Source organism: Acinetobacter sp. LF10 (assembly GCF_048585715.1).
Taxonomy (GTDB): domain Bacteria; phylum Pseudomonadota; class Gammaproteobacteria; order Pseudomonadales; family Moraxellaceae; genus Acinetobacter.
The window spans coordinates 3,054,584-3,169,926 of record NZ_CP184160.1; the positions used below are offsets into that span (position 1 = coordinate 3,054,584).

The 115,343-nt window shown below is 40.1% G+C and carries 103 protein-coding genes, 4 tRNA genes, 3 rRNA genes and 4 pseudogenes (1 of these 114 cut by a window edge); 36 read left to right on the forward strand and 78 right to left on the reverse strand.

Annotation, left to right across the window (positions count from 1 at the left end; translation table 11 throughout):
• Nucleotides 1–204 precede the first annotated feature (204 nt).
• On the forward strand, nt 205–921 hold the full coding sequence (gene creB / locus ACN19N_RS14675; protein ID WP_420002401.1) for a two-component system response regulator CreB: 717 nt from the start codon (nt 205–207) through the stop codon (nt 919–921).
• Here the strand turns inward: creB and ACN19N_RS14680 are convergent, their stop codons facing one another.
• Nucleotides 922–1,719 (reverse strand): hypothetical protein, encoded by a 798-nt coding sequence (locus tag ACN19N_RS14680; RefSeq protein WP_241335759.1) that lies wholly within the window; start codon nt 1,717–1,719, stop codon nt 922–924. It abuts the gene before it with no gap.
• A 180-nt stretch (nt 1,720–1,899) separates the two neighbouring features.
• Between ACN19N_RS14680 and creC the strand changes: the two genes are divergently transcribed.
• From creC to ACN19N_RS14700, 4 genes are all read left to right on the forward strand, one after another.
• Nucleotides 1,900–3,327, forward strand: a complete 1,428-nt coding sequence (gene creC, locus ACN19N_RS14685; protein WP_420002402.1) for a two-component system sensor histidine kinase CreC — start codon at nt 1,900–1,902, stop codon at nt 3,325–3,327.
• Nucleotides 3,328–3,402: 75 nt separating this feature from the next.
• Complete coding sequence (gene creD / locus ACN19N_RS14690) at nt 3,403–4,824, forward strand: cell envelope integrity protein CreD (RefSeq protein WP_420001647.1); 1,422 nt, start codon at nt 3,403–3,405, stop codon at nt 4,822–4,824.
• Between the two features lie 62 nt (nt 4,825–4,886).
• Complete coding sequence (locus ACN19N_RS14695) at nt 4,887–5,084, forward strand: hypothetical protein (protein WP_034600758.1); 198 nt, start codon at nt 4,887–4,889, stop codon at nt 5,082–5,084.
• 81 nt (nt 5,085–5,165) lie between these two features.
• Nucleotides 5,166–5,519: a RidA family protein gene (locus tag ACN19N_RS14700; protein WP_420001648.1), complete on the forward strand. Its 354-nt coding sequence runs from the start codon at nt 5,166–5,168 to the stop codon at nt 5,517–5,519.
• Between the two features lie 4 nt (nt 5,520–5,523).
• On the opposite strand, the gene ACN19N_RS14705 is transcribed toward ACN19N_RS14700, so the two are convergent.
• The 5 genes from ACN19N_RS14705 to ACN19N_RS14725 all read right to left on the reverse strand — a co-directional run bounded on the left by ACN19N_RS14705 (nt 5,524) and on the right by ACN19N_RS14725 (nt 12,058).
• Complete coding sequence (locus ACN19N_RS14705; protein ID WP_005218803.1) at nt 5,524–6,057, reverse strand: DUF2726 domain-containing protein; 534 nt, start codon at nt 6,055–6,057, stop codon at nt 5,524–5,526.
• Between the two features lie 305 nt (nt 6,058–6,362).
• Nucleotides 6,363–8,744, reverse strand: coding sequence for a YgiQ family radical SAM protein (locus ACN19N_RS14710; protein ID WP_420001649.1), 2,382 nt, complete (start codon nt 8,742–8,744; stop codon nt 6,363–6,365).
• A 166-nt stretch (nt 8,745–8,910) separates the two neighbouring features.
• The gene (locus ACN19N_RS14715) at nt 8,911–9,420 is read right to left on the reverse strand and encodes a hypothetical protein (RefSeq protein ID WP_087545085.1); all 510 of its coding nucleotides are present in this window, start codon (nt 9,418–9,420) and stop codon (nt 8,911–8,913) included.
• A gap of 106 nt (nt 9,421–9,526) precedes the next feature.
• Nucleotides 9,527–10,729, reverse strand: coding sequence for an MFS transporter (locus ACN19N_RS14720; RefSeq protein WP_420001650.1), 1,203 nt, complete (start codon nt 10,727–10,729; stop codon nt 9,527–9,529).
• 78 nt (nt 10,730–10,807) lie between these two features.
• Nucleotides 10,808–12,058: an esterase-like activity of phytase family protein gene (locus tag ACN19N_RS14725; protein WP_269229083.1), complete on the reverse strand. Its 1,251-nt coding sequence runs from the start codon at nt 12,056–12,058 to the stop codon at nt 10,808–10,810.
• 559 nt (nt 12,059–12,617) lie between these two features.
• Here ACN19N_RS14725 and ACN19N_RS14730 point away from each other — a divergent pair.
• On the forward strand, nt 12,618–13,097 hold the full coding sequence (locus tag ACN19N_RS14730; RefSeq protein ID WP_269230484.1) for a lytic transglycosylase domain-containing protein: 480 nt from the start codon (nt 12,618–12,620) through the stop codon (nt 13,095–13,097).
• A 61-nt stretch (nt 13,098–13,158) separates the two neighbouring features.
• On the opposite strand, the gene cysK is transcribed toward ACN19N_RS14730, so the two are convergent.
• The 10 genes from cysK to ACN19N_RS14780 all read right to left on the reverse strand — a co-directional run bounded on the left by cysK (nt 13,159) and on the right by ACN19N_RS14780 (nt 24,466).
• Nucleotides 13,159–14,160, reverse strand: a complete 1,002-nt coding sequence (cysK, locus tag ACN19N_RS14735) for a cysteine synthase A (RefSeq protein ID WP_269229084.1) — start codon at nt 14,158–14,160, stop codon at nt 13,159–13,161.
• A gap of 122 nt (nt 14,161–14,282) precedes the next feature.
• A complete protein-coding gene (locus ACN19N_RS14740; RefSeq protein ID WP_420001651.1) occupies nt 14,283–14,867 on the reverse strand; it encodes a hypothetical protein in 585 nt (194 codons plus the stop codon).
• Between the two features lie 94 nt (nt 14,868–14,961).
• Nucleotides 14,962–15,076 (reverse strand): 5S ribosomal RNA (gene rrf, locus ACN19N_RS14745).
• Nucleotides 15,077–15,250: 174 nt separating this feature from the next.
• A 23S ribosomal RNA gene (locus ACN19N_RS14750) occupies nt 15,251–18,141 on the reverse strand.
• 367 nt (nt 18,142–18,508) lie between these two features.
• Nucleotides 18,509–18,584, reverse strand: a tRNA-Ala gene (locus ACN19N_RS14755).
• A 36-nt stretch (nt 18,585–18,620) separates the two neighbouring features.
• A tRNA-Ile gene (locus tag ACN19N_RS14760) sits at nt 18,621–18,697 on the reverse strand.
• A 59-nt stretch (nt 18,698–18,756) separates the two neighbouring features.
• Nucleotides 18,757–20,294: ribosomal RNA gene (locus ACN19N_RS14765) — 16S ribosomal RNA — on the reverse strand.
• The 16S, 23S and 5S rRNA genes sit together here with 2 tRNA genes alongside, the layout of an rRNA operon.
• Nucleotides 20,295–20,998: 704 nt before the next feature.
• Nucleotides 20,999–22,975: a BCCT family transporter gene (locus tag ACN19N_RS14770; RefSeq protein WP_269238889.1), complete on the reverse strand. Its 1,977-nt coding sequence runs from the start codon at nt 22,973–22,975 to the stop codon at nt 20,999–21,001.
• Nucleotides 22,976–23,128: 153 nt separating this feature from the next.
• Nucleotides 23,129–23,824 carry an ion channel gene (locus tag ACN19N_RS14775; protein ID WP_269229087.1) on the reverse strand — a complete coding sequence of 232 codons (696 nt, stop codon included), beginning with the start codon at nt 23,822–23,824 and terminating at the stop codon, nt 23,129–23,131.
• A gap of 45 nt (nt 23,825–23,869) precedes the next feature.
• On the reverse strand, nt 23,870–24,466 hold the full coding sequence (locus tag ACN19N_RS14780; RefSeq protein ID WP_269229088.1) for a TetR/AcrR family transcriptional regulator: 597 nt from the start codon (nt 24,464–24,466) through the stop codon (nt 23,870–23,872).
• An 85-nt stretch (nt 24,467–24,551) separates the two neighbouring features.
• On the opposite strand from ACN19N_RS14780, the gene ACN19N_RS14785 reads away from it, so the two are divergent.
• The gene (locus tag ACN19N_RS14785) at nt 24,552–25,760 is read left to right on the forward strand and encodes an oxygenase MpaB family protein (protein ID WP_269238888.1); all 1,209 of its coding nucleotides are present in this window, start codon (nt 24,552–24,554) and stop codon (nt 25,758–25,760) included.
• A 50-nt stretch (nt 25,761–25,810) separates the two neighbouring features.
• Here ACN19N_RS14785 and ACN19N_RS14790 read toward each other — a convergent pair whose 3' ends face one another.
• Both ACN19N_RS14790 and ACN19N_RS14795 read right to left on the reverse strand, forming a co-directional pair.
• The gene (locus tag ACN19N_RS14790) at nt 25,811–27,526 is read right to left on the reverse strand and encodes a cation acetate symporter (RefSeq protein WP_269229090.1); all 1,716 of its coding nucleotides are present in this window, start codon (nt 27,524–27,526) and stop codon (nt 25,811–25,813) included.
• Between the two features lies 1 nt (nt 27,527).
• Entirely contained in the window at nt 27,528–27,860 is a 333-nt protein-coding gene (locus tag ACN19N_RS14795; protein ID WP_050041932.1) for a DUF485 domain-containing protein, read from the reverse strand.
• Between the two features lie 184 nt (nt 27,861–28,044).
• Here ACN19N_RS14795 and ACN19N_RS14800 point away from each other — a divergent pair, with 184 nt between their 5' ends.
• Entirely contained in the window at nt 28,045–31,539 is a 3,495-nt protein-coding gene (locus ACN19N_RS14800) for a PAS domain-containing hybrid sensor histidine kinase/response regulator (protein WP_269230485.1), read from the forward strand.
• Nucleotides 31,540–31,852: 313 nt separating this feature from the next.
• Nucleotides 31,853–32,614, forward strand: coding sequence for a hypothetical protein (locus ACN19N_RS14805; RefSeq protein WP_087544549.1), 762 nt, complete (start codon nt 31,853–31,855; stop codon nt 32,612–32,614).
• Between the two features lie 46 nt (nt 32,615–32,660).
• On the opposite strand, the gene ACN19N_RS14810 is transcribed toward ACN19N_RS14805, so the two are convergent.
• The 3 genes from ACN19N_RS14810 to def all read right to left on the reverse strand — a co-directional run bounded on the left by ACN19N_RS14810 (nt 32,661) and on the right by def (nt 35,837).
• Nucleotides 32,661–34,772 (reverse strand): TonB-dependent copper receptor, encoded by a 2,112-nt coding sequence (locus ACN19N_RS14810; protein ID WP_420001652.1) that lies wholly within the window; start codon nt 34,770–34,772, stop codon nt 32,661–32,663.
• A 73-nt stretch (nt 34,773–34,845) separates the two neighbouring features.
• Nucleotides 34,846–35,256 carry a DUF2946 family protein gene (locus ACN19N_RS14815; protein WP_293746354.1) on the reverse strand — a complete coding sequence of 137 codons (411 nt, stop codon included), beginning with the start codon at nt 35,254–35,256 and terminating at the stop codon, nt 34,846–34,848.
• A gap of 50 nt (nt 35,257–35,306) precedes the next feature.
• Nucleotides 35,307–35,837, reverse strand: coding sequence for a peptide deformylase (gene def, locus ACN19N_RS14820; RefSeq protein ID WP_269229093.1), 531 nt, complete (start codon nt 35,835–35,837; stop codon nt 35,307–35,309).
• 120 nt (nt 35,838–35,957) lie between these two features.
• On the opposite strand from def, the gene ACN19N_RS14825 reads away from it, so the two are divergent.
• The 3 genes from ACN19N_RS14825 to ACN19N_RS14835 are packed head-to-tail and all read left to right on the forward strand — an operon-like array spanning nt 35,958 to nt 38,855.
• Entirely contained in the window at nt 35,958–37,109 is a 1,152-nt protein-coding gene (locus tag ACN19N_RS14825) for a LysM peptidoglycan-binding domain-containing protein (protein ID WP_293746352.1), read from the forward strand.
• Nucleotides 37,110–37,122: 13 nt separating this feature from the next.
• Nucleotides 37,123–38,253 carry a DNA-processing protein DprA gene (gene dprA / locus ACN19N_RS14830; protein ID WP_420001653.1) on the forward strand — a complete coding sequence of 377 codons (1,131 nt, stop codon included), beginning with the start codon at nt 37,123–37,125 and terminating at the stop codon, nt 38,251–38,253.
• A gap of 32 nt (nt 38,254–38,285) precedes the next feature.
• On the forward strand, nt 38,286–38,855 hold the full coding sequence (locus ACN19N_RS14835) for a Sua5/YciO/YrdC/YwlC family protein (RefSeq protein ID WP_269229096.1): 570 nt from the start codon (nt 38,286–38,288) through the stop codon (nt 38,853–38,855).
• Nucleotides 38,856–39,246: 391 nt separating this feature from the next.
• Here ACN19N_RS14835 and ACN19N_RS14840 read toward each other — a convergent pair whose 3' ends face one another.
• Entirely contained in the window at nt 39,247–40,167 is a 921-nt protein-coding gene (locus ACN19N_RS14840) for a DMT family transporter (RefSeq protein WP_269229097.1), read from the reverse strand.
• Nucleotides 40,168–40,445: 278 nt separating this feature from the next.
• Between ACN19N_RS14840 and ACN19N_RS14845 the strand changes: the two genes are divergently transcribed.
• Nucleotides 40,446–41,219 carry an AraC family transcriptional regulator gene (locus ACN19N_RS14845; protein ID WP_420001654.1) on the forward strand — a complete coding sequence of 258 codons (774 nt, stop codon included), beginning with the start codon at nt 40,446–40,448 and terminating at the stop codon, nt 41,217–41,219.
• Between the two features lie 118 nt (nt 41,220–41,337).
• A complete protein-coding gene (locus ACN19N_RS14850; protein ID WP_420001655.1) occupies nt 41,338–41,883 on the forward strand; it encodes a glutathione peroxidase in 546 nt (181 codons plus the stop codon).
• A gap of 349 nt (nt 41,884–42,232) precedes the next feature.
• On the opposite strand, the gene ACN19N_RS14855 is transcribed toward ACN19N_RS14850, so the two are convergent.
• From ACN19N_RS14855 to ACN19N_RS14910, 12 genes and pseudogenes are all read right to left on the reverse strand, one after another.
• The gene (locus tag ACN19N_RS14855) at nt 42,233–42,334 is read right to left on the reverse strand and encodes a transposase (RefSeq protein ID WP_420002403.1); all 102 of its coding nucleotides are present in this window, start codon (nt 42,332–42,334) and stop codon (nt 42,233–42,235) included.
• A pseudogene (locus tag ACN19N_RS14860) lies at nt 42,326–42,678 on the reverse strand (hypothetical protein); the annotation flags it as partial. The pseudogene ACN19N_RS14860 and the gene ACN19N_RS14855, both read right to left, overlap by 9 nt.
• A 147-nt stretch (nt 42,679–42,825) precedes the next feature.
• Nucleotides 42,826–43,245, reverse strand: coding sequence for a F0F1 ATP synthase subunit epsilon (locus ACN19N_RS14865; RefSeq protein WP_004665198.1), 420 nt, complete (start codon nt 43,243–43,245; stop codon nt 42,826–42,828).
• A 17-nt stretch (nt 43,246–43,262) separates the two neighbouring features.
• Nucleotides 43,263–44,657: a F0F1 ATP synthase subunit beta gene (gene atpD, locus ACN19N_RS14870; protein WP_004665200.1), complete on the reverse strand. Its 1,395-nt coding sequence runs from the start codon at nt 44,655–44,657 to the stop codon at nt 43,263–43,265.
• Nucleotides 44,658–44,687: 30 nt separating this feature from the next.
• A complete protein-coding gene (gene atpG, locus ACN19N_RS14875; RefSeq protein WP_004665202.1) occupies nt 44,688–45,557 on the reverse strand; it encodes a F0F1 ATP synthase subunit gamma in 870 nt (289 codons plus the stop codon).
• A gap of 77 nt (nt 45,558–45,634) precedes the next feature.
• On the reverse strand, nt 45,635–47,179 hold the full coding sequence (gene atpA, locus ACN19N_RS14880; RefSeq protein ID WP_004665204.1) for a F0F1 ATP synthase subunit alpha: 1,545 nt from the start codon (nt 47,177–47,179) through the stop codon (nt 45,635–45,637).
• A 42-nt stretch (nt 47,180–47,221) separates the two neighbouring features.
• A complete protein-coding gene (locus tag ACN19N_RS14885) occupies nt 47,222–47,758 on the reverse strand; it encodes a F0F1 ATP synthase subunit delta (RefSeq protein ID WP_004665206.1) in 537 nt (178 codons plus the stop codon).
• A 12-nt stretch (nt 47,759–47,770) separates the two neighbouring features.
• Nucleotides 47,771–48,241: a F0F1 ATP synthase subunit B gene (locus ACN19N_RS14890; protein WP_018678426.1), complete on the reverse strand. Its 471-nt coding sequence runs from the start codon at nt 48,239–48,241 to the stop codon at nt 47,771–47,773.
• 39 nt (nt 48,242–48,280) lie between these two features.
• Nucleotides 48,281–48,526: a F0F1 ATP synthase subunit C gene (gene atpE, locus ACN19N_RS14895; protein ID WP_000424060.1), complete on the reverse strand. Its 246-nt coding sequence runs from the start codon at nt 48,524–48,526 to the stop codon at nt 48,281–48,283.
• Nucleotides 48,527–48,608: 82 nt separating this feature from the next.
• Nucleotides 48,609–49,484, reverse strand: a complete 876-nt coding sequence (atpB, locus tag ACN19N_RS14900; RefSeq protein ID WP_269229103.1) for a F0F1 ATP synthase subunit A — start codon at nt 49,482–49,484, stop codon at nt 48,609–48,611.
• 99 nt (nt 49,485–49,583) lie between these two features.
• Nucleotides 49,584–49,982: an ATP synthase subunit I gene (locus tag ACN19N_RS14905; protein WP_269229104.1), complete on the reverse strand. Its 399-nt coding sequence runs from the start codon at nt 49,980–49,982 to the stop codon at nt 49,584–49,586.
• A 170-nt stretch (nt 49,983–50,152) separates the two neighbouring features.
• Nucleotides 50,153–50,992 carry a metal ABC transporter substrate-binding protein gene (locus tag ACN19N_RS14910; protein ID WP_269238867.1) on the reverse strand — a complete coding sequence of 280 codons (840 nt, stop codon included), beginning with the start codon at nt 50,990–50,992 and terminating at the stop codon, nt 50,153–50,155.
• Nucleotides 50,993–51,212: 220 nt separating this feature from the next.
• On the opposite strand from ACN19N_RS14910, the gene ACN19N_RS14915 reads away from it, so the two are divergent.
• The 7 genes from ACN19N_RS14915 (at nt 51,213) to ACN19N_RS14945 (ending at nt 59,124) form a co-directional block, all read left to right on the forward strand.
• The gene (locus ACN19N_RS14915) at nt 51,213–51,710 is read left to right on the forward strand and encodes a transcriptional repressor (protein ID WP_241336832.1); all 498 of its coding nucleotides are present in this window, start codon (nt 51,213–51,215) and stop codon (nt 51,708–51,710) included.
• Nucleotides 51,683–52,471: a zinc ABC transporter ATP-binding protein ZnuC gene (gene znuC, locus ACN19N_RS14920; protein WP_241336834.1), complete on the forward strand. Its 789-nt coding sequence runs from the start codon at nt 51,683–51,685 to the stop codon at nt 52,469–52,471. Before ACN19N_RS14915 ends, znuC begins: the two co-directional genes overlap by 28 nt.
• Before the next feature lie 3 nt (nt 52,472–52,474).
• Nucleotides 52,475–53,284 carry a zinc ABC transporter permease subunit ZnuB gene (gene znuB / locus ACN19N_RS14925; protein ID WP_269229106.1) on the forward strand — a complete coding sequence of 270 codons (810 nt, stop codon included), beginning with the start codon at nt 52,475–52,477 and terminating at the stop codon, nt 53,282–53,284.
• Between the two features lie 162 nt (nt 53,285–53,446).
• Nucleotides 53,447–54,367 (forward strand): Dyp-type peroxidase, encoded by a 921-nt coding sequence (locus ACN19N_RS14930; protein ID WP_420001656.1) that lies wholly within the window; start codon nt 53,447–53,449, stop codon nt 54,365–54,367.
• Between the two features lie 129 nt (nt 54,368–54,496).
• Complete coding sequence (locus tag ACN19N_RS14935) at nt 54,497–56,374, forward strand: M48 family metalloprotease (protein ID WP_420001657.1); 1,878 nt, start codon at nt 54,497–54,499, stop codon at nt 56,372–56,374.
• Nucleotides 56,375–56,533: 159 nt separating this feature from the next.
• Nucleotides 56,534–58,324 (forward strand): arginine--tRNA ligase, encoded by a 1,791-nt coding sequence (argS, locus tag ACN19N_RS14940; protein WP_420001658.1) that lies wholly within the window; start codon nt 56,534–56,536, stop codon nt 58,322–58,324.
• A gap of 197 nt (nt 58,325–58,521) precedes the next feature.
• Nucleotides 58,522–59,124, forward strand: coding sequence for an SPOR domain-containing protein (locus tag ACN19N_RS14945; RefSeq protein WP_269229109.1), 603 nt, complete (start codon nt 58,522–58,524; stop codon nt 59,122–59,124).
• A gap of 61 nt (nt 59,125–59,185) precedes the next feature.
• Here the strand turns inward: ACN19N_RS14945 and ACN19N_RS14950 are convergent, their stop codons facing one another.
• From ACN19N_RS14950 to ACN19N_RS14980, 7 genes and pseudogenes are all read right to left on the reverse strand, one after another.
• Nucleotides 59,186–59,839, reverse strand: a complete 654-nt coding sequence (locus ACN19N_RS14950) for a glutathione S-transferase family protein (protein ID WP_269229110.1) — start codon at nt 59,837–59,839, stop codon at nt 59,186–59,188.
• A gap of 97 nt (nt 59,840–59,936) precedes the next feature.
• The gene (locus tag ACN19N_RS14955) at nt 59,937–60,335 is read right to left on the reverse strand and encodes an OsmC family protein (RefSeq protein ID WP_420001659.1); all 399 of its coding nucleotides are present in this window, start codon (nt 60,333–60,335) and stop codon (nt 59,937–59,939) included.
• Nucleotides 60,332–61,279 carry a pirin family protein gene (locus ACN19N_RS14960; RefSeq protein WP_420001660.1) on the reverse strand — a complete coding sequence of 316 codons (948 nt, stop codon included), beginning with the start codon at nt 61,277–61,279 and terminating at the stop codon, nt 60,332–60,334. Before ACN19N_RS14960 ends, ACN19N_RS14955 begins: the two co-directional genes overlap by 4 nt.
• A 153-nt stretch (nt 61,280–61,432) precedes the next feature.
• A complete protein-coding gene (locus ACN19N_RS14965) occupies nt 61,433–61,696 on the reverse strand; it encodes a DUF2798 domain-containing protein (RefSeq protein ID WP_269229113.1) in 264 nt (87 codons plus the stop codon).
• 17 nt (nt 61,697–61,713) lie between these two features.
• Entirely contained in the window at nt 61,714–62,019 is a 306-nt protein-coding gene (locus tag ACN19N_RS14970) for a DUF3861 domain-containing protein (RefSeq protein ID WP_420001661.1), read from the reverse strand.
• Between the two features lie 23 nt (nt 62,020–62,042).
• Nucleotides 62,043–62,433, reverse strand: a pseudogene (locus ACN19N_RS14975) (Fur family transcriptional regulator).
• Between the two features lie 14 nt (nt 62,434–62,447).
• The gene (locus ACN19N_RS14980) at nt 62,448–62,975 is read right to left on the reverse strand and encodes a PadR family transcriptional regulator (RefSeq protein WP_420001662.1); all 528 of its coding nucleotides are present in this window, start codon (nt 62,973–62,975) and stop codon (nt 62,448–62,450) included.
• A 501-nt stretch (nt 62,976–63,476) separates the two neighbouring features.
• Here ACN19N_RS14980 and ACN19N_RS14985 point away from each other — a divergent pair.
• Entirely contained in the window at nt 63,477–64,301 is an 825-nt protein-coding gene (locus ACN19N_RS14985; protein ID WP_420001663.1) for a hypothetical protein, read from the forward strand.
• A gap of 70 nt (nt 64,302–64,371) precedes the next feature.
• A protein-coding gene (locus ACN19N_RS14990) for an IS3 family transposase (protein WP_420001664.1) occupies nt 64,372–65,531 on the forward strand; the annotation gives its coding sequence in 2 pieces (ribosomal slippage) (nt 64,372–64,606 and nt 64,606–65,531; 1,161 coding nt in all).
• A gap of 270 nt (nt 65,532–65,801) precedes the next feature.
• Here ACN19N_RS14990 and guaA read toward each other — a convergent pair.
• Nucleotides 65,802–67,370 carry a glutamine-hydrolyzing GMP synthase gene (gene guaA / locus ACN19N_RS14995; protein ID WP_420001665.1) on the reverse strand — a complete coding sequence of 523 codons (1,569 nt, stop codon included), beginning with the start codon at nt 67,368–67,370 and terminating at the stop codon, nt 65,802–65,804.
• Nucleotides 67,371–67,811: 441 nt separating this feature from the next.
• On the opposite strand from guaA, the gene ACN19N_RS15000 reads away from it, so the two are divergent.
• A complete protein-coding gene (locus ACN19N_RS15000) occupies nt 67,812–69,038 on the forward strand; it encodes a DUF445 family protein (protein ID WP_269230486.1) in 1,227 nt (408 codons plus the stop codon).
• 63 nt (nt 69,039–69,101) lie between these two features.
• On the opposite strand, the gene ACN19N_RS15005 is transcribed toward ACN19N_RS15000, so the two are convergent.
• Entirely contained in the window at nt 69,102–69,446 is a 345-nt protein-coding gene (locus tag ACN19N_RS15005; RefSeq protein WP_420001666.1) for a NirD/YgiW/YdeI family stress tolerance protein, read from the reverse strand.
• Between the two features lie 161 nt (nt 69,447–69,607).
• The gene (locus ACN19N_RS15010) at nt 69,608–70,030 is read right to left on the reverse strand and encodes a DoxX family protein (RefSeq protein ID WP_269229120.1); all 423 of its coding nucleotides are present in this window, start codon (nt 70,028–70,030) and stop codon (nt 69,608–69,610) included.
• 236 nt (nt 70,031–70,266) lie between these two features.
• On the opposite strand from ACN19N_RS15010, the gene ACN19N_RS15015 reads away from it, so the two are divergent.
• Nucleotides 70,267–70,905 carry a DedA family protein gene (locus ACN19N_RS15015; protein WP_004665252.1) on the forward strand — a complete coding sequence of 213 codons (639 nt, stop codon included), beginning with the start codon at nt 70,267–70,269 and terminating at the stop codon, nt 70,903–70,905.
• 1 nt (nt 70,906) lies between these two features.
• On the opposite strand, the gene ACN19N_RS15020 is transcribed toward ACN19N_RS15015, so the two are convergent.
• From ACN19N_RS15020 to ACN19N_RS15040, 5 genes are all read right to left on the reverse strand, one after another.
• Entirely contained in the window at nt 70,907–71,497 is a 591-nt protein-coding gene (locus ACN19N_RS15020) for a threonine transporter RhtB (RefSeq protein WP_420001667.1), read from the reverse strand.
• 208 nt (nt 71,498–71,705) lie between these two features.
• Nucleotides 71,706–72,098, reverse strand: coding sequence for a hypothetical protein (locus ACN19N_RS15025; protein ID WP_420001668.1), 393 nt, complete (start codon nt 72,096–72,098; stop codon nt 71,706–71,708).
• Between the two features lie 9 nt (nt 72,099–72,107).
• Nucleotides 72,108–72,950 carry a ParA family protein gene (locus tag ACN19N_RS15030; protein WP_269229123.1) on the reverse strand — a complete coding sequence of 281 codons (843 nt, stop codon included), beginning with the start codon at nt 72,948–72,950 and terminating at the stop codon, nt 72,108–72,110.
• An 80-nt stretch (nt 72,951–73,030) separates the two neighbouring features.
• Nucleotides 73,031–73,423, reverse strand: a complete 393-nt coding sequence (locus tag ACN19N_RS15035) for a SirB2 family protein (protein WP_269238853.1) — start codon at nt 73,421–73,423, stop codon at nt 73,031–73,033.
• A 9-nt stretch (nt 73,424–73,432) separates the two neighbouring features.
• Entirely contained in the window at nt 73,433–73,741 is a 309-nt protein-coding gene (locus tag ACN19N_RS15040) for a BolA family protein (RefSeq protein ID WP_269238852.1), read from the reverse strand.
• Between the two features lie 191 nt (nt 73,742–73,932).
• Between ACN19N_RS15040 and ACN19N_RS15045 the strand changes: the two genes are divergently transcribed.
• The 5 genes and pseudogenes from ACN19N_RS15045 (at nt 73,933) to ACN19N_RS15065 (ending at nt 75,577) form a co-directional block, all read left to right on the forward strand.
• Nucleotides 73,933–74,005: transfer RNA gene (locus ACN19N_RS15045), tRNA-Gly, on the forward strand.
• Nucleotides 74,006–74,046: 41 nt separating this feature from the next.
• Nucleotides 74,047–74,122: transfer RNA gene (locus ACN19N_RS15050), tRNA-Gly, on the forward strand.
• Nucleotides 74,123–74,314: 192 nt separating this feature from the next.
• Nucleotides 74,315–74,846: pseudogene (locus tag ACN19N_RS15055) on the forward strand (IS5 family transposase); the annotation flags it as partial.
• On the forward strand, nt 74,835–75,197 hold the full coding sequence (locus ACN19N_RS15060; RefSeq protein WP_420002404.1) for a HipA domain-containing protein: 363 nt from the start codon (nt 74,835–74,837) through the stop codon (nt 75,195–75,197). The pseudogene ACN19N_RS15055 and the gene ACN19N_RS15060, both read left to right, overlap by 12 nt.
• A gap of 98 nt (nt 75,198–75,295) precedes the next feature.
• On the forward strand, nt 75,296–75,577 hold the full coding sequence (locus tag ACN19N_RS15065) for a hypothetical protein (RefSeq protein WP_269229125.1): 282 nt from the start codon (nt 75,296–75,298) through the stop codon (nt 75,575–75,577).
• A 17-nt stretch (nt 75,578–75,594) separates the two neighbouring features.
• Here the strand turns inward: ACN19N_RS15065 and ACN19N_RS15070 are convergent, their stop codons facing one another.
• Together ACN19N_RS15070 and ACN19N_RS15075 are read right to left on the reverse strand one after the other, a co-directional pair.
• Entirely contained in the window at nt 75,595–78,942 is a 3,348-nt protein-coding gene (locus ACN19N_RS15070) for an SNF2-related protein (RefSeq protein ID WP_420001669.1), read from the reverse strand.
• A gap of 194 nt (nt 78,943–79,136) precedes the next feature.
• Nucleotides 79,137–79,232 (reverse strand): annotated as a pseudogene (locus tag ACN19N_RS15075) (hypothetical protein); the annotation flags it as partial.
• A gap of 200 nt (nt 79,233–79,432) precedes the next feature.
• On the opposite strand from ACN19N_RS15075, the gene ACN19N_RS15080 reads away from it, so the two are divergent.
• Nucleotides 79,433–79,735, forward strand: a complete 303-nt coding sequence (locus tag ACN19N_RS15080) for a helix-turn-helix transcriptional regulator (protein WP_000364388.1) — start codon at nt 79,433–79,435, stop codon at nt 79,733–79,735.
• A 4-nt stretch (nt 79,736–79,739) separates the two neighbouring features.
• Entirely contained in the window at nt 79,740–80,999 is a 1,260-nt protein-coding gene (locus ACN19N_RS15085) for a type II toxin-antitoxin system HipA family toxin (RefSeq protein WP_420001670.1), read from the forward strand.
• A gap of 422 nt (nt 81,000–81,421) precedes the next feature.
• Here the strand turns inward: ACN19N_RS15085 and ACN19N_RS15090 are convergent, their stop codons facing one another.
• The 4 genes from ACN19N_RS15090 to ACN19N_RS15105 form a co-directional block, all read right to left on the reverse strand.
• Nucleotides 81,422–82,858, reverse strand: a complete 1,437-nt coding sequence (locus ACN19N_RS15090) for an amino acid permease (protein ID WP_269238849.1) — start codon at nt 82,856–82,858, stop codon at nt 81,422–81,424.
• A 191-nt stretch (nt 82,859–83,049) separates the two neighbouring features.
• Nucleotides 83,050–83,409, reverse strand: a complete 360-nt coding sequence (locus tag ACN19N_RS15095; protein ID WP_420001671.1) for a RidA family protein — start codon at nt 83,407–83,409, stop codon at nt 83,050–83,052.
• A 10-nt stretch (nt 83,410–83,419) separates the two neighbouring features.
• On the reverse strand, nt 83,420–84,523 hold the full coding sequence (alr, locus tag ACN19N_RS15100) for an alanine racemase (protein ID WP_420001672.1): 1,104 nt from the start codon (nt 84,521–84,523) through the stop codon (nt 83,420–83,422).
• Between the two features lie 24 nt (nt 84,524–84,547).
• On the reverse strand, nt 84,548–85,804 hold the full coding sequence (locus ACN19N_RS15105) for a D-amino acid dehydrogenase (protein ID WP_420001673.1): 1,257 nt from the start codon (nt 85,802–85,804) through the stop codon (nt 84,548–84,550).
• Nucleotides 85,805–85,940: 136 nt separating this feature from the next.
• Between ACN19N_RS15105 and ACN19N_RS15110 the strand changes: the two genes are divergently transcribed.
• A complete protein-coding gene (locus tag ACN19N_RS15110) occupies nt 85,941–86,408 on the forward strand; it encodes an Lrp/AsnC ligand binding domain-containing protein (protein ID WP_269229132.1) in 468 nt (155 codons plus the stop codon).
• Between the two features lie 45 nt (nt 86,409–86,453).
• Here ACN19N_RS15110 and ACN19N_RS15115 read toward each other — a convergent pair whose 3' ends face one another.
• On the reverse strand, nt 86,454–87,602 hold the full coding sequence (locus ACN19N_RS15115) for a DUF1624 domain-containing protein (RefSeq protein ID WP_420001674.1): 1,149 nt from the start codon (nt 87,600–87,602) through the stop codon (nt 86,454–86,456).
• 75 nt (nt 87,603–87,677) lie between these two features.
• On the opposite strand from ACN19N_RS15115, the gene ACN19N_RS15120 reads away from it, so the two are divergent.
• Nucleotides 87,678–89,768, forward strand: coding sequence for a TonB-dependent receptor (locus ACN19N_RS15120; protein WP_420001675.1), 2,091 nt, complete (start codon nt 87,678–87,680; stop codon nt 89,766–89,768).
• Nucleotides 89,769–89,818: 50 nt separating this feature from the next.
• Here ACN19N_RS15120 and ACN19N_RS15125 read toward each other — a convergent pair whose 3' ends face one another.
• The 13 genes from ACN19N_RS15125 to ACN19N_RS15185 form a co-directional block, all read right to left on the reverse strand.
• A complete protein-coding gene (locus ACN19N_RS15125) occupies nt 89,819–90,187 on the reverse strand; it encodes a ribonuclease E inhibitor RraB (RefSeq protein ID WP_269229135.1) in 369 nt (122 codons plus the stop codon).
• 221 nt (nt 90,188–90,408) lie between these two features.
• The gene (locus tag ACN19N_RS15130) at nt 90,409–91,074 is read right to left on the reverse strand and encodes an RluA family pseudouridine synthase (protein WP_420001676.1); all 666 of its coding nucleotides are present in this window, start codon (nt 91,072–91,074) and stop codon (nt 90,409–90,411) included.
• A gap of 177 nt (nt 91,075–91,251) precedes the next feature.
• Entirely contained in the window at nt 91,252–91,704 is a 453-nt protein-coding gene (locus ACN19N_RS15135) for a hypothetical protein (protein WP_004665277.1), read from the reverse strand.
• 561 nt (nt 91,705–92,265) lie between these two features.
• Entirely contained in the window at nt 92,266–93,153 is an 888-nt protein-coding gene (locus tag ACN19N_RS15140) for a DMT family transporter (protein WP_420001677.1), read from the reverse strand.
• Nucleotides 93,154–93,226: 73 nt separating this feature from the next.
• Nucleotides 93,227–93,928 carry a hypothetical protein gene (locus ACN19N_RS15145; protein WP_420002405.1) on the reverse strand — a complete coding sequence of 234 codons (702 nt, stop codon included), beginning with the start codon at nt 93,926–93,928 and terminating at the stop codon, nt 93,227–93,229.
• Nucleotides 93,929–93,971: 43 nt separating this feature from the next.
• The gene (locus ACN19N_RS15150; protein WP_269238837.1) at nt 93,972–94,547 is read right to left on the reverse strand and encodes a DUF4126 domain-containing protein; all 576 of its coding nucleotides are present in this window, start codon (nt 94,545–94,547) and stop codon (nt 93,972–93,974) included.
• Between the two features lie 125 nt (nt 94,548–94,672).
• The gene (locus ACN19N_RS15155) at nt 94,673–94,816 is read right to left on the reverse strand and encodes a zinc ribbon-containing protein (protein ID WP_004637424.1); all 144 of its coding nucleotides are present in this window, start codon (nt 94,814–94,816) and stop codon (nt 94,673–94,675) included.
• Between the two features lie 344 nt (nt 94,817–95,160).
• Nucleotides 95,161–96,225, reverse strand: coding sequence for a DUF262 domain-containing protein (locus ACN19N_RS15160; RefSeq protein WP_420001678.1), 1,065 nt, complete (start codon nt 96,223–96,225; stop codon nt 95,161–95,163).
• A complete protein-coding gene (locus ACN19N_RS15165) occupies nt 96,222–96,821 on the reverse strand; it encodes a hypothetical protein (protein ID WP_420001679.1) in 600 nt (199 codons plus the stop codon). Before ACN19N_RS15165 ends, ACN19N_RS15160 begins: the two co-directional genes overlap by 4 nt.
• A gap of 168 nt (nt 96,822–96,989) precedes the next feature.
• Nucleotides 96,990–99,611, reverse strand: a complete 2,622-nt coding sequence (gene acnD / locus ACN19N_RS15170; RefSeq protein WP_420001680.1) for a Fe/S-dependent 2-methylisocitrate dehydratase AcnD — start codon at nt 99,609–99,611, stop codon at nt 96,990–96,992.
• 1 nt (nt 99,612) lies between these two features.
• Nucleotides 99,613–100,770 (reverse strand): bifunctional 2-methylcitrate synthase/citrate synthase, encoded by a 1,158-nt coding sequence (gene prpC, locus ACN19N_RS15175; RefSeq protein WP_061517505.1) that lies wholly within the window; start codon nt 100,768–100,770, stop codon nt 99,613–99,615.
• A 155-nt stretch (nt 100,771–100,925) separates the two neighbouring features.
• On the reverse strand, nt 100,926–101,807 hold the full coding sequence (gene prpB / locus ACN19N_RS15180; protein ID WP_004665301.1) for a methylisocitrate lyase: 882 nt from the start codon (nt 101,805–101,807) through the stop codon (nt 100,926–100,928).
• Nucleotides 101,800–102,510, reverse strand: coding sequence for a GntR family transcriptional regulator (locus ACN19N_RS15185; protein WP_018678376.1), 711 nt, complete (start codon nt 102,508–102,510; stop codon nt 101,800–101,802). Before ACN19N_RS15185 ends, prpB begins: the two co-directional genes overlap by 8 nt.
• A gap of 427 nt (nt 102,511–102,937) precedes the next feature.
• Here ACN19N_RS15185 and ACN19N_RS15190 point away from each other — a divergent pair, with 427 nt between their 5' ends.
• Nucleotides 102,938–104,143 (forward strand): aromatic amino acid transaminase, encoded by a 1,206-nt coding sequence (locus ACN19N_RS15190; protein WP_420001681.1) that lies wholly within the window; start codon nt 102,938–102,940, stop codon nt 104,141–104,143.
• Nucleotides 104,144–104,397: 254 nt separating this feature from the next.
• Nucleotides 104,398–105,768 carry a phosphomannomutase CpsG gene (locus ACN19N_RS15195; RefSeq protein WP_420002406.1) on the forward strand — a complete coding sequence of 457 codons (1,371 nt, stop codon included), beginning with the start codon at nt 104,398–104,400 and terminating at the stop codon, nt 105,766–105,768.
• Nucleotides 105,769–105,821: 53 nt separating this feature from the next.
• Here ACN19N_RS15195 and galE read toward each other — a convergent pair whose 3' ends face one another.
• From galE to ACN19N_RS15240, 9 genes are all read right to left on the reverse strand, one after another.
• Nucleotides 105,822–106,838: a UDP-glucose 4-epimerase GalE gene (gene galE / locus ACN19N_RS15200; RefSeq protein WP_420001682.1), complete on the reverse strand. Its 1,017-nt coding sequence runs from the start codon at nt 106,836–106,838 to the stop codon at nt 105,822–105,824.
• Nucleotides 106,831–108,504, reverse strand: a complete 1,674-nt coding sequence (pgi, locus tag ACN19N_RS15205) for a glucose-6-phosphate isomerase (RefSeq protein ID WP_420001683.1) — start codon at nt 108,502–108,504, stop codon at nt 106,831–106,833. Before pgi ends, galE begins: the two co-directional genes overlap by 8 nt.
• Nucleotides 108,505–108,506: 2 nt before the next feature.
• Nucleotides 108,507–109,766 carry a nucleotide sugar dehydrogenase gene (locus ACN19N_RS15210; RefSeq protein ID WP_420001684.1) on the reverse strand — a complete coding sequence of 420 codons (1,260 nt, stop codon included), beginning with the start codon at nt 109,764–109,766 and terminating at the stop codon, nt 108,507–108,509.
• A gap of 17 nt (nt 109,767–109,783) precedes the next feature.
• A complete protein-coding gene (gene galU, locus ACN19N_RS15215) occupies nt 109,784–110,662 on the reverse strand; it encodes a UTP--glucose-1-phosphate uridylyltransferase GalU (RefSeq protein ID WP_420001685.1) in 879 nt (292 codons plus the stop codon).
• An 11-nt stretch (nt 110,663–110,673) separates the two neighbouring features.
• Nucleotides 110,674–112,548, reverse strand: a complete 1,875-nt coding sequence (locus tag ACN19N_RS15220; RefSeq protein WP_420001686.1) for a polysaccharide biosynthesis protein — start codon at nt 112,546–112,548, stop codon at nt 110,674–110,676.
• Between the two features lie 149 nt (nt 112,549–112,697).
• Entirely contained in the window at nt 112,698–113,873 is a 1,176-nt protein-coding gene (locus tag ACN19N_RS15225; RefSeq protein ID WP_420001687.1) for a DegT/DnrJ/EryC1/StrS family aminotransferase, read from the reverse strand.
• A 30-nt stretch (nt 113,874–113,903) separates the two neighbouring features.
• Nucleotides 113,904–114,563 carry a NeuD/PglB/VioB family sugar acetyltransferase gene (locus ACN19N_RS15230; RefSeq protein ID WP_420001688.1) on the reverse strand — a complete coding sequence of 220 codons (660 nt, stop codon included), beginning with the start codon at nt 114,561–114,563 and terminating at the stop codon, nt 113,904–113,906.
• Nucleotides 114,553–115,167, reverse strand: coding sequence for a sugar transferase (locus ACN19N_RS15235; RefSeq protein ID WP_420001689.1), 615 nt, complete (start codon nt 115,165–115,167; stop codon nt 114,553–114,555). Before ACN19N_RS15235 ends, ACN19N_RS15230 begins: the two co-directional genes overlap by 11 nt.
• Nucleotides 115,160–115,343, reverse strand: the end of a protein-coding gene (locus tag ACN19N_RS15240) for a glycosyltransferase family 4 protein (protein ID WP_420001690.1). Its footprint extends 1,034 nt past the window's final position; the window shows 184 of its 1,218 coding nt (coding positions 1,035–1,218); its start codon lies beyond the right edge, outside the window; it ends in the stop codon at nt 115,160–115,162. Before ACN19N_RS15240 ends, ACN19N_RS15235 begins: the two co-directional genes overlap by 8 nt.

Sequence of the window (115,343 nt, forward strand, 5' to 3'; positions counted from 1 at the left end):
TCCTTGTTACTTGCCTTTGCTAAAGAAATCCTCGCTTTTAGCATTTGCTCCTGTGGTTGGCGTGACGATCAAATCCGAATATTACAGGGCACTTCAGGTGTCCTTTTCTTATTTGTCTTTTATAAAAATTCTGAATACGGCTTTCCTCTTTCCTGACTTCAGTTAAACTAACAACATAAAATTAGAAAATATTGATTACTGATCATTATGAATCAAAAACAAATTCTCTGTATTGAAGATGAAGCTGCGATTGTGCTGCCCCTTCGTTATGCGCTTGAACGTGAAGGTTGGAGTGTCAGTTGGGCAAATACAGGAATGCAAGCACTCGAATTACTTGCGCAACAATCCTTTGATTTTATTATTTTAGATGTGGGTTTACCTGATCTCAATGGTTTCGAAGTCTGCAAACAACTGCGTCAAAAATATCAAACACCTTTATTATTTTTAACCGCGCGTGATGATGAAATTGATCGTGTTGTTGGTCTAGAAATCGGGGCTGATGATTATTGCACCAAGCCTTTTAGCGCACGTGAAATTGTGGCACGAATCAAAGCGATATGGCGCAGAATGGAAGTACAAACGCAAAATACGCCATCACAACCACCCATCACGCCAACAGAAATCACCCTGCAATCTGCGACATGGACGTGCAATCCACAATCACTACAGATTCAATATCATGGGCAAATGTTGCAGTTGACGCGTTATGAATATCGTTTGTTGTTTTTACTAATTCAGCATCCAGAACAAGTGTTTAGCCGTCAACAACTCATGGATCACATTTGGGAACATCCTGAACATAGTTTGGAACGGACGGTTGATACTCATATCAAAAGTCTAAGGCAAAAACTCAAACAGATTACCCCTGATGATCCGATTCGAACCCATCGGGGGTTTGGGTATAGTTTAATTCAAAGTTAATTAAATACTACAATCCTGCTTCGTCATTTTAATATCAGTAATAGGAGTATAATCTGAATAATAAACTTTAAAATTAAGTTGTGCGCCCTTATCCAATCGCTCTTTCATAGGTATATCTTTACAGATATTTTGAATAAGTTGTGGGACTCCATTAATTTCCCATTGCTCTTTTGAAAAATCATTTGCTGTAAAATGAATAAATCGAAAAACAAATATCAGCTCTTTATCTTGAGCAGTAATTTTTTCTAAATTCGTTTCTCTATCAACCTGCATTGGAAGATTTTTCTGCATAAAATTTGCATATAAAGATAATTGAAGAGCCAAATCATCTTTGATCCCTTCTTTACATAGGTTTTCTTGTGGTATTGTCAAATATTCTTCTGTGATATAAAGCTTTTTATCTTCCTTTTTAGTTACTACCATATAATAGTCATTATCAGTATAGCATTTTTCATTACCATACCTTGAAGCTTTTATTTTTGTAGAGTTCTGACCTCTAACTACGGTTACATTACTAAATTTTATTTGAGACCCTATTTTTTTAATTATTTCCATATTTTCTAAATAGAATTCTTTTGCTTTCTTACCTGACATACTCATCGAACGTTCTATACCATCAGATGCAATTCCTTTCATCGTAATTTTTGCATCATCAGCATACATATCCATTTCTTTAGCATCATTCAAATTAGAGAGTTCTTCATATTTTTTTAAGAACATCATATATTCTTGATCAGGATTTATTGCAAAGCAGCTTGTAGTACATAACAAACTAAAAATTAAGATTATCTTATTCAAAATTATTTCCTTAAATTTATCATTTTTAAAAAATTATGATGATGAATCTTAATATTTTCTAGCCCATTTTTCAATTTACCCACACTAATTAGTTCGATTAGTATTAAACTCAAACACAACAATTAAAACTCCACTTTTATTATGTCCATCTTTATCCGCATTTGGTTTTTCTTTAGCTTGGTGGTGGTACTGAGTCTCAGCTTTATTGCCTATACCCTGACCCAACAAGTCAAACCCAATGTACGACAAGTGGTTGAAGATACACTGGCTGAAAATGCCAATATTATTGCGCAACTGATTGCCGAAGATGTACATCAACAACAGGTCAATACCCCTGAGTTCGATCAGAAGATTCAAGCTGCTTTATCACGTCAACTTGATGCGACGATTTGGCAACATAAAAAAGATGAAATTAACCAACAACTATATATTACCAATCAACAGGGGATTGTCATCTACGATTCCGAAGGACAAGCCGTTGGGCAAGATTATTCTAAATGGAATGATGTTTACCTAACGCTACGTGGCAAATACGGCGCACGCTCTACTGCAACCAATCCCAATGATCGAAGTAGCAGCGTCATGCACATTGCTGCACCCATTATCTATAAACAACAATTGCTCGGTGTGGTGAGTATCGGGAAACCAAATCAATCCGTACAACCTTATATTGAACGTGCCGAACAACAACTCATTCATCAAGCCTTGTGGATTGTGGCACTTAGTTTATTACTTGCCAGTATGGTGGCTTATTGGCTCAAACATAGTATCGACCGAGTACGACGCTATGCCCAAGCACTCGCTCCTGTCAATCAAGCACCGTTTTTCTATTCAGCCAAAGAGCTGAATCAAGTAACCCAAGCCCTCAGTGACATGCGAGAAAAACTGGAAGATCGTGCCTACGTTGAAAATTATGTCAATACACTCACCCATGAGCTGAAAAGCCCACTAACTGCCATTCAAGCCAGTGCAGAATTATTACAGGATGATCTACCTTTAGAAGATCAACAGCAGTTTGCAACACATATTGTGCAACAAGGTCAGCGTCTACAATCCTTAATCGAACGCATGCTATTACTGACGCGGCTCGAAAAAAATCAGCATGTTTTAGAATTTCAAATGCTCGATATAAGCACGCTGATTCAACAATCTTTTCAGCAACAACAAAGTGCATTACAGCGTAAACAAATACGGATACGGCTTGATCTTCCTGAACATTGCTCAATTTATGCTGACCCATTTTGGTTAAAACAAGCCCTCAATAATCTATTGGATAATGCGAGAGATTTCTGCCCTGAACAAGGCTTAATTGCAGTTCAAGTGAAAGAGCATAGCATTATGAACAGCATTCAAATTTCCTTTTTTAATGAGGCTGAAGCGATTCCTGAATACGCATTGAAGCGTGTTTTTGAGACTTATTTTTCACTACCACGTCCGCACAACCAACAACGAAGTACAGGAATTGGTCTTAGCATCGTGCAGCAAATTATTCAGCAACATAAGGGCAAAATTAGCATTCAAAATATCTCAAAAAATACTCTCGATTTCTTAGGAAATCATAGTTCTGGCGTACTGGTCACACTAACACTTCATACAAACTTCACATAAGCTTCAAGCGGAACTCATCCGAAGCGCATCTCAATTCAGGATACTTGTCATATCACAATGACAATGGATTCCACCATGCGCCGTAATTTTATTAACCTCAAAATAGGAGCAATTCTGTTTCTGATTTTGGTCTTTTATATTGGTCTTTTCTTTATTTCCAACTTGGTGACTGAACGCCAAAGCTATCAACAACAAGTCATCAAAGATATTGCCAATGAACAAATCCGACCACAGCAAGTCATTGCACCTTATTTAAAACTTCCTTATCAAATGCAAACCAAATGTACCAATGAAGAAAAGAAGACTTATGATTGTACTCAAACCGTTTTTGTTACTTTAGGAGCAGAAACAGCAGACTGGACAGCACAATTTGACGTATCAGACAGCACTTACAAGCGTAATATTTATAAAGCCATCAGCTATCAAAATACGATGTCTGGTAAGGGAGTATTTAAAGCGGTCGGCAATGAATCTCAACGTAACTATCTCTGGGATCAGGCTGAAATTATTTTCCCGATTCAGGATGCACGTGGGTTAAATGCCAAACCCATGTTTAATATTGATGGTAAAGCCTATAAATTCGACTTTGCTGAACAAAGCCAAGGTCAACAAGGCTTTGATCTGATGCATATCACCGCAAAACAATATCCTGAGTTAGTCCAAAAATTTCAACAAGGGTTTAAATTCAATCTGCAATTCAAGCTAGAAGGACTGAATAAATTTACATTTCTTCCCACCAGTTATGAAATGACCTATCACGCCACAGGCAATTGGGCTGATATCAAATATGATGGGCAAAGTCTACCGTTTAAGAAGTCCAGCAAAAAACAAGAATTTTCAGCTGATTGGAAAAATATCGCTTTAGGTAAGCGTAATTTAGACAGTGTTTCGAAGTGTGAAAACAGCCAGTGCATTTATGATGTGTTAAATAATTCAGGCGCTGCAATGGCGGCACTCGAAGCAGCACGTGCTGCTGATAGCGTAACATCCTATGCTACAACCACATTATCGAATATCTCAGGGATTTCTACTCAATTTATAGAACCTGTAAATATCTATACCCAAACTGATCGCGCGATTAAATATGGCATCATGATCATTATTATTACCTTTGGGTGCTTCTTCTTATTCGAGGTTTTAAAAAGCCTTAAAATTCACCCTATCCAATATGCGTTAGTCGCTATGGCTCAAGGCGTGTTCTTTGTATTATTACTTTCAATCAGTGAATATTATGCGTTTGCATGGGCTTATCTAGTCGCTGCAATTGCCTGTATCAGTTTAATTACATGGTATTTGTACTTTGTTGTTCAAGGTTATAAAGCAGCATTACTATTTGGTCTTTTGCTGAGTACGCTATACGGCATGATGTATCTACTTCTGCAATCTAGCGGTAAAACCTTTTTATTTGGTTCTATTCTTTCCTTCATTCTTATCGCCTGCGTCATGTTTATTACTCGTCATGTCAATTGGTATCAATCAGAACAACAAACCATATAAATCGAGTTGGGTGAAATTCTCATTTCGCCCAAGCACTAAATCATATTGATAGGAATACAATGATGTACCAAACTACTTATTCAGCATTAAGCCAAATAAAACAACTCTGCCCAATGCACAGTTCTATAGCAACTTGTCTAAATCGGCTACGCCAAGCCAAAATCCAATTTCTTAACCTCGGTAATATGATTATTTGTCCACAACAACATTGTATTTTGTTTTTTCAACAGCGTAATTTAATGGAAATAGAAACTTATTGAGTTTGGTTTAAACAAAATTACACAGCGACAAAATGTCATCAAGTACAATTCTAGTTATCCATTTTAATTAGGTAATTCTTTATGACTGTGCAAAGACTGCATGTCACTTCACGTTATTGCGAAGTCGCAATTTCAGGAAATTTAGTTCATTTGGCAGGTCAACTGGCAGATGATACCAGTGTCGATGTTACTGCACAGACACAACAAACTTTAGATAATATCGATCGTTTACTCGCAGAAGCAGGTACAGACAAAACAAATATTTTATCTGTCCTTATTTTTCTAAAAGACATTGAACACGATTATGCAGCAATGAATGCGGTTTGGGATGCATGGATTGCTGAAGGTCATCCCCCAGCACGTACCTGCGTAGAATCTAAACTGTATGCACCAGATGTTTTAGTCGAAATGACCGTAACAGCAGTACGTCCATAATCAATTAAGATGATTTTGCTGCTAGAACATTATATTTCATAACCCGTTCCGTTTGCGGCATTGTGGTTGCTGTAATTGAAACAGGCATGATCGGTTCAAATAGATCAGGAACTAAGTTCTCACGTAACTCCTGCTCCGTTGGAATACTGCTATAGCGCAATACTCGATAACCCGCTAATTCTAATAAGCTGTCTTGATAATGCTTTTGATGCAGACGATTTACATATGACTCGTCTGCAATCTCAATAATTGCAAGCACTTGGTGTTGCTGATCGAGTACGACAAAATCAGCAACTAAACCTTGATATTTACGGCGCGTATGCGCAAATTTTGTTGTTAATAGCGCATCAAAAGAAACATGCGCCAAAATCGTATGACGAGGTAATACAGCTTGTAAACGCATCAAAGTAATTTGCTCAGAAATATTGAGAATACCACGGCGTTTTAATGGACTATCTTGGCGCCGATTAGGATGTAGGCGTCGAAACACAAGTGCTGTAATCAACAGCAATCCAACTATTGTTATGAAATAATACATTTCTAACGAATCCCTTTAGATTTTTTATAATCATTTTGGCTTTGAGCCATTTTTTTAATCAGTAATAACGATAGTTAAAGTCATTTTAGCAGTGTAACTTAAATTTTTTTAATCGCGTTTCCCTCGTCGACCAAAGTCGTAAAAGCATCCTGCATCTATATTTATAATCATCAGTAGGCAAATATTCAAGCGGATATTGTCAGTATATGTTTCGATAAATTGTACTTTTATAACCAGATTGTGACTCCCCTACCATTTATGTATAAAAAAGAAGGCATCATGATTAATGCCTTCTTTTTATCCATTTAACGCTTTGGTTTCACTTTAGGTTTTGCTTTTCCTGAGAATGGTTTTTTGTCACCTGTTTCACGTGGCGGTAAACCTGTATGTTGCGTTAAGATCTGCCCTTTTTGTGAACGTTTCTGACCTGATTGTGGCTGAGATTGCGCTTGACCACGCTTCGCTGAATCACCTGCAACAGTTGAGTTCTTTTTACGTGCCGATTTATATTCACCTTCAGCCGTACCTTGTGGCTGATAGGTTGGGATCAGATGCTGCTTCGAATTACCAATTAAATCAGAACGCCCCATCTCTTTCAGTGCTTCACGTAACAAAGGCCAGTTATTTGGATCATGGTAACGCAAGAATGCTTTATGCAGACGACGGCGCTTTTCACCTTTCACGATATCAACATTTTCAGTATAACGTGCCACTTTAGACAATGGATTTTTGCCTGTGTAGTACATCGTGGTCGCAGTGGCCATTGGTGATGGGTAGAAGGTTTGTACCTGATCGGCACGGAAACCATTCTTTTTCAACCAAATCGCCAAGTTCATCATGTCATAGTCGGTCGTACCCGGATGCGCTGCAATAAAGTAAGGAATTAAATATTGTTCCTTCCCTGCTTCCTTACTGAAACGCTCAAACATTTGTTTAAAACGATCATACGTACCAATTCCCGGTTTCATCATCTTCGACAATGGACCTTGTTCGGTATGTTCAGGTGCAATTTTTAAATAGCCACCGACATGATGCTGTACCAGCTCTTTCACATATTCAGGGTTCAATACCGCAAGGTCATAACGAAGACCCGAACCAATCAAAATCTTCTTCACACCTTTGATTTCACGCGCTTTACGATAAAGCTGAACAAGAGGCGCATGATCGGTGTGTAGGTTTTGACAAACACCTGGATAGACACAAGATGGCTTACGACAGTTCTTTTCAATCTCAGGATCATTACAGTGCAAACGATACATGTTTGCAGTTGGGCCACCTAAGTCCGAAATAATGCCTGTAAATTGAGGTGCCGTATCACGAATTTTTTCGATTTCACGCAAAATCGAATCTTCAGAACGGTTTTGAATAATACGACCCTCATGTTCAGTAATTGAACAGAAGGTACATCCACCAAAACAACCACGCATGATATTGACCGAGAATTTGATCATATCAAAGGCTGGGAAACGTGCATTTCCATAAGAAGGATGCGGTAAACGTGCATAGGGTAAATCAAATACATAGTCCATTTCCTCAGTGGTCAGAGGAATTGGTGGTGGGTTGATCCAGACGTCCCGCTCACCATGACGCTGAACCAAGGCACGTGCATTGCCTGGATTGGTTTCAAGATGCAAGATACGGTTGGCATGGGCATACAACACATGATCGTCGGCCACTGCTTCAAAAGAAGGTAAACGAATCACAGCCAATTCACGTGGAGGTAATTTATGTTTAATCGCTTTTGATGGTGCAGGCTTTAACTGCACAATCTGTGTATCTGGATCGAGTTGGTCGCCTTCACGCACGATTGGATTGGCAACGATTTCTTTTTGGAAGTTTTGATACTGCGCTAATGAGTTACCTTTTTCTTTTTCAACTTCACAGCCATCAATATCTTCAGTCATAACATAAGGATTAATAATTGGATCAACACGTCCAATGGTATCCACGTCATTACTGGCAATTTCAACGAATTTCTCTTTAGATGCTTTATTATGCTTATTAATAATAAATGCTGTACCACGAACATCAGTAATCTCGTGGATTTTCTCACCTTTGGCTAAACGATGCATCACATCGATAATCGCACGCTCGCCATTACCATACATCAATAGATCAGCTTTTGAGTCCATCAAAATAGAGCGGCGAACTTTGTCAGACCAATAATCATAATGTGCAATACGGCGCAAGCTGCCTTCAATACCACCGAGTAAGACCGGAACGTCAGGAAAAGCTTCACGGCAACGCTGACAGTAAACTGTTGCTGCACGGTCTGGGCGCTTATTTGCTTCATTGTTTGGCGAATAGGCATCATCGGAACGAATTTTTCGATCTGCCGTATAACGGTTGATCATTGAATCCATGTTCCCTGCAGTCACACCCCATGCAATGGTTGGCTTGCCTAGAACACGAAAGCTCTCTGCATTGGTCCAGTCTGGCTGTGCAATGATCCCGACACGGAAACCTTGTGCCTCAAGTACACGCCCAATTACACCCGAAACAAAAGACGGATGGTCAATATAGGCATCACCACAGACCAAAATAAAGTCACACGCATCCCAGCCGAGTTGATCCATCTCTTCTCGTGACATCGGCAAAAATGGTGCGGGTTCAAAACACGACGCCCAATATTTGTCGTAATCAAACAACGCTTTGGGCGCGGTCTGCATGGTATAGGCAGTAGACATGGCTTGCGAATCTCGGCTAGCTGAAATGCTGGGATAGCATCAAAGATGAAAGCCGATCATTTTAACATGAATTCAATTCATTTTTATAGGTTAAAAAACAAACAGAAGCATTTCCCCAAAAGTATTTGTAACTTATGGAGGAAATAGCATCATAAGATGTTGATAATTACTCTTCTTCGTTCAAGAAGCCTTCTTTAATTCCAGAAGGTAAATCTTGATGCCACCATGTATAAATAGAAGCTTTAATTTCTTCATCTTCATCAGGATCATTCAATGGTTCATCATCTTCACGGATAAGCTCATCGCCATCAAATTTGAACCAAAACTCCCATGGATCATCATCACCACAGCCCCAAGCTTGAGCATGAATATCAGGTAATAATCCTTTTAAAAATAATAAAATATTTTCAATGTTTTCATCACCATTTGAGCCATGGGTAAAATCTAGGACAGCAAACCCATCAATATAGTGTAATGTTTCTGGCGCAAGATCATGTTCAATCGAATCAATCAAATCAACTAGCTCTTGAGTAATCTCATCCGCTTGCGGATTAATCAGTAGAGCTGTCTGAATGAACTTTTCTTCATCTCCATGATGTGTCGTAAATAAGACTTCTAATTGCCCCATGATTGTTGAGTCAGGATGTTTATAATAAACTCGACTATGTAATTCCATCTTATCTCCCCCAATTTTAATATTATCTCTACACCCAAATAGGTGCTTATTTAAATTACTAAATTTTCAGGACTTTTATCAAGTTTATGCGACTTTATTTGTCGTTTTAGTTTCGTTTTTTCATTAAGTGTATCGCGAGCGCAAAACCAATCACTAAGACCACTCCGACACTCAAATTAATTCCAATCCATCCAAAATGCTCCCAGACCAAACCACCACTACTCCCAAGCAAACTTGAGCCGATGTAATAGCAAAATAAATACAGCGAAGAAGCAACTGCCCGATATTGCACAGCTTGCACTGAGACCCAACTACTTGCAGTTGAATGTGCCGCAAAAAATGAAAAAGTGAAAATCGTCAATCCCAGTAAAATTGCCCAAAGCGAAGGAATAAGCGTAATGAACAGGCCAACCATCATGCTAAATAATAAAAAAGGCAGCACTTTTGCTCGACCATATTCATACCCCCATTGCGCAGCTTTCGGTGAACTATAAATTCCAGCAAGATAAGCAATCGAAATCAAACCAATCCAAGTTTGTGATAAATGAAATGGCGCTTCTAATAAGTGATAACTAATATAGTTAAAAACTGTGACTAGACAGCCCATTAAAATAAAGCCTTGGGCAAATAAAATTCGTAGTTTCGAGTCTTTTAAATTTTGCTCAAACGCTGCTTTAAAATGGGAAAATCGGAACGGATATGGTTTGAAATGCTCTGATTTGGGCAACAATAAATAAAATAAACAGGCAATAATAAAATTTAGAAAACCAATGATATAGGTTGCAGATTGCCAAGAAATAAAGTCAACCAATACCCCTGCAATTAAACGTCCACCCATGCCGCCAATCGCTGTGCCAGAGATATACAATCCCATCGCAAAACCGATATCTTTCTGCGCAATTTCTTCGCCGATATAAGTCATTGCAACAGCAGCCACACCACTCACGGCTAAACCAATAAAAATACGGGTGCTAAGAAAAATTTCCCAAACTGGAAATGAGGCACTGATTAACAATAAAATCGAAACGAGGAATAAGGCACAAACCATAATTGATTTACGCCCAAAGCGATCAGAAATAAAGCCTGTAAACAGCAGTCCTATCGCCAAAGCAACGGTTGAAAAAGATAATGGAAAACTACTATGCGTCGGCGTGACCTGAAAGAATTTTGCAAAAATTGGCATCATCGGTTGTACACAATACAACGATGAAAAGGATGCAAAACCAGCAAAGAACAAAGACCATAAAATCGCAGTAAACGATTTCGAACCATATTCAATATGGGTTGGGCGTAGCACTGACTCAGACATTCGGACTCCTTATGCCTGATCAGTATACGCTTTCAGCCAAAATGCGGAATGATCATTTCGGCTATTTTTACCGTCAACTTAAAATAACGCTTTCGGCAAACGAATCTGAATGATTTCATTATCATCAGCTTGCTTCGAATTACGTCCTGATGATCCAGGGAAGTTATTGTCATTCAATACAGTCAACGTTGTACCATTTTCAATAATCACATCTTCAATGGTTTCAAATGGGAAAGCAAATACAGAACCTGTACCAATATCTCCTTCTCGTACTGTACCAAAAAGAGCATTAGGATTAGATATTTTGATTAAATCGACGAGATCTTCACGTGCAACCGCTTGTTTCGGTTCGTTAAATTTCACACGAATCAACTTCTTATAACCGCCTAAATTATTTTGACTTGCATCACGTTCAATGATGATGCCTTCTTTGTCATTAAAAAGTTGAAAATCTCCAATATTGGTCGCTTTACTATCAAGCACAAACCAATAGTACAGTCCCGTATAGGCTTTTTTCTGGAGATCGAACTGAGAAATCAACAATTTCCCCGTCGAATCATTCACCAAGGGTTTTTCAAGCAATGGATATAAATATTTACCATCAGGTGAAATCGCCATACCTTCAAAACCACCACTTCGTTGGACTAAAGGTTCAACATAATTGATCTTGGCTTTATTGAACTGGTTTTGTGGTGAACGCAATTCTTGTGTTGAATTCAATGGATTTGGGAGCGGAATAGGTGCATCTAACAATATTCCCTCTGCTGAGAAATGTAACAGATACGGACCAAACTCATCCCCAATCCAATACGTTCCATCTGCCGCGCGTTGCATCGATTCAGGATCAAAATCCGCTCCCGTCAATAAGCGGTCTGCGGTATTTCCATTCACGATCTCAAAAGAAATACGTTTATTAGGATCACGTAACTGAATAAAGCTTTGTACAGTGACCTGTCCTGTACCTTTCGCTTTGGTTTTAAAGTCAGGTTTTAATTTATAAATCCGAAGTAAGAAATCAGCCGAGTTATCTTGTGTACCAAAACCATTATCCGCCATCGCCATATAGCTGCCATCTTCATTTTTTAAAGCAGCAGAGAAACCTTGTACAGGCTGTCCTTTAAACGGTGGATAGATGCCATTCGCACCACTCACGGCTTTACCAGAATCAGGACCTACCGCATAAGTTGCCACAGGAAGTTTGGCAAAAGAAATAAGTGTTGGTTCTGTCACGGTGTCTGTCGATGTAGTTTGCTCTTGATTATCATCATTACAAGCGGTCAGACCCAAAGCGGTACAGCAGAAAAGCATCACTAAAGTTGTCTTGTTCATAATTTTATACGTTTGGTAAAAATTAGAATAAATTTAAACAAGCTTTGATGACGTTTTTACTGCAATAAAATGAAGTCTTTATGGCGAAAAGATGACAACCCAAAACCGTGATATATCACATCACTACAAAGTAGCGAGTAGAAGTCACCTCTCCATGTAATAAAATTTTGTACGCAAAAACGTACACCGCTTGCGGTGATTGACGAATATACAGCAATACATTAAATGTCTAATATATAAATCATAGAGAGACAGGATGTCTCATTCAGAACAACAAGAAACACAGGATGTGGTCGTTGACAGGAGTTAACGGCAAGAAACCAAATATGAGAAAGCCTCGACAGGATGTCGGGGCTTTTTTATTAATCAATTATCATATTCACATATCATAAAATAACTGTTATTGACTCATCTATGTGCTGTTAATACCATCCATTTAACTTAACGCTAACGGTTCATTATTTTGCAACTCATCTCCATTCACACTGATCAACAACGATCTATAAAAAAATTAAAAAGGCTGATTCTTCAAATAAGTTTGATCGTGATTGCAATCAGTATGGCTGCGTGTAGTAGTTTAAGTGGATCATTTGCCAATCGCTCTAATCAATTGTCATCAGGACTACAAAATGCCTATTCTGTTTCTCCAAATACAGCAAATCGTTTATCCCCAATGATCGTGCAAAACGCAGAGCGTTATGACGTATCACCCACTTTACTCGCTGCACTCATTCGCCAAGAATCAAATTATAATAGTTCAGCACGCTCCCCTACAGGTGCGATCGGTTTAACTCAAATAGTTTCGACTCATTGGCGCCAGTCTTGTCCTGGCAATCTTTATGATGAAAATACTAATATTAATTGCGGTGCATATATCCTATCGACCTATTATAAATCAGCTGGCAGTTGGTCAAAAGCCGTGGCGTATTATAATGTTGGGCCATCAGGTTATGAACGGAGTTTTTGGACACGCCATAAAGGTAAAAAGTATGCTCGTTCAGTAAAACGTCATGAAAAAATCTTAAAAAAAGCCCTATAAAATAAAGAGTAAATAAAAAACCATGCTCTTAAGCATGGTTTTTATTGGCTGAATAATGAAATTACGCTTCGTCAAACAAACCTTCAAATAACACCGAAGACAAATAACGTTCACCGCTATCAGGTAAAATTACTACAATCGTTTTGCCTGCATTTTCAGGGCGTTCAGCAATTTGTGCCGCCGCCGCCAATGCTGCACCGCTTGAAATACCCACTAAAATTCCTTCTTGCGTTGCACATTTTCTTGCCCACTCAATCGCATCCGCACTATTCACTGGCAACACTTCATCGACCAAGTCTAGGTCTAGGTTTTTAGGAATAAAATTCGCACCAATCCCCTGAATTTTATGCGGTGCAGGTGTGATGCTTTCACCATTTTTAGTTTGAGTGATAATTGGAGATTCTGCTGGTTCAACCGCAACTGAATAAAGAGGTTTATTCTGGACTTGCTCAAAATAACGTGAAATTCCTGTAATTGTTCCACCAGTACCAACACCCGCCACAAGAATGTCCACTTGACCATTGGTTGCCTGCCAGATTTCAGGACCAGTCGTATCGACATGAATTTGAGGATTGGCTGGATTCTCAAATTGTTGTGGTAGGAAATAAAGCTCTGGATTTTCAGTCGCTAAACGGACAGCCTCATCAACTGCACCTTTCATACCTTTTGCTGGCTCGGTCAGAACAAGATTTGCGCCTAAAGCTTTCAGTACTTTTCTACGCTCTAAGCTCATACTTGCTGGCATAGTTAAAGTAATAGGATAACCTTTTGCTGCTGCAACAAATGCTAAAGCAATCCCTGTATTACCGCTAGTCGGTTCCACAATATGCATACCTGTTTTAAGTACACCACGTTTTTCCGCATCCGCAATCAACGCTGCACCAATACGGCATTTTACTGAAAATGCAGGATTACGGCTTTCCACTTTTGCCAATACTGTAGCATCTGATTTAATCAAACGATTGATACGAACTAAAGGTGTATTGCCTATCGCTTCTGCATTGTTTGCATAAACTGCGATACCAAGGTTGGCAGGCGTTGGAAATTGTTGATCGGTCGACATGTTATTTCCTTATTAGATTTGGAATGCTTCTTAAGCATTATAGGCTTGTCAGCCAAGGAGGAAAGTAGAAAACGTTAAGATTTATGAAAAGTTTTTCCCATATTTATAGTTTTCTTCGCCGATTATGCACCCGTAAACCATGAGAAAAACACATACTCATCGGAAGTTTCATAAAATATCTCTACCTCATTCCAATCTGCTGTTAATCCTAATGCTAATTTTATATCTGAAGAAATAGGTAAAGTAAAACTTTCAACTGGAGTAACCTCCACATCGTTATGATAAATTCCCCAACGATCAGAGTATTTTAGATTTTTCGCATTCTGATTTTTCTTTATTAATTTTTGGATAGAATACACTATCCATTGTGTTTGTTCTTGTACTTCCAGTTCAGTTAGTTTTTTAAAATTAGCTTTCTCTAATATAGGTAATAACCAAATATCAAAAATATTTTTTAAATCTGTTGTAGTTGTTTCAAGAATATCCCATTCTTCATGAAAATGAAGTTCATGAATAACCAGTGTTATAAATGCTTCTAATGGATTTAAACCTTGTGATTTTTTACAAATAAAATAGACAGCATCACACATCCCTTCATCGAAAGTCCTATATTCAACTCGATCAATGTGTATACGGGTAGAATTAGATAGTATATTTTCTACTTGTTTAAAATTTGATTTAATTTTTTCTAATGAGATTCCATCCATAACATCTTCTTAATCAACAACAATCATATAATTAAAATAAATGTAACATAAAAAACACCCCCAACCGTTAGGTTAGGGGTGTTTATTATTTAAAAGCTGGCGATGACTTACTCTCACATAGCAAACGCCACACTACCATCAGCGCTAAGAGGTTTCACTTCTGAGTTCGGGAAGGGATCAGGTGGTTCACTCTTGCTATTGTCGCCAGCAAACTGTTTATGGATACTTGCTTTGGTCTTATCTATGCCAAGGCTTTTTCCAAATGAGTTATTAACGGATTAGATATTGAGTCTAACTTTGTGTTCAGCATTTTAACTAGTTTTCACACTAAATCAAGTTATGTATTGAATTTATCTTGAATACAACAACTGTTTGGGTGTTGTATAGTCAAGCCTCACGAGCAATTAGTATTGGTCAGCTTCACACGTCACCGTGCTTCCACACCCAACCTATCAACGTCCTAGTCTCGAACGGCTCTTTAGAGGAATAAATTCCTAGGGAAATCTTATCTTGAGGTAGGCTTCCCGCTTAGATGCTTTCAGCGGTTATCCCTTCCGAACATAGCTACCCGGCGATGCGACTGGCGTCACAACCGGTACACCAGAGGTTCGTCCACTCTGGTCCTCTCGTACTAGGAGCAGATCCTCTCAAATTTCCAGCGCCCACGGTAGATAGGGACCGAACTGTCTCACGACGTTCTAAACCCAGCTCGCGTACCTCTTTAAATGGCGAACAGCCATACCCTTGGGACCTGCTTCAGCCCCAGGATGAGATGAGCCGACATCGAGGTGCCAAACACCGCCGTCGATATGAACTCTTGGGCGGTATCAGCCTGTTATCCCCAGAGTACCTTTTATCCGTTGAGCGATGGCCCTTCCATACAGAACCACCGGATCACTAAGACCTACTTTCGTACCTGCTCGACTTGTGGGTCTCGCAGTTAAGCGCGCTTTTGCCTTTATACTCTACGCGTGATTTCCGACCACGCTGAGCGCACCTTCGTACTCCTCCGTTACTCTTTAGGAGGAGACCGCCCCAGTCAAACTACCCACCAGACATGGTCCTCGCCCCGGATTACGGGGCAGAGTTAGAACCTCAACATTACCAGGGTGGTATTTCAAGGACGGCTCCATTGGAACTAGCGTTCCAACTTCAAAGCCTCCCACCTATCCTACACAAGTAAGGTCAAAGTTCAATGTCAAGCTGCAGTAAAGGTTCACGGGGTCTTTCCGTCTAGCCGCGGGTACACTGCATCTTCACAGCGATTTCGATTTCACTGAGCCTCTGCTGGAGACAGCGCCGCCATCATTATGCCATTCGTGCAGGTCGGAACTTACCCGACAAGGAATTTCGCTACCTTAGGACCGTTATAGTTACGGCCGCCGTTTACTGGGGCTTCGATCAAGAGCTTCGCTTACGCTAACCCCATCAATTAACCTTCCAGCACCGGGCAGGCATCACACCCTATACGTCCACTTTCGTGTTTGCAGAGTGCTATGTTTTTAATAAACAGTTGCAGCGGCCTGGTTTCTGTGGCTGCCAATAGCTCAGGGAGCAAGTCCCATCACCGTCAGCAGCGTACCTTCTCCCGAAGTTACGGTACCATTTTGCCTAGTTCCTTCAGCAGAGTTCTCTCAAGCGCTTTGGTCTACTCGACCTGACCACCTGTGTCGGTTTCGGGTACGATTCCTGTGTAACTGAAGCTTAGAGACTTTTCCTGGAAGCATGGTATCAGCCACTTCACTGTACAAGTACAGCTTGCTATCAGTTCTCAGCATAGAGTACCCCGGATTTGCCTAAGATACATGCCTACAACCTTCCACCTGGACAACCAACGCCAGGCTGACTTAACCTTCTCCGTCCTCTCATCGCATTACACAGAAGTATTGGAATATTAACCAATTTCCCATCGACTACGCCTCTCGGCCTCGCCTTAGGGGTCGACTCACCCAGCCCCGATTAACGTTGGACTGGAACCCTTGGTCTTTCAGCGAACGGGTTTTTCACCCGTTTTGTCGTTACTCACGTCAGCATTCGCACTTCTGATACCTCCAGCATACTTCTCAATACACCTTCATCGGCTTACAGAACGCTCCCCTACCACTTGACTAATGTCAAATCCGCAGCTTCGGCACATAGTTTTAGCCCCGTTACATCTTCCGCGCAGGCCGACTCGACTAGTGAGCTATTACGCTTTCTTTAAAGGGTGGCTGCTTCTAAGCCAACCTCCTAGCTGTCTATGCCTTCCCACATCGTTTCCCACTTAACTATGATTTTGGGGCCTTAGCTGGCGGTCTGGATTGTTTTCCTCTTGACTACGGACGTTAGCACCCGCAGTCTGTCTCCCGGATAGTACTCATTGGTATTCGGAGTTTGCATCGGTTTGGTAAGTCGGGATGACCCCCTAGCCGAAACAGTGCTCTACCCCCAATGGTATTCGTCCGAGGCGCTACCTAAATAGCTTTCGGGGAGAACCAGCTATCACCAGGCTTGATTAGCCTTTCACCCCTATCCACAAGTCATCCCCTGGCTTTTCAACGACAGTGGGTTCGGTCCTCCAGTTAGTGTTACCCAACCTTCAACCTGCTCATGGATAGATCGCCTGGTTTCGGGTCTATACCCAGCAACTAAACGCCCTATTAAGACTCGATTTCTCTACGGCTCCCCTATTCGGTTAACCTTGCTACTGAATATAAGTCGCTGACCCATTATACAAAAGGTACGCAGTCACCGAACTAGTCGGCTCCCACTGCTTGTATGCATGCGGTTTCAGGATCTATTTCACTCCCCTCACAGGGGTTCTTTTCGCCTTTCCCTCACGGTACTGGTTCACTATCGGTCAGTCAGGAGTATTTAGCCTTGGAGGATGGTCCCCCCATATTCAGACAAGGTTTCACGTGCCTCGCCCTACTCGTCATCATTGTGTGTGCCCTTTCGTGTACGGGAATATCACCCTCTACGTTCGCACTTCCCAGAGCGTTCCACTAAAACACACACAACTTAATGGGCTGCTCCCCGTTCGCTCGCCGCTACTAAGGGAATCTCAATTGATTTCTTTTCCTAAGGGTACTGAGATGTTTCACTTCCCCTCGTTCGCTTCATAAGCCTATGTATTCAGCTTATGATACCCGCCTTATAGCGGGTGGGTTCCCCCATTCAGAAATCTCCGGATCAAAGGATATTTGCCGCCTCCCCGGAGCTTATCGCAGGCTATTACGTCTTTCATCGCCTCTGACTGCCAAGGCATCCACCACATGCACTTAATTACTTGACTATACAACCCCAAACAGTCGTTAACACATACAAGTCAGTGTTAGCGTTGCAAACTTAATTGCTACTATTCGTTGTCTGTGAACTTAATCACCATACAGCTTCAATCTAAATTCATATACCAAAACGCTTGATTCAGTGTTTTTGCTAGTTCTCAGATTAAATATTAATTTAACAATTACTTGTTATCTTCCTATTTAATCGAGTTTGAACAATTTATTTCAGACTCAAATTCTAATCTGTTAATGATTAACTACAGCCTCGTCAGCTTGCAGTAAACTGTGATAAATCACAGAGATTAATAAACCAGTCAAATTAGACTGTATTCACTAAACTCTATAATCTTCTTAGCTTGTACTCTGTAAAGTACATGGTGGAGACTAGGAGAGTCGAACTCCTGACCTCCTGCGTGCAAAGCAGGCGCTCTACCAACTAAGCTAAGTCCCCAGCTTATCACTTAATGAACGATATATCTTTCAGATTTGGTGGGTCTGACAAGACTTGAACTTGTGACCCCACGCTTATCAAGCGTGTGCTCTAACCAACTGAGCTACAGACCCTCAGATACATCTTCGAAGAACAACTTGTTGTGGATTCTTACCGATCGTCAATCTTTCGTTAAGGAGGTGATCCAGCCGCAGGTTCCCCTACGGCTACCTTGTTACGACTTCACCCCAGTCATCGGCCACACCGTGGTAAGCGTCCTCCTTACGGTTAGACTACCTACTTCTGGTGCAACAAACTCCCATGGTGTGACGGGCGGTGTGTACAAGGCCCGGGAACGTATTCACCGCGGCATTCTGATCCGCGATTACTAGCGATTCCGACTTCATGGAGTCGAGTTGCAGACTCCAATCCGGACTACGATCGGCTTTTTGAGATTAGCATCCTATCGCTAGGTAGCAACCCTTTGTACCGACCATTGTAGCACGTGTGTAGCCCTGGCCGTAAGGGCCATGATGACTTGACGTCGTCCCCGCCTTCCTCCAGTTTGTCACTGGCAGTATCCTTAAAGTTCCCGACATTACTCGCTGGCAAATAAGGAAAAGGGTTGCGCTCGTTGCGGGACTTAACCCAACATCTCACGACACGAGCTGACGACAGCCATGCAGCACCTGTATCTAGATTCCCGAAGGCACCAATCCATCTCTGGAAAGTTTCTAGTATGTCAAGGCCAGGTAAGGTTCTTCGCGTTGCATCGAATTAAACCACATGCTCCACCGCTTGTGCGGGCCCCCGTCAATTCATTTGAGTTTTAGTCTTGCGACCGTACTCCCCAGGCGGTCTACTTATCGCGTTAGCTGCGCCACTAAAGCCTCAAAGGCCCCAACGGCTAGTAGACATCGTTTACGGCATGGACTACCAGGGTATCTAATCCTGTTTGCTCCCCATGCTTTCGTACCTCAGCGTCAGTATTAGGCCAGATGGCTGCCTTCGCCATCGGTATTCCTCCAGATCTCTACGCATTTCACCGCTACACCTGGAATTCTACCATCCTCTCCCATACTCTAGCTGACCAGTATCGAATGCAATTCCTAAGTTAAGCTCAGGGATTTCACATCCGACTTAATCAGCCGCCTACGCACGCTTTACGCCCAGTAAATCCGATTAACGCTCGCACCCTCTGTATTACCGCGGCTGCTGGCACAGAGTTAGCCGGTGCTTATTCTGCGAGTAACGTCCACTATCCAGTAGTATTAATACTAGTAGCCTCCTCCTCGCTTAAAGTGCTTTACAACCAAAAGGCCTTCTTCACACACGCGGCATGGCTGGATCAGGCTTCCGCCCATTGTCCAATATTCCCCACTGCTGCCTCCCGTAGGAGTCTGGGCCGTGTCTCAGTCCCAGTGTGGCGGATCATCCTCTCAGACCCGCTACAGATCGTCGCCTTGGTAGGCCTTTACCCCACCAACTAGCTAATCCGACTTAGGCTCATCATTTAGCGCAAGGTCCGAAGATCCCCTGCTTTCTCCCGTAGGACGTATGCGGTATTAGCATTCCTTTCGGAATGTTGTCCCCCACTAAATGGCAGATTCCTAAGCATTACTCACCCGTCCGCCGCTAAGATAAGGTGCAAGCACCTCATCTCCGCTCGACTTGCATGTGTTAAGCCTGCCGCCAGCGTTCAATCTGAGCCATGATCAAACTCTTCAGTTTAAAATCATTAGTAGCTTATGGCTACAAATCTTGGCTCATCAATTTTCTGACTAAAAATTCGCTCAAATAAACTTCGAGAAATTTCTACCATTCAATCAATGAAATATTTTCGATTGATCAACCAGTAAAAATCCACACAAGTTGTTCTTCTATTCTCTTAATGATCTTCTCGATGATTCGTCATCATCAAGCTAGGTCGGCTATGTTACTCTAATTTAAACTAAAGTCAACAGGTAATTTCGATATTTTTTAAACCTACCAATCAATCCAAGAATCTAACCCTTCTAGCCAAATCCTTGTTTCTCAACAAGTTTTTATCTGCATCACCGCCGATGGATGTGCATTCTACAGCATTTCACTACCAACGCAACACCTTTTAAAAATTAAATGAATCGGTTGTTTTTTTTTTAAACTTTAACTTACCTAATTCACTGATTTATATAATTTAAAATTTATTAATTATCTTAAAAGTGAATTTAAATAAACTAACTAACTGAAATTTAAATATTTTATTAAAAATCTGTTTTTATTATCAGCAATAAAGCAGCTTTATTTTTATATTTGGCTTTTATTTTAACCACCTTACTCCATGCAAAAATCTGTCTCTTATTCGATTGATGTTTGAAATTTCACCACCCAGAATAAAAACAACGGCTTTGATCGCTCAAAACCGTTGTTTTCAGTATTGCAATAAGTACTTTCTCTTAAGGAGTACTCCCTCTCACAATATTCAAGAAGTATAGATGACGTTCATATTGATCAATAATGTCTTGGATTAAATCTTCTTGCGTCCAATCCATTACATCATAGTTTTGTCCACCCTCTCTTAAAAAGACTTCTGCTTGGAAGTAATTGGTCTCATCTTCCTCTGCTCGTCCCAACATGAAGCTTGGTGGAACAGTAGAATGTGAGATCACTTTATAAGTGAAGTTAATTTCATGATGATGATCGACATGCAGTTGCAGACCATTTTCGATTTCACGAATCCCCACTTCCAAGTGACGGCGTTTGAATTCACGCTGAATACTTTCAAAAGCCATACGAACTTGTGTGTCGATATAGTGCTGAACTTCAGTTTCAGTATGCGGATAATGCATGATTAAACCTAAACGCTGCTGCCAACTGCGTGGATTATTGATGGCACGTGGCGTAATACGCGCCTCTTGAATGGCCTTCATTTTGGTGACATCCAATTTTAAGGCTTTGAGCAAACCCCAACTCATAAATAACATGACCAATGTAAATGGCAATGCACTCATAATAATAGAGGATTGCAATGCAGACAGACCACCAACCAATAGCAGGATAATGGCCAAGGCTGCCATCAATACGGTCCAAAATAGTCTTTGCCATGTTGGAGAGTTTTCAGTCTTAGCTGTGAGATAATCGGTAACCAAAGCACCCGAATCCGCAGATGTTACGAAAAAGAGCATCACCAATACGGTTGCCAGCAAACTCATCACACCCGAAAATGGCAAATGATTTAAAAACTCAAATAAAGCGACTGATGAATCGTGCTGTACTGCTTGAATTAAGGCAACATTATGCTCTTGCATAATGCTAAACAGTGCTGCATTTCCTAAAAACCCCATCCAGATAATGGTGAAACCTGTTGGAATCAGTAACACACCCACAATAAACTCACGGATGGTTCGACCTCGTGACACGCGCGCAATAAACATACCCACAAACGGCGACCATGAAATCCACCATGCCCAATAAAGAATCGTCCAACCGCCAATCCAGCCATTAGGTTGATAGGCATATAGGTTGAAAGTCATGCTAAATAAATTCGAAATATACGATCCTGTATTTTGAATCGTCGTTTGCAGCAAGTAGATACTTGGGCCCGCAATAAATACAAAGGCGAGCAATACTAAAGCCAAGATTAAATTCAGTTCTGAGAGACGTTTTACACCTTTATCAAGTCCTAAAAAAACAGATAAAGATGCTAAAACACTGACAAAAATAATCAGGATCACCTGAACATTGCTGCTTTGCTCAACCCCAAATAGATAATGCAGACCTGAATTGATTTGCGTCACACCAAAACCTAAAGAGGTCGCAACCCCGAAAACCGTACCAATGGTCGCAAAGGTATCAATCCCATCCCCCCAAGGACCATAAATTTTCTTACCAATAATGGGATATAATGCTGAACGGGTTTTTAACGGTAAATTATGGCGATAAGCAAAATAGGCTAAAGCCAATCCAACCATGGCGTAAATTGCCCATGCATGTAAGCCCCAATGGAAAAAGGTAATCCTTAAGGCTTGTTGCGCAGATGCAATACTTTCAGAATCTCCACTCGGTGGGCTGACATAATGCATCACAGGTTCTGCAACACCGAAGAACATCAAACCGATGCCCATACCTGCGGTAAACAGCATGGCAAACCACGAACCATTGCTATATTCAGGTTGGCTATGATCGGGTCCTAACTTAATTTTCCCACTGGCAGAACAGGCAATATAAATCAGTAGAATCAGAAAAACAGCAACAGATAAAACATAAAACCAACTAAAAGAATCTGTAATCCATTGCTTTAACTGTTGGGTGAGAAGTTCAAATGAACTGGGTGCGATAATGACAATTGCGATAAAAATCGCAATGATAATCACCGTGCTTAAAAACACGTTTGGATTCACATTCGCAAACTGCGAAGATGGCTTGGAAGGCATAATTCCCCCATATTTTTTTAATGATAACGACAGACCCTAAGGGTCAAATAAGACATTCACAATGTGAACAAAAGCGAGTTTAAATTTTGCAAAAACTCGATATAAATTATAAAAAATGTGAAAAATAAAGCAGTTGTAATGCTGTAACTGTATTTATTCTTTATCGCTCGATTGCTTAGGTAAATGGGCAATATATTGCAATGCAATTAATCGAGAAACTACGACAGCGAGATACATCACCCCACCAAACATTTGTAGCATGGTTAATACTCTAGCGGCTGGGCTAATTGGCATCAAATCAGATAAACCCGTTGCTGATTGCAGACTAAAACTCAGAAATAATAAATCGAGCCAAACTTGTAAATCTTGTGGCTGATTTGGGTTTTGAAAACTATTGGGTAAAAGCAACTGGCAAATACTATATAAAAAGGCGAATGCCCAAGCGATGAGAGTAAAAACTGCACCTGCAGCAAATAATTCATCTTTGGTGAGATAACGATCTGCAAACATATAGCGTAATAATCCATAAGCCGCATAAAAATACGCTAATGCTTCAAAACTATAAGCGATAATTTGGATTGTCGAATTGTCATAGCCAATAAAAATTAAAATTGAAAATAGAAAAGCGCCACTGACAAAGATTAAGCCCCAAAATGTAAATACTGGTGTTTGGCGAATGACCTTGGCGATAATTAAGAGAGCTAAAACACCTAGTGACCAAGTTAAAGCACGATATTCACTATCTCCATAAGTCAACATCGCCATAACTAATAATGCCAATTGCACCAACAACAACCACGCAGAAGGTAATAAACGAAAACCACCCCAAAATTGTTTTAAGCTTTGCATGTTGTTTTCCTTGTGATTGTTATGATTTTCATTAAGTTAATGGCATCACACCGTATCTAAAAAGGCAACAATCATTTTAGAGAGTTCTTGTTGCAAACGTTGTTCTTCAATTAAAAAGGTATTTTTACTGGCATAACGCATCATGGTAAATAAAGTACTGTTAATAATCACAAAAGACTTGTGTTTTAAAGTCTCAAAATCCCAATGGGGGTAGTAACGTCCAAATAAGTACATCCCCACTTCCAAGAAATGCTGCTCCAATACTTGTGCCGCTTCTGAATCACTATAGGTATGCCAATTTTTTAAGATTTCGATAAAAAAACCATGATCTGATTTCAATGATTCAAAACCAAAAGTGATACTTAATGTGATGATGTCTTGAATAGCTGTTTGTTGTTGGAGCATCACTAACTGCTTTAGTGCTTGCCCTAAATTTTCGCTTTTACGTAACAATAGTTCAGCAACAATCTGTTCTTTATTTTCAAAGTATTGATAAATTGACCCGACACTTACCCCTGATTTTTCAGAAATTTTAGGTGTAGTTAATTGTAATACACCATATTCAGAAATACATTTTTGCGTTCCCTCCAGAATACTTTCGACGATCATTTTTGCACGTTGCTGCTGGGGTCTTTTTCTCATGTTCAGCCTTTATTAAAACGCGAATTGAATACGAATATTTATTCATATTAAGCTTTGATTAAATAACAATCAAAGGCTTTCTACAATGCAAAGCATCGTTAAACCTAAACGCTTAGCAGCGTTTGAAGACATGATTCAATCGAATATTAAAACCAAAATTCTTGGTTATATGACGCATCAACAAATTCAACCGAATTATCAAGAATATCTCGCCTTGAACACAGCCTTGCAAAGTGGTGATGCACCCATGGATCAACTGCTACTTTGGATACTTCAAAATCCCAAACAGCATCGAAAATATTTTGAAACGGCGCTGTATGAAGGTTTAGATAAGCTGCCGCTTGAAATTCCTGAACTCAACTGCTTCTTTCAATTGGTGGGACAAAAACCTGATTGGTATGAGCAAGCCAAAGTCGATCAAGCACTTAAATTTACCTATCGCCTAGGCATCAATAACGGACTGATCCTACGAGATTTATCTCTAATGACAGGTTATTTGTACCCTGGTTTTAACCAACCCTTGGTCCTGACAGGCGCATTAAAAAAACAGGCAGGTACACGTTTAGCCGAAACAACTAAATGGTGGGTCGATATCACCGAACAAGATGGGTTTGAACGTTTTAGTAAAGGCTTTACCTCCACGATCTTTGTGCGTTTTATTCACTCACTGGTACGCCATCAATTACAAAAATCGGAGAAATGGGATGCCGAGACTTGGGGGCTACCTATTAACCAATATGATCAGGCCATGACCAATATTGCCTTTAGTGGCGTGGTATTGATTGGTATAAGGGCATTGGGAATTTTTCCTAGCGCACAAGAAGTTGATAGTTTTTTACATTTTTGGAAATATGCGGGTTGGTTGATGGGCGTTGAAGAAAAATGGTTAGTGGATAATGAAGCTGATGGATGGAAGCTCATGTACTGGATGCAGTTTTCACATCCTCAATCTGATGAGAGCAGTATTTCTCTTGGCTCTAGTCTTTCCAAAGAACCCTTTGAACGGAAATATCGTTACTTACGCTCTTTTCAGCAAAAACTAGCCTATAAGCAACACCTCGAAATTACCCAGTTCTTTATTGGTCGCAAGAAAATGCAGAAATTGGGTTTAGCACCTCAGTCAGCCTCATGGTTTGCTTATTATTTAATTGGTCGAAATCTAGCACTTTATACAGGTGCGAAACATATTCCAAAATTAAATCAACTGCTTGAAGAAAAAGGGCGGCATTTGCAACGAATCGGTTTGTCACTCTATCATAATCAAGCTCAACAACTGGCCAGTATGCATCAATAATAGAAAAAGCCCTCAAAATTGAGGGCTGTAATTTTTAGGATTCGATCTATTTAGTGATCAGATGCACCAGAGATACCAATACCTGTTTGTGAACGAACAAACTGAGCATCGAACGCTTTACGCTCTTTCTCTGCACGTGCAGTTTTATCAGTTACTGAGAAGAACCAGCAGCAAAGGAAAGATAATGGCATCGCGAAAATTGCAGGGCCATTGAATGGATTCACTGGAGTATCTGAAAGTTTCAAGGTGTCAACCCAAACCGCTTTAGACAGAATGATTAGGGTTACAGCAGTCACTAGACCAACAACACCACCGATCACCGCACCGCGTGTCGTTAAACCTTTCCAGAACATAGACAATACAAGTACTGGGAAGTTTGCACAACATGCAACAGAGAATGCTAAACCAACCATGAACGCAACGTTTTGTTTTTCGAACAAAATCCCTAGAATCATGGCAAAGATTGCTAAACCTAAAGTCGCAATTTTTGACATACGTAATTCAGATTGAGGCGTTGTTTGACCTTTTTTGAATACGTTTGCATATAAGTCATGTGAAATCGCAGATGCGCCTGAAAGTGTTAAGCCTGCAACTACAGCGAGAATCGTTGCGAATGCAACCGCTGAGATGAAGCCCATGAACAAGTCACCACCGACTGCATCACTTAAGTGAACCGCAGCCATGTTGTTACCACCAACCAACTCTAATTTACCTGTTACCGCTGCTTTCGCAACATCAAGGAATTGAGGGTTGTTTGAAACGAATAAGATCGCACCGAAACCAATGATGAAAGTTAATAGATAGAAGTAACCAATAAAGCCTGTTGCAACAACAACTGATTTACGTGCTTCTTTAGCATCTTTAACCGTAAAGAAACGCATTAAGATATGTGGTAAGCCCGCAGTACCAAACATTAATGCAAGACCAAGTGATAAAGCATCAATCGGGTTTGCAGCCAATTTACCAGGCCCCATGATTTTTGCAGCTTCATCCCAGCTAATGCTGTGAGATTGGCTATACACACCAATCGCTTGATTGAACATGTTTGAAAAACTAAAGCCAACAGCTTTCATCACCATGAATGCCATGAATGTTGCACCACTGAGTAACATTACGGCTTTAATGATTTGTACCCAAGTGGTTGCTAACATACCACCAAAAATTACGTATGCCATCATCAACAAACCGACGATTACAACCGCAATATTATAGTTCAAACCAAAAAGTAATTTGATTAACTGACCTGCTCCTACCATTTGAGCAATCAGATAAAATGCAACCACAACTAAAGAACTTAATGCAGCTAAGGTACGAACTGGTTTTTCTTCCAAACGGAAAGAAACTACATCAGAAAGATTATATTTACCTAAGTTACGTAAACGTTCAGCAACAAGGAAAAGTACGATTGGCCAACCGACCATGAAACCAAGTGAATAGAGCAAACCATCAAAGCCTGAACTGAACACAAGTGCTGAAATACCGAGGAACGATGCGGCTGACATATAGTCACCTGCAATCGCTAAACCATTTTGGAAGCCACTAATTCCACCACCTGCGGTATAGAAATCAGCTGTATTCGTGGTTTGTTTTGCTGCCCACTTAGTAATAAACAAAGTGAAACCAACAAAAATGGTGAACATGATGATTGCATGCCAGTTTGTTGCCTGTTGCTCTGCTGCACCTAAATCAGGGCTAGCAAATGCAACGTGAGAACAACATAGGCTTGCAAGCGCGAACAGTTTCGCTTTGAATGACGTCCCTTTCATCTCAGTGCATCCCTTTTTCATGTGTGATTGCCTCAACTTCCTTGAGAGCCTCTTCATTCAACTGATCAAGTGTATTATTGGCGATGTATGAATAGACACCACACAATAAAAATGACAGTACGATAATGCCTAAACCGAGGGGCATGCCCCATGTTGTTACACCACCACTAAAAGAACTTGCTAGGAACTCTTTGTTATAGCCAACTAAAAGCATAAATCCGACATAGATAAACAACATGATTGCTGTTAATGTCCAACTTAATGTACGTTTTTTGCTGACCATTTCTTGAAACTTTGGATTGTGTAGAATGCGTTCTACCTGTGAGTCATCCATCATTAACTCCTTATTTTTGTGTCCAGCCGTGGACCCCTTTTTACTAGGGATTTTTCATTATTTAAATTAACAAGATTATGCTTGACTCGTAACTTAGACTTTGGTCTCTAAATACAAATCTCTGCTCATAACCCTTTTGATGCTTCGGGTATGATAGAAAATGGAGTTTGATCACGTGAGCAATATGAACAATTGGCTTATTATTGGGGTACTTGCCCTATATATCGTGCTGTTATTTGGCTGTGCTTTTTTTGGAGAAAAACATGCCAGTCGCTTAAGCACACGTGGTCGTATGTTGATGTTCAGCTTAACTTTAGGCGTATATTGTTCATCTTGGACATTTTACGGCGCAACAGGTGCAGCAGTCCGTGAAGGTATTATTTTCCTCCCGATCTATCTAGGTCCGTTGCTATTTATTTGGTTTGGTTACGATATTTGGAAACGTTTGGGTCGGATTCGACAGCATCATGCGATTTCGTCAATTGCCGATTTCGTTGCTGCTCGCTATGGCAAAAGTGGCAGCTTAGCGGCACTAGTCACCATTCTTGCAGTGATTGCAATTATCCCTTATCTCGCTTTGCAATTAAGAGCGATTGCATTGAGTGCCTCCGTTGTACTCGAACAGAATGCACATGTTCATACCACCACAAATAGTGTGTTATTACTTACAGCAGTACTTGCGATTTTGGCTATGATTTTTGGCACTCGGCATATTGCACATACCGAACAACACGGCGGCTTAATGCTTGCAGTCGCTTTTGAATCTTTTGTGAAACTGTTTGCGTTACTCAGTGTTGCAGTTTTTTTCTTATTCCAATCCCCCGAAAATATCAAACAAGTCAGCAATGATATCACTCAACATTTTCAAGATTTGCAACAATTAGGGGTTCCTGAAACCTTCTGGGTACAAACCTTACTCGCTGCGCTAGCTATGATCTGTTTACCGCGACAGTTTCATGTTGCCGTAGTCGAATTGCGTGATGAAAAACATATTCGTGGCGCAAGACGTTGGTTTGCAGCGTATTTGATTTTGACCATCATGGCGATTATTCCTATCGCCAGTTGGGCCTTACACTCCCTTCCTGATACATTAGGTACACCTGATATTGCGGTATTGGCCTTACCACTCAGCTATCAACAAGATTGGTTGGCATTACTCGCTTTTTTAGGTGGTTTCTCTGCTTCAACAGGTATGTTACTGGTTGCCTCAGTCGCACTTTCTATCATGCTCAGTAATGATTTAATTATGCCTGCTTTATGGCACTTTAAGATTATCTCTCGACACGACCAACAATTACCCAAAGTACTCAAACTGACTCGAAGAATTAGTATTATCAGTGTGATGTTACTGGGTTTTTTATTCTTCCACTTTTTTAATGACATTAATCAATTATCAGTATTTGGCCTATTGGCTTTTAGCGCAGTTGCGCAATTTTCGCCAGCCCTCATCGGTGGTTTATATTGGCGTGGTGCAAGCCGTCAAGGTGTCTATGTCGGTCTGATCATAGGCTTCATAATGTGGAGCTACACACTATTATTTCCTACTTTGTTGCGTAGCCTCCCAGAACAATATCAAGCGTTCGCACAACATTTATTATTGTTTGGGCCTTTCGATATTAATAGCTTACGTCCAGAAGCTTTACTTGGTTTTGAATCTTTTGCACCATTGACCCATGGTGTCATGTGGTCTTTGGGACTGAATATTATTTGCTATATTTGGGGTTCTCGTTTGTATCGCCCAAGTGTTGCGGAACAGATTCAGGCTGAAAGCTTTTTCTACTATGAAAGCAAACCTTTACCCTCTACCCAGACAAACCTTGATTTAACCGATTTACCGCAAAATGCAGCGCGGCTCAAAGTTGGCGATCTATTGGCTTTGGCTAAACGTATTACAGGTGATCGCCCTACAACACAAGCGTTCCAGCAATTTTGTGAACAAAATCATGTCGTACTCAATGAAAATCATGTTGCAAATGGCATGTGGTGGCGCTTCACTGAACAATACTTGGCAGGCATTATTGGTGCTGCATCAGCACGTACTTTGCTCACCACTGCCATGATCAATAATGGATTAGCACTGGGGCAAGTCGCGAATATTCTCGATCAAGCTTCACAATGGCAACGCTTTAACCAAAACCTTTTGATGACCATGATCGACCACATGACTCAAGGGGTGAGTGTTGTTGATAAAAATATGTGTTTGGTTGCATGGAACAATCAATATCTTACCTTATTTGATTATCCTAAAGACCTTGTTTATGTCGGTTGTCCAATTGCAGATTTAATTCGATATAACGCAGAACGTGGAGAATGTGGACCCGGTTCAGTTGAAGAACATGTCCGTAAACGAATTCACTGGATGAAAGTCGGTAGCGCCCATGAATTTGAACGTATTCGTAAAGATGGCTTGGTCATTCAAATGCGCGGTAATCCTATTGAGGGTGGAGGATTCGTCACAACCTTCGCCGATATTACTGCGTTCCGCGAGAATGAAGCGATTCTTGAAGAAAGAGTGAGTGATCGAACTCAACAGCTTGCAAATGCACTAACTGAACAGCAACTTGCCCGTGAACAAGCCGATAAAGCCAATCAATCTAAAAGTCGATTTTTGGCAGCGGCCAGTCACGATTTACTGCAACCGATGCATGCAGCACGTTTGTTCAGTACAGCATTAGAACAGAGTGTCAGCTCAACTGAAGATCAACAAACCTTACAACAACTTGATCGCGCACTGTATGGTGCTGAAAGCATGCTCTCTGCCCTACTCGATATTGCCCGTTTAGAAGGTGGAACCATCCAACCAAAACGCCAAGCCTATTCATTACATGACCTCTTAAATGATCTTGAATTGCAATTTAAATCAATTGCAGCGCAGCGTAATATTCAACTGTCTGTACACGATACTCAATTCTGGGTTGATACCGATCCACAATGGATGCGACGAATTATTCAGAATTTCGTTAGTAATGCATTGCGTTATACAGCACAAGGTCGTGTCGTTATTGGTGTATTACGTTCTGCACAAAGACCAAACCATATTCGAATCGGTGTTTGGGATACAGGACCTGGCATCAATGAACAACAACGGGTGAAATTATTCCAAGAATTTGAGCGTTGCGGGCATACCTCACCTTGGGGTGAACAAGGACTTGGTCTTGGTCTTGCGATTGTTCAACGTATGACGAGCCTGCTCGATTTTCCAGTGCATGTCTATTCAGAATTAGGCAAAGGTTCTTGCTTTATGATCGAAGTACCGCTAGCCGAAGCACCAAAAATTCAAGTGACTACAGCGCATGTGACCGCACTGCAACATACTGCATATAAAGTGCTTTGTTTAGACAATGATGAAACTATTTTACAAGGTATGCAGACTTTATTAAGCAAATGGGGCTATCAAATTTTTACAGCAACTGAGCCATCGGAAGCACTAAAAATAATTGAACAAGAAGATATTCAAGTGTGGTTAATCGATCAGCATTTAAATCATGATCAACGGGGATTAGATTTTATTGAACAATATCGACCTGCACATATTCCAGTTGCATTAATTACAGCAGATTCTGATCCTGAGTTGCCTCAATATTTGAAACAGCAAAATATTGTTCTATTGAAAAAACCGCTCAAACCAGCGGGATTACGTGCTTGGCTTTCTGGTTTAAAAATTATGCCGATGAGCTAAATGGCAAAATATTTTGAAACATAGGCAAAAACCATCAAAAAAAGAGTGCTGAAATGACAAAAAATTGACCAAAGTGCTCAAAAGCTTATTGGCTATGGCAAAAACGTTCACTTACACTAGTGAACGTTTGTACACTTACTTACAATTAATTAAGATATTGTTTTTATTAATAAATATTACCACAAAAACCACATCTACAACTTTAGTCGTATTCTAGTTGTTTTCTGAATAACGCATAAATTGATCAAAATGATAGGAACCTATGTCTTTGCTGTTTTAGGTTTCTAACACAATCGCCATAAAGGACATGATCATGAATAGCAATCAAGCCACTTCAGAACATAACGAGTTACAGTTTTATCGCCAATACAGTGCAAATGCATTATTACCAGAGCTCAACTGGCAGGATATTTTTGTACAGAGCAACTTAGATGATACTCATCTAAAAGCATTGAATACACTTTATCAAGCAGCCGTCCCCCTTGCCCTCAATGTATTCCATGAGCTGAATTTTGATGTATTTGCACCAGCAGCTTATCAGCCACAAGGTCTAGGACTATTTGAAAAACTAGCGTTGCAAGAACAAAAATTCTTGGATGTATTAGAAACAGAATCCGCTCATTTAGATCATGAAACACGTCATCAAATGTGGAGTATGCTACTTCGTGGTGGTGCCGTGTTAGTCTTTAAAGCATGGTTAGGTCATGTCAAAGATGGCGAAAATCAACTGGATAAAAGTCAGTTCGATGAACTATCAGATTTATTATTTATTAAAACTCGCCCAGAGCAATTAGCACAGCGTTTAAACGTAGATGCCAATGCAGAACTGACACACATTTTTTTGATGCATGAAAACGATGTATTTTTAGATCATTTCAATAGCTTGGAAACAGCGGCTTTATTTGTAGATTTAGGTGTGTATGACGCTGCTTTCTTAAGTTTACGTGATGATCGCGTCGCAGAATATCTCATCGCAAAAAACTATGTAACTCAAGAACAAATTGATGATTTGCAGTGTGCATTAAATCCATTGTATTGCGATAGTTTGATGCCTAAGCAAGACTGTTTGGCTTAACTTAAAAATAAAAACAAGGTGGAAAACCCACCTTGTTTTTTGTTAATTAGAACTTCATGCTCATACGCATCCAGTAATTTCGACCCGTATTATTGAATTGCTCTTCACTGGCAAAACCAAAACCCGAACTACCGGCTTTATTGAGGTGCTCGGTATAGGTCTTATCCAAAACGTTATCTATTCCTACAGAAAGATCGACATTTTTATTAAGACTATAACTACCATTCAATGAAATCGTTGAGAAACCTGCACTTGGTTTCAAGTCATAACCGACGATGTTACCTTGATGCAAACTAATGCGATTTTGCTGATCCACCACGCGCCACAACATACCGAGCGTATATTTATCAGCGACATAACGTAGATTTACACGCCCTTCTAAGGGTGCAATTTGTGGCAACGGAGTATTATCCGTGGTATTTTTCCCCCACGCATACATCGCACTTACATCCGCTTGAATGTGATCAGTAAATTGATAACCAATCCCTACCTCAGCACCCGCAATGGTTGCATCCACATTCTTCGCGCCAGCAGTAATGTCACTGCTACCATGCCCGCCATGTCCACCTGCATGCATATGGCTATGATCGTGATAATTCATCAGAATATAGTCATCAATCAGCCCTGCGTATGCCGACACCCATGAGTTAAATGCCCCCTGCTGCTGAGTGAAACCCAGATCTAACTGCAAGGTTTTCTCTGGGCGTACCCCATTAAAGGTATTGCTTGAACCAGCATTACCATGCTCAGGACTGAATAACTCCCAATAATCTGGCATACGTTCGACATAGCCCAAACCCACATAACTGTTCAAGCCATGCTCGACATTTTGATTTTCCAAACGAACAAAAGCACTTGGTAAAGTTTTTTCAAGCTGGGTATTGAAGCCCTTATTTTTAGAATCAGCACGCTCATCATCAACAGTGACTTGGTCTACGCGAGCACCTGTCACGATCTTATTCTGCGGATTCAATTGATAAGTCAACTCACTAAAAGCACCATAAGACTGGAAGCGCATATCCTGACGGAAGGGTACATTCATCGATGGCATGGTCGGCGAGAACATACTGCCGCCATGTTTATTAAACTGAGAATCGACCCCAGTCATTAAACTCCATTGATTCCATTCAGAAGTCATGGCCAAACGCGAGTTCAAGGTACGGCGTGTCACTTGCATGGCCATCGGGTTTGGCATCAACATGCTGTGTCCACCATGTTGCATTTCAACCAATGGTGGTGTGCGCAAACTATAATTATCCATGATATGGTCGTTATAGCTGTAATTCACCTGAGCTTCAATTTTCTTGATTACATCAGTGACATTCTTCTTTTCAAAACGCAGACCTAAACTTTCACGGGCGAATTGTGCACCATCCATTCCACGCCCAGCATATTCAGCCTCACCATCCGCTTTACCACCTGTCAACTCAAGCCAAGTGTTTTCATCTGGTGTCCAGCCCAATGCAACATCGGCATTCCAGCGTTCCCATGAAGAAGGTATGGTGTTGCCATCCCCATCTCGATAACTATTCGATTCAGAACGGTTGGCATTTAAGCGGATATATTTTTTCTCATCACCAATCGCCGCTTCAACATTCTGATCTAAACGCCCAAATGACCCCCACAATACACTCGCCTGTCCACGATATGGTTTTTCTTGCGTGAGCTTTTCAGATTCACGTTCAAAAATCACTGTTGCTGCTGAACCAGTATTAGCATATTGAACCGTTTGTGGCCCTTTAATCACTGAAATCCGATCATAGCTTTCAGGAGAAATATAAGAGGTCGGTGCATCCATACGTGCAGGACATGCACCAAGATTCTCCGTACCATCGGTTAAAATCTTGATGCGGGAGCCAAACATACCGCGGAAAGTCACATCTCCATTGGTACCACCGCTTTGTATTGAGTTAAACCCCATAATACTTTGTAGATAGTCAGCACCATCTGTCGCAGGGATGGGTTGAATCGGTTTCTTAGGATCGGCTTGCACCACTAAACCATTGCTCTCATTCGGTTGTTGTGCAGTGACCACAATCGGTGCCAGTGTGACATGTGCCTGCTCATGCTGAACAGGTTCTGCCCACGTCATTGCGGTATTTGAAGCAGCAAGAATCGCAAGCACGAGTGGTTGTAATAAAAATTTAGGTTGAGCCATGATTGGTCGCTCTTAAAACATAAGTAAAACTAGGCTAGAGTTTTGAAAACCCTAATGAAATTGACGTTTTAATTTATGCAAAGAGTGGCGGGGCTCGCCCTTGAGGCAATAAAAACAGCCGTTGCAGTGCAAAATAAACATGCTTAAATGCCTGTTGATACGCAACTAAACGGATTTGGATTCGAACTAAAACCTCTTTCACGCCGAATTCAGGCGGTAATACCAAATTGGCATACACCGTACAGTATTGACACTGGTGATTTGGATCGTGATGGTCATGTTTCGACATCAAGCTTTGATGTTGTTCAAGCTGATGTGAATGATGATGCATATTGTGCGATACAGACTGCTGTTCAGATTTTAATTTAGGCAACAATAACGCTTGGGTAATCGTTTCACAGACAGGTGCAATCTGATATTGCTTTGGGAGCAGTGGCTGCAAAAACACCGCAATCTGTAAACAGACTGCGGTGAATGCAAGCATTAAACCACTACGCAACAATAAGGGCACTTTTAATAACCGAAAAACATTTGTTAACGTTTAACCGCAACTTTTTCTTTATCGCGTTGACGCACAACTTTCTCAACTTTCTCACGTGCACGCTGACGTTTTAATGGCGATAAATAGTCTACAAAGAGTTTTCCATTTAAGTGATCCATTTCATGTTGGATACAAACTGCGAGAAGTTCGTCAGCTTCTAATTCAAATGGTTGACCTTCAAGGTTAATTGCCTCGATTTTTACACGTGACGGACGCGCAACTTTATCGTATATTTGAGGCACAGAGAGACAGCCTTCTTCGTACGGCTGCGTCTCTACGGTCAGTGGAGTGACTTTGGGGTTAATGAACACCATCGGTTGGTTTTTCTCTTCAGAGATGTCCATAACAATAAGCTGAATATGATGATCAACCTGAGATGCCGCTAAACCTATACCCGGTGCCTCGTACATGGTTTCAAACATATCTGCTGCAAGCTGACGAATATCATCAGTGACTTCTTCGACTGGCTTAGCAATGGTTCGAAGACGGGGATCAGGAAAACTTAAAATAGGTAATAAGGCCATACCGTTCCTCATTTATGCCATTGATCAGAAAACCAACTGAAGGGAATGCTTGATCAAAAAATTGTGTGTAAGGTCGTTATTATAACGCAACTACACACATAATTTTTAGGAATTATGATAATGAAAAAGGTTTTAAACGGCATACCATCATTTCATGCCTTGGGGTTAAAAAAACAACTGATTGCTGCTGCAATTTGTGCAGGATTAGGCATGAGCATAAACCTTACTCATGCGGCAAGCCCTAATGCAAACCCACCATCCGTAAAAGCGGGTGCACCACATGTCTATGTGGTGAAAAAAGGGGATACGCTTTGGGATATTTCAGGCAAATTTTTAAGCAAGCCTTGGCGCTGGCCTGAAATTTGGGCAAGCAATAAACATGTCAAGAATCCACATTGGATTTATCCTGGTGATCGCTTACTACTTTGTAGTTTGAACGGTAAGCCACTCATTGGTAAAGATGAAGGCGATGGTTGTGATGGTATCATTCGCCGTTACTCTGGCAGTGGATCTACTTTACGTCCAAAAGTTCGTATTGAGGCGCTCAATAATAGTGTTCCTGTAATTCCACTGGCACATATTCAACAATGGTTAGAACGTACCTCTATTCTTCCAGCGAATGCGATTGCAAATACCCCATATGTATTGGGTACAGCAGATAATCGTGTGTTGGCTGGTAAAGGTCAGAACATTTATGTTCGTGGTCAAGGTATCGAAAATGGTCAACGTTATGGCGTATACCGTGAAGGCGAACCGTATATCGTGCTTGATGAAAAAGGGAAGAAACAGAATCTAGGTGTTGAGCTCACGCAAGTCGCTTCTGGTGTTGCGATTACCAATGAAAAAGACATTACTACCTTTGAATTAACTGATAGTTATAATGGTGAAGTACGTCGTGGCGACCGCATCATGCTTGAACAAGATGCGATGTTACCTACTTTATTCTATCCAACTGAACCAAATCAGGTGAAAGATGGTGGTAAAGTCATCCGCGTGATGGGATCTCTGGGTACAGCAGCAAAAAATGGTGTTGTCACCGTTGATCGTGGTACAACGGATGGGATTGAAATCGGACAAGTCTTTAGTGCTTACCAAGATGGCGAAACTGTACGTGATCCAAAAACCAAAGAAAATGTGAAATTACCAGGGCAATATGTTGGTAGCATCATGATCTTCAAGAGTTTTGACCGCATCAGTTACGCTTATGTATTAGAGAGCGAATTACCAATTAAACTTGGTTCAAATATCAAGCCACCTCGTCTTGATAACTAAGCTCTAATTAGAAATGTTGAATCAGCTGTCGCCCCATCATTATCATACTGTGTTGGTGTGGTACTTGGTTCAACACTCCCTTTCTAGTTTTAAAAAAGTTCGAAACTATTTCGGTAGTTGTACGGAAGCAGTCCAAACACATCGCCTTTCTGAATGGCAACAGCTCGGTTTACACAAAAATCATTTAAAACGTCTAGAAGAATTCCAAACCCCACATGGGAAACAGCAATTTGACCACATGGTTCAATTGATTTGTCAGCATACTGATTTTATTTTAACCCCTGAAGATATCGACTACCCTACTCAACTTTTACCTTATTCAGATCATCCTCCAATTTTATTTGGTCAAGGTCAAGCTCAAGCATTATTACAACCCCAAATTTCCATGGTTGGCAGTCGTAAACCGAGTCCTCACGGGAGACAGGTTGCCTATGATTTTGCCTATTATTTAAGTGAAAAAGGATTTTACATCAGCAGTGGTTTAGCGCATGGAATTGATGAAGCAGCCCATCGTGGTGGTTTAGCCCATCATCGAACAATCGCGGTGACAGGAACAGGCTTAGATACTGTTTATCCTTCGCAGAACATCAAACTTGCACAACAAATTACTCAATCAGGTGCGATTGTCACCGAATTTCTCCCGACGACAATGCCTTTGCAACAGCATTTTCCACGTCGTAATCGTATTGTTAGTGGTTTAAGTCTTGGTGTGGTGGTTGTAGAAGCGGCATTAAAGAGTGGCTCACTCATAACTGCAAATGAGGCAGCAAATCAAGGAAAAATGGTATTTGCTATTCCAGGGCACATTTATAGTGAGCATCATCAAGGCTGTCATCAATTAATTCGTGAAGGTGCAACCTTGGTCGATCATCCTGAACAAGTCATTGAAGACTTAGCTTTACCTACACAATGGCAAGTACAACAACAAATTTCCGAAGAACCTGTAACCATCACGCCAAGCTTACCAACACATTTGATTGCTCTTTATCAAAGTCTTGACTGGGTTGGACAAGACTTGGATGAACTTTCTCAACGTCATCCAATTCCGATTGCAGAACTCACAGCCCAATTAATGGAATTAGAATTACTCGGTTTCTGTATACAACAGGGCGGTCGCTATTTACGTTGTCGTGCAATTCATTAAAATAACCTATCTTTGTCGCTAAATATAATCCCATGATTACCTCATCAATTTCGGAAGCAGCACAGCTTTTGAAGCAAGGACAAGTTCTTGCTTATCCAACAGAAGCAGTTTGGGGCTTAGGCTGCGATCCATTCAATCAACAAGCTTTTCAAAACATTCTTGAGCTAAAACATCGCCCAATTGAAAAAGGAGTCATTTTATTAGCAGGTCACTTAGGGCAAGTTGAGCATTTATTACAAAGCTTAGCCCCAAAGATACGTAAGCAAGTGATTGATAGTTGGACGGATCGTGTAGCAACTGAAAGAGCAACTACGTGGTTACTTCCCGCTGATGAGCACATTCCTACTTGGATTAAAGGTCAACATCCATTGGTTGCTGTACGTGTAACCACGCATCCTTTGTGCGTCGAACTCTGTAATGCTTTTGGCGGCTTTATTGTATCGACCAGTGCCAATCCCGCGGGACTAAATCCAGCACAAAATTTAGAACAAGCTCAAGGTTATTTTGGTCCATCCCTGAATTATTTAGAGGGTGATTTAGGACTTAGCCAAGAACCTAGTCGAATTCTCAACGCTTTAACTGGTGAAATCATTCGCGCTTGATTATGTAAATAGCGGACAAAAAAAAGCTCAGTTATATAGGGATAACTGAGCATAAAAAGGATGTGTATAATCACATCCAGAGGGTCTGCAAATTGGTTGAGTATATTCATCATTAAAAATGAATCTAGCTACTCTGAAAGCTATTATGGATCAATCATTTGATTTATACAAATATATTATTTCTCTAACAAAAAATGTGAAAAGCGTACCATTTTTGTCAGTTTTAAAATTTCAATAAAATTATATTTCTATTTTTATTGAAATTTTTTTGATCACAAACTTGATAAATATCTAAAATATATTTGAAAATCATATAGAAAGAATCTTCATTAAATAAAAATTTTGATGTGTTTGTCGCTATTTCAAACAATTTTATACCATCATTTCATATTTAAGTGGAGCTTTCAATCCATTCTACAGGTGCTTTCTCCGTTTTCTTTTGCGCTAAAATGATACCGACCAAAATCGTCACACCGCCTAAGGTATGGTAGATCGTCCAATGCTCAGATAGCCATACACTTGCAATAATTGCAGTAAATACAGGCATCAAATTCATAAAAATACTAGTACGGTTTGGACCAATGGATTGAACAGCAACCATCCATAATAAAGGTGCAATCAGCGATGGAAACACGCCTGCATACAATACACTTGCTGCATTATTTACATTAATTGCATCTAAGCCCAACCAAAGTAGAAATGGAAGATGGTATAGCAATGCAAAGGCGATTTGGGTATAGAGACTGGTCATCAATGGCAATTGTACTTGCCATTTTTTTAGAAAGACGCCATAAAATGCATAAAATCCTACAGCCAAGACCATGACAGCATCTCCCCAATGGCCTCCTTGATCAAATAAGCGAGAGAAATGCCCTTGGCTCATCACATAAAGTAGGCCGAAAAATGATAAGAAACTGCCAAAGATTGCAAATCGATTTGGTTTATCTTTTAAAATAATATAAGAGATAAAAATGGTAAAAACTGGAACAAAGGCATTTACAATACCCATATTTGTTGCAGTGGTATAATGTGCTGCTGTATAAGAAAGCCCTTGATACAACACCATTCCAAAAGCGCTCAGAACTGCTAATTTAGGAATATATGGGCGAATCAAAGCTCGCTGTTTCCATACTTTAGGCAACATAAATGGTGTCAAAATGAGAAAGGCAACAAACCAGCGATAAAAACTAATACTGACGGGTGAAATATAGTCCGCAACATAACGAGTCACTGCAATATTTAACGACCAAATTAAGACTGCTATCAATGGCAGTACAAATGCCCATTTTTGGTATCTACTTAACTGAGTCATCAGCCATCTCACAATATTTCTAGATTAGGAATATTCTGAAAGATGTCTAAAATAATTGAAATATCGTATTTCAGACATTTATACCGCTATGTCGACATCAAATCTAAAAGCAGATCCAAATTTACAACTTGAGACTTATACGCTTGATCATTTCAATAAAAATATCTTAATTTATGCTGTAATCAGCTTTATTACCTTCGTCTGTATCCATCTTTTCACTTTAGTAAAAGGCTTGAATACTCCTCAAATCAGTTTTGAAAACTCAATGAGATCCCTAAATGAAACCTGATGATATTGAGCAATTCCCTCTTTTAAATGGCATAGAAGTACATGAGTTTCTCTACCAAAAAGATGATATTGTCAGCCCTCATTCTTCACTTTGGGGTGATTTTAATTTTAGTTTAAATGGCACTTTAGAATTTGATATTGAAGGAAAATATTATCTATCACCACCCAGTTATGGACTTTGGTTACCTCCACGCACTGAACACCAATCGCTCCCCGTTGCACATGAAATTCATTATATTTGTATTCGCCTACATCCTAGATACGGAGATTTTTTAGGGGATACGTGCCGCTGCTTCAGTATTGAGCCATTTTTTCGTGCTTTGGTCGTTCAAATCTTAGCGCAACAAAAACAGAATGCTTCACCTGAATATCTCGAGCATTTACTGCAAGTTTTATTTGACCAATTGAAGCAAACGCCAGCACATTCTCACTATTTACCTCAAAGCAACCACCCAATCTTAGCACCGATCTTAGAAAAACTTGCGGATCCAGAACAATTCAATATGAGCCTACAACAAGTGTTGTATAATTTTACGGTCAGTGAGCGCCATGTGTTACGGCTGAGCCAACAAGAATTGCAACTCTCTCTGTCAGAATGGCGCAATCGAGCCAAAATTATTTTTGCAATCAATCAAATTCGTCAAGGGATGACCATTAAACAACTGGCATACGTTTTAGGTTATCATCATAGCTCTAGCTTTATTGAATTCTTCAAACGCTATACTGGACAAACCCCAATCCAACTTAAAAATGCCTCAATATAAAGGTCATGCCTACTTTTACGCATAATTTGTATGGATTCATCTCAAGAGCATTGCACTCCACTAAATTAGCAGTTAAAACAAACAAGTATTTTCACAACAACAAATTAGGACGTAACCAATGAGCCAATCGGTTTATCACATTCCAGTGAAAGATATTAAAGGTCAAGAGGTTGATCTTGATCAATACCAAGGTAAGGTTTTACTGATTGTTAACGTTGCATCTAAATGTGGCTTAACGCCACAGTACGAAGGTTTAGAAAAACTTTACCAAGCGAAAAAAGATCAAGGTTTAGAAATTTTAGGCTTCCCTGCGAATAATTTCTTAGAGCAGGAGCCAGGCACAAATGATGAAATCGAACAATTTTGTTCACTCAACTATGATGTACATTTCCCTTTATTTGCAAAAATCTCTGTTGCAGGTGAAGACAAACATCCTTTATATCAAACACTCACACAAGCGATCCCAGAACGTCTTGGTGAAGGGCCTTGGTGGAAAGACCTCGTTGATTATGGCTTAACACCAAACAATCCACCTGAAGTATTATGGAATTTTGAGAAATTCTTAGTCAATAAAAATGGGGAAATTGTGGCACGCTTTGCCCCTGATATCACCGCAGATGATGAGCGTATCGTGACTGCGATTGAAGCTGAACTAGCCAAATAATTTTTATAAGTTTATAGAAAAGAATAGTTTATCTATTCTTTTCTATTTTAAATATTAAATCCACTTTCTATGGATTTCATCTCGCAAAATGTTGGTGAATTGCAACAATCATTTTTTCTTCATTTTTATCATTATAGTGCTCGCTTCTCATAGGCTAGTATCTTTTTGCCATGATGGAAAACTTATCTATCAAAGCCACTCTCTCATCCATAACACTTTTGGCAGCATCGTTTTTATTTACAACTTGCGATCAGACTCCACCAGATAATAGCTATAGTAAAACTGTTTAATTATTCATACATTTGTTGAAAAATAACCGAAATAATTGATCAATTGAATCAACCAACCACTATTTACGCTTGCGTTTAACCCATGCCCACATCTTTTCTATAGGATTTAAATCAGGACTGTATGCAGGAAGCCAAAGTATCTGATGCCCTTGTTGTTCCAATAACGCCTGTGTATCCGCTCTTTTATACGGTTGATTTGCATACTGCAAACGAAATGCTAGGCACTGTTCAAACCATGCAAAACGATGAGCATGTTGCTTATATTTAGGAATAAAAGTACGAATAATTAGCTCGATCAAGCGTAATAAACATACTATCTCATCAGTTGTATGATGCTGAAAATGCCATGTTTTGGGTAAAGTCAGCTGAAGCAGTGGGAATAAAAGCCTGCTGTTAATTCTGGCTGAGCTAATGTAACAAGCTTCAGTTGATTTCTAACTGATAAATGATGCCCTTGTTGCTCAATGCGATCTAAACGCAACTTTAAGACATTACTTGCTAACATACTTTTCCTAATCAAATTTTTATAAGTGCTATTGATTGAATAAAAATTTAGATCAAAGATTTATCTACTGCTCTAAAGCCTCATCTTATTATTTTTTTAGCAAAAAAAAGCCACCTTTCGGCGGCTTTCTCAATCTTAAATCTGCAATTACATTGCACGATTCTTGATTTTACGGATGGTTTCAAGCTGAGCCGCAGTTTCTGCAAGCGCAGCAAGAGCAGCAGCCGAGTCCAAATCACTCTTTTGATTTGCTAACAATTGTTCAGCTTGTTTACGAGCTTCCATAATTGCAGCTTCATCTAAGTTGTCAGCACGGATTGCAGTATCTGCAAGCACCGTAACAACATGAGGTTGAACTTCTAACACACCGCCTGATACATACACGATTTCTTCTGTACCATTTTCCAACTGAACACGGATCGGTCCCGGTTGGAGTAAAGTTACAAGTGGCGCATGCCCTGGTAAAATACCTAGCTCACCACCCGCACCTTTTGCGATTAACATCGTAACTTGTCCAGAGTAAATAGACTCTTTAACACTTACGACATCACATTGCATAGTCGCCATGAGATGATCTCCTTAAATTAGAGTTTCTCAGCTTTAGCAATCACTTCGTCAATACCACCAACCATATAGAACGCTTGTTCTGGGATGTGATCGTATTCACCAGCTAATAGACCTTTAAAGCCACGAATCGTTTCTTTAAGTGGTACTAATTTACCAGGAGCACCAGTAAACACTTCAGCTACGTGGAATGGTTGAGAGAAGAAACGTTGGATTTTACGCGCACGGTAAACAACCAATTTATCTTCTTCTGCTAACTCATCCATACCCAAGATTGCGATGATGTCTTTAAGCTCTTTATAACGCTGCAATACGTTCTGTACAGAACGTGCAATTTCATAATGCTCAGTACCAACAACCAATGGGTCTAACTGACGTGAAGTTGAGTCAAGTGGATCGATCGCTGGGTAAATACCAGAAGATGCGATGTCACGGCTCAATACTACTGTTGCATCTAAGTGAGCAAATGTAGTCGCAGGCGATGGGTCAGTCAAGTCATCCGCAGGTACGTATACAGCTTGGATCGATGTGATCGAACCAGACTTAGTAGACGTAATACGCTCTTGAAGAACACCCATTTCTTCTGCAAGTGTCGGTTGGTAACCTACCGCAGATGGCATACGACCTAACAATGCTGATACTTCAGTACCTGCAAGTGTATAACGGTAGATGTTGTCGACGAATAATAATACGTCACGACCTTTACCATTTTCGTCTTTTTCATCACGGAAGTATTCAGCCATAGTCAAACCAGTTAACGCTACGCGTAAACGGTTACCTGGTGGCTCGTTCATCTGACCGTAGACCATTGCTACTTTGTCAAGAACGTTAGAATCTTTCATTTCGTGATAGAAGTCGTTACCTTCACGAGTACGCTCACCAACACCAGCAAACACAGATAAACCTGAGTGTGCTTTCGCGATGTTGTTGATCAACTCCATCATGTTAACGGTTTTACCAACACCCGCACCACCGAATAAACCAACTTTACCACCTTTTGCAAACGGGCAAAGTAAGTCGATGACTTTAATACCTGTTTCTAAAAGATCAGTAGAAGCTGCTTGTTCAGCATAAGAAGGCGCTTGACGGTGAATTGGCAAACGCGCTTCAGTCGCTACAGGACCTGCTTCATCAATAGGGCGACCTAAAACGTCCATAATACGACCAAGCGTAGCTGGGCCAACTGGAACAGAAATCGGTGCATTTGTACTGGTTACATTAAGACCACGTTTAAGACCTTCTGTAGAACCCATTGCGATGGTACGAACAACACCATCGCCAAGCTGTTGCTGAACTTCTAATGTAGTTTCAGTACCGTCAACTTGGAGAGCGTCATAGATCTTAGGAACGCTATTGCGCTCAAACTCGACGTCGATAACCGCGCCGATGATCTGAATGATACGACCGCTACTCATTGCTGTCTCCTCAATTCAAACTTAATAATGTTAAACGGCAGCGGCACCGCCAACGATCTCGGAAATTTCCTGAGTAATCGCGGCTTGACGCAGCTTGTTGTAAATGAGTTGTAGGTCTTTAATCAATTGTCCTGCGTTGTCCGTCGCTGCTTTCATCGCGACCATACGAGCAGATTGCTCACATGCAACGTTTTCAATCACACCTTGATAAACCATAGACTCGATATAGCGAACCAACAAACCATTTAACAATTCTTCTGCTTCTGGTTCGTAGATATAGTCCCAACCATAAGTACGGTTGAGATCATCGCCTGCTTGCGCTGGTGCTAAAGGAACAAGTTGTTCTACTTTAGGCTGTTGAGTCATTGCATTGACGAAACCATTTGATACGAGATAGATACGATCTAATTCGCCTTTATCAAATGCATCAAGCATTACTTGTACAGAGCCAGTTAACTGTTCCAAACTCGGCGCATCGCCAAGTTGGGTCGTTGCACCAAGCACTTTACCGCCGTAATTCTTAAAAAACGAAACCGCTTTTTGACCAATCAAAGCAAATTCAACTTCAATTGACTGCTGTTGTTGTGCTTTGACATGCTGCACAACTTTCTTGAACAAGTTAATGTTCAAGCCACCCGCCAAGCCACGATCTGAAGACACTACGATATAGCCAACACGCTTAACTGGGCGGTCAACCATATAACGGTGTTTGTATTCAGGGTTTGCTTGAACTAAGTGAGCAATTACACGGCGCATATTATCGGCATACGGACGGCCCTGAGCCATGCGCTCTTGCGCACGACGCATTTTAGAAGCAGCTACCATTTGCATCGCGCGAGTAATCTTTTGCGTGCTCTTGATACTAGCTACTTTGGCGCGAATTTCTTTTAAATTTGCCATACGCTTAACCTAGTATTCGAAAGCCCTTTCGAGCTTTCGAAGGTTGATCCGTGAACCAAACTTAACTAAAGGTAAACTTAGTAAGTTTGAGTCGCTTTGAAGCTCTCAATACCTGATTTGATTGCTGCTTCGATGTCTTTGTTATAATCACCAGTTTCATCGATCTGTTGCATTAACGCAGCATATTCAGAACGGAAGTAAGAAATTAACGCAGTATCAAAGTCTACGATTTTCTTCACTTCTACGTCAGCCATATAGCCTTCGTTAGATGCATAAACAGAAACAGCTTGGTCAGCAATTGAGTAAGGAGCATATTGTTTTTGCTTCATTAACTCAGTTACACGTTGACCATGCTCAAGTTGCTTACGAGTTGCTTCATCAAGATCAGAAGCGAACTGAGCAAACGCAGCCAATTCACGGTATTGTGCTAAAGCAGTACGGATACCACCAGACAATTTTTTGATGATCTTAGTTTGAGCAGAACCACCAACACGCGATACAGAGATACCCGCGTTCACAGCAGGACGAATACCTGCGTTGAATAATGATGTTTCTAAGAAGATCTGACCGTCAGTAATCGAAATTACGTTGGTTGGTACGAATGCAGATACATCACCCGCTTGAGTTTCAATAATCGGTAATGCAGTTAAAGAACCAGTTTGACCAGTTACTGCACCGTTAGTGAATTTCTCAACGTAATCAGCTGAAACGCGCGAAGCACGCTCAAGAAGACGTGAGTGAAGATAGAATACGTCACCTGGATACGCTTCACGACCTGGTGGACGACGTAATAACAATGAAATTTGACGGTAAGCAACAGCTTGCTTAGACAAATCATCATAAATAATTAATGCATCTTCACCACGATCACGGAAGTATTCACCCATTGTACAACCAGAGTACGGAGCTAAATACTGCATTGCTGCAGGATCAGCTGCCGCAGCTGCGACAACAGTTGTATACGCCATAGCGCCAGTTTCTTCTAGCTTACGTACCACGTTTGCAATTGTTGATTGTTTTTGACCAATCGCAACGTATACACATTTAATGCCAGAATTTTTCTGAGCGATGATCGCATCGATCGCCATTGCTGTTTTACCAGTTTGACGGTCACCAATAATCAACTCACGCTGACCACGACCTACAGGGATCATGGTATCAACTGATTTATAACCAGTTTGAACAGGTTCGTCGACTGATTGACGCCAAATTACGCCTGGTGCTACTTTTTCAACAGCATCAGTTAATTTTGCATCAATTGGGCCTTTACCATCAATTGGGTTACCTAAAGCATCTACGACACGGCCTAGAAGTTCTGGACCAACCGGAACTTCTAATACACGACCTGTACAACGAGCTTTTTGACCTTCTTGCAGGCTTAGGTAGTTACCTAAAACAACGGCACCCACTGAATCCTGTTCTAGGTTCAGTGCCATACCAAATAAGCCGCCGTCGAATTCGATCATTTCACCGTACATTGCATCCGCAAGACCGTGAATACGCACGATACCGTCAGATACCATGACGATGGTACCTTCATTCTTCGCGGTCGCGCTGGTGTCCAGATCGCCGATACGCTGTTTAATGAGCGCACTGATCTCGGATGGATTCAGTTGTTGCATTGCGCTATTCCTCAATCTTTTTTAAGTTCAGTCTTTTTGCTATTACGCAAGAAGACGAGTCCGCATTTTTTCAAGCTTGTTAAGCGCAGAGTCATCTATCACTTGGTCGCCTGCATGAATCACAACACCTGCGATTAACGCTGGATTAACGCTAACAGTCACATGAACAGTTCTGTTAAAACGTTTTTCAAGCGCATGAGCTAAAATATGCTCTTGTGTCGCATCTAATGGAAAAGCAGATTCAATCTCTACTTCCAAAGTGTTGTTGTTCTGCGATTTAAGTAATTCGTATTCTGCTGCAATTTCAGGCAATAAAACTAAACGATCATTATCTGCAAGTAATGTCAAAAAGTTCGACACAGCTTGTGATTGATCTTCACCTAAAACTTTCGCAAAAAGACTTACCTGCTCCGCAGGAGTCAACTCAGGGCGATTTAAATAAGCGGAAAATGCTTCATCTTGCACCGCAGCACTGAGCAGTTGTAATGCATTTGACCAAGAGTCAGTTGCATTTTGCTCAGATGCATAAGCAAATGCTGCCTTAGCGTATGGGCGTGCCAACGTCAAGAGTTCAGCCATATTTCGCCTCGCTTAAAGTTTAGCAGCCAGCTGAGTCAGCATGGCATTATGAGCTTCTGCGTCAACTTGTTGGTTCAGAATTTTTTCTGCGCCAGCAACTGCCAAAGCAGCAACTTGTTGACGTAATTCTTCGCGAGCAGCATTGATGTCTTGATCAACAGTTTCTTTCGCCTGTTGACGAATACGCTCACCTTCAGCAGATGCTTGGGTACGCGCTTCTTCTACCAATTGTGCTGCACGACGGTTCGCTTGTTCGATCAATTGAGCCGCTTGTGCTTTTGCTGCGTCTAATTCTGCCTTAACTTGTGCTTGCGCATCAGCAAGGTCAGCTTTTGCTTTTTCAGCAGCATTTAAGCCATCAGCAATTTTACGCTGACGCTCACTAATCGCATTGATTAGTGGTGGCCAAACGAATTTCATACAAAATGCGACAAAAATCGCAAATGATATCGCCTGACCAATCAATGTGAGGTTGATATTCATTTCGCTATTCCTCAATATGTGGATTTAGGAATTAAGCTATTAACCTACAAATGGATTAGCGAAGATGAAGAACAAGCCAATACCAACACCGATCATAGGCACAGCATCAAGAAGACCCGCAATTAAGAACATACGAGTTTGAAGTTGTGGAGCCAATTCTGGTTGACGAGCAACAGCTTCTAAGAAGCGGCCACCTAAAAGACCGAAGCCAATCGCAGTACCTAAAGCACCAAAAGCGATCAAGATAGCAGATGCAATTGCAACTAGACCTAAAGTGAGTTCCATGAAAAATTCCTCAGAGGTTAGGTTATTACCAAATTAAACTAAAATTTAAGCCTAACCATCGATTGATAATTAGGCAATACCATTAATGCTTTTCGCTTGCCATGCTCAAGTAAACGATGGTTAGCATCATAAAGATGAATGCTTGCAACGTGATTACAAGAATGTGGAAAATAGCCCAAGGCACAGATAACGCCCATTGAATCCAGAACGGTAATAACGCGATTAAGATGAAGATTAACTCACCCGCATACATGTTACCGAACAGTCGTAGAGCCAACGAAACTGGTCGAGCAAGAAAAGTTACTAATTCCAAAATCAAGTTCACTGGAATCAATAACGCTTTTGCAACTGGGTTACTTGGGTTAAATGGGTTAAGTGCCAACTCGCCAACGAATCCACCAATACCCTTTTCTCGGATACTGTAGAACAAGATTAAAACAAATACTGACAATGACATACCTAAGGTAATGTTTGGATCAGTAGATGGAACAACCTTGAAATAAACGTGGTGAGGGTCCATACCAAATACGCTTGCGCCGATGTGTTGAGCGATGAAAGGAATCCAGTCAACAGGGATCAAATCCATTGTATTCATGAGGAAAATCCACACGAAAATCGTCAATGAAAGTGGAGCAATTAAGCGTGATTTGCCATGAAAAGTATCACGGACACTTGAGTCCACAAACTCGATAATCATTTCAATTGCAGATTGGAATTTAGTTGGAACGCCAGCATTTGCAGCTTTCGCAACTGTCCAAAATAACAAACAGAAAATAACACCAAGTCCGATAGACCAACCCATTGAATCCAAGTGAATTGCAGTGAACCCCATCGAATGAGCTTCTTCAGCAGTCTCAGCCAACTTCCATGAACCATCTGGCATTTTGCCATAGGTCATATTGGTCAAGTGATGCTTGATATACTCGGTCGAAGTCAGGGCATGTTCTTCAGCAGCCATAAATCACACCTGGTCAATGTCAATCATTAAAAAGAAGCGAAACAAATCATGCGAACTGCAACGATCTCGTTTCCACTTCCAAAAATCTCAAAATGTGTCTTACACTCGTTTCTGTAATCGTGATGCCCAAAAAGGTGCAACCCACGTCATTGCCTGAACAAGTATAAATCCACCAAACAATGCAACCGGTGACAGTGGCTTAACATTGCTTAAAATTAAAATAAAACCCACAATCACAATTGCAAACTTGCCAAGCATTCCTCGATACATATTGAGCATGACTTGTTTTGATGCTCTTGCGCCTGCCGTTCTAAACGACTGCCAAGCAAAATAACAATGTGCTAACCAACAGACCAAAGCCCCAAGTGCAGCACTCAAAGCAGCAGTTGTGTCTTTCATCATCCACGCAAGCAAAGCTGCAACTGGAATCATACACGCTTGTAAGAAGACCAAAGCTTTTGCTAATCGTCGGTCAATCATGCGACTAGTTTGGCTCATTTTTTATCCACTCACAACATAACTGCTTGACAAGTTTTATTGATGATCGTTTCGAATCGCAGGCATTATAGAGTTACACCCCTGAACATGCAATCTTTTCTCGACCTAAGTCGGTTTTTTTCGTTAGCATATTTCCTGACGATAGAGTCAACTCATTTTTATTTTTTTCATCATTTTTGCGTACTTAATATGCATTTATCGGTTTTTGAAGCCAATTTTTTCCATGCAGTAACAAAATCCTCTTCACCACGCATACTTTCATCTACAGCTTGAAACTCTACTGGATTCAACTTTTGATATTGACTACGACTTGCTGACACTTCAGCCAATAGACACATTTGTGTTTTAGGTCGATTATCTTTTAAGAATTTAATTTGGGTAACAGTAGGTGCAATATGCGGATCATCTGTTAAAGCACCTGCAAATTTTAAATTGAGCGCTCGCTCTAAGTATTGATAAGCATCATGATACGACCAATAAGGTTTGGCTTTATTCGAGCTTTCATATTGCTGTGAAGCCTGTAGCATTTGTTGCGAAAACTCTTTCGCATTTGCCATATACTTGGCTTTATTTTCTGGATATTGTTGTGAACGTAAAGTTGCAATAAAGAAAGCGATTCGCACTGCATTATTTGGCTCTAACCACACATGGCTATCTACAGTGTTTGCTAATGCAGCACCACGTAAACTTCTTTGTGGCAAGATCGTCAAAATACCTGAATCTAAAAGTGCAATTGCTTTAGGATTTTTATTAAGTAACTTTTCTAAAGGTGCTTCATGCACTTTACCTAACCATAATACCAATGAAGCGTCTTGAATTGCCTTACGATGTGCAGGTGTGAGTTGTACATCATGTCCGCTTTGATCACCAAGTAACAGAATAGGTTCTTCCACACCTGCTGTAATCTCTTTAGCAATTAAATAAATCGGATGTGTTGAGACCACCAAACTTTGAGTCCATCCCCATGTACTTAACATCGAAAAGAAAACAAAAACAAAAAGGCGTAACATCTCAACAGTACTCAATTCAGCAGAACACGTTATAATATAACAAAAGTTAAAAAATGCCTATGGCTATTTTAAGATTCATTACTCTATCCGCCACGCGCTTAACTTATATATAGCTCGTTATCCTGAATTGCATGTTATGATAGCGAGTCTATTGAAACGTCAATAAAAGCTACGGCTTATGAACAATCAATAGATTCTACAAAAATAATGGGGTCAACTTATGGGTTCTTGTTCTCATGAACATGACAATGCTTTACATGGTGTCCACGGTCATCACGATATTAAAGCTCGACTTGCTGAAGCAGAAAGTTTATGTGCTGCGGTTGGCGCTCGCCTAACCCCTTTGCGTAAAGAAGTGCTTGAACTCATTCTAAATGCTTCTGCACCGATGGGGGCTTATGATTTATTGGCTAAAATTAAAGGACAAGCAGACCGCCCTGCTGCCCCACCTACGGTTTATCGTACTTTAGACTTTTTACTAGAAAAAGGCTTAATTCATAGATTAACCTCTATCAATGCTTATATTCCGTGTTGTCATCCACGTGAAGGACACCAAGCTGCCTTTCTGATTTGTACTGAATGTCATTCAGTGAAAGAGGCTTCAGCACAAGGCTTGATTCAACAGCTTGATCAACTTGCTGCTTCTGATCAATTTTTTGCACAGCACAGCATCATTGAAATTTCTGGAAAATGTCATCAGTGCAACACACGTCAGTAAGCACTCCACTTATTCAATTGGAGAATATTTCTGTTCGACGTGATGAGCGGGATATTTTGAGAAATATTGATTTTGCATTACAAGCAAAAGAAATTGTAACGCTCATAGGGCCAAATGGTGCAGGTAAGTCGACGTTAATTAAAGTCTTACTCGGCATCATGTCACCCAATAAAGGAAAAGTTCACTTTTCCAAGAAATTAAAACTGGCTTACGTCCCACAAAAATTCAACCCTTCAGCCAGTCTTCCCTTACGTGTTCAAGACTTACTTGATTTAGAAATTTGCACTGCTGATTTACGTGAAGAAATTAGTCGTGATACAGGGATTCAAAAACTGCTGTCCTCCAAAGTACAACAACTGTCAGGCGGTGAACGACAACGGGTTTTACTCGCACGTGCTTTACTACGTCAACCTGATATTTTAGTGCTTGATGAGCCAATGCAAGGTTTGGATATTCAATCCGAAGCTGAACTCTACGACTATGTCCGCAGCTTACCTGAACGTTATGGTTGCGCAGTGTTAATGGTCTCACATGATTTGCAATGGGTGATGCAAGGTACGCATCGCGTGGTCTGTCTCAATAAGCACATTTGCTGTAGTGGTTTACCTGAAAGCATTCAGCAGCATCCTGAATACCAAGCAATTTTTGGTACGCAACGGATGTTCTATCAGCATCATCACAATCATTGTGGGCATAGTGACCATGCCGAACCCTGTTCTCATGATCCACGCCCACATATTCACCCCGAACCAAAGGTCTAAGCAATGATGGAATGGTTACAACTACTATTACCTGCTTGGATTATGGGGTCGCTACTGGTATTCCTGACAGCACCACTCGGCTGCCTGATGCTTTGGCGCAGAATGTCTTTTTTTGCCGACACCATGGCCCACGGAACTTTACTGGGTGTCGCGATTGCAGGTTTATTGCATTTACCTTTTTGGTTAGGTGTAGCCAGTTTAGCTGCATTATTGGTAGCAATTTTATGGGTGCTGCATGATTCTCGCCTACCCAATGATGCCCTCCTCGCTCTAAGCTCAGCAACCTTACTCTGCTCAGGCTTGCTCTTGATTCAGCATATTCCGAGTTTACGTCCCGAATTATTGAGCTATTTGTTCGGTGATCTACTCAGTATCGAGTGGGCTGATTTACCCATGTTTGCCGTGGTCATTGTGAGTTCTCTGGCTGTGCTTTATCGCTCATGGTCAGCGCAAATCCAAATTGCGATTGACCCTGATATTGCCATGAGCGAAGGAGTCAGTGCCAACTGGCAACGTTTAATTTTCATGCTATTACTGGCTTTATTTACTGTACTTGCGCTCCGCGCTGTCGGCTCACTCCTTATGGGTGCATTACTGGTGATTCCTGCACTAAGCGCACGCTTACTTGCACATTCACCTAAACAAATGGTGATTTGGGCATTTATACTGGCTCAATTGGGTGTGACGGTTGGCTTATGGTCTAGTGCGGCGTTAAATATTGCCACAGGTCTGAGTATCGTTTTATGTATGGCGCTTTGCTTCGCAGTTATTTTTGCAGTACAAAAATTCATACCAAATTTTAAAACCAATTAAATGTTTCCAATCTTAGCATCCAATGCTTGGATGCTATGTCGACTATTATTTAACGATTATCAATATCGTAAAAATCGTCAAAAGTAAGCTATTAAGCACTGCTCACATCGGGCAAAATCATATCTTTGTATCATTTAAAAATAACGAACCAAGGAGAGCTTCATGACTGCTCAATCCGTCATTCTTCCATTACCATCCGACCATGCTCGTTTTATTGTTTTGCGTTTAAAAGATTTAAGTATTTCGGAACTCAAGCAGCAGATTGAAGCTCTGCTTTCAACTCGTGATCGTCTTATCACTCAACACCCAAATGATCAGATTAAAACTGCGATTGCATTTGGCCCTGAGCTTTGGTCGAGACTTTATTCACAAACGCCTGAGGGGTTTAAACAACTCGACCCTCAACAAGGGGCGTTTAATATGCCTGTCGTACCCGCCGATGTGTTTATTCATATCGCCAGCGCTCGTGCCGATATTTGCTTTGCCATCAGTCAAGCATTCTTCAGTGGCATTCAAAACAAAGTTGATGTTTTAGATGAACGCGCGTGTTTCCGTTTCTTTGATGGTCGCGATATGACAGGCTTTATTGATGGTACAGAAAATCCTCAATTTCCAGATGACCGTGCTGAAGCTGCCCTCCTTGCAGAAACAGCTGGCGCTTTTGCAGATGGCAGCTTTATTTTTGCACAACGCTATATTCATGATTTAGCAAAATGGCAACAACTCAAAGTCGATGCTCAAGAACATGTTTTTGGACGTACCAAACTTGAATCTATTGAACTTGATGATGACATCAAACCCCAAAATTCGCATGTCGCTCGTACTGTAGTAGAAGATGAGGATGGCGAAGAAATGGAAATCTTGCGTCACAGTTTGCCTTATGGTGATGGTAAAGGTGAACAAGGTCTATTTTTTGTTGCCTATACCAATAATTTGAGCATTATTGATGCCATGTTAAAACGAATGTTTGGTACCACAGGTGATGGTATTCATGACCGTTTATTGCATTTTACCACAGCGATTGATGGGGCATATTATTTCGCACCAAGTGATGAATTACTCGAAGAAGTTATTGAATTATAAAATTTAGAATTGAAAAGAATAAAATTTCTTCAATATAATAAAAAAACTTTGCAGCATAAATAGCATCCAACTCGATCTAATATACTGCAAAGAGAATTATTTAAATCATAATCAGTTTAAAGAAAAAATATGAACAATACGCAATATTCAGAAAATGAAAGATTTGAAAAGCTCATTCTCAAGCTACAAGAGAAAATCAAAAAAAATCCTAAAGCCTATCAATTAAAAGTATTTATGCTGGCTATTTTAGGAAATTTATATATAGGAATCATGATTTTATTCTTATTAGCCCTCATTCCCTTATTACTGATGTCGATTCTATTTTTAAAAGCTTTTGCAATTAAACTCATTCTAATCGTTGGTTTTTTTATTTGGGTCATTTTACGATCTTTGTGGGTTAAGCAAATACCACCTCAGGGTTATGCAATTACTGCTACAGATGCTCCTGAATTATTTGAGATTATTCATAAATTACAACAACAGCTCAATGCACCTGATTTTCATAAAGTGCTTATCGTAGGAGACTTAAATGCTGGCGTTGTTCAAATCCCGCGTTTTCTGGGTTTAGGCTCTTCTCAAAATTATTTATTGTTAGGGTTGCCATTACTTAAGTCCTTAACCGTAGCTCAATTTACTGCGGTTCTAGCTCATGAATTTGGTCATCTCGCGAAAAATCATGCACAATTTTCAAATTGGATTTATCGTCAACGTATTCGTTGGACGCAGTTAGTCGAGGTATTAGAACAGAATCAAAGCCGCGGAGACTTCTTATTTAGACCTTTTCTCAATCGCTTTGTCCCGTACTTTACGGCTTATTCTTTCCCTCTTGCACAGGCAAATGAATATGAAGCAGATGCCATCGCAGTTCAACTAACCTCTTCGCAATCTACAGCCGAGGCATTAATCACTGTGAGTATTATTAGCCAATATCTTGATGAAAAATATTGGACTGAAATTTATAAACATGCGGATGATATGCCACAACCAGTGATGACACCTTTCTTTAATCTCACCCATGCTCTGACACATGAATTAGAGAAAGAAAATACTACAGCATGGTTGTCAGTGTCGATGCAACAAATGACAACGCATCTTGATACGCATCCATCATTACAAGATCGTTTAAAAGCAATCGGGGTAGTTCCTGAGTTTAAATATCCTTCTGCTGAACAACGTGCAGATCGCCTACTTGGCAAGCAACTCGAAAAAGTAACCGCCACTTTTGACCAAATGTGGCAAAATAATATTTCGTCTTCATGGCAAGAAAGATACCAGTTCATTCAAGGTGGCAAACAGCGCCTTATCGAACTTGATCAAAAACAACAGACCGATGATTTGAATATTGATGAAGCATTTGAACGTGCTCAACTCACGCTATTTATTGCCAAACAAACAGAGCAAGCATGTCAACAATTGGCAGCACTTCATGAAAAAGCACCAGAACATGCTGAAATTTGTTTGGAATATGGCAGAGCATTATTAGAAAAAAATGATGATCAAGGTTGTGTCTACATGATTCGTGCCACAGAACTCAATGAATTCATGATGACAACTTGCTATGAAAGACTACGTGATTTTTATTGGCAACAAGGACAACCAGATCAAGCACAACATTATCACCACTTACTTGTAAAACGTCTTGAATTAGAGAGTTTTGCACAACACGAGCGAAATGAACTTCACTTAAACAATAAGTTCACTCCGCATGATTTAAGCTCAATCGAGTTACAACAGCTCACAGATGCGTTGAGCAAAATTAAGGATTTAAAGAAAGGATATTTCGTCAAAAAGAAAGTTGATTATTTGACACATTTACCTTGTTATGTCTTGGCATTTTCAACGACTCGTTGGTACCAATTCACCAATAAAAAGCGAATTGAGGATGTTTTACAACAAATTCAAAATAATATGCCATTAAATCAAGCCGTCTTAATTTTAAGTATTGAAGGTGATAATTATAAATTTGGTCGCAAAATGCGATGGATTAAAGGTTCTCGTATTCTTTAATCTATAACACAAGAGAAAAGATGTTGTAAGCACAGCATCTCTAATCACTAAACTCGAAAGATTTATAGGAATATGTTAATTCAGCTGCAATGACTCTCCCCTTAAGCCACTAAAATTTGCTATATTTGACGTTTTTCCGCGACATTTATTTCGGTAACTATGAATACGGCAATACAAGCAGCTCTTGATCATGCGGTACAATCCCTTCAACAACAAGGGGTACTTCCTTCAGATTGGACAAACACGAGCCATTTAACCCGTACCAAAGACCGAAGTCACGGTGACTTTGCATCCAATATTGCCATGATCGGCTCTAAAGCTGCTGGTATGAAACCACGTGATCTAGCTGAAAAAATCTTAGCAGCACTGCCTGAAGTCGCTGACATTACAAAGGCAGAAATCGCAGGCCCTGGTTTTATTAACTTCTTTTTAAATGCAGACCAACGCTTCGCTGTACTTGATCAAATTCAAGCACAAAAAGACCAATATGGACGCAGCCAAGCCAATGCAGCTAAAAAAATCCAAGTCGAATTTGTTTCTGCAAACCCAACATCTAGTCTGCATGTGGGACATGGTCGTGGTGCAGCTTACGGCATGACTGTTGCTAACCTTTTAGAAGCAACAGGTGCACAAGTTGACCGTGAATACTATGTCAATGATGCAGGTCGCCAAATGGATATTTTGGCAACATCAACTTATTTACGTTATTTAGAATTGACTGGGCAAACGCTTGTTTTCCCTAAAAATGCCTATCAAGGCGACTATGTTAAAGAAATCGCACAGAGCATTATTGATAAAGATGGCGATGCACACGTTCGTCCAGTTGCTGACATTTATAAAGATGTGCCTGAAGACGTTCAATATGCCGAAGAACTCGATGCTGAAGGCAATAAAGTTGTCCTTGCTGGCGATAAAGAAAAACACATTGATGGCTTAATTGCCAATTCACAACAACAGTTAGGTGCGGGTTATCGCGTATTCCACCAAGCAGCGTTACATGCCATTTTGGATGATATCAAAGATGACCTTGCTGACTTTGGCGTGACTTTTGATGAATGGTTCAGCGAAGCTTCGCTAACCGAAAAAATTGATGAAGCACTTGCGACGCTTGATCAACGTGGCTTTCTCTATGAAAAAGATGGCAATATTTGGTTTAAATCAACTGAATTTGGCGATGAGAAAGACCGTGTAGTCAAACGTCGTAATGGTCAAACCACTTATTTTGCATCTGACATTGCTTACCACTTAAATAAGTTACAACGTGGCTATACCGACCTGATTGATATTTGGGGTTCAGACCACCACGGCTATATCTCACGTGTGAAAGCAGCCATTGATGCAATGGGTTATGACTCGAAGAAATTGACCGTGCTTTTGGTTCAGTTCGTGAGCTTATGGCGTGGTGGCGAGATGGTGCAAATGTCATCTCGTTCGGGTCAGTTCGTGACTTTACGTGACCTACGTCAAGAAGTAGGCAACGATGCTGCACGTTTCTACTACGTGATGCGTAAGTCTGAACAACACATCGACTTTGACTTAGACCTTGCAGTTTCTCAAAGCAAAGATAATGCCGTGTATTACATTCAATATGCGCATGCCCGTATTTGCCGTATGTTAGAAAAAGCAGCATCTACACATCTCAGTTTTGATGCTGTTTCGGCACGTGAACATGCAAAACGTTTAGAGCTTGATGCTGAAACTGAAATTTTAGCGAAACTTGCCGCTTATCCAGATATTTTAGTACGTGCAGCAAATGCGTATGAACCACATCAAATTGGCAACTATCTGAAAGAGTTAGCAGCCTTATTCCACGGTTGGTACAACGAACATAAAGTCCTTGGCGATGATGTGACACTTACACAAGCACGTTTATTACTTTCAATCAACGTACAGCAAGTTCTGCACAATGGCTTAGAATTACTCGGTGTATCTGCGCCTGAGACAATGTAACTAGCAAAGCAACGCTTTGCACATTGTCGCAAGACAAGGACTATGCCCGCGTAGAAATGTAATTAGCAAAGCAATGCTCTTGCAACATTACCCAGATCGTAAAACAAACAAAGCATTATTTTAAACATAATGCTTTGTTTTTAAGCAGTTTCAAGTTACAAATAACCTAATAGGATTAGGATCAAGAGGAATTTCAGGTGTTTGGAAAAACGCAACGTGGTGTATCTGAACGACCAAACAAGCCCAAAAAACCACTTGTTCCCAAGTGGTTAGGAATGCTTGTCGCAATTCTTGCGATCCTTTGTGCAGGCGTCATGTTAATGCTATGGCAGCCGTGGCAACCCGTCCCCGCAAAGAATCAAGTCACTTCTGAACATTACGAAGAAGACACCAATAAGGACTATCGTTTCTATGACTTGTTACCCCAACAACAAGTCACGCCAATTCCTGAACAAGCTGTCCCTGAAACAAAACAAGAAGGTAATGTTGTGATTATCGAATCACCAAAACCTGAAACAACCACAGCAGACCCAACAACCATCACATCGACTGAAACAACCACACCAGTTCAAGCCAGTTATATCTTACAAGTACGTAGCTATCCAGATCCAGATAGCGCTGATGCACGTCGTGCGGAAATTATTTTGAATGGTTTATCTGCCGATATCATAAAAACCGTTGAGAATGGGCAAACATGGTATCGTGTTTTCTCTGGTCCTTATGATAGCCAAGATGCAGCACTTGCTGCTCAACAAACCTTGCAACACAGTGGTATTGATTCAATTGTAATTAAACGATAAAAATCTTCATGAATGAAAAAAGGGAGAACCCGTTGTTCTCCCTTTTTTCATGTTTGAAAATTTATGCACACTGCGAATGCAAACTTTTTTGCTCAGCGTGCTGAAATGCTGAACGCTGCTGAACACGTTGGACAAAGGCTTGAATATTCGGATATTTACCATGTAAACGTTTTTGGATTGCAATCAGTGGAAATGCCATTTGAATATCTGCAAAAGAAAAGTCTCCCGCGAAATAATCATGTTCTGCCAAATACTGTTCAAGATAGAGAATATGTTCTTTTACACGAGGACGAACAAAACCAGCTTTTATACCATTGGTAATTTTTTCAGCAACAGGGCGAATAACCCACGGAACATGTTTGCTTACATTATTGATGACGAGAGTCATCACCAACAATGGCATAAGAGAGCCTTCTGCATAGTGCATCCAATAGGAATATTGCCGCTGGTCTTTTGCTTGTTCTGGTTTAAATTTTTGCTGCCCATCATACTGCTGTTGCAAATAATCCAAAATAACAGCAGATTCTACAATAACCTCTTCATCATCAACCAGAATTGGTGCTTTTCCTAAAGGATGAATTTGTTTAAGGCTTTCAGGGGCTGCATAACTAGGTGACCTTTGATAATACTCAACTTGGTAATCCACACCAAGTTCTTCTAATGCCCACAGGATACGGAATGAACGTGAGCATTGTAGGTAATGTAAGGTAATCATTTTTGTGCCTGCTTTTTTACTGTGTAACTGCGGTTCTAATCCCTCTCACAGTTACACTTAGAATTATGTTTCGCCCAAGCACAATAGCACTTTAGTCTTAAACAATCACGGTCTGTATGTCTAAACTGCGTAACAAAGTTTTAGTAACTGGTGTTTTGCTACATACATTGAGAAATTTTTCTTGTAAGTCTTGTGAAATCGGTTGTTTAAATATTACTCGACGCTCGATTCGTTCCTGTTGTTCACGATTGGTGTGAAAGTCCACCTCAACCGTAAATTCACCCAAATCAATTTGCTTATGCTGTGCATACATGCGTAAGGTAATCATGGTGCATGATGCTAAACTTGCAGTCAGAAAATCATAGGGCGCTGGCCCTGTATCATGCCCTCCAAAAGATTCGGGTTTATCGGTTAGAAATTGGTGTGTTCCACTTGTCACCTCTCCTTTCCACGGTTCGGCTAAAGCCTGAACTTTTGCACTCGCAATCACACTCATTTTGAAGCCCTCATTTGCTCAGGTAATACAGGTGCTTCGAGACGCTTACCTTGATAATCAGGAATTTCACCAAAACGGGGATCATGATTGATCCAATCTTCCCGTGCTTGCTGTAAATCTTGCATGGTACGTCCAACGAAGTTCCACCACAGCAAAATTGGCGACTCAAACGGTTCACCCCCGATGAGTAACACACGATGACCTTCAGTCAGTTCAACTTCGATTTCAGTCAGCCCCGTTTCCAACACCACCATATTATCGGCATTGAGTTCATGCCCATTTACCTGAGCAATGCCTTCAAGTGCCATAAAGGCATATTCAAAGTTTGGATTGAGTGGAATACGGGTTTTAGTATTCGCTTGTGCGGTTAAGTCCACACCAACCAAAGGTGTATGTACTTGCACAGGAGAAACCGTATCAAGGAAATCCCCCACTAAAATGGTAAATTCAACCTGATCTTTAGTTACGACAGGTAGCTCTGGATAGTGTTCAAACATTGGCTCCATATTGTGCTTGTCATCAGGCAAAGCAATCCAAAGTTGTGCCGCATGCATTTTAGTTTCAGTCTCAGGTGCAACTTCAGTATGAGAAATTCCATGACCTGCCGTCATTAAATTCACTTGCTTTGGACGAATCAGTTGTTTTGAACCCAGACTATCAGTATGCATCATGGTGCCTTCAATCATCCATGTAAATGTCTGCAAACCAATATGTGGGTGTGGCCCAACATCTAAACCATCTCCCGCAGGGAAACTCACAGGCCCTGCATGATCAAGGAAACACCACGCCCCCACCAAACGCTTCTGACGACTCGGCAAGGCTCGCTTAATGACTGTGCCCTTACCAATTTCTGCCGAGCGAATCGTGAATTCTTGAATAAACTGATTGATATAAGTTTCACAATCTTTGGAGTTAGAAATATCGTAATCGTTATTATTGCTCATGATATCGCTCTCTTTTACCTATGCTATTGCAATGAGTTGTTTTACTGATCTTAACAATACAATCATCATTCAATATAGTCTTTTGGTAATACGCAGAGTGCTATCAATGAGACAATCTTGCATTTATTTTTCACAATGCATGAACAGGATCAATCAATGTGATGGCATCTCCACAATTAAGCCTGTCAAACGTCTGACCAAAGGTAGAAAAATCAAAACTACAGGATAAGCAATCAACCAAGATAGCATCCAAGCATTTAACCAGTGGCTTATAAAATTTGTGGTTAACCCTAAATTAATCAGCATATTGATCAGTGACAAAGTGCCACTCATTAAACCTGATAGCAATAAAGGCATAATCCAAGCAGCATATTTTGCAGGTAATTTAGTAAAGAAAGTCTTCTTTGTTTGTTGCATGCTATTTGCCCCCACACTCATTCAACCTGTTTCTTTACATGTTGCTTTAGATTCTTCATAAATTGACCGAACTGCGGCAAGAATTCTTCGAATAGTGGATGATCTTTATTTTCCAGCATCACTTCACTAAAAAGTTTTAGCCCCACTGCAAAAGATTTTGTAGTTTGATCATCGAACAACTCGGCTTTTTTCAAACGCTCAACGATCTCAAAAATATCGTCATGATTTCCTTTATAAAACTCTAATTTCTCGGTATAAGTTGAGACTTGTCCTTTCGCATCTTTTAAATGCTGTACCGTGACATGGTATTGATGTTGTTTCATCATTTGCTCCAATGAATTTTTAATTAAACATTCTCTTTGATTTCGATCTGCATCAAATCAATTTGAAATTGAGTAAATACGGCTTCTAAGGACTGTAAAAATCGTGCTTGTTTTGCTGTGGTTAAATCTGCACAGCGAATTTGTAGCAATTGATTTTTTAGAAACTCGCGGAAGACTAAATTTAGTTTCAGCACGATGGAATTGATAACTCACCAACAAACCTGCCAAGACAAGATCACTCACCACGCGATAGACGGTTGCCAAACTTAACTGCTGCTTTTGTAGGTTTAGACCTTGGTAAATTTGTTTCACGGTGAGGTCATCCGTCTGTTGTACCAGTAAAGATAAAACTGCCATGCGTGGATGCGTCACTCGTAATCCTGCCTGTTTAATTTTCTGCTGTAGCGCTAACATCTTTCGCCCCCAACTTATAAACGTCCAATCGCAATTGCGGCTTGATCAATCTTTTCAGCAATTTGATAAATTTGTTCTTGCTGTAGATCAGCAATATTGAGTTTTAATCGTAATGCTGTTTTTAGATTTTCCATTGCTCGATGGATCTCTATCAGTTGATCGTTGTTATGAATTTCACGTCGAATCCGTAGTTTTTCCAACAAAGCGGTCAGCATTTCCTGCTGATCTTTTAGATAAGTCTCGCCATATTCAGTGACTTGGTATTGCTTACGTTCGGCATCCAGTAAAGAAATACAGTTCATTTCTTCTAAGCTAGTCAGTGTTGGATAAATTGTTCCTGCGCTTGGTGTATAGCCATCACCGACTAAATCACTAATTTCTTTAATAATTTCATAGCCATGTTTAGGATTTTGCTGAATTAAATGCAGAACTAACAGTTTCATACGTCCTGATTCAAATAAACGTCCACGGCGACCTGTACGGTGATGCTCGCGATGGTGAATATCCCGTTCGTTTTCACGATGATCTGATGCGTGTTTCATCTTTATTTTTCTCATATTGATTAATTTATGAATTATAAGATATATCTTAAACGATCTTATAGCAAGATAAGATATATCTTTAAATTTTAAGATTTTGATATTTAATGCGTTATTTACTTTAAAGAAAGGACTTTAGGAAAGTTAAGTAATAAAAAAAGAGCGACTGAGCGCTCTTGTTATTGGCAATAGATGTCAGATATGTTTAAAAAACAATCAAGTTGTTTCAAACACAACTATTCTACCTTTTATAAAATGCCAACAAAATCCTTAACAATTTGAAAAGTTTAAACTTTTTAAATTTAATTTCATATAACGCCCATTATGTTAAATGGGGACATAATCAAGTTTATAAATTGGTTTTCATATAAAATCATCAACAATCTAGATAAACCATTAATATATATGATTACTTTAGGAATATTAGAACTAATCTTGGGCTCTTCAAATGATCCTGTCACTAAATCTAGTAGACGACTACTTAAAGTCCACTCGGATGGCGGAATGGAAGGTCGTTATAAACCTACAGCTGTTGGATCTCATGTATCAGGAGTATTAATCTGGTTTAATTACAAATATTTTTTCCTTACAGCAAGACACTGTTTACAAAAGTTTAGAGACGATATAGGCGATGAAATACAATTAAACAATTTTTATAATCATTCACCTTATTGGATTAATAAGTCAGATAGCTTTTCAGATTCACTTCTTGATTTTCTTTACGTAAGAAAAATATGGTTTATTGGAGAAATATTCAAACTAAGAGTATTTGAAACTGCTGAAGGAATTGATTTAGAAGATTTATGCTTACTAGAAATATATTACCCAATGCAGCCAGTTAAAAACTATGTGAATTTAAATAACTTAAACAATGTTGTGAAATCTAAGTCTGAAATAAATAATAGTCTTATGGGATTTAGTGGCTATCCTGCAGAAAAAAATCCCTATTTTTGGGAGGACAATGATGTAGTTCCTATCACACGAACTGCCACACATAGTACCTTATTTACCAGATGGTATGATTACGGCATCAATATAGGAAATAGTAATTGTATTCAGTTGCTTAGACCACGTGGATTTGATTACTCAGGAATGTGTGGTGGAACTGTATTTACAATAAATGAATCGGAGATCAAATGGGCAGGAATGTATATTTCGGGTTCAGATGATAAAGCTCGATACATTCCAAGCTATTTAATTTTAGATGTAATTTTAAATTATCGAGAGTCTAGGTCCTTAACTATTGATCAGGATGCGGAAATCTGTGGTGGGGCTAATTACGTATCCAATAAAGAATATAGGAAGGCAGTTCAGAGAATGGAAAAGTGATCCTAGCCAAAATAATGGACAGCATGTCCCTCTAAAGATAACGTAACTTCAATCTTTGGAGATCCAAGAAATGGCTAAACGTTTTAGTCCGGAATTTAAACAGCAAGCAATTGATCATGCACTTTCAAACTCCCACGAGCCTATAGCTGCAATCGCCCATAAATTAGGTGTGGGTTATTCAACCTTAGATAAATGGATTCGTGAAGCCAATCCAGTAGGTTCAAGCAAACGTCAACTTTCTCCTGAACAACAGCGGATATTGGAATTAGAAAAAGAAGTCAAACAGCTCAAGGAAGCCAATGACATCTTAAAAAAAGCGCATGTGTACTTTCTGACAGATCATGCCAAGAAAAGTACACGGTAATTCAAGATATGGATGTGAATGAAGTCACTGTGTCTTCTGTCTGTAAATGCCTAGATGTCAGCACTTCAGGCTATTATGCCTGGCGAAAACGCCAGACCAATACAGCGCAGAAATACAATGATTTAAAAGTTGTATATTGGCAGCATCATGCGCGCTTGGGTGCACCGTCATTGGTACATGACATGCGTGATTTAGGTTATCGCATGAGCGAACGTACCGTTGGAAGGATGCTAAAAAAGCTTGGTTTACGTAGTAGGATTGCACGTAAATACAAGCATACGACTGATTCAAACCATCGTTTGTCTACAGCATCAAATTTGTTGGATCGCCAATTTACAGTTACTCAGCCTAATAAAGTTTGGACAACGGATATTACCTATATCCGAACTAAAGAAGGCTGGCTGTATTTATGTGTGATGCTAGATCTATTCAGCCGTCGTATTGTGGGTTGGCAAACCAGCCATCGAATAGACCGCCAATTGGTGTGTGATGCGTTTAATTATGCAATGGCTCGTCAGGGTTATCCAACGGGTGTCATGGTGCATTCGGATCAAGGTAGTCAGTACTGTAGTCGTGATTTTAGGGCGCTATTATTGACGAATAACTGTATTCAAAGCATGTCTAGACGAGGAAACTGTTGGGACAATGCAGTGACCAAAAGCTTCTTCCATACCCTGAAGGGGCATGTAGTACATGGCAGTGTATTTTCTACGAGAAAAGAGGCAAATGCTATCTTGTTTGAGTATATTGAAGTTTACTACAATCGAATCAGAAGGCATTCTGCAAATGGCTGGTTAAGTCCAGAAGCCTTTGAACAGAAATATTTCAAGAATTTAGAGGGATCGGTTGTCCACGATACTGTCTAGGATCAAAGATGTTTAAATCTTGGGTATAAGAACTTTATTAAGTAGTTTCTCTGAAATTAACATAATACGGCTTATGCGAAATTAAATTAGAGTATCTAATAAAAATCAAATATTTAAGATTTAATTTATCGTAAACAGCAAAAAGCCGACTTTTCCAAGTCGGCTTTTTTGATCTATTTTAAAAGTTTTTCAAATACCGTAAGCCTACTGCCTCGCGCAGAGCGCTTGGCGTAAAACTGGCATGAAGTGCTGCTTCATGAAACCCCAGTTTTACTCCCATTCAATCGTAGCTGGCGGCTTAGATGACACGTCATAAACTACACGTGAAACATCTTTGATTTCATTCATGATACGGGTTGAGATTTTATCAACTAAATCATACGGTAAATGAGCGAAACGTGCTGTCATAAAGTCAACTGTTTCAACCGCACGAAGCGCAATCACCCATGCATAACGGCGACCATCACCAACAACACCCACCGATTTTACAGGTTGGAATACTGCAAATGCTTGCGCAGTTTTATCATACCAACCGCTTGCACGAAGCTCTTGCATAAAGATGTCATCAGCAAGACGTAGAATATCAGCATATTCCTTTTTCACTTCACCCAAAATACGCACGCCCAAACCTGGACCTGGGAATGGATGACGATAAAGCATTTCATGTGGTAAACCTAAAGTTGTACCTAAACGACGCACTTCATCTTTAAACAAATCGCGAATCGGCTCAACCAATTCAAAAGCTAAATCTTCTGGTAAACCACCGACGTTATGGTGTGATTTAATCACATGTGCTTTACCATTTTTAGTGGCAGCAGATTCGATCACATCTGGGTAAATCGTACCTTGAGCAAGGAAATTTACGCCATCAAGTTTACGTGCTTCTTCAGCAAAAACTTCGATGAATTCACGACCAATAATTTTACGTTTCTTCTCAGGATCAACTTCACCCGCTAACGCAGTTAAGAAACGCTGTTCAGCATCAGCACGAATCACACGGATGCCCATGTTTTTTGCAAACATGTCCATCACTTGTTCACCTTCGTTTAAACGAAGCAAACCATTGTCTACAAATACGCAAGTCAACTGATCGCCAATCGCACGGTGTAAAAGTGCAGCAACAACAGAAGAATCAACACCACCTGAAAGACCTAACAAAACTTTTTGATCACCAATTTGCTCACGTAATTGCTCAACACGTAAGTCGATGATGTTTTCAGAATTCCAAAGATTGCGACATCCGCAAATCCCATGCACAAAGTTCGATAATAACTCTGCACCTTTCGCTGTATGTGTCACTTCAGGATGGAATTGAACACCATAGAAACGGCGTGTTTCATCACTTACCGCAGCAAATGGACAGCTTGGTGTACTTGCAGTAACAGAGAAACCTTCTGGAATCACACTGACTTTATCGCCATGACTCATCCAAACATTAAGCTTGTCGTCACCATCATTGAGATCACCCAACAATTGATCACGAACCAATACATCAACAGCAGCATAACCAAATTCATGTACTGTACCTGGTTCTACTTTACCACCAAGCTGTTCAGACATGGTTTGTAAACCATAGCAAATACCTAAAACAGGTACGCCTAATTCAAATACCAACTGCGGTGCGCGTGGACTACCTTCTTCATGTACGCTTTCAGGGCCACCTGACAAAATAATCCCATTCGGATTAAATGCACGAATATCTTCTTCAGACATATCGTATGCATACATTTCAGAGTAGACACCTGCTTCACGCACACGACGTGCAATCAGCTGGCTATATTGAGAGCCGAAATCCAGAATAAGGATGCGATCTTCAGTAATTTGAGTATTGGTCGTCATGGCTAATCAGAAAGGCAAATGAATTAAGCGCCATATTCTAACATTTTTCACGCTTTGGCGCATCGCAATTCATCATCTATCTTATTTTTTAACTTTTATCACCAATCATGACTGATATTTAAACTAAAATTTCATAAAATGATGCCTAAAAAGAGTGTTAAATCAACTCTTCTTGGCGATTCTGATCAACAAAAAATAAAATTTGGTGCTAAGATGATGAGCCGAAAAGATGCATGACCACGGAAAGGTATGCTGTCGGCATCATCGTTTCCTTTTTGTGCGACTGCACTATCCTTGGAAAGAGGAAAATAAAAAGGTAACTAAAAGCCTAAAAGATATTGGCTCAGTCAATATTGTAAAATATTTCACTATCATCTATGGCTTGCCCTATAACGAGCAACAATTAGGACTTGAAGGACCAATAAAATAATGTTTCAAGAAATGATTGCGGATTTTCAACAGAATTTCTGGTTATATATTTCAATCCCGTTTATTAGTGGCTTTATTGGCTATGTAACCAAAGTTATTGCCATTCAAATGATGTTTGCACCACTTGAATTTAAGGGACTAAGATTATTTGGTCTTCCAATCGGATGGCAAGGCATCGTCCCTCGCAAAGCTGAAAAAATGGCGACCATAGCCGTTGAGTTAATGACCTCAAAGTTAATTCAGCCACAAGAAATTTTTGCCAGACTAGATCCGAAAAGGATTGCTCAAGAAATTGAAAAACCACTAATGGCTGCCGCTGAAGACATTACCCGTGAAGTTGCACAACAATATCAACCGGGTTTATGGGAAGGTATGCCTGAGTTCGCACGAAAGAAATTAATTAAGCGAGTTCAAGCCAAAGCCCCTGAGATTGTTGAACATATCATGGGCGAAGTGCAAAAAGATGTCATCAAATACTTTGACATCAAACACATGGTGATTAGCAATCTCCTCAAAGATAAGCGTCTTCTCAACGAAATTTTCAAAAAAGTTGGCAAACAAGAGTTTAAATTCTTTAGTAACGTCGGTTTTGTCTTTGGCTTCGCTATTGGTGTGGTGCAAATGTTGTGTTGGGTAGTCACTCAAGGAAAATATCCTTGGATGCTGCCAATGTTTGGTGGATTTGTTGGCTTTTTCAGTGACTGGATGGCTTTACAAATGATGTTTAGACCACTGTATCCCAAAAAGGTATTGGGTTATACGTGGCAAGGTTTATTCATCAAACGTCAAAATGAAGTTGCAGCCGATTATGCAGCCTTAATTTCCAAGCAACTGCTTACATCACGCAATATGATGGAAGAACTTTTTTCTGGAACCAATTCAGATAAAGTGATCGAACTCGTCAGCCGCCATGTCAAACAAGAAATTGATTTACAGGCAGGCATTGTTCGTCCATTGGTTGTTTATGCGATTGGTGGTGAAAAATATCAGAACTTAAAAGCAGAAGTTGCTGAGCGTATTTTAAAACAACTCCCAGAAACGATGCGCTATGTAGAGTCTTATGCCGAAGATGCCATGGATGTTCGCACGACCTTAGTCGAACGAATGCAAAAATTAAGTCCTGAAGAATTTGAAGGCATGCTCCGCCCTGCATTTAAAGAAGATGAATGGTCATTGATCATTGTTGGCGCAGTACTAGGTTTCCTTGTTGGGGAAATGCAAATTCACTTTATGCTCTAAAGCAATACCATCAAAATCAAACAAGGAAGCTTCAGCTTCCTTGTTTTTTTATGACTAGTGCATCTACTTTTCAATTTTGATCACTTCAATATCAGTGGGTTTATAGCGGTGGGTATCCACCTCTCCCACTAGCCGAACATGATCACCCACTTTCAAGCCTGCTTTACGCCAAATATCATCATCAATTTCGATGCCAATCGTGCCACTCCGATCTTTAAATTCGTAATGATCACTTCTTAAATGTTTCGTAATTTGACCCGTTAAAGTAACACCCGTTTCATCAGCCAGTTGAGCAATCTGATTCACCGTTATCACATTTTTTGCTGCTTCTTGCACAAGCACATGATCATCTTTACCTGCCCAAGTTGATGTTGATAAGCCAATTAAAATCGCTATTCCACAAGGCATCAAGATTTGTTTTATTGGATACTTCCTCCAGTTCTTGTCTTTATTATTATCTAAACAGAGATAAGCCGTTGCTTCAGCTTCTTTTTGTAATTAAGCATTAACTTTATCTGTATAAAAACCGATCCCCACTCATTGACGTGGGGATTGTTTTAAATGGCTCATTATTTCTCAATCACATGATCTAAGCTCAAACGACCAGCACCATGCAACATTAAATAAAATAAACCACCAGACATAGCTAAGTTTTTCATAAAGTTGATTTGTTGCATTTGATCATCTGCACCGTGGAAAATGAATGCGGTAATAATGCTAAAGATACCTAAACCAAATGCAGCTAAACGGGCTTGAAAACCAAATAACAGCGCAAGTCCACCACCAAACTCAACCAAAATAGTTACTGGTAACAATGCCGCAGGCACACCCATCGATTCCATATAACCCGCTGTAGCGCCATAAGCGCTGAGCTTGCCCCATCCTGCAATAATAAAAATATAGGCCATTAGGATCCGTGCAACAAGCGTAACGATATTTTCTACACCTGACTGCGTTACGATATTTTTTAAGATAACATTTGGATTAAACATAATTGATTCCACACTAGTTGTTTTTTAATATAGAAACAGTTTATGTGTGTTTTATTTTGCAATAAACATTATATTAGTTAATGCATCGTTCTATATTTGCAACAAACATTGTTATTCCAGATCAAAATTAATCATGTCGCTACTCAATGAATGTTACCAATTAAATTGGTTTTTATACTGACATTCTATAGTTGCACTGCTAGGATTTAGCTCAAATTTATACTGTTAACAGCTTCATGGAACTTATTGATTTTATTCTGCACGTTGATGAACACCTTTTAGAATTTATTACCAATTATGGCGTATGGATTTATGCCATTTTATTTTTAATTATCTTTGTTGAAACAGGCCTCGTAGTGATGCCTTTTTTACCTGGAGATAGCTTATTATTTGCTGCGGGTGCACTAGCAGCATCAACTGGTGCGATGGATCCGTGGGTGCTCGGTATTTTATTATTTATTGCCGCAGTATTAGGTGATACCGTAAATTACCACATTGGGCGTTATATCGGCCCGCGTGTATTCGAAATGAATTCACGATTTATCAATCAACAACATTTACTCAAAACACAGCAGTTCTTCCAACGTCATGGCGGTAAAACTATTATTTTTGCCCGCTTTGTTCCGTTTGCACGTACCTTTGCACCATTTGTCGCAGGTGCAGGCAGTATGAATTATAAATTTTTCCTCACCTATAACGTAATTGGTGCTTTTTGTTGGATCGCATCATTTATTACGTTAGGTTATATCTTTGGTAATATGCCAATCGTTAAAGATAATTTCACCTATTTAATTTTTGGCATTATTATCATCAGTATCTTGCCGGGCGTTATTGGTTTTGTTCGGCAAAAACTAAATGAGCGTAAAGCTCAATAAATTAAAATAATCGAAAAATCATTGGCAACATACAGATCAGTAATAACATTGCCGACCCTTTATATAAATGGTCGGCTGTAATTCCATTAAAACTCCCAACCAGAAGTGCTCGTCCGAAGTACATCCAAAAAACACTTACAGGGATTAAGATCACACTAAAAATCGCAAAAACTAGCACTGCATTTTCAACCGAAGTCCACGTTTCAACAGGAAAAATACCTGCCGCTAAAAGCACTGTTTTTGGATTTTTTAAAGTCGCGCTAAATAATTTTGTCTTACGTATCTTCTGATGGCGTTGATCATATTTTTGCAAATGCGCACTTTTCCAAAGATGAAATGCCATCCAAAGTACATAAACCAAACTGCCTGTATGCAAAATTACATCAATGGCTGGCCAAATCGGCTCAAAAAGATGAATAAATAATGCCCACAAACTTATGCCATATACATATCCCAACCATTCAATTGGAATGAAGATTATCGTCTTAAAAGCCCCTTGTTGATGAGTTGCACTGGCGAGCAATGCATTGGTTGGACCTGGAATAAGTAACACCGCCAACATCGCCAAAACAAAAAACCAACTGTCAATCATAAAGATACCGAACCACTATGTAGGTCGCCACCTTAAACGAATTTGAAGCAAAAAAACAAATTTAGGGGAGAAAATTAGGCTATAAAAATTAAAGAAATGAATATAAAGATTACTAAGATATTGTTTTATATATTTTTATATTGAAACATTTTGCTAAAATTTAGTTATTTATCACTGTAATAAATTACAGTGATAAATAAATTTCAACTTATGACTTTAAACGTGGCTTGACCACAATTGCACAACCTTTGAACTGTGCGGCTTGTACAATTGCATCCTGCTGACCTAATAAGTTAGCGAGCTCGGTGTTCTTGGTATTCATTGACTGCCCCATATTTAATGAGATTGTTGGTGAAATTCCCCAGCCACCGCCTCTTGCCCAACCACCACCAAGCCCAACACCGACACCCACCCCAGTACGCTTAGGTGTCTGCACACCATTATCGATGTATTGTTGAATACGATTATATTCAGCTTGCAACTGTTGGCAGTTTAAAGCTTGGTACTGAGTTGGTGAAACATAAGACGGCTTAACCGTTGATGCGCAAGCACCTAATAACATACTGAGTGCTAACACAGGCATCCAATATAAGCGTTTCATAAGATTCTCTTATTTTTTTGATTCAATCTCACCAAATAAAGTGACGTAAGCTAAGGTCAACTTATGTTCTGATGCCAAGTGAATCAAGGGTAAATTCTTTTGATGTGATTCTTTCATCAACACGGATGGCGGTAACATGCTTGCTAAAACAGGTAAACCTTCATCTTTTAATTGTTGAACCACTTCACGCGGTAATTTTGCCTGAGATTGGAATTGATTCACGACGATTCCCTCAATCTCTAAGCGATCATTATGATCATCTTGGGTTTCGAGTACATTTTCAATCAAAGTTTGTAACGCACGTTTCGAAAACACATCACAGTCAAATGGAATCAAGACACGATCTGCGGAAATTAATGCCGACAAGGTAAAGAAATTAAATGCGGGCGGTGTATCAATGAAAATACGATCATAACGCGCACTGAGTGACTGAATCGAATCACGCAATTTATAGATTTTATGTTTGCTTTCTAAAGCATGTTCTAGCGCGCCAAGGCTTGGGCTGGCAGGAATCACATCTAGATTTTCAAAAGATGTCCGATGAACATAACTCTCTAAACCTTTGCCTCGTGGTGCTTTTAGGATCGAGCCGATGGCATTGCTAATTAATCCCTTCTGCTGCGTGCTGCCTAAAATATCATCAAAGAAATTTTCAATGTTTGGCTCTAATGCTGCTTTGTCAGCAGAATATGTTGCATCTTCACCTAAAAGGTACTGGCTTGAATTTGCTTGTGGATCAAGATCAATCACCAAAGTTCTTAAACCTTGCTTAGCACTAATTGCAGCTAAGTTGACTGTAATACTTGATTTCCCTACACCACCTTTTTGGTTAAACACCACACGAGTTAACATGATTTCCCTCTACAAGATTTTTGTAAACTGCACGCAGTTTAACTTAGTGCCAAAACAATTACTAAAACAATGTCAAACAATTACGCAAAAACAGGTTTAATGATGACTAAGCCAATAATACCAACTAATGCCACTGTACCGATCAACAAACCAGCACGGCGCTGTTGCAATAACACACTGCTGTCTTTTTTATAGGTTTTGATCAAAGATGACCACAAGACAAAAAACAAAATCACTTTGGCATAAAACCAAGGTGCTACGTCAAAGTTCTTCATCACGACTAAAATAGCCCCTGTCAAAATAATCAGGGTCAGCGACAAATGTTGTAAACCGACGAGACCTTTAAAACCTTTTGGATTGGGTTGTTGATTTTGTACACCGATAAATAAACTCGCTGCACGAAGAACAAAAGCAATGATCAACAAGCTCACTGCGGACATATGAATAATTTTGGTGACTAAATGTGCGTCCATGATCAATCCTTAACTTTTAGGTGCATGCGCGCATTCAGGACTGGCTGGCGCTTGCCCTTGCCATTCACTTGCCACATAAGCATGAATCGCTAAAGCATGGATTTTCCCAGGATTCATTAACTCAGTCGCAACAGCATAGATTTTTTGATGACGCTGTACCAAACGTAAGCCCTGAAATTCATCACTCACCACAATCACTTTAAAGTGTGATTCTTTACCAGGAAAATAACCACCATGCCCTGCCGACTCATTGATAACCTCAAGATGGGTAGGTGTTAAAGTTTGCAAACGTTCAATCAACTGTTGTTCTAAGTTCATCAGTCACTCTATTAAGGTCAGATTGAGATAGCCCATTAGTATACATGACCCGACCTCTAGAGAAAATTTTGTACAAAATTTTGCCTTTCCGCTTTTTAAAAGCGCAGAAATGCTTTTATTTTATGCAATTAATCATTTTCTTTGCATAAAATTATTGACCCTATTTTTGCATAATGTATTATACACGGCATGCGGGAATAGCTCAGTTGGTAGAGCATAACCTTGCCAAGGTTGGGGTCGGGAGTTCGAGTCTCCTTTCCCGCTCAAATTTTTTAGTGTAAGTTTTAGTAAAAACTGCTCAATAAGCGGGAATAGCTCAGTTGGTAGAGCATAACCTTGCCAAGGTTGGGGTCGGGAGTTCGAGTCTCCTTTCCCGCTCCAGATTCAAAAAAACCCTAATCGAAAGATTAGGGTTTTTTCTTTTTGATTATTAATAATATTTTTTCTAAAACCTATATATTTTAGCTTTATAAGAAGCCCTAAGAATTTTTAGATAACGTGTTTTTTATACAAGTACGTGGCTTTGTTGCACAAAGCTATTCTTGAAGTCTTCATCAACAATATAATTTCTAGATGAAGAAGTCTGCACCTAAAATCTACCGTACAACCAATTGGTCCTCGTATAACCAAGCTTTAATCAAGCGAGGAAATATTTCAATCTGGTTTGATCCTAAGACCAATGGTATGCACAGCCACAAGGCAAGCATGGACGAAATCAAACTTATTCCGATACAGCGATTCAATGCTGTTTAATGATCAAATCTCTATTCCATCTTTCTTTACGTATGGTCACTGGCTTTGCTCAAAGCCTGATTAAACGCTGTGGTTTGAATTGGACAGCACCAGATTACTCCACCCTCTGTAGACGACAACAGCATATTGATATTGCGATAAGCTATCAGAAAAGTCGTGATGGGTTACACGTACTCGTCGACTCTACAGGGTTAAAATTTTTAGGTGAAGGCGAACGGAAGCGTAAGAAACATTAACCTGAATATCGTCGCCAATGGCGCAAACTTCATATCAAATACGAGCAGTTCAGCTCACAACAAACAATGTGGCAACGGAAACGACTCTACTCGGGGACTGGATTATCAAAACTCCTTCTTCCAGACATGCTTTTGTTGCGCTAAATGAATATTCTATGATGCCCCTTGCCAAAACGGTCGGAATAGATGTCCCTGAGATTCGCTTAGTGGATATGGCAATTTTACAAGACCTTCCACCATTAAATTTACCCCAAGAGCAATATGCTTTCGCAATCAAAAGATTTGATAGAGAGAGTACTGCTGATACTACAGAGCTTATTCACATCGAAGATTTTGCTCAGATCTTCAGCGCATATCCACATCAGAAATATAGCACCACAAATTATGAGCAGATAGGAAAGATCATTTATCAATTTTCAGATAAAAAATTATTGATATTCAGTAATTTGCTAGCCGTTTACTCATAAATATTTTACTCGCCAATGGAGATGCACATTTAAAGAACTGGAATATAATTTATTAAGATAAAAGTGCACCAAGATTATCACCCGCATACGATATATTAATGACTAGTGTATATATTGAAAATGAGCATCATTTCGCATTAAATCTTGCCAAAAATAAAGATTGGTATCTAGCTGAGATAAAGCATTTTAAGCAATGGGCAGAAAAAGTAGGCGTTCCATGGCGTATCATCGAGAAGCAACTTCACGATATTATGGATAATGCTCGACCATTATGGCCAGCGCTATTACTAGACTTACCTATAACTTCCGCTCATAAAGAAAAATTAAGAGCACATTGGGAAAAATTTCATCCAGACTTTCTGATACTTACAGATGATTAGGGCAACCAGTAACAAGACTAAAATTTTTCAAACAAGTTCATCACGTCATTTTCCGTCAGTTTCACTTCGCCTTCATGATCTGTACTTAGAATAGAGTGTGCCAGTTTTGCTTTATTTTGCTGTAAGGCAAGAATTTTTTCTTCTATGCTTTTATTGGTAATCAGCTTATACACAAATACCGACTTGTCCTGTCCAATTCGCCATGCACGATCTGAAGCTTGATCTTCAGCAGCAGGGTTCCACCATGGATCATAGTGAATGACTGTATCTGCGGCAGTTAGATTCAGACCGACCCCTCCTGCTTTCAGACTGATTAAAAATACCGACACTTGTCCAGACTGAAATGCTGTAATGACTTCATCTCGCTTTTTGGTCTGCCCAGTCAGCTTCACATAGCCAATTTCTACATGATGGAGCTGTTGCTCAATCAGTTCCAACATTGAGGTAAACTGAGAGAAGATAAGAATTTTTCGCCCCTCTTCCACCATTGGAACGACCATATCCATCAACTGTTCAAGTTTGGCAGAATGTGCCTGCGCGGTTTTCACTGAATCCAGCTTTAGTAAGCTAGGATGGCAGCACACCTGACGTAGCTTCAGTAAGGCATCTAAAATTTGAATTTGACTACGTTTAAAGCCTTTTTCTGCCACAATTTTCTGAATGCTTGCCTGCATCGTGGCGCGAACAGCCTCATATAACTTAGATTGCTGGTCATTCATATCAATATTGACTTCAATCGTGGTTTTTTCTGGCAACTCTTTGACTACGTCAGTTTTCAAGCGACGTAAAATGAAGGGCTTAATCCGGTTGACCAGCTTTTGTCTTAACTGCTGATCACCGCGTTTTTCAATCGGATGACGGTATTTTTTATTAAAAATTTCTTGTGAATATAAGAATCCTGGCATCAGGAAATAAAATAGTGCCCACAGCTCACCCAAATGATTTTCCATCGGGGTACCTGTTAGACACAAACGATGTCGTGCTTTTAATTGCCTTACTACCTGTGCAGCTTTGGCACGCGGATTTTTGATATTCTGCGCCTCATCCAAAATGAGTTGATGATATTCATATTGCTTTAGTTGTTCTTCATCTCTCGCCAGAAGCGGATAAGTGGTTAACACAATGTCATAGTGCGGAATCTGCTCAAAATACTGATGGCGGTCGGCCCCCTGTAGCAGCAACACCTTGAGTTCAGGGGTAAATTTCTCTGCTTCTTTGAACCAGTTATGCATCAGCGATGTGGGTGCAACAATTAGGGCAGGACTGTCATGCAAATATCCAGCCTGTTTTTCCATGAGTAAATGGGCTAAAGTTTGTGCTGTTTTCCCCAAGCCCATATCATCTGCCAGAATCCCACCATGCTGGGTTTCCCTTAAAAACTGTAACCAGCCTAAACCCTGCTGCTGGTATGGACGCAATTCCCCCTGAAAACCTTGTGGTGTCGGCAGTTGTTGCTGATAGCCTTGTTTGAATTTCTGTACAAATTGTTGCAGACGATCACTGACCTGCCATGTCATCCCAAGATTATGCTGCAATTCTAATAATTGACTCGCATCATAGCGATCAATACTGCGCTCTTCTTGCTGTAAAATGCTCTGCAGATGCAACAATACCGGCTTAATATCCCTAACGGATAAGGCCAAATCAGGTTGATCAACTGCAGTTTTCACGGTGAAAATTTGACTGTCATGCAGATGAATAAAAGTCCGCGGATCAAGTAAATCAGGATTTACTCGCACCAAAGCTACGAGCGCATCAAGCAAATTATAAGAATTGCCTGCACTGTCTTGAACCGTCGCACCGATATTGAACCAGTCCTGCTGACCTTCAGATTCAGTGATAGAAATATTTAAATTTTCAACATATTGCACATTAAAAGGGCTGTTCTCCAGATGCTCTATCTGCCAGCCCATCAGCTCAATTTGATTGATGGGCATCAGCTGTTTGATCCAGTCTCCATAGAAAGCAAAAACCATAGAATCAAGACGTTGTTTATCCAATTTTAATTGCTGGTCATAACTAAAATCTTTCACCCACTTCAGTGATTCGACCAATAGCTGTAAACGCTGGATTGACTGTTGTTCCTGAACTAAGTCCCGAAGCTGTCGCACCATTTTACCATGCTGTTCACCAATAAAACTGTCACCTGATGTACCTGCTTTAATTCGCCCACCTGCATAGGAGAATTCAATTTCAGCACAAACAGACTCTTCCCATTTCCAATCAAATTTATCTAAAACACCGAAGCGTAAAATTGGCTGGGGACTACCCTTAATGACATCAATATGCTGAATAGACTCGGGTTGAGGCAGATTTTTCACATCTGAATATTGATGAGTCAGTCTCTCAAACTCTGGCAAGAGCATAGTTGGAAGATCAGGCATCTGTAAAAAATGGTACAGAAGATTTGCCGTATATTCACCATATAACTGGCCCACCGTGTTCTGTTGAATATCCACATAACATGGTGGATGGCTCGCGAGAATCTGAATATGTGGATTTGATTTTAAATCGAGTCGAATATCACCATTAACCAATTCAATGTTTAAATGCTCTGTCTGTTTGTCTACACCTTGTTGCCAGATCAGTTCGATGTGATAGCCTTGTTCTGACCATTGAAGTGCAGCATGGCTCTTTTTTTTCCAGTACACATCGCCACTTTGAATAAAAGATTTGAAATGCTCCAATAAAATGCCGGAGATATCAAGATTGCTTTGATAAAAGCGATCGTCGCTGTTTATTTTGGCGCAATAATAAATCTGGTTAAATAATTGTCGTTTTTGTTCAGGTAAAGTCAGATGCTTTCTGGTGATATTTTCATATTGGGTATAATAACTTTCCCCTGCAATTGAGCCGTTTTTATTGCGTCTGGCCTTCTGAACATCAACTGTCAATTTCTTTAAGCTGACAGACTGATCTAGCAGGTAAATTAAATAATTGTTTGTTTTGACAGATTGCTCAGGTTCAGTCTGTTGTAAATACCGTTTAAAATCATTCAACCAACGCTGCGCCTGATCACCCCCCGATTGGCGTTTTGCGATTCCCTGTGGGGATTGAGAGTCAGCATAACGCTGCTGAAATTCCTGGCGATATTCCTGAAAGAATAACCGCGCTAAAGCAGCAGCATGTTTACAGTTATATCCAACCGGACAAGTGCAGTCGTCATCGATTAAACGGTCTTTTTGGGGATTATAGGTAATCGCAGTATCATAATAATCTGTCCCTTCAATTTGGGCATACATGGTGACACAATCTTTTTCCTCAAAGAACTCAATCGTTTCCCTATCAATGTGTTTAGCATAGCTAAGACTACGCTGAGTAGTTGCAGTACTAAAGCGAGATAGAAAATTGATCAATGAGGACATAATTACTAGAGACTAAAAATATTTATACAATTATAACGGACAAAGCTGTCATTTCAGAACAGTAGGGCTTTATTGCACAAAGATTTATAATTTGAAGCATCCCCCAACTTACCCAAATGTAAATTATAACTCGCTATCTGGTAGTGAACTTTGATGTTTTTTCTATTGGCTGGCGTAGATACTTCTAAGCTGCCTAAGGTATCAGCAAAGGCAGAGCCCTGCCCATCAACCTCGTTGCTCCAAACCACTTGTGCCAGATATTCCAGATTAACCTGATAGCAAATACAGGTTCTTCGCGACAACAGGCGAAACTGATTGAGCTTAAAGCAAGTTGTTAGGCTCTGTTAGATTTTAAATATCTAATTAGACTTCTTTAATCTAATAGGATCTAATCAGCCCATAAAGCACCTCATTACCGATCAACGAGCACAGTTCATAACTCCATTATTTTGTGGTTTAATACATATATATAAACATAAGACACAATATTATGGATTTAAAATTCAAAAAACCTGAAGAGGTTGTTACTTTATTATGTGAAAGGCTTCGCAAAGAACGACTTTATCTGGAAATGACTCAGGCAGACGTCGCTACACGTGCTGGTATTAGTGTGAATACAGTATCTAATCTGGAAGCTGGTCGAAATGTTTCATTTGAAAATTTAGTACGCGTTGCCATGGTATTGGGCCGATTAAAAGAATTAGAGGAACTCTTCAAACCTCATTTAAACAGTGTAAATGACATTCTCCGCTATGAGAGCAATACGGCTCGCCAACGTATCAAAAGGAAATAAGTCCATGCTCAAAAAACTTAATGTTTACTACAATGGATGGGGTGAATATTGGCTTTGGGGTACACTGGTCTCCTCAACCGCAATCACAGGTCGGCCATTAATCGCCTTTGAATACAGTGCAGAAGCGATCAGTAAAGGTTTAGAACTTTCCTCTTACCTACTTCCATTAAAAGGTGACTCATTAAGAACGAACTTTCCTACACATCAAATGGGATTGCCAGGTCCTATATATGATGCCTTGCCCGATGGTTGGGGCATGCTTCTTATGGATCGCTTATTTAAAAAAAATGGACTCAATCCAGCACGGATTGGGCCATTAGAACGACTCACGTATATTAATACACATGCAATGGGGGCATTATCCTTTGAACCTTCAGCACCTGAGTTAGCATTAACTGAAAATATTCCACTGATTAAACTCGCTCAAGAAGTTCAGGAAGTTCTCAAAGGAGAAGGTGCAGAATTTTTACAGCATTTATTAATTATGGGTGGATCTCCACAAGGTGCAAGGCCAAAAGCGCTCGTCTACCGTGATCCTGTTACCAACGAATTCTCAACAGTTAGCTCACATCAACATGAAGCATGGTTGATCAAATTTCCCGCTCAGCAAGAGCATCCTGAAGTTTGTGCAATTGAAGCTGTTTATGCAGAATGTTTGCGTCATTGTCATATTGACACCCCTGATACTCAATATTTTACTCTTCCGAATGGATTAACCGCATTTGCATCAAAAAGATTTGACCGCCACGATGGCATGCGTATCCCTATGCAAAGTTTAGCGGCCTTCACCGGAGCTGATTTTAAATCACCAGGGAGTTTAGACTACAGTAATTTTCTTCGCGCTACACACTTTTGCACCAATGATGTTCGCGAAAAAGCAATTGCATTCAAGCGAGCTGTTTTCAATGTAGTCTTCAATAATCGAGATGATCATTGCAAAAACTTTTCATTTCTGATGTCCCAAAATGGGCAATGGAAACTCTCCCCTGCCTATGATGTTACTTTCTGTGAAGGGCCAGGTGGATATCATCAAATGGATATCATGGGTGAGGCACTGGATATTCCTCGACAAGCTCTTGTAAAACTTGGTACTCAGGAAGCGGAACTTTCTGCCCAAGAAGTCGATGAAATTATTGGCTCGATTTGTAAGGTTGCAATCCGATTCAGCAATATCGCTCATGATCTATTACCTGGACAAATTCAAACAGAGACTCTCCAGATGATCCAAAATAGGATTGCACATAATATTCATTTATTGAATTGAATATAAAAAATTTTCATGAGGATCAAGATTCATTATATTAAGTTATATATTGTTATTATTTCTCATGAAAATCAGCATCAAAACATAGGTGACTTTTACAAACTAAAATGTCTAAAATAAAGTGACAAAACCACATTAAATGATCTAAATTGCTAAAAATTTTACTCCGCCAAAACATATACTACTAATTAAATCATATGCTTATAATTGAGGTGATTTAATGGAGTAAATCTCGGTGACTATTTCCAAGGTTGGGGTCGCGAGTTCGAGTCTCGTTTCCCGCTCCAAATTTAAAAAGCCCTAGTCGAAAGATTAGGGCTTTTTTCTTGCCGAGATTTCTTTAATACATCATCTCATCAATAAAAAAGGTGTTTCCATTTGCATAGAAACACCTATGTTGTTATTTAAGCCAACATCTCAAACTAAGCAGCAGACTTTTCCTGTAATCGGCGCATTCTTGGTTTATACAGCACACGATAGGTCACACTTAAAATCACAATCCAAACGGGACTGACATACAAGGCTTTCAATGTATCGGGTTCAAGGGCCAAAATCACTAAAGTAAACATCAGGAAGGCGATCACGACGTAAGACATGAATACCCCACCCGGCATTTTAAAGGTCGATTGAGCATGTAATTCTGGGCGTAACTTACGATAGCGGATATAGCACACCATAATCAGACTCCATACACTGATAAATAGAATCACGCATAAAGAGCTTGCTAAGGTAAATGCTTCAATCGTGTTTGGTACAAAGTATTGTAGTACCGCGCCTCCCATGATGAATACACAAGAGAAGATTAAACCATTGGCTGGAACAGCACTTTTTGATAAGCGACCAAAAGCATTAGGCGCCTGACCATCTTTAGATAAACCAAACAGCATCCGACTGGTCGAGAACACACCACTATTCATGGATGACATCACTGACGATAACACCACAAGATTCATGATAATTGCAGAGGTGACAATTCCTGCATTTAAGAATAATTCAACAAACGGACTTTTATCCGCACGAATATGATCCCATGGCGTCACAGACATCACGACCAACAACGCCAATACATAGAATAGGATGATACGAATGGGAATCGCATTAATTGCTTTGGGTAAGTTCTTATGTGGATCTTTAGTTTCAGCAGCAGTCGTTCCAATCAACTCGATACCAACAAAGGCAAAAACTGCAATTTGGAAACCTGCCAAGAAACCATCGACACCTTTCGGGAACATGCCCCCATGCGACCAAATATTGCTGAATGAGGCAACTGTGCCATGCGGTGCGGTAAAATGACTGAAAATCATATAACCACCCACCGCAATTAATCCCATAATTGCTAAAATCTTAATTAAAGCAAACCAAAACTCGACTTCACCAAACAATTTGACGGTAAGTAAATTCAATGCCAAAACGAATAATACGCAGCCTGCACTAATCATCGCTTGTCCGACTGGTGTAAAGGTCATACCTTCGGGCAGCCAAAAGCCCAGATAGTTAATCACCGCAGCCAAGTCTGCTATCCCGACCAAAACCCAACCGAGCCAATAGGTCCAACCCAAGTAATAACCTGCCCATGGACCAATTAGATCATGCGCCATATCAACGAATGATTTGTACTGTAAGTTTGCAAGTAATAACTCTCCTAATGCACGCATCAGGAAAAAGAACATGCCACCAATAATCATGTAAATAAACAGGATTGATGGACCTGCAAGGGAGATGGTTTTGCCTGAACCCATGAACAGTCCAGTCCCAATCGCGCCACCAATAGCAATCAATTGCAAATGGCGATTGGAAAGTTTTCGTTGTAAGTCTTGAGGCGCTTGTTCGCCTTCTGACTGATTTTGAATCACCGTCATAATAAAAGTTCCTTTTTACTACTTCCTAAAATGAATCCGTCGCTAATTTATGCGCTTATCTCGCGGTCTTTTTTAAAGAACGAATTCATTTTGATTACTCGAAAATACATATCTGAAACCGTTTGAGTGATTGCAAATACGTTACTTTTCTTGTTTTTAATCATGTTTAAACAAAAATAAAGCTGATCGCTTTATTTTTGTGCTGCAATCACTGCAATTTCAATCAGCCATTTTGGATTGACCAAATCAGCTTGAATGGTGGCACGCGATGGTGCAACACTGCCTTTTAACCAATCCACATAAATCGCATTAACCTTTGGAAAATCAGCAAGGTCTTTGAGAAAAAGCTGAACCGAAAGTAATCGCGATTTATCACTATTTGCTAAAGCAAGTAATTGTTCAATCGTTGCAAGAATATCTTTCGTTTGCCCCTCAATATCTAAATCGGGGTTTTTAGGGACTTGTCCTGATAAATACACCACTTGATTAAAGACGGTGACAGCACTCATCACTTCGGTGCTATTGATTTTCTGGATATCTGAATGTGACATGATGACTTCCTTAGTCTTGAGTGATAAATGGAACTCGTGCAGTTACACCACACATGAGTTCATAGCCAACTGTGCCTGAGGCTGCTGCAACATCATCAATGGATAGAATTTGTCCTGTTTTGGAGGTTCCCCAAAGTACAACTTCACTGCCAATCTCAGCATTCGGTACTGGCGTTAAATAAACTGCCAACATATCCATACTGACTCGTCCAATAGTTCGAGTACGAATTCCATTGACTAAAACAGGGGTGCCTGTAGGAGAAATACGCTGATAACCATCTGCATAGCCACACGCAACAATGCCAATGGTCATCGCATGCGCAGCGACAAAATTCGAGCCATAGCCCACACTTTCATTGGCATTTAACTGTTGGATTGCAATCAGTTCACTTCGCAAACTCATGGTCGGGGCAAGCCCCCAATCTTGGATATTATGCTGAGGATAATCGGGAGAGCTTCCATACAGCATGATGCCGCCACGGACATAATCGGAGTGTAATTGAGATGAATATCTGAGGATGGCAGCACTATTGCTCACCGATCTTTCCCCAGGTAAATCTTGAATGGTGCTTTCAAATTCTGTGAGTTGATAGTCCACGCCAGCTTGATCAAAACGCTCCCCATCTGCATCAGAGAAATGCGTCATATGCGTGATTTTAGCAACATGATTAAGTCGTTGCAGATGCTGCCAGATTTTTCGGTATTGTTGTGGCTTGAAACCTAATCGGTTCATACCACTGTTCATTTTTAAGAAAATATCAAACTGTGCGGGGTAAATGTGCTGCTGCACCCATTCAACTTGTTGCTCATTATGAATGGTAAAACTGAGTTGATACTGGACACAATCAAATAAATCTTGAGGAGAGAAAATCCCTTCGAGCAATAGAATAGGCCCTGCCCAACCGAGTGCTCGTAGTCGTTTTGCTTCTTCAATATCCAGTAAAGCAAAACCATCTGCTGTTTTAAATGATTTATAAACACGTTCAATACCATGTCCGTAAGCATTGGCTTTGACTACAGCAAACACCTTGCTATCTGGAACACTAGCTCTCACAATCTCGAGGTTTTGACGCAAAGCCTGAGTATGGATGACCGCAATAATTGGGCGAGGCATAATAAACTTCCTTGTACGCTGTAATTATGCTGCGTGTGAATAGCGCTGAATGGACAAACCATCCGTACTAATATCTGGGCGATGATTCATCACCAGATCACTAATTAATTTTCCTGAACCGCATGCCATCGTCCAACCTAAAGTGCCATGTCCAGTATTCAAGAATAAATTCTTATACTGAGTCGCACCGATAATCGGGGTACTATCAGGTGTCATTGGACGTAAGCCCGTCCAGAACGAAGCTTGCTGTAAATCACCACCGGGGAATAAATCTTGAGTCACCATTTCTAAAGTGGCACGACGGTCTTCATTCAAGCCCAGATTAAAACCACTCAATTCCGCCATACCACCAACACGAATACGTTGATCAAAACGTGTAATCGCAACTTTGTAAGTTTCATCTAAAACGGTGGATTGTGGTGCAAGTGCAGGATCAACAATTGGAATTGTTAATGAATAGCCCTTCACTGGATATACAGGCAAATTGAGCGCCAATGGTTTGAGGAAGTCACGAGAATAACTACCAAAAGCAAGAACAAAACGGTCAGAGGTCAATACAGCACCATTGACCATGACGCCTTTGATTTCATCGCCTTCAACAATTAAGTTTTCAACATTCTGATCAAACTTAAACTCCACACCCAAATCTTGTGCCAGTTTTGCCAAAGCATTGGTGAATAAATAACAATCACCTGTCTCATCATTTGGCAAATGTAAACCACCCACTAATTTATCGGTATGTGCTAAAGCAGGTTCTACACGTGCTAACTCTTGTGCATTAAGTAAATCGAAATCCACACCACATTCTTTGAGTACTTGAATATCACGTTGCACCGCCTCTAGCTGAGCGTCATTACGGAATACTTGCAACGTACCTCTAGAACGATTTTCGTAATTAATGCCAGTTTTTGTTCTTAGATCACGCAGACAGTCACGGCTATATTCCGCAACACGCATCATGCGCTCTTTGTTCACTGCATAGCTTTGTGGATTACAGTTTTTCAGCATTTGAGCCATCCACTGTAACTGCCACATACTGCCGTCAATATTAATGGCTAGTGGTGCATGATGTTGAAACATCCATTTAACTGCTTTAAAAGGAATTCCTGGCGCTGCCCACGGTGTCGAATATCCTGGGGAAATTTGCCCTGCATTACCAAAGCTGGTTTCCTTGGCAGGACCCGATTGACGATCAAGCACAGTCACTTGAGCACCTTGCTGTGCAAGGTAATAAGCACTTGCTACACCAATAACACCACTTCCTAAGACGATGACGCGCATAACAATCCCTCACGCACACTAGTTTATTTAACTAGTATATTTTTGCATCAATAGTTTTTTTCACTATTTTTAGGCTTATAATCTAGGTAATTTCATGTTTTCGTCGTGAAAAAATTAAAATAGAAGGGAATAATCTATGCGTAAATTAGACCGTATTGATCGCCTGATTTTAGATATTCTGCAACGTGAAGGTCGGATTGCGATTAGTGAGCTGGCTTTACGTGTCAATTTGTCCACCACCCCGTGTTCAGAACGTGTTAAACGCTTAGAGCGTGAAGGGATCATTATGGGTTATTACGCGCGACTCAATCCTGCCCATGTTGACCGCAGTCTTTTGGTATTTTTAGAAATTAAACTTTCAGCCAAATCTGGTGATGTTTTTGATCAAGTTGCACGTGACCTTGTTGATATTCCCGAAGTTTTGGAATGTCATCTGATCTCAGGTGAGTTTGATTATTTAGTCAAAGCCAGACTAAAAGAAATGAGTGCTTATCGACGTTTATTGGGGGATCTACTGAAAAAGCTGCCTGCTTCGGCCTCGTCACATAGCTATGTGGTGATGGAGGAAGTCAAAGAAGGCTTATACCTCGATGTTAGCAAATAAAGTACGCACGGTTCAGAACGTACTTTAGAGCTAAAGTCAGAAGAGCTAAAAATATTTTAAGATCGAAATCTGTTTATTTTGATGCTTAAAATTTGAGAACGATTGCACTACAGGATAAAGTGTAAAAGACAGTGCAATACTCATCAGCCACATCATCCACACATGGTCGACAGAAAAATAGTGTCCATGATTGAGACCCCAGATACTCACTGCAAGCACATACAGCAGTTTCAAGACATATAAATGCAAGAGATAAAAGAACATTGGCACAGAACCAAATACAACCAGTGGTCTAAACCATCGTTGTTGCTGCCAACGCTCAAACAGCACCAAAATAATCAGCCCAACACCAACATTCCATAAAATAAAAAGCAATGAAGGTGGGTATTTGGTCAAATTAAAAAAGCTCATGAGACTTAATGAGAATGTGTCAAAGTGCTGCCAAGGCTGATCACCATAGATATTGATCAAACGTAGTACAACAAACAAACCAATACTGAACATACCCATTGAAACCAAGTAGGTATTTCTTTGTTTTGCCGTATATTTTTGACTGAAAAAATGTCCCAAAGCAAAACCTAACAAAATCACACCGATCCACGGTAAAACAGGATAAGAACTTCGCAATTTGATCCCAGCAAACTCCATCCAACCACGTTCATGTAAGATCAGCCAAAGTGTCTGCATCCAACTTCCTTCGGCAAAATGAACCGAGTCCAGTAAGTTATGCCCAAAAATAATTGCACATGCACTCAGCACAATTATCGGTAAAGGCAGGCTAATACATGCTGCCAAAGCCAACATGCTCACGCCAATTGCCCAAATGACTTGCAAATAAATGACCTCAGGTGGAAAAGTTGCAGTCCAAGCAAAATTAACCAACGTCAGCTCAAGCCCAATCAGAAATAAACCACGTTTGAATAAAAAAGTTCGCGTTTGCTGCACGCTTTGCGTCTTTGAATAAAACAAAAATGCTGAAATACCCGTTAGCAGCACAAAAACCGGTGCACAAAGATGTGCCAATAAGCGACTTCCAAACAATGCAGGTTCGGTCATGACGATGTCCATCGGGTCACTGACCTGCTTATGCAGATAAAAGGTTTCCCTCACATGATCGAGCAACATAATCAGAATAACCAAACCACGTAATGCATCTATCGACTGTAAACGTTGCGTATTTTTTTCGACTCGCATAGTAAAAATAAACAAATTAATGTAATGTTATACTATTACATTAAATCTATTTTGTCTTTATTTGGCTGATCATTTATGCAATACAAACTCGGATTATGCTCATGTTTGGGGCTTGGTTTTATTTCCACTGCGGCGTGGGCAGAAGATAAAACCGCTGTACTTGCTACCATCCATATTCAAGCAGATACGACACAACCCAGTCATGAAACAAGTCCTGCAACCACGAAGTTCTCTCATGATGTAGTCGATGTCCCCTTTAGCCGTTCATTCCTGTCGAAACAGCAACTCGAACAACAGGATGTACAACGGATTGATGATGCATTAACACTGGTCAGTGGGGTCTTTCACCAAAATAGCTTAGGTGGAGGTTTTTGGGATAACTACTCAGTACGAGGATTTAGCACAGATCCCAATTGGGGAGCAGCCATGATCCGCAATGGTTTAAGTGTCAATCGTGGCATTAGCGCACCTAAAGATATGGTCAATATCGAATCCCTTGATTTCTTAAAAGGCCCAATGGCAGCTCTATACGGTCGTGGAGAAACAGGGGGATTACTCAATCTGAATAGCAAAAAACCACAATGGCAAAGCGAAAATGAAGTGAATTTACGTGCAAACAGCCTTGAAAAATACCGCATCAGTATCGAACACACCGCTCCCATCAATGATGAACTTGCTTACCGTTTCGCCATCGCCCATGAGGACAACCAAAGCTTTCGAGAAAATGTGAGTAGTGAACGCTGGTTTTTTTCACCCCAACTGACATGGAAAATTTCAGATCAAACTCAACTTGATTTTGATAGTGAATTGACTCAACAACTGGGTACTTTTGATCGTGGTGTCAGCACCTTTCAGAAAAAATTTGTGATGAACCCCAAAACATTCACAGGTGAACCAAATGATGGTGACATGCGAGTGAAAGATCATTTCTATCAATTTCGTCTAAATCACACCTTCAATGATACGTGGACACTAAACAGCGCGCTCAGTTATAAAGACGCGCAACTGGTTGGCTTCTCTACCGAACCACGCCGTATACAAGCCGATGGACAAACGTTAGAGCGTCAGCGTCGCTATCGTAATTATCAAAGTGAAGACCTACTGTTGCAAACTGAACTACTAGGCAAATTAGAACATTCATGGGCAAGGCATGAGCTTTTAGTGTCCAGTGAAATTGGGCAACTGGATTATCGCCAGTACCAACAACGTCGTAATCACAGCGTAAGCAATCCAAATACCATCAACATTTACCATTCGATTTATGCGCAATATCTTCCAAGTCTCGCCCCCTTTACGGATACAGATGAACGCCAACGCTATTTCGCCCTCAATCTGCAAGATCAGATCTTTTTCAATGATCAATGGAGTGTGTTGCTCGGTTCACGTTTCGATCAGGTTGAGCAGAATTTTGAAAATCATCGAACTCAAGCTCAGCATAGTCAAACCTTGCACCAAGCCAGTCCACGTGTTGGGATTAATTTCAAAGTATCAGATCAATGGGCATTTTATACAAACTATGGTCATTCATTTGCCATGAATAGTGGTATGAACCGTAATGGAGAAAATTTTGCCCCTGAAAAAGGACGAAGCTATGAGATCGGGAGTAAATATCAAATCGATGACCAGAGTTTAGCCAGTGTTGCATTATTTAAAATGCAAAAACAGAATGTCCTTACCACAGACCCAATTGATGCAAATTTTCAAACGGCTGCAGGAGAAGTGAGTAGTCAAGGCATCGAGTTCGATTTTAATCGTCAGTTCAATGATCAATGGTCATTCAATGCCAATTATAGCTATACCGATGCCAAGATTGAAAAAGACCAAGACTTAGCCAAGGGGTCTCGACTTAGTAATATTCCTCAGCACCAAGCTTCGATGACGAGCAATTATGAGTTTTTACAACAAGGCTCAACGAAAGCAGGTGTAGGCGCAAACATCAGTTATGTTGGGCAACGTAGTGGACATAATTTAGACAATGGTTTTAATTTGCCGAGCTATACTTTGGTCAATTTAAATGCGTATTACGCCCTTTCAGATCGCTTACGCTATCAGTTCAATCTCAATAATCTGTTGGATAAAACCTATTATCTTTCTAGTTATAGTGATCTATGGATTCAACCTGGCGAACCGATCAATGCTTCAGTTTCAGCACAGTTTAAATTCTAATCCAACAGCCTTCAGCCTGCTTAGTACAGGCTGAAGGTTCAATATTAAAGTTATTCAGCTTCATCATCATAAATATAGCTCATACAACCCCAACCATCGTATTCACCATCAAATTCTTGTGCAATACGCGTCATCCACTCTTCCAAATCGGCAATATCTTCATACGCAAGCATCATATTGATATGGATATTGAGTACCCACATGTCTGACCCATCAGAATGTAGTTCTTCTTGATACAGCGAAATTTTTTGCTCTTGATGTAACAGGTGCAAGGCACATTTTTCAACTTGTTCTTGTTTCTCAAACACAATTGAAAATTCGACCTCGTGCGGCTCACTCAAGTCATTGCCATCTTCAACCATCTGCCATAAGACATTGCCATTATCATTTTCTGGAAATTGCTCGTAGTCGCGAGTCATATCAATATCCTTTGTTATGTTTTGACTTCATTATTGGCTATAGATTAACCTATTTTTATGTCAATTTTTAGACACCTCGAGATTATTTAGACCAAAATTCACGCACAATTTAAGCCTACATCGTATCAAACTGCCTCTCATTCAGTTTGTGATTACTCTGCCAATCTTATCAATTATCGCTATTGGATCAAAGACCTATGTTTTTTCATAGATTGTTTTTATTAAAATGTAACTTCTGAATGAATTTCAAGTGCATGCATTTTCAAAGGGTGCTTAAATGCAAGATAAGCTGCATGTAGTGCCATACGTTTTAAATCAAATTGGGCTGGTTCAGGATGATACAACTTATCTCCCATAATCGGATGACCAATGTGCATCATATGCACACGAAGCTGATGAGATCGCCCCGTTACAGGCTCTAAACGCACTCGGCTTTGATCGGTTTCAGCATCATATTGCATCCGTTGAAATAAGGTTTTAGCGTGTTTACCTAATTCAAAATGCACCATCTGACGTGGTCGATTTTCCCAATCTGTAATCAAGGGCACTTCCACACTGCCTTTTTGCTCAATCTGTCCTTGTACAAGTGCCACATAATATTTTTTAACCGTTCGTGCTTGGAACATTTTGCTAATCGCAACTTCAGCATCTCTATGCTTTGCGAACATCAACAACCCCGACGTTGCCATATCTAAACGATGCGTCACTTTTGCAGTTGGATGCTGGTCTAACACACGCAAATAGGCACTATCTTGATGTTCTGGCAAGCGCCCCATCACCGACAATAAACCAGCAGGCTTATTCACCACCACCAAGTCTTCATCTTCATACATGATCTCAAGCGGATCTTGTGGTGGCATATAGATAAAATTGTCATTTAAGGGCATGGGAAATAAACAAATTGAATAAAGCACGGCAATTATAGCGAGTTCTTAGCCAAAAACGAATTTTGAGATGAAATCGTGAACAAAGAACTCGTTTTATTGAAATGTTATTGAAGATGTCTAGAGTTAATGCCGTTGCCTGTTTTGATTATTATTGTTGCGACATTAACTCGTATATTTTTATGATGCTGTTTTTATCGCTTTATTTAAACTGTCTTTATAAAGCTGCTCTAAAGTTGCAATGTCTCGATTTAAAAAAGTAATCAAATATTCTTTCGCACGACTCAACGTTAAATGATTAAAAGAAATCGTATCTTTGCTCTTACGTGTCACCAATCCGAATAAATCTTTTTTAGGAATAAACACAGGAATATCGCTTTCTAATTTAAATTCAAGTTGCTGTGTTTGTGAAAAGGCATCTATTGTGATGCGTAAGGTTTGCTCAGTGTAATCATCTCGTACAATAAAGCTGGTACTTGCACCATCTAGCTGTAACTGACGAACCAATTGCTGACGCCATCCCATCTCATCGAAACGAGCAACGATCGTTTCTAAATCAAAAGCACCCAAATGATCAGCTTCATTTCGATTAGTTTGATGCGGATAACGTATTTTAAGATCGAATTCTTTCATTATTTTTATGACCTCTTCCAATATGATCAATTTTCTAGTTTCAATTATATCATTTTGTTTTTTATTATAAAAACAGCAGTTTATATTCAAAAAATAAATATTCTAAGACCTATTTCACACTTATATTTAAATTCATTGATCGGGTTTTTATTATTTATATCTGATTGGTCACATTCTGTTTATATTAAATTTTTTAGGGTATCAAGGGAAAACATGTTGTTTACTTCAACACCTATGACTTTGTAAGCCATAACCTTTGCCTAAAGACTTTTGATCTATAGCGTCCTAAGCCGAATCGAGACCTTTTGGGTTTGTACACACTTGCTTTATAAGCATCGGTGCATGCTACTCTTTTCGATCCCTTTCACACCCTTGAGACATAGTTTAGGCAAATCAGTGCGGGATTGTTTTCCTAAAAACTGGTATTTTTCGCCACTAATGAAATAATTTTGCATATCTCATATTACAATCAGAATTATTTTCCATTTCAATAAAAAATAGCTCATTTAAATTTCAATATATTCCAATTTAGATGTTTATTTTTTCATTTAAAACCTGAATTTATGCCCAGATGACCATAATAGCTGCCACAATTACCAGCCATAAACCTAAATGATCTGTTTTAGCGAGTTTTTCTTTAAAGAAAAATGCTGAGATCAGTAAACTAAATAAAATCTCAACCTGACCCAGTGTTTTGACAATCGCCACCGTTTGCATACTCATAGCACTGAACCACCCCACAGATGCTAAAAAACTGCAAACACTCACCCGAAACGTCAGCCCAAGACGTTGCCACATTTTATATAGTGTTTGACGACTAAAAATACCCAAGTAGAGTAATAGCACAATGCACTGAAAACTAATCAAGCTACACAACACCCATCCTGCACGATGCAAAAAGGGCAACATGCTCAACTCTAAGCTGGCTTCACGTACCAGAAGTGAAGTAATGGCAAAACATAAACCACTGCCTAAACCAATCATTAAGGTATTGAATGAAAGTTGCGTACTATGCCGACCTTTACTCAGTAAAAAAACTGCAACCGCACCAATCATTACCCCGACCCAACCCCAAGTGGTCAAACGTTCTTGCAAGAATAAAACGGCAATAAGAGCAGCCAAAATCGCTTCGCTTTTAGCCAGTCCGATGCCAATCGCATAATTTTTTTGTTGAAATAGTTTCACCATCAACGCTGTCGCAAAAATTTGGCTGATTCCTGCAATCACCACGTAAAGCCAGAATATATTGGAAAAATGGACTTGAGCAGTGACAGGTTGATGTAGATAGAGAAATGCTAAATAGCTAAAGGCAAAAATCGGAGCAAAGATAAATCGAGCCAATGTCGTACCATAAGCATCAACTGTGGTACTGAGCTGTTTCTGAAATGCGTTGCGCCACGCCTGCATAAACGCAGCCATGATCGTAAATAGAATCCAAGTAAAAGCCATAAGCTTGAACGTCATCTTAAAAAGTGGGTGTAATTTACTCTGTTCTGCTTACTTTTTCGATAGTGATCAATTTTTAAAAGCTCAAATCACTCAAGTCTTTCATTTTAGAAAGATAGATTGGTGCTTGATTAAAACTGCTCCATGTTTCTTTAAACTTCGGATCAGCTTCTTCATCTGCACTTAAATTTTTACGAATAACTTTTTTGCCTATTAAAAAGTTAATACTGGTTTTACTTTCAATATAGGGCCCATGATTATTGGATTCATCATAACCAATAAGACGTAAGTCATTTCCTTCTAACCTAAACAGATAATGCCAATCGCCATATCTTCCATGGGCATAATGCACATCCAATACATTGTTTTTGATCTCTAACCATAGTTCAGGTGCGAAATACACACCACCATCTTCATTTTCTGAACTAAAACAATCTAAGTGGCGAACAATAGGTTTGTATTTGCCTTTTTCATTGAGTAAAACAATCATGCCACGGCGGTTTCGGTCTAAACGCCCTCGATATTCATCATCGACAAAGGCTTTAGGATTAGTTGCTTTGACGATTAGCACGACATCTTTCAAGCCATCTTTATTTAAATCACCCTCAATCGCTTCAAATAAATGATATGTCGCTGGGATATAGGCTTTATAAATGTCTTTATCTTTACGTAATTTAAGTTCTTCTGCAGTCGGTTGTTCTTGAGCAAACGTTGTTTGTGGAAGTATAAATAGGCTTGAGCAAGCCAAGATTAGGGCTATGTATTGCGTTCTTATCATCATCTTTAATTCATCATTCAGGTTGTTATTGGTGTCATTACATTTATAAGGAATGGCTGATTTTTTGTTGGCGTTTTGAGTGAATCCAACGTACAACCACAATCACGAGAATAATCACCAATACCGTCATCACTACAGGCATCACAAATGCCAAGATCGACAAGACAATTGAACCAAGCAATTCACCTGTTGCCACCACAAAATTGCCCAGTCCACCAGTGGTTGCGGTTGAAATGCCACGTGCCGCTACGGTACTCATTTGCACTACGCCTGCTGTTCCGCCCCCCACGATCAATGCGGCTGCCCAAGTGGCAAATTGTGACATTTCTCCACTACTGACTGCCATCGTACTGAGTGTGCCTGCCACTACAGCAGCAGGTGTAGCAATGGTATCCAAGAGATTATCGACCCACGGCACATAGTAAGCTGAGATTTCACAGAGGGTTGCAAATCCAAGTGCAGCGCATACAGATGGAATGGCTAACCATTCAAAGCCTTTAGCAGGTTCATACCAACCCAACAAAGTTGCAATGCTCATCACCAATAAAGGAACAAAGACACGAAAACCACAGGCTGCGCTTAATCCTACGCCGATACAAAGTCCTAAAATTGTTTCCATCTGGGTTTTCCTTATTTTTGTTGGATATAGCTATCTTGTTATTTCATATTTTAAAGTAACAAAAAAGCCCTATCGAGTGACAGGGCTTTCATCAAAACAGTGGGTAACTGTTTGGTGTTTGCGGCTTAGGCATTCTTACTGTTGAATTGATTGCCAAGGCATTTGGTACACGGAGGTAAACGATCAGTACCAATTTCTAAATAGGTGCGGTGTCCGCATTGAACACAAAAATAGAAGCCAGTTCCAGGTTTTTCGCCAGCAGTAACCATCTTTGTTCTCCATAGATTTTAGAAATGGTACATATACTATAGCGTGATAGTTTTGATTATTTATTGACCTTTCTGACGAAAGGTAGTGGCATAAGTGTAAGAAAATGTTATTTATATGATTTATCCTACAAAATTTTAAGGATTTGGCGGATTGGCATCCCTCTCATCTTTCCTTATGATGAACTTATACAGGAACAGGATGTTCCGGAACATAATCAGTTCAAGCATCAGGATCGTGAGATACGACAGGAGTCATATCTAGCTACCAAATACGAAAAGCCCGACAGGATGTCGGGCTTTTTTATTAGCTTGAATTTATAAATAGGCTTGGAAAAAGGTTGTAATTAACTTATGAGATCGTTAAGCTGTTCGCGAATCAACCTGTCACGTAGTTGGCGTTCTTTTAAATTATTTACACCTTCTTTAGCTGCTATTTTATATTCAGGTGAAAATTCGAAATTTTCCAATCTAGTCTTTAATATTTCTAGATCTATTTCTATACCTTTTGAAATCAAATTGCTAATATATATAAAAATAGAAAAGAAATTAGCTTTATTATACCAAGGCGATTTATCATTAAGATCCAAACCTAAAAAAATTTCAGAAGTTAACTCAAAATTATTAACCAATAAATCCTTTATCTCAAACTCATCAGCGTAAATATTTAAATTATCTTCAATTTTATCATTTCTATTATAAAAACCATCAATATATGTACTCATTAAATTTAATGTATACTGAATATTAACTTTTCTCGAAACGTCCCTTTTACTAAAAATCCTTTCATCTGTTAACAGCTTATTAACATATTCAATATCTATAGATTTTGCCCATTCAATAAAATCAGATGGAATATTAGGATCGATTGTCAGATCATCTTCCGAAATATCATCTTTAATCTCAATTTGATCTGCTAGCAATCTAGAAACCAACATAAAGTAAGTTGCTCCAAACTCTGAAGCCATTTTCTCAATATTAGTTAAAGAATTAGATGTTCTATTAATTCTCTTAAACATATCTAAAACTTGAGTGTCAGTATTTAAAATATCAATTTCGCATACTGGTATTTCGTATTTAAAAAATGTCGTCTTTTCTGCTTCATTAAATTCACTAAAAAATCTACCATCTACCTTGTAGTCACCATCTATAAAAGACTCAATAGCGTCGCAACGTTGTTGACCATCAACAATGCATGATGTTGCTGTCATTTTCTCTACATCAATCCCGCCTTGGGAAATAAATATGAGTGGAAATGGATAGCCTAACAATATAGTTTTTATAAGCTCTTTCTTATGTATATCACGCCAAACTAAGTTCCGTTGAAAATAGGCATTAGGAATTAGAGTTCCATTTTTAATATCACGTACTAAGTTAATTAGTTGGACAGATCGAATTTGATAAGGGATCATTTTTCACTTCCAAAAAGATTTTGTTGATAATTGCTAATCCATGTACTAAGTGCAGATTGCTGTTTTCTTTGAAAAGAATATTCAGAAAGATAAAAACAAACGCTTACAGATGCATAGTAATCTCTATATTTAGCTGAAACACTACTAAAAAAATTTTTAAGTTCTCTTTTTAATGTGCAATTTGGCATATATTTTGGGTTAATAATCCCTTTACCAACAAAATTCAAATAATTTAATTTAATTTCATCGGATACAAATAAATTCGTCCTATTGTAGTTATTAGTTACCTTCAAAAGATCATCAAAATATTTAACATATAAACTCGAATCAATAATAGCTAAATCTAGATCAGACCCTCCTGGTGAAAAAGTTGTATTTTTTGACAAACTAAATCCTAATTGTGCAGAACCACAAACTAAAATACAGTTTAGAGGTATCGAAAAGTACTCAGCTACTTCTTCCATTATTTTCTCTGCATAATCATATTTATGAGTAAAGGTACAACTTGGTCTAAGAATATAAAAATTTCTAATTATTTCATGCCGCTTACGCCCCTGTGAAACTTGTTCTTTCAACTCATTTTTATAGTCATTCAAAAACTCTCCCTCCAAAATATGTAATATTTAATTTCATTATTTATAATCTGAATGATCATAAATTATGATCTCCAAAATCTATTATATCATCTAAAATAAAAAGCTAACATGGATAATCATGTTAGCTTTCTAAGATACGAGTTATCTAAAACTATATTAAAAGTAAGATTAAACCACTTGACCTTCTAAAAAGTCTTGTGCAAAACGCTGTAATACACCGCCCGCTTCATATACAGAAACTTCTTCTTCTGTATCTAAACGACAGGTCACAGGCACTTCAAGAATTTCTTCTTTACCATCTGCTGTGGCACGCTCAATCACTAAAGTTAAAGTCGAACGCGGTGAGATATTACCAATTACGCTGTATAGCTCAGTTCCATCCAGCTTTAAGGTCTTACGATTCACACCAGCTTTAAACTCAAGCGGTAAAACACCCATACCCACTAAGTTAGTACGGTGAATACGTTCAAAACCTTCGGCAACAATCGCTTCAACCCCTGCAAGACGTACACCTTTGGCAGCCCAGTCACGGCTTGAACCCTGACCATAATCCGCACCCGACACAATGATTAATGGTTGCTTACGGTTCATGTAAGTTTCAATCGCTTCCCACATACGCATCACTTCGCCTTCAGGCTCTACACGCGCTTTTGAACCTTGCTTAATGCTGCCGTCTGAACGAACCACCATTTCATTAAACAGTTTCGGGTTGGCAAAGGTCGCACGTTGTGTGGTTAAGTGATCACCACGATGGGTTGCATAAGAGTTAAAGTCTTCCTCAGGCACACCCATTTTCGCCAAATATTCACCAGAAGCACTGTCTAACACAATCGCATTCGATGGAGACAAGTGATCGGTAGTGATGTTGTCACCCAAGATCGCAAGCGGACGCATGTTCGCTAAAGTACGCGGTGCAGCCAGCGCCCCTTCCCAATATGGAGGACGGCGAATATAGGTACTCATTGGACGCCAATCATATAGTGGGCTTGCCGCTTCTTCATTGACACCCAAATCAAACATCGGAATGTAGATTTTACGGAACTGTTCAGGCTTCACTGCTTCTTTGACAAGTGCATCAATTTCAGCATCCGAAGGCCAGATGTCTTTCAGGTAAATAGGATTACCGTCTTTGTCATTTCCGAGCGAATCTGTTTCGATGTCAAAACGAATGGTTCCTGCAATCGCATAGGCTACAACCAACGGCGGAGATGCCAAGAACGCCTGTTTTGCGTATGGATGGATACGGCCATCGAAGTTACGGTTACCCGAAAGTACCGCGGTTGCATACAGGTCACGCTCAATGATTTCTTGTTGAATCACAGGATCAAGTGCGCCTGACATCCCATTACAGGTGGTACATGCATAAGCGACGATACCAAACCCAAGTTTCTCAAGGTCACCTAATACGCCTGCTTCTTCAAGATACAGTGCAGCCGCTTTTGAACCCGGGGCAAATGATGATTTCACCCAAGGTTTACGTACCAAGCCCAATTCATTGGCTTTACGTGCCAATAAGCCTGCAGCAACGGTATTACGTGGGTTAGAGGTATTGGTACAAGAAGTGATCGCAGCGATAATCACTGCACCATCAGGAATTAAACCTTCTGCTTCTTGTGCCTTGGCAAGCTCTAAGTTCCCTGCAATGCCTTTTGCTTTCAAATCAGCCGTAGAAACACGTGCATGTGGGTTTGATGGGCCTGCAATGTTACGAGTCACCGTTGAAAGATCAAAACGAAGTACACGTGGGTACTCTGCTTTGGTCATATCCGATGCCCAAAGACCAATTTCTTTGGCATATTGCTCAACCAACGCCACTTGCGCATCTTCACGACCGGTCAAGCGTAAATAGTCGATGGTGTTCTGGTCGATATAGAACATCGCCGCAGTTGCGCCATATTCTGGGGTCATGTTCGAGATGGTGGCACGGTCGCCCACAGACATGCTGTCAGCACCTTCACCGAAGAACTCTAAATAAGCACCGACGACACGCTCTTTACGCAAGAACTCAGTCAATGCCAAGACGATATCGGTTGCGGTAATACCTGCTTGACGTTGACCAACAAATTCAACCCCAATGATGTCAGGTAAACGCATCCAAGATGCACGACCGAGCATTACATTTTCAGCTTCTAAGCCACCGACACCGACTGAAATCACACCAAGCGCATCGGTATGCGGGGTATGGGAATCCGTACCGACACAGGTATCTGGGAATGCCAAGCCATCACGGTTTTGAATCACTGGAGACATTTTCTCCAAGTTGATCTGATGCATGATGCCGTTGCCCGCAGGGATCACGTCAACATTTTTAAAAGCTGTTTTAGTCCACTCAATAAAGTGGAAACGGTCTTCGTTACGACGATCTTCAATCGCGCGGTTTTTCTCAAACGCGTCAGGGTCAAAACCACCAAATTCCACCGCCAACGAGTGATCCACGATCAACTGCGTTGGAACGACTGGATTGACTTTAGATGGATCGCCACCTTTTTCAGCGATTGCATCACGCAAACCTGCAAGGTCAACCAACGCAGTTTGACCCAAGATGTCATGACACACCACGCGCGCAGGATACCAAGGAAAATCCAAGTCCTGACGGCGTTCGATCAACTGGGTTAAATAGGCTATTAAATTCTCGGCATCAGCTTTACGTACCAGCTGTTCAGCTAACACTTTCGAGGTGTATGGCAAGGTTGCGTATGCGCCTGGCTGAATGTCTTCAACGGCTTGACGCACGTCATAATATTCAAGCTGGGTATCTGCCAGTGCTTTGCGATATTGGGTATTGCTCATCTTAGCCACGCTCCGCCAATGGTTTGAATTCGAGGTTTTCAGGGCCAGTATAGTTCGCGCTTGGACGAATGATCTTGCCGTCTTGACGTTGTTCAATCACATGTGCTGACCAACCTGCTGTACGTGCAATCACGAATAATGGAGTGAACATTGCTGTTGGAACACCCATCAAGTGATAGCTCACCGCGCTGAACCAATCGAGGTTCGGGAACATGTTCTTCACTTCTTTCATCACTGCTTCTAAGCGTTCTGCGATGAGGTACATTTTGTTATTCTCTTGCGCTTCAGCAAGGTCATACGCCACTTTCTTGATCACTTCGTTACGTGGATCAGAGATGGTGTAAACAGGGTGACCAAAACCGATGATCACTTCTTTTTTCTCTACGCGGCTACGGATGTCTGCTTCTGCTTCGTCAGCGTTGTCATAACGTTGTTGAATCACGAAAGCAACTTCGTTCGCGCCACCATGTTTAGGGCCACGTAACGCACCGATACCACCCGTGATTGCTGAATACATGTCTGAACCTGTACCTGCAACAACACGTGAAGTAAATGTAGAAGCGTTGAATTCATGCTCAGCATACAGAATCAAAGACGTATGCATTGCTTGAATCCATTCTTCAGATGGCGCTTCGCCATGAAGTAAATGAAGGAAATGCGCAGCAATTGAATCATCATTCGTTTCAACTTCGATACGACGACCGTTGTTGCTGAAATGGTACCAATACAACAACATTGAACCCAAGCTTGCCATCAATTTGTCAGCGATGTCTTTTGCACCTGCTTCATTGTGGTCTTCGTGTTCAGGCGTTAAACAACCTAAAACTGATACACCTGTACGCATCACGTCCATTGGGTGTGCAGATGGTGGTAACTGCTCAAGTGCAGTTTTCAATGCAGCTGGTAAACCACGAAGTGCTTTCAGTTTTGCTTTATAGGCTTTCAACTCAGCTTTGTTTGGTAGTTTGCCATGTACCAGTAAGTGCGCAACTTCTTCAAATTGGCTACCGACTGCAAGGTCAAGAATGTCATAACCACGATAGTGCAAGTCATTACCACTACGACCTACGGTACAAAGTGCTGTATTACCTGCAACTTGACCACTTAACGCAACTGATTTTTTTGGCTTGAAGCCTGTTGGAGTTTCATTACTGCTCATAAGATTGTCCTTTTTATGGTGTTTATTTGTTTACTTTTAAGACCCCTCCTAACCTCCCCTAAAAGGGGAGGAATTGCACAAATCCAATTAATTATGATTCGTGTTATTCCCTCTCCTCTGAGGAGAGGGTTAGGGAGAGGTGAAGAACGGGGAAATTATTTATTCTTCGCAAAAGTTCCATCAAGATACTGTTCAAACGCATGGTAGTTAATGCGCTCATACAATTCTTGACGGGTTTGCATGGTGTCAACAACGTTCTTTTGTGTGCCTTCTTTACGCAGAGTTTCATACACATTTTCCGCCGCTTTGTTCATCGCGCGGAATGCTGAAAGTGGATATAACGCGATGCTGACATCGGCAGAAGCCAATTCTTCAGTCGTAAACAATGGTGTAGAACCAAATTCTGTGATATTCGCCAATACTGGAACTTTGGTCAGATCAGCAAATTGCTTGTACATTGCCAATTCAGTGATCGCTTCAGGGAATAACATATCCGCACCTGCTTCAATATATGCCCCTGCACGGTCAATCGCTGCTTGTAAACCTTCAACTGCTAAAGCATCGGTACGTGCCATAATCACAAAGTTTTCATCAGTACGTGCATCGACTGCCGCTTTGATACGATCCACCATTTCTTGTTGTGTCACGATCGCTTTGTTTGGACGGTGACCACAACGCTTAGCACCGACTTGATCTTCGATGTGCATCGCTGCTGCACCGAACTTAATCATTGATTTAGTGGTACGTGCGATATTAAACGCGGAAGCACCAAAACCTGTATCAACATCAACCAACAATGGTAGATCACAGACATCAGTAATACGGCGTACATCAGTCAATACATCATCAAGGTTACTAATCCCCAAGTCAGGCAAACCCAATGAACCTGCTGCAACACCACCACCTGACAAATAAATGGCTTTATAGCCTGCACGTTTTGCCAATAACGCATGATTGGCGTTAATTGCACCCACCACTTGTAATGGTTTTTCATTTGCGACCGCGTCGCGGAATAACTGACCAGCAGATTTAGCCATGTTGATGTTCTCCTTGGGTTTGCAGCAATGTTTGCTCAACAATTTTGTAGGATGCATTGATGTGACGGTGCATCAGCATTTCGGCAAGTTGGCCGTCACCTTCTGCGATCGCATCTAAAATGCGGATATGTTCATCCAAAGCTTTGCTTGGACGATCAGGGGTATTTGAAAATTGGATTCGATACATACGGATGAGGTGATACAACTCATCACATAACATTTTTTCTAAGGTTTTATTGCCACTGCTTTTAATAATGCAGTAATGGAAATCGTCTTGTCCTTCTTGCAGGTAATAGCCTTTCCCCGCTTTAAAATTTTCATCTTCAGCATGCATCCGCAATACATCACGCAATGCTAAAATCTGTTTTTTATCAATATGCTGAGCAGCGAGTTTACAGGCTAAACCTTCGAGAGAGGCTCGAATCTGATACAGCTCTTGAAACTGTTGTAATGATAAGGAAACGACACGTGCGCCCACATGCGCGGTACGTTCAACCAACTTCTGCCCTTCCAGACGATGGATCGCTTCACGTAAAGGACCACGACTAATGCCGTAAATACGTGCCAGTTCAGGTTCAGAAATTTTACTGCCCGCAGGAATCTGTCCTAAAACGATTGCTGACTGAATTTGCTTAAATACATGTTCCGTCAGGGTAATACTCTGACTTGTGCTGATGGCTTGAGGAACAAGGGTATCTTGCATATTGTCGACAATCTCTACAGTTTTGATGATTTTATAACGATATAAGACAAAAATTGCAATAGGATTGTCGACAATAAAATAGACTGATCCAGTCAATTAGCTTAGATGAATAGATTCAAGGTATTGCTTGGAAACAAAAGCATAATTTATATTAAACTGATATAAAACAAACATTTAAAATACAATTTAAGCCTTATATGGATTCAGTCTTCTACGCGATTACCCCTTTATTTTTCTTATCCTAAGACAATGGTATAACAGCTTGATTGTAGACAATCCTTATAATCGGCACTTTTAGAATCAATTTTGTAATTAAATACTGCGACAATAATGCAAAGAATAGGGTGCTTCATACTCGCTTTATTGGTACATTATTGGGCATTCCAAAACACATCCATGCACCTTGTTGAATAAAAGGACATTGTTAATGTTTCAACATATCCCACCTTATGCAGGCGATCCAATTCTTTCACTTATGGAACAGTTCAACACTGATCCACGCACTGAAAAGGTTAACTTGAGTATTGGTTTGTACTATAACGAAGACAGTATCGTTCCTCAGCTTGATACCATTATCGAAGCGCAAAAACGTATTGCACCTAAGAATGATAAAACCAAACTTTATCTCCCAATGGAAGGTTTCAAACCTTACCGTGAAGCGATTCAGGCACTTTTGTTTGGTGCGAATAGTCCAGCAATCCAACAAGGTCGCGTTGCAACCATTCAAACATTGGGTGGTTCAGGTGCATTAAAAGTTGGTGCGGATTTCTTAAAAACCTATTTCCCAAATTCAGAAGTTTGGGTCAGCCAACCAACTTGGGATAACCATGTTGCGATCTTCAATGGCGCGGGGATTAAGAGCAATTTCTATCCATACTTTGACGCTGAAACACGTGGCGTTGATTTTGATGGCATGTTGTCGACACTGAATACTTTGGCAGAACACAGCATTGTGTTATTACACCCTTGCTGCCACAACCCAACAGGTGCAGACTTAAATCCAGCACAATGGGATCAAGTGATTGCCGTATTAAAAGAGCGTAATCTCATCCCATTCCTCGACATTGCTTATCAAGGCTTTGGCGACGGTATGGAACAAGATGCCTATGCAATTCGCGCTTTAGACCAAGCAGGTCTTAACTTTATTGTCAGCAACTCGTTCTCTAAAATCTTCTCACTTTATGGTGAGCGTGTTGGTGGTTTAACTTTCGTATGTGATGATGCTGAAGCAGCAAAATGCACATTTGGTCAGTTAAAAGCAACGGTACGTCGTATCTACTCTAGCCCACCAACAACGGGTGCATGGTTAGTCGATCAAGTGTTAAATGACACTGATCTTAACCAACAATGGCAAGGCGAAGTGAAAGAGATGCGTGAGCGTATTATCAAAATGCGTAGCATCTTAAAAGATGAGTTGACTAAAGCCCTTCCTGACCGTGACTTTAGCTACCTTGTAAACCAAAAAGGTATGTTCAGCTACACAGGTTTGACAGGTGAGCAAGTTGACACCTTACGTGAAGAATATGCAATCTACCTCGTTCGTAGTGGTCGTATCTGCGTTGCGGGTCTAAATATGAATAATATTTATAAAGTGGCAAAAGCAGTCGCAGAAGTTTTAGCGAAATCAGCTTAAAATTCCCTTGCGGAGCTATAATCGCTCCTCATCTCCCTTTTAAAAGGGAGACTTTATGGATCAAAAAAGGTTGTTTCACGTGGAACAACCTTTTTTGTTTTTACATGATGAGAGTCTTTTGAATTTAAGATTGCTCATCTAGCTAAAACCAATAAAAATCACTAAATGATTAAATCTGTATCTATGAATGTTCAAGCCTAGCGAGTCTTTGTATACTGCAACACATGAATAAACAACAAACAGCACTTTTGAACATGACTCAACTGACTTGCTTTAAAGCCTACGATATTCGCGGAAAACTAGGCACTGAACTCAACGAAGAAATCGCCTATAAAATCGGTCGTGCATACGGACAAATCTACCAACCTAAAAAAGTTGTGATTGGTTGTGATATCCGTTTGAGTAGCGAAGGTTTAAAACAAGCCACCATTCGTGGTCTCAATGATGCGGGTGTCAATGTTCTAGATTTAGGCATGACAGGCACTGAAGAAGTCTATTTCGGCGCTTTTCATCTTGATGTTCAAGGTGGGATTGAGATAACCGCAAGCCACAACCCAATGGATTATAATGGTATGAAATTGGTTCGTGAAAATGCACGTCCAATCAGTGCTGATACAGGCTTAAAAGACATTCAGGCATTGGCTGAGTCTGGTGATTTTGTAGAAGTAGAACAAAAGGGTTCAACTGAAAACTATAATATTTTGCCTGAATTTGTCGATCACTTATTAACATATATCGACCCACAAAAAATTAAACCCCTCAAGCTGGTGGTGAATGCAGGCAATGGTGCAGCAGGTCATGTAATTGATGCGATTGAGCAAAAATTTCAAGAACTCAATATTCCTGTTGAATTTATCAAAATCCATCATGAAGCCGATGGCAATTTTCCAAATGGGATTCCAAATCCAATCTTAATTGAAAATCGTGACAGCACCCGTGATGCTGTACTTGCGCACCATGCAGATATGGGCATTGCTTGGGATGGTGACTTTGACCGTTGTTTCCTATTCGATGAGAAAGGTCAATTCATCGAAGGCTATTATATTGTTGGCTTATTGGCACAAGCATTCTTGATCAAACAATCAGGTGAGAAGATTGTGCATGATCCTCGTCTGGTCTGGAATACCTTTGATATTGTTGATCAATATCAAGGTATCGCGGTGCAATCAAAATCTGGGCATGCTTTTATTAAAGATGTGATGCGCGAACACAATGCTGTTTACGGTGGCGAAATGAGTGCACACCACTATTTCCGTGACTTTGCTTATTGTGATAGCGGTATGATTCCTTGGTTACTGACCATTGCCTTACTCTCTGAAACAGGTCAATCACTCTCAACGCTGGTTGAAAACATGATTGCCAAATTCCCGTGTAGCGGTGAAATCAATTTTAAAGTGGCTGATACTCAAACAACAGTACAAAAGATTTTTGATCATTATGCTGACCAAAATCCACAAGTAGACCGTACTGATGGCGTGAGTCTTGATTTTGGTGTATGGCGTTTAAATGTTCGGGCATCTAATACTGAGCCTTTGCTTCGCTTGAATATTGAGAGTCGTGCCGATCAAAATCCACAACCAATGCAAACTTATGTGGATGAGTTAACTGCTTTAATTCAAGGATAATCTAAGAGTTAAAAAACAGGGAGCTGTTGCTCCCTGTTTATATGAAACAATAATTATTGATATCCATTTGGATTTTGTTTTTGCCAATTCCAGCTATCCGCCAGCATATCTTCCAACGTATATTGTGGCTGCCAACCGAGCTCGCTCAATGCACGCGTATTGTCTGCAAATGAAGTGGCAACATCACCTGCACGACGTGGTGCAAATTCAAACGCAACAGGCACACCATTAATTTGCTCAAAGGTATTTTTGACTTGTAATACAGATGAGCCATTGCCCGTACCAATATTCCAAGCACGGCAGCCTTGTGTAGATAAGCGATTATTTAAGGCACATAAATGGGCTTTGGCTAAATCGACTACATGTATATAATCACGAACCCCTGTACCATCGATGGTGTCATAATCATTGCCATAAATGGACAATTTTTCACGACGACCGACTGCGACTTGTGTGACATAAGGCATTAAGTTATTTGGAATTCCCTGTGGGTCTTCACCAATCTGACCGCTTTTATGCGCGCCAACAGGGTTAAAATAACGAAGTAAAGCAATCGACCAACGCGAGTCTGCCTGTGCCAGTTTTTGCAGTATTTGCTCAACAATCAGTTTGGTATAACCATAATTGTTATTTGGCATTCCTGTTGGCATATCTTCATTCAAAGGCGAAAGATTGGCTTCGTCATAAACCGTTGCAGATGAGCTGAATACCAAGCTAAATACACCTGCGCGCTCCATCGCCTTGACCAACTGAACACTGCCCGTAATATTATTGTCAAAATAAGCCAAAGGGATCTGCTGACTCTCTCCCACTGCTTTTAAACCAGCAAAATGAATCACCGCATCGATTTGATGATCCTGAAAAACTTGATCTAGTTCAAACTGATGACGAATATCACCCTGCACAAATACCAAACTTTTATTTGCTAATGCTTGTACTCGACGCAAAGACTCTTCAGAGCTATTTGAGAGGTTATCGAAGACGATAACCTCGTGACCTGCAGTAAGCAATTCCAAACAGGTATGGGAGCCAATATAGCCCGCACCACCCGTCACTAAAATTTTAGCCATCTGTTTTTCCTAATAATATTTTCAACAAACCTTGTGTTGATGCATCAAAACTCGATAGATCATCTTGCTCGCGGTTTAAAATCGGTAACAGCTGATTGGCAATTTCTTTGCCTTTTTCAACGCCCCATTGATCAAAAGGGTTAATATTCCACAATACCGACTGCACAAAAACCTTATGTTCGTACATCGCAATTAACATCCCTAAGCTATAAGGATTCAGCTCTTTGAGTAAAATAGTGGAGCTGGGTTGATTGCCTTCATATTGTTTATACGTTGGTAAATCTTCCAGTTCATCTGCTGCCAAGGCTTGATTCCCAAAGGCCAACAGGCGCGACTGTGCCAAACAGTTGGATAAAGCCAAATGATGCTGCTCAGCCAAGGCCTCTGCACTTTCAGCATAGGTAAACTGATTGGCATTATAGCGTTTCACAGGGGCAATAAAGTCACAACTGACGGAGTGCGTGCCTTGATGCAGCAATTGATAAAAGGCATGCTGTGCATTGGGCCCAACCTCTCCCCACACAATTGGGCAAGTGGCTGAACTGACCTTTTCTCCATTGCGTTCAATCGATTTCCCATTAGATTCCATTTCAAGCTGCTGCAAATAAGCTGCAAAATATTTGAGACGACCATCATACGGTAAAACTGCATGGGTCTGGATATCCAGAAAATTGTTATTCCACGCACCTAAAAGCCCCATCAAAACAGGAATATTCTGCTGAAATGGTGCGGATTGAAAATGCTGGTCAATCGCATAAGCACCTGCTAACAGTTGCTTAAATCCGTCAACACCAATGGTCAGGGCAATTGGTAAACCAATACATGACCACAGTGAATAACGACCGCCGACCCAATCCCAGAGCAACAGCTGTTTATCAGCAGCAATGCCCCACTCTGTCATCTTGTCAGGCTTAGTCGAAACCCCGATAAAATGATTTTGCAGAATCTTGTCATTATGCCCCAATGCCTTTTCTAACCATTGACGCACGGTTTGTGCATTGGAAAGTGTATCAATAGTGCCAAATGATTTTGACGAGATAATAAATAAGGTTGTTTCAGGGCGGAGTTGATGCAATAACTCAGATAGCTGGCTGCCATCCATAGTCGAAACAAAATGTACATCTAAAGGCTTTGTGGTCGCGACCTTAAAGTCGGAGAGTGCATGCGTCACCATGAGTGGGCCGAGATCAGAGCCGCCCACACCAATATTGACTACATCTTGAATGACCTCACCCGTCGCACCACGATACTGCCCTGCATGGATTTTATCCACCAAGGCATACATACGTTCTAGCTGCTGCTGTACCAGTTGATTGACTTCGGAAAAATCTGAACCCGATTGAGGTAAACGCAAAGCCCAATGCATCGCTGCACGATGTTCTGTATAGTTAATCTGCTCAGATGAAAACAATGTTTTGATCCACCGTTTTAAATCTTGTGCCTGAGCTAAATCCACTAAGTTATTTAAAATCGTTTGATCAATACGATGCTTACTAAAGTCCAAAACAATTTGGTCATACTCAACCGAAAAACGTTTAAAGCGTGCAGAATCTGCTGCAAATAATGTATTTAGATGAACCTCTTTAAATTGCTGTTGTAAAGATATCAGGTTCTCCACGACTGAAGCCTGCTCTTTTACAGCAAAAGGCTGAATCTGCTCGATCATCTTTAACGTCCCACACCCATATATGCAAACCCTTGTGCTTTGACATAGTCAGGATCATAAATATTGCGACCATCCAAAATTAAAGGATGCCTCATCAACTGTTCAAGCTGCCTAAATTCTGGACTCCAGTATTGTTTCCAAGCCGTAAGCACACACAGACCATGCACATTTTTCACGGCGTCATACTGATTCTGACAAAGAATCAGATCATCACGTTGTCCATACATCTGCTTAATTTCATCCAAGGCTTGTGGATCATGAAGATGAACCGTTACCCCTTGCGCCCAGAGTGCTGCAAGCATTTGGTGAATAGGTGATTGCTGAATACTTGAGGTATTCTCTTTAAAAGAAGCTCCCCAAATTGCAACAGATTTACCCTGTAAGTCACCATGGTAATAATTCCAGAATTTACGAAACAGGATTTCTTTCTGTTGTTCATTAATTTCCCAAACCTGACTCAGCAATTGGCTTTTCACCCCAGTATTTGCAACCGTATTGGAAAGCGTCAAAATATCATGAGAAAAATTTTCACCACCAAAACCAGCACCAGGTGCCAAGTAGGCTGAACCAATGCGGTTATCCGCTGCCATGCCTTGACGCACCGAAGCAATATCAATCCCAAGTTTCTCAGCGACTACAGCCAAATCATTGATATAACTAATCCGTGTTGCCAACATGCCTGAAATACTGAGTTTAGTAAACTCAGCATCTAAAATCGGCATAAATAGATATTGCTGTGCCAAAGGGAAAAAAGGTCGCAGCAATTCTTTTATTTTGAGCTGAACATCAGTTTGAGTACATCCTACAATCAGCTGCTTAGCTTGGGTCAAACTATGTAAGGCATTCCCCTCTTGAATCGTATCTGGCAAATAGACCCAGTCATCTTCAGAAAGGATTTGTTGAAAATGCTCAGTCCCATGTAAGCCAAAGGTAGATGCATTGATCATCAGTTTAGGATGAATAATCGGTCGCTGTTTTAAAGATGCCAGTAGTTGAAAAACTTGTTGTTCTTGAGTTTGATTAAAACTAAATAAGTAAGCGTCAATGTCTAAAGGAATCTCTTCAAAATGACGATAATTTAGAAAACCGCTACTGAGTTGTTTTTCTAGTAAGTGACTGACATTTTCATCATGAAAAGAATATTGCTGACCATTTTCACTTGGGTTAAGGTGGGAACACCAATATACAAAATGTCCAGATTCAGACAATAATGCAGACATCACGCCTGCATATAATGTATTGCCAAAGATTGCAACTTTCATAACCACATACCCTAAAACTATAGGGCTAATTCTTGGATTAAGCCCTTAAACTCTACGCCCAATTTTGGATGCTCGATACCATAGTGTAATACAGCTTTTAAATATCCAAGCTTACTACCACAATCAAAGGTTTGTCCCTTCATACGGTAGGCTTCCACAGTTTCTTCTGATCGCTGCAATGCTGCAATCGCATCCGTGAGTTGGATTTCATTCCCTGCCCCACGGGGTGTATCTGCTAATAGACCCATAATCTGAGCGGGTAAAATATAACGTCCCACCACCGATAGGTTTGAAGGAGCTGTGCCGACAGCAGGCTTTTCAACAATTCCCTGAATCGTAATACTTTCACCTTCGTTCGGTGTAACTGCAACATCCACAATACCATATTGATCGACTAGATGATCAGGCACTGCTTCTACCATGATCTGTGCTGCTTGCGACTGTTCAAAACGCTGGATCATTAATGACAAATCATTATCAGAGCTTTGGTTCTTAACCAGTACATCAGGCAATAACACTGCAAAGGCTTCATCACCCACGATATCTTTCGCACATAATACCGCATGACCTAGTCCTAGGGGTTGTGGTTGGCGTACACTGACCACACTGACATGCTTCGGTAAAATATCAGTAATTTCTTTCAGCAGGTCAAATTTCTTTTTTTGTTCTAAAGTTGTTTCAAGCTCAAAATTACGATCAAAATAGTTTTCAATTGAAGCTTTTGAGGAATGAGTGACCAAAATAATTTGTTCTATACCTGCCTCAACTGCCTCACGTACCACATATTCAATTGCGGGACGATCGACAACCGTAACCATTTCTTTGGGAATAGATTTACTTGCTGGTAAAAAACGGGTGCCTAAACCTGCGACGGGTAAAATTGCTTTTTTGATCATACAATACTCTCTTAATTAACTCGTACTTCGCCGCTACGTTTATAGCCATCAACATAATATTCTAACTGACTTAAAGCCCAATCTACATCATGATCCACTGCTGTCATTTGATTGATTTTACTGAATACCAATTGAATCTCTTGTAACGGATAATGCTTTTCAAAAGAACGTAAAATACGAGTATGCTCTGTATAACCTGTGTTATCTTGATCGATGAGAAGTTCCTCGTAAAGTTTTTCTCCCGGACGTAAACCACTATAAGCGATTTCAATATCACCATCCATTGTGTTTGCTTCTCGAACTTTTAAACCACTTAAAGCGATCATTTGTCGTGCTAAATCCTGAATTCTAACAGGTTCACCCATATCGAGTAAGAACACATCACCACCTGAACCTAATGCCCCAGCTTGGATGACTAACTGAGAGGCTTCAGGAATCGTCATAAAATAGCGCGTTACATCAGGATGAGTCACCGTAATTGGACCACCTTTTGCAATCTGCTGTCTAAATAAAGGTACAACCGACCCAGATGAACCCAATACATTTCCGAAACGCACAATGCTAATCTGCGTATTTGGTTTCGTCTCAGCCACGGCTTGGCAATACAATTCAGCCATCCGTTTCGATGCACCCATGACATTAGTCGGTCTAACTGCTTTATCCGTTGAAATCAATACAAAGGTTTCCACGCCTTTTTTTACAGCGGCATTTAAACTATTTGCGGTTCCAATTGCATTATTTTTTAATCCAGCAATTGGGTTGCATTCTACTAAAGGTACATGTTTATAAGCGGCGGCATGATAGACTGTCTGCACATGATATTGTTCGATGATACGTTCTAATTTTTGTTGATCTTGTACAGTCCCTAAAATGGGAACAATGTCGCAACTGGCAGTTTGCCTTAACTCTTTATCAATATCATATAAGGCGAACTCAGTTAATTCATATAAAACCAGCATTTTAGGTTGATTTTTTATGATTTGTCGACAAAGCTCTGAACCAATCGATCCTCCAGCACCTGTCACCATAACAATTTTATTTTGAATATTTTTAGCCAATAAATGAGCAATAGGTGGAACAGGATCTCGTCCTAAAAGGTCGATAATATCAACCTCACGGATATCTGAAACTCGAATATCACCATCAACAAGTTTAGTTAGCCCTGGCAGTTCTGTGACTTTCACAAATGCTGGTTCTAGTTGTTGAATAATTTCACTTTTACGTACACGCCCCACAGAAGGTAAAGCAAGTAAGATTTCATCTATCTTATATTTTTTAAAATTCCGTAGTGCTTTCGCAGTGGAATAAACCTTTAAGCCACCTACAATTTGATCTTGTAATGAAACTTTATCATCAATAAAGAAAACTGGTGTATGGTCATCTGAGCGATGTAAAGCTGCTGCGATTTGCTGACCAGCATCACCTGCACCATAGATTGCAACCCTTTTACAACCACCATGAGTGTGCAAGGTCGCTTTCACAATAAAACGAATAAATGCTCGACTGCACCATATCCATGCAAACATCATAAAGCCGAACATAAATGGAATCGACATCGGGATATATGCATGACTAAATGCATTAAATCCATACAGTATTATCATCATACTGCATACAGCAAATGCCAGTTTGACAATAAAAACTTCATCAAATGTTCGAACAATAAAATGATAAACGCCTGTCAACAATAAGCTAATAATTGAAAAAAATGTGATTAAAATTACACCGTGGTTAAGTCCAGGTACAACTTCTGCCCCTAAATCAAATAAGCGAATGACATAACACAACCATAAAATCACAGGAAATGCGAATAAGTCTAAAAATACCAATAGAGCCTGTTTTGCTAGCCTTGGTGCTGATGCAAGCTGATAAATAATCTTTTTCACAATAATCTTCTAATTATCCCACTAAGCATGCGCACGTTATACGCAATTCTTCCACAAGCTGAAATGACGATCTTGCATTAATAATACAACGATAAAGCAAAAAGCTAATTTATGATTACCTGCTTTAAGCTCTATCGCCTATTCTCTCATCAATGATCTAAAACTTTCTTTAGTTTTTCAATCACATCAACAGTTTTCTTAATATTATCTTCGCTCAGTGTTGGATGTACTAAAAACATAAGGCTAGTTTCACCAAGCTGCTGGGCATTTTTTAAACGTTCTTCTGGTCGCCAATTCGTATTATCAAAAGCATGCTCTAAATACACTTCAGAACATGAACCACTATAACATGGTATGCCTTCTGCATTGATAAATTGCATAATCCGATCACGAGACCAGCCACTTGGTAACACATTTATATTAACTTGCACATAACATTTATATTGTGCATGTAGATAATCATCTGTTGGTCGATTTACAGTAAAATAATTAGAATGATCAAATGCTTTTAATATTTTATCTGCATTTTCAATCCTATTTTTCGTCCAATCTGGCATATAAGTGAGTTGAATGCGACCAATAACAGCTTGCATTTCCATCATACGCCAGTTTGTTCCAAAAGAATCGTGTAACCAACGGAATCCTGGTGGATGTTGTTTATTGTAGACACTATCGTAGCTTTTGCCATGATCTTTATAAGACCACATTTTTTTCCACAGGCTCTCATCGTTAGTGGTAACCATTCCACCTTCGCCACCTGTAGTCATAATTTTATCTTGGCAAAATGACCACGCAGCAATGTGACCGATAGAACCCGCAGGCTTACCTTTATATTTAGCACCATGCGCTTGAGCACAATCTTCAATAACATATAGACCCTTTTCAACTGCTAATTGCATAATTGGATCCATATCACACATCCAACCAGCCAAATGAACACAAATGATTGCCTTCGTATTTGGTGTTAATACAGCTTCTATCGTTTGTCTTGAAATATTTTGTGAATCTAACTCAACATCAGCAAAAATTGGATTCGCTCCGGCTGTAACAATCGAACTTGCTGAAGCTAAGAAAGTACGTGAAGTTACAATCACATCATCACCAACACCAATTTGTAATGCTTTCAGTGCAACATCAAGTGCAACAGTCCCGTTTGCTAGAGCAACGGCATATTTTGTACCAGAAAACGATGCAAATTCCTTTTCAAATTCACGGCATTCTTGTCCTGTCCAATAATTTACTTTATTCGAAAGCAATATATTTTTAACTGCATCTGCTTCTTTCTCTGTAAAGCTTGGCCATGGTTCAAATGCTGTGTTTAACATACTCTCATCCCTTTATATTGCTGATAAAATCTATTTTTTCTCTAAAATTCGTGCAGGATTTCCAACCACTGTGACACCAGCTGGAATACTCTTTGTAACGACTGCCCCCATACCGACCACCGCACCTTTTCCAATCACTAGAGGTTTATTTGGTATACCTTGCTTAATGATAGCGCCAGCACCAATATAAGCATGATCTTCAATGTGAACATTACCATTACATTTTACACTAGGTGCAAAAGTTACGAAGTCACCAATAATGCAATCATGTTCAACATAGCTATACAGATTTGCATGAAAGCATTTTCCAATTTTAATATTTGATGCAATCGTAACAAAAGGGCTTAATGCAGCACCATCTCCAATTTTAACCTGATCCATAAATACAGTATTATCAGCATGAACTGACCATAATTTAATGTTATCAATAGATAGCTGATTTGCAATTTTTTCTCTTATATGGCTATTTGCAATCGCAATAAGTACATATTTATTGGAGAAAGGTAATGCCTTGAAAGCTTGATAGTTTACAGCCAAATGACCATTAACTAATTGAGCATCTTGTAAACTATCATCGATAAAATAAAGATCTGCTTGAATACCTAAACGTTGCAAATGTTGCCGAGCTATAGGCATCAAGCTACGACCGCAACCAGAGGCACCATAAATTGCGAAAATACTACTGTTCATCACTTCTTTCCAAGTTCGAACCAGTAAATTTTGTCATTGTTGCTTCACCAGCTTCATTAATATCATCCTTAGCAATCACCTTTTTGACGGTTTTAAGCATAATTTTGAAGTCTAACCAAACTGATTGATTTTCTACATACCAAGTATCAAGTTTGAATTTCTCATCCCAGCCAATTGCATTACGACCATTAACTTGGGCATGACCAGTCATACCAGGACGAACGTTATGTCGTTTCGCTTGTTCATTATTATAAAGTGGTAAATATTCCATGAGTAATGGACGAGGCCCTACAATACTCATATCACCTTTGATAACATTCCATAACTCAGGCATTTCATCCAGACTTGTTGAACGTAACATTTTTCCAAAAGGGGTTAAACGTTCGTGATCAGGTAATGGATTCCCTTGTATATCAACTGCATCTTTCATCGTCCTAAATTTAATCATTTCAAAAGGTATCCCATTTAACCCTGGACGTACCTGACGGAAAAGAACTGGAGATCCTAGATTTTTTTTCACTTTATAAGCTACAAAAATATATAAAGGCGATAGAATTACCAATGCAATTGATGCAATCACAATATCAAGTAAACGTTTAAGCATCTTTCACCCTTTTGAAAATTTCAATAAATTGTTGTGTACCATAACTTAAAGATAATTTTTCATCATAAAACTGCTTAGCATTCAAACCTAATTGATGTTGTGCATCAGGAGGTAAATGATATATTTCCAGAATAGCAGTTTTAATATTATCAACATCCTCAGATCTTGCTACACGA

Coding starts and splice junctions, on each gene's coding strand:
- creD (WP_420001647.1), top strand. CDS start 3,403: ATGCGCCGTAATTTTATTAACCTCAAAATAGGAGCAATTCTGTTTCTG.
- ACN19N_RS14695 (WP_034600758.1), top strand. CDS start 4,887: ATGTACCAAACTACTTATTCAGCATTAAGCCAAATAAAACAACTCTGC.
- ACN19N_RS14700 (WP_420001648.1), top strand. CDS start 5,166: ATGACTGTGCAAAGACTGCATGTCACTTCACGTTATTGCGAAGTCGCA.
- ACN19N_RS14705 (WP_005218803.1), bottom strand. CDS start 6,057: ATGTATTATTTCATAACAATAGTTGGATTGCTGTTGATTACAGCACTT.
- ACN19N_RS14710 (WP_420001649.1), bottom strand. CDS start 8,744: ATGTCTACTGCCTATACCATGCAGACCGCGCCCAAAGCGTTGTTTGAT.
- ACN19N_RS14715 (WP_087545085.1), bottom strand. CDS start 9,420: ATGGAATTACATAGTCGAGTTTATTATAAACATCCTGACTCAACAATC.
- ACN19N_RS14720 (WP_420001650.1), bottom strand. CDS start 10,729: ATGTCTGAGTCAGTGCTACGCCCAACCCATATTGAATATGGTTCGAAA.
- ACN19N_RS14725 (WP_269229083.1), bottom strand. CDS start 12,058: ATGAACAAGACAACTTTAGTGATGCTTTTCTGCTGTACCGCTTTGGGT.
- ACN19N_RS14730 (WP_269230484.1), top strand. CDS start 12,618: ATGGCTGCGTGTAGTAGTTTAAGTGGATCATTTGCCAATCGCTCTAAT.
- cysK (WP_269229084.1), bottom strand. CDS start 14,160: ATGTCGACCGATCAACAATTTCCAACGCCTGCCAACCTTGGTATCGCA.
- ACN19N_RS14740 (WP_420001651.1), bottom strand. CDS start 14,867: ATGGATGGAATCTCATTAGAAAAAATTAAATCAAATTTTAAACAAGTA.
- ACN19N_RS14770 (WP_269238889.1), bottom strand. CDS start 22,975: ATGCCTTCCAAGCCATCTTCGCAGTTTGCGAATGTGAATCCAAACGTG.
- ACN19N_RS14775 (WP_269229087.1), bottom strand. CDS start 23,824: ATGCAAAGCTTAAAACAATTTTGGGGTGGTTTTCGTTTATTACCTTCT.
- ACN19N_RS14780 (WP_269229088.1), bottom strand. CDS start 24,466: ATGAGAAAAAGACCCCAGCAGCAACGTGCAAAAATGATCGTCGAAAGT.
- ACN19N_RS14785 (WP_269238888.1), top strand. CDS start 24,552: ATGCAAAGCATCGTTAAACCTAAACGCTTAGCAGCGTTTGAAGACATG.
- ACN19N_RS14790 (WP_269229090.1), bottom strand. CDS start 27,526: ATGAAAGGGACGTCATTCAAAGCGAAACTGTTCGCGCTTGCAAGCCTA.
- ACN19N_RS14795 (WP_050041932.1), bottom strand. CDS start 27,860: ATGGATGACTCACAGGTAGAACGCATTCTACACAATCCAAAGTTTCAA.
- ACN19N_RS14800 (WP_269230485.1), top strand. CDS start 28,045: ATGAACAATTGGCTTATTATTGGGGTACTTGCCCTATATATCGTGCTG.
- ACN19N_RS14805 (WP_087544549.1), top strand. CDS start 31,853: ATGAATAGCAATCAAGCCACTTCAGAACATAACGAGTTACAGTTTTAT.
- ACN19N_RS14810 (WP_420001652.1), bottom strand. CDS start 34,772: ATGGCTCAACCTAAATTTTTATTACAACCACTCGTGCTTGCGATTCTT.
- ACN19N_RS14815 (WP_293746354.1), bottom strand. CDS start 35,256: ATGCTTGCATTCACCGCAGTCTGTTTACAGATTGCGGTGTTTTTGCAG.
- def (WP_269229093.1), bottom strand. CDS start 35,837: ATGGCCTTATTACCTATTTTAAGTTTTCCTGATCCCCGTCTTCGAACC.
- ACN19N_RS14825 (WP_293746352.1), top strand. CDS start 35,958: ATGAAAAAGGTTTTAAACGGCATACCATCATTTCATGCCTTGGGGTTA.
- dprA (WP_420001653.1), top strand. CDS start 37,123: ATGTTGAATCAGCTGTCGCCCCATCATTATCATACTGTGTTGGTGTGG.
- ACN19N_RS14835 (WP_269229096.1), top strand. CDS start 38,286: ATGATTACCTCATCAATTTCGGAAGCAGCACAGCTTTTGAAGCAAGGA.
- ACN19N_RS14840 (WP_269229097.1), bottom strand. CDS start 40,167: ATGACTCAGTTAAGTAGATACCAAAAATGGGCATTTGTACTGCCATTG.
- ACN19N_RS14845 (WP_420001654.1), top strand. CDS start 40,446: ATGAAACCTGATGATATTGAGCAATTCCCTCTTTTAAATGGCATAGAA.
- ACN19N_RS14850 (WP_420001655.1), top strand. CDS start 41,338: ATGAGCCAATCGGTTTATCACATTCCAGTGAAAGATATTAAAGGTCAA.
- ACN19N_RS14865 (WP_004665198.1), bottom strand. CDS start 43,245: ATGGCGACTATGCAATGTGATGTCGTAAGTGTTAAAGAGTCTATTTAC.
- atpD (WP_004665200.1), bottom strand. CDS start 44,657: ATGAGTAGCGGTCGTATCATTCAGATCATCGGCGCGGTTATCGACGTC.
- atpG (WP_004665202.1), bottom strand. CDS start 45,557: ATGGCAAATTTAAAAGAAATTCGCGCCAAAGTAGCTAGTATCAAGAGC.
- atpA (WP_004665204.1), bottom strand. CDS start 47,179: ATGCAACAACTGAATCCATCCGAGATCAGTGCGCTCATTAAACAGCGT.
- ACN19N_RS14885 (WP_004665206.1), bottom strand. CDS start 47,758: ATGGCTGAACTCTTGACGTTGGCACGCCCATACGCTAAGGCAGCATTT.
- ACN19N_RS14890 (WP_018678426.1), bottom strand. CDS start 48,241: ATGAATATCAACCTCACATTGATTGGTCAGGCGATATCATTTGCGATT.
- atpE (WP_000424060.1), bottom strand. CDS start 48,526: ATGGAACTCACTTTAGGTCTAGTTGCAATTGCATCTGCTATCTTGATC.
- atpB (WP_269229103.1), bottom strand. CDS start 49,484: ATGGCTGCTGAAGAACATGCCCTGACTTCGACCGAGTATATCAAGCAT.
- ACN19N_RS14905 (WP_269229104.1), bottom strand. CDS start 49,982: ATGAGCCAAACTAGTCGCATGATTGACCGACGATTAGCAAAAGCTTTG.
- ACN19N_RS14910 (WP_269238867.1), bottom strand. CDS start 50,992: ATGTTACGCCTTTTTGTTTTTGTTTTCTTTTCGATGTTAAGTACATGG.
- ACN19N_RS14915 (WP_241336832.1), top strand. CDS start 51,213: ATGGGTTCTTGTTCTCATGAACATGACAATGCTTTACATGGTGTCCAC.
- znuC (WP_241336834.1), top strand. CDS start 51,683: ATGTCATCAGTGCAACACACGTCAGTAAGCACTCCACTTATTCAATTG.
- znuB (WP_269229106.1), top strand. CDS start 52,475: ATGATGGAATGGTTACAACTACTATTACCTGCTTGGATTATGGGGTCG.
- ACN19N_RS14930 (WP_420001656.1), top strand. CDS start 53,447: ATGACTGCTCAATCCGTCATTCTTCCATTACCATCCGACCATGCTCGT.
- ACN19N_RS14935 (WP_420001657.1), top strand. CDS start 54,497: ATGAACAATACGCAATATTCAGAAAATGAAAGATTTGAAAAGCTCATT.
- argS (WP_420001658.1), top strand. CDS start 56,534: ATGAATACGGCAATACAAGCAGCTCTTGATCATGCGGTACAATCCCTT.
- ACN19N_RS14950 (WP_269229110.1), bottom strand. CDS start 59,839: ATGATTACCTTACATTACCTACAATGCTCACGTTCATTCCGTATCCTG.
- ACN19N_RS14955 (WP_420001659.1), bottom strand. CDS start 60,335: ATGAGTGTGATTGCGAGTGCAAAAGTTCAGGCTTTAGCCGAACCGTGG.
- ACN19N_RS14960 (WP_420001660.1), bottom strand. CDS start 61,279: ATGAGCAATAATAACGATTACGATATTTCTAACTCCAAAGATTGTGAA.
- ACN19N_RS14965 (WP_269229113.1), bottom strand. CDS start 61,696: ATGCAACAAACAAAGAAGACTTTCTTTACTAAATTACCTGCAAAATAT.
- ACN19N_RS14970 (WP_420001661.1), bottom strand. CDS start 62,019: ATGAAACAACATCAATACCATGTCACGGTACAGCATTTAAAAGATGCG.
- ACN19N_RS14980 (WP_420001662.1), bottom strand. CDS start 62,975: ATGAAACACGCATCAGATCATCGTGAAAACGAACGGGATATTCACCAT.
- ACN19N_RS14985 (WP_420001663.1), top strand. CDS start 63,477: ATGGAAGGTCGTTATAAACCTACAGCTGTTGGATCTCATGTATCAGGA.
- guaA (WP_420001665.1), bottom strand. CDS start 67,370: ATGACGACCAATACTCAAATTACTGAAGATCGCATCCTTATTCTGGAT.
- ACN19N_RS15000 (WP_269230486.1), top strand. CDS start 67,812: ATGATTGCGGATTTTCAACAGAATTTCTGGTTATATATTTCAATCCCG.
- ACN19N_RS15005 (WP_420001666.1), bottom strand. CDS start 69,446: ATGCCTTGTGGAATAGCGATTTTAATTGGCTTATCAACATCAACTTGG.
- ACN19N_RS15010 (WP_269229120.1), bottom strand. CDS start 70,030: ATGTTTAATCCAAATGTTATCTTAAAAAATATCGTAACGCAGTCAGGT.
- ACN19N_RS15015 (WP_004665252.1), top strand. CDS start 70,267: ATGGAACTTATTGATTTTATTCTGCACGTTGATGAACACCTTTTAGAA.
- ACN19N_RS15020 (WP_420001667.1), bottom strand. CDS start 71,497: ATGATTGACAGTTGGTTTTTTGTTTTGGCGATGTTGGCGGTGTTACTT.
- ACN19N_RS15025 (WP_420001668.1), bottom strand. CDS start 72,098: ATGAAACGCTTATATTGGATGCCTGTGTTAGCACTCAGTATGTTATTA.
- ACN19N_RS15030 (WP_269229123.1), bottom strand. CDS start 72,950: ATGTTAACTCGTGTGGTGTTTAACCAAAAAGGTGGTGTAGGGAAATCA.
- ACN19N_RS15035 (WP_269238853.1), bottom strand. CDS start 73,423: ATGGACGCACATTTAGTCACCAAAATTATTCATATGTCCGCAGTGAGC.
- ACN19N_RS15040 (WP_269238852.1), bottom strand. CDS start 73,741: ATGAACTTAGAACAACAGTTGATTGAACGTTTGCAAACTTTAACACCT.
- ACN19N_RS15065 (WP_269229125.1), top strand. CDS start 75,296: ATGACTAGTGTATATATTGAAAATGAGCATCATTTCGCATTAAATCTT.
- ACN19N_RS15070 (WP_420001669.1), bottom strand. CDS start 78,942: ATGTCCTCATTGATCAATTTTCTATCTCGCTTTAGTACTGCAACTACT.
- ACN19N_RS15080 (WP_000364388.1), top strand. CDS start 79,433: ATGGATTTAAAATTCAAAAAACCTGAAGAGGTTGTTACTTTATTATGT.
- ACN19N_RS15085 (WP_420001670.1), top strand. CDS start 79,740: ATGCTCAAAAAACTTAATGTTTACTACAATGGATGGGGTGAATATTGG.
- ACN19N_RS15090 (WP_269238849.1), bottom strand. CDS start 82,858: ATGACGGTGATTCAAAATCAGTCAGAAGGCGAACAAGCGCCTCAAGAC.
- ACN19N_RS15095 (WP_420001671.1), bottom strand. CDS start 83,409: ATGTCACATTCAGATATCCAGAAAATCAATAGCACCGAAGTGATGAGT.
- alr (WP_420001672.1), bottom strand. CDS start 84,523: ATGCCTCGCCCAATTATTGCGGTCATCCATACTCAGGCTTTGCGTCAA.
- ACN19N_RS15105 (WP_420001673.1), bottom strand. CDS start 85,804: ATGCGCGTCATCGTCTTAGGAAGTGGTGTTATTGGTGTAGCAAGTGCT.
- ACN19N_RS15110 (WP_269229132.1), top strand. CDS start 85,941: ATGCGTAAATTAGACCGTATTGATCGCCTGATTTTAGATATTCTGCAA.
- ACN19N_RS15115 (WP_420001674.1), bottom strand. CDS start 87,602: ATGCGAGTCGAAAAAAATACGCAACGTTTACAGTCGATAGATGCATTA.
- ACN19N_RS15120 (WP_420001675.1), top strand. CDS start 87,678: ATGCAATACAAACTCGGATTATGCTCATGTTTGGGGCTTGGTTTTATT.
- ACN19N_RS15125 (WP_269229135.1), bottom strand. CDS start 90,187: ATGACTCGCGACTACGAGCAATTTCCAGAAAATGATAATGGCAATGTC.
- ACN19N_RS15130 (WP_420001676.1), bottom strand. CDS start 91,074: ATGCCCTTAAATGACAATTTTATCTATATGCCACCACAAGATCCGCTT.
- ACN19N_RS15135 (WP_004665277.1), bottom strand. CDS start 91,704: ATGAAAGAATTCGATCTTAAAATACGTTATCCGCATCAAACTAATCGA.
- ACN19N_RS15140 (WP_420001677.1), bottom strand. CDS start 93,153: ATGGCTTTTACTTGGATTCTATTTACGATCATGGCTGCGTTTATGCAG.
- ACN19N_RS15145 (WP_420002405.1), bottom strand. CDS start 93,928: ATGATAAGAACGCAATACATAGCCCTAATCTTGGCTTGCTCAAGCCTA.
- ACN19N_RS15150 (WP_269238837.1), bottom strand. CDS start 94,547: ATGGAAACAATTTTAGGACTTTGTATCGGCGTAGGATTAAGCGCAGCC.
- ACN19N_RS15155 (WP_004637424.1), bottom strand. CDS start 94,816: ATGGTTACTGCTGGCGAAAAACCTGGAACTGGCTTCTATTTTTGTGTT.
- ACN19N_RS15160 (WP_420001678.1), bottom strand. CDS start 96,225: ATGATCCCTTATCAAATTCGATCTGTCCAACTAATTAACTTAGTACGT.
- acnD (WP_420001680.1), bottom strand. CDS start 99,611: ATGAGCAATACCCAATATCGCAAAGCACTGGCAGATACCCAGCTTGAA.
- prpC (WP_061517505.1), bottom strand. CDS start 100,770: ATGAGCAGTAATGAAACTCCAACAGGCTTCAAGCCAAAAAAATCAGTT.
- prpB (WP_004665301.1), bottom strand. CDS start 101,807: ATGGCTAAATCTGCTGGTCAGTTATTCCGCGACGCGGTCGCAAATGAA.
- ACN19N_RS15185 (WP_018678376.1), bottom strand. CDS start 102,510: ATGCAAGATACCCTTGTTCCTCAAGCCATCAGCACAAGTCAGAGTATT.
- ACN19N_RS15190 (WP_420001681.1), top strand. CDS start 102,938: ATGTTTCAACATATCCCACCTTATGCAGGCGATCCAATTCTTTCACTT.
- ACN19N_RS15195 (WP_420002406.1), top strand. CDS start 104,398: ATGACTCAACTGACTTGCTTTAAAGCCTACGATATTCGCGGAAAACTA.
- galE (WP_420001682.1), bottom strand. CDS start 106,838: ATGGCTAAAATTTTAGTGACGGGTGGTGCGGGCTATATTGGCTCCCAT.
- pgi (WP_420001683.1), bottom strand. CDS start 108,504: ATGATCGAGCAGATTCAGCCTTTTGCTGTAAAAGAGCAGGCTTCAGTC.
- ACN19N_RS15210 (WP_420001684.1), bottom strand. CDS start 109,766: ATGAAAGTTGCAATCTTTGGCAATACATTATATGCAGGCGTGATGTCT.
- galU (WP_420001685.1), bottom strand. CDS start 110,662: ATGATCAAAAAAGCAATTTTACCCGTCGCAGGTTTAGGCACCCGTTTT.
- ACN19N_RS15225 (WP_420001687.1), bottom strand. CDS start 113,873: ATGTTAAACACAGCATTTGAACCATGGCCAAGCTTTACAGAGAAAGAA.
- ACN19N_RS15230 (WP_420001688.1), bottom strand. CDS start 114,563: ATGAACAGTAGTATTTTCGCAATTTATGGTGCCTCTGGTTGCGGTCGT.
- ACN19N_RS15235 (WP_420001689.1), bottom strand. CDS start 115,167: ATGCTTAAACGTTTACTTGATATTGTGATTGCATCAATTGCATTGGTA.